Genomic DNA, 115,343 nt, shown 5'->3' with positions numbered 1-115,343 from the left:
GACGACGTTAAGGACCACGAACCCCTACATCGCGGTGACGTTTCGCGTCAAGACTGCCAACGTAAATAGCGAGGACGAGAATGAACCCTCAAGGCGCTTATGGCGACACGATGGCGGAGCGGTTCCACATGAAGAGGGCGGACGGGTTCAGCATTGTGAACATGACGGGTGACGCCTCTTTTGCCGTGACACGCGTGAGCAGCGATTCCCGCGGAACCGGCAGAACGCAGCCAATACCAGTCGAGCGGGCGCTTGTCCTAGTTCTCTTATTAAGACCACTTATTAAGCATAAGCTTTGGCTGGACGACCGAGAAATTCCTGTTGAGCCATGGGCTGCAGGGACGTTGAGCGTCGTGGACCTCGAGCAGTCGCCGTCCGCCTACATCGGTGGCTCGATGGATGCGTTGCATTTCTACCTGCCGCGGACGTCACTTGAATCTGTCGCTGCCAGCAGCGGCACGAAGACGATAACCGAGCTTCGCATTGCAGAGGGAATATCAGATCCCATCGTCAGGGAGTTGGGCCAGATGATGCTGCCAGCGATGCGCAAACCTGAGCAAGCAAACAATCTCTACACTAGCGGTTTGATGACCGCACTCTACGCGCATATTCAACAGACTTACGCTGGATATTCATACGGCTCGCGTCTGGAGCAGGGGGGGCTTGGCCCTCGGCAGCTAGCACGAGCAAAAGAGTTGATTGCGTCAAACCTTGATGGAAACATCAGCCTAAATCAGCTGGCCGCAATGTGCGATGTGTCACCTGCACATTTCGCCCGCGCATTCAAAAGGTCCACTGGTGTTGCGCCTCATAGATGGCTGTTGATGCACCGAGTAGAAACAGCCAAGCAGCTGCTCTCTCGAGCGGATCTAAATGGAGCGGAGATCGCCACTGCATGTGGCTTCGCTGACCAAAGTCACATGATTCGCGTTTTCTCTAACATAGCGGGCGTTACGCCTAAGGCCTGGCAAAAGGAACACACGAACGCATGACTGCATGAGGATCCTAATGCGGTTTTCGACTAGTCCGTGCTCGTGCTTTACTAAGCGCCCATACAAAAGGGGAGACGCCGACTACTGCAGAAAACACCCGCTCCATATGACTGTAGTCTGCAAAGCCGCACTGAAAGGCTATGCTCTGCATGTCGATGTTTGGCAACGTTAGAAAGTGCTTTGCACGTTCGACCCTCTGAAGAAGGAGCCATTCGTGCGGGCCCATTCCGGTAGAACGCTCGAACGCACGCGCAAAGTAGCTCGCCGGCAGCTGACATTCGGCAGCGAGTTCCGCCAACGGGAAATCGCCGGTCAGATCCGCGCGGATTCGCTCTTTCGCGCGAGATAGCTGAGCTGGTGTAAGCGACGTGCTGACTGTATGGCCGGTAGTCGAACCCGCTCCGTAATTCTGCAGCAGGTGTCCATGCAACGCAGTCGTCAGACCGGTCAAAAATAACCGGTTGGCTTCGTTTGGGTTACGGAGCACTGGCAGCATCAAACGCCCTAAACGATAAACCGTCGAGTCGTCGGTTCCTCCATCAATGTTCAGCCGGGTTATCGGACGCGTCTCCTCTTGATTGGCTGCAACGGTTAGTGCCGAGCGGGGAAGGTAGAAGTGAAGAACGTCCGATGGTCCGACTATCGAGGCGGTCGGAATCTCCTCTAGGTCAACTAGAGACATGGTGCCGCGGCTCCATGGGCCAACGGGCTGTTCTCGCTCCCCAAGCCATAGTTTGTGGTTCGGGAGCGGCTCGAGCAGGAGAACGATGATAAGCGCTTGCTCGGCGGCCAGGGGCAGAGTCCGGTCGACTCCGCTTGCTCCCCACGCTAATCGTGTGATGCCGATCGAAGCGTCTCCGCCGATGGATACGAGTTGCGACGAGTGGGCCCGACGCAAGCGAAAGTGCTCGGCGACGAGGTCTCCGAATGCTCCAGTACTGTTCATTCTCTTACGCTCCATGGAGCCGTAAACAAGTAGCCGTTGCTCGACCGAGTCGGCATCAAGAACGTCCCAATCGCAGCAGCTTCTTACAATCCCCAGCCTAACCCCAAGCCTAGACTGCTTTCATGATTTCAGCAAAGCGAGGCGTCGGCGGAGCGGAGTCACAGCAACTCTAGCTTATCGCGGTCGCGGCGGCGGAAATCGTTCTTACCCTTCCACCAACGCCTGGAGTCGCCAAATCATGCGCCGCGCAGACAACGATTGGGAATCGTGCATTGATGGTACATGTCTCCGAGAAGAAAGGCAGGGTCGAATCGAGCAATTGTGGAGATGTCCCGACGCTAGCTCTTTGACGCGTGCAGACGAGGCTGGACGACTCTTAGTAACTCGATGGGAGGACCGTCAGGGCGACCTGTTGACAGTCACTCATCCAGGCGCAGCCAAACATCACATTGTGACTGTGAACCTCCTATTTACGACAATTGAACTGAACCAACGTGACCGCGTATTTCTCGATGGCACCGTGCTGCCAGGTTCCGCATATGTCACCCCCCCAGGCACGGGAGCTCACGCCGTGTATCAGTCAGAGTTTGATCAACTCCACATCTATGCGTCCGAGGCCATACTGTCACAGTGCTTCGAAGATGTGTTTGGCCGTAGCCATGACGGCCCGGTTCTGCTGGACGCACCGCGCGTCATCCACGATTTGACGATAGAGCGGTTGGCTCAGGTCCTGGCAGCAGAGGAGGCGTGGGATGACGACAAAGCCAACATATTCAGCGATAGCATTGCGCGCGCGATCGTGTCGCGTCTCGTCGAAAAGTGGTACCGGGAGCCAATGCGCAACCAAAGGCAAGGGTGCGGTCTGCCACGCTGGCGTTTGCGCCGCGCCACTGGATTCATCGAGGAACATTTGGGCGAGAAAATCCGTCTTGATGACATTGCGCGTAGCGCGGGGCTTTCTCGCATGCATTTCGCCGCGCAGTTTCGAGTGGCGACGGGCGTGAGTCCCCACGAATACGTCCTTCGTCGACGGGTCGAGCTAGCAAAGACGCTGATGCTCGGCTCAAACTGCAATACGTTGGACATCGCACTGCAATGCGGCTTTGGTTCACAAGCGCACTTCATCATGGTGTTCTCCCGCTTCATGGGCGAGACGCCTTCTCGGTGGAGACGAGGGCTTCTGGAGACCAGCGACGATTGAAGCTGGGCTGGCCTTTTACACAGTACCGGGCCGACATTGCGGTTTGCAATTCACCCGCAAACGCCGGTCGTTGTGATTATTGATCAGAGTTCGGTCAGGAATCAGCGACGACCGGGCGCAACTAGACAAGAAACTGCCAGCCGGCCGTCCCCAATCAGTCGACCATCGCAAGTCGGCCATCGCAGTGCACCGACCATTTGCTTCGTCTCAACGGCGAACAGTCGATTGTTTGTTGCCCCAGCATGCTCGCTTACCCGAAGACGCTCCCACGGCTGCACTAAGCTGTATTCGACGGTCTAAAGTTCAGCGAGGCTAGCGTCTATTCGTGAGTTTCCGTTCGGCTGCTTGAATCCCAGAGGGGTATGAGCTTTGATCGCCATCACCGACTCGATAGCCTACGCTACCAAGGCTGCGAATCTCTCCTCGAACCTCCTCTCGGGTGAGCGGCGGTTGTGACGTCGCATCGTTGGTGAGTGATTCAGGATAGTGCGGATCGCCGTCGGCTAGGGCGATCTGCGTGATGGTTGCTAATGAGACAAGAACGAGAGCGCGTTGCATGATTTTGTCCTTTGGTGCAGGTTTGTAGCGAAGCGGCCTTCGTTGACTGCGCTATACAGTGCAACAGTAGCGGCAAAGCCCAGGTATTCACGAGGGACACGGTCCGTGCTTCCGTGTCCACCATGCCTTCACTATCAAGCTCAGAAGACCTATCGTCTACCGGTTTAGCACGCGTCCGTAAGCGTTAGCACGGCGAGTTGAACGGTGCCGACCTGGGCGAGGCGACTTTCAATCGTGAGATGACCGCGTTACGTCGCCGTCAAAAGAAGTGATGCACGCCTATGCGCAAGGCAAGCTGGTTGCGGCTTGACGATGCCGCTAACAAGGGAATCGCGGCGTTCGCCGTTCCGTGCGTGTGCTGGCAAACGGCCTGCACATATAGCGTCGTGCGCTTTGAAGCCGCAAACAGGTTCCCGAGCCCAACTTCCGAATACCGGGTTCCGGAGAGCCACGACTCGTAGCCGCCGAAGGTAATTGTATCGACGGTCGTCAGGTGATAATTGACGCCGAACTCGACGTTGCGCATGCGGTCGCTCTGGCTTGACGAGGCAAGATTCACCTGCGATAAGACCGCATGCACGTCAATCAGCTTTCCGACTGCGTAGAACGCCGACAGCCCATAGATGTCTTGCCTTTTCGCTAGGAACGTCGCACCGCCTCCCAAGTACTGTCCAAGGAACTCGGACCGCCCGAGTCCGGAGACGAGCGGTATTGCATGGTCCCGCCAGCTGCTGTAGACCACGGACACACGTAGCGGATGCCTGTCTAAAACAATGGCTAAGCTTAAGACACGACCATGCTGATTGGTCCTATCGGCGATCCCGTAAAGGGCGCTTGCCTGTACTGCATGAAACAAAGGCGTCGAGTACTTGATGGCATTTTCAATCGAGTCCCCCAGGATGCCCAGGTTGTCAAGGTTTGCCGGATGAAAATAGTAAAACGAAAGGTGGTTTGAACCGTTCGAATTGACGCGCAGCGCATCCGCTGCGAGGTCGAGCTGTCGCCCAAACGCGAAACTGCCAACGCGCTTAATCGATAGTCCGACATAGCTGAAATAGCTGTAAGCCTCGCCCGGTAAGATCGGCTGCCCATTGTTTGACCGGAATCCCTGTTGCAAAGCGAAGAAGGCGCTTAGAGAGTCGGTCAGCCTCTCACTGCCTCTCAATCCAAAGAAGTCTGGCACTGCCGCGGGTCCGACTAATGCCGTGCGCTTTCCCTGTGTGTTGTTCGTGTACGTAATCCCCTCGTCGATGCTGCCAAAAAATGCAGCATTGGTCTGGCCTTGCGCGGTCGAGCAAAGGGCGGAGCTTACGACCGTTGCTGCCAACATAACGCTTAGCCTCGCGTGGATCTCCATGTTCGGGTTTCGGGCACGATGCATCGAAGAATAAAGCTATTCAGTCGTCGCTCGGCAAAGCAAAGGAGTCGTTGGGTCGACGCTCACGCAAGGGTCTTCAATGTGGAACCGCGTCCCCGAACGAATCGTCGCTGGTCAAGATGCGCTTGCACCATAGAACGGAGTAAGCCGGACCTTGAACGCTATCAGTTAGAACAGGTGCCCCGCCTCAAGCAGTTCTGCCTCAACGGCGCTCGCCAGAATCATCGACTCGGAGTTCACCGGACGGTGAGCTTGGGACGGCCTGAAGACATAGGCTCCTCTGTGTATCTCGCGGCCGCTTAACGCGCAGATGCCGGTCTTACGTGCTTTTGCCTTGAACCACTTCTGGTAGTCGTAGTGGCAGGAGGTTGAGTCGTGCCAAGAGACGATGACGGCCCTTTCGGCCAGGTCCAGGATTTTGATCGTTGCAGTTTGGCCAGTGTGCTGCAGAGCATCGGGGATGGCTGCGTGGTGGGTCGAGTCGTAGCCCCCCCGCCACGGGAACTGCAGGGCACCCTTCGTCTTCATCCGGCGCATGGTGTCCGATCTGGCGCTCAGCCTCGACAGTATGACTGTCCACGCGTTTTCGATACTGGCATCCGTGCTCATCATGTCAGCGCCTCCCAAATTGGATCATGAGGGGTTTTGTCACACTGCTTATCTACATGGTCTACGAAACGACGGCTGCTGTATTGCTTGTTCGCACGAAAAGCAAAAAAATCGATGGGTGCTCCACGACCTGGCAAAAGTAGGTGAGGAGCCGCATTCCTGAAAAGGTCAGAAACCGTATCTCGAGAGGGGTTTCGGGTCGGCTCGGGAGGACAACAGTTCGGGCAGCGCAAGATTGACCTTGCAAGGAAAGCGTTGCTAATGGCGCGGCTCCAATGCTGCCCGTTTGGTACGGACGGTAAGACATATCCCACGTGTAGCGTCGAAGCGTTACCCAGGACCTTTCGTTATAAAACCGGGACGGGCTAGAAGCCTTGCGTCGGCATCGTTGCGCCGTGGGTAACGACGTGAACAAAGGTTAATAGAATCGCCACTATGGCTGCGGCCACTAAGACGGCCACGACAGGTAGATAACGAAAATTTGCGCTCCTGATGTCGTCTCTCTGACCGGCTCCATTCCGAATGCCGAAGAAACTCCAAAGGACCATCTTCACCATATTAAGGAAATTCATCTTCTGCTCCATTTCGGTTCGTCCTTTCGATTCAGGACCGACACTGCCTTCGCCAAGCGGATAGAAATGCTACTTTTCGATGTGTACCAGAGGCTTCCGCTTGTCGACGATGTATGTTGCGAGCTCTGAGCCGACATCAGGACCAACGTTTCGGGCGATGTGTGGGACGCCCGGTGGGATGTAAAGCGATTCACCGGCCTTGAGCGATACAGGTGGATGCCCCTCGAGGGTGTATTCGAGGCTTCCCTTAATTACGTAGGCAACCTCCACCCCCGGATGGGAATGCTTTGGCGCCGCGACGCCCGGATCGAAGTCGACCCTGACTTGGATCAATTGTTCGTTCGGCGTTGCCAAGTCTTGTGTGACTAGGTCCGTCCTACGTAGTCCCGCTTGCCAGCTTTTCGAAGCGGCTGAGGGTGCTGACGCACTTTCGGCGGAATCGGCAGCATTAGCATGCAGGCAGCCACCAGCAACGATGTAGCACAGCGCAGCAGCGCCAAGCGTGTGTTTTACAGGCGGAAACCGGGTTGTCATCGCGAGCATGTTCTACTCCGACACTGAGTGAGCGTGCTGAGCCGGTGCGGGCTCAACGTAAGGTTGATTGACCGCCACCGAACGGTTCTTAGACAGCAGCGCCTAAGCAGTAGAGAGGCGCTCCCGTTCCTATGCGGGTCCGGCAGATTCCGCCGAGTGGTATTCCCGTCGGCATGCATCGGTGGTTCTGTGCTTCAAGATTAGGAAGCGGCTCTTAGCTCGGAAAGTGCAGATCGTCTCAAGAAAGTGCTAGATCTGATCAAGCCGGGCGTAGCCAGCTCTCGCAACGCCCGCCACGCATCATTTCGCCCTTTGAGGCAATCCGTGCGCAGCTCCTACCTGGCGCTAAGCTTTCATTGGACGCTCAGAGCGCTCACGTCGCGGGCGGCTTGCACATGGCCGCCAGACGCCCGCCATCGCGCAGGTGACATCCCGATCTGCTTCTTGAAGGTCCTGTGAAACGCCGCTTCGGACAGGTAGCCGACCATCTCGCCTATCTCACCGACCGCGGACTTCGTTTCCAGCAAAGCTCGTCCGGCGACGGTCATCCGTACTTCAGTCAAAAGGTCGGTGGCCGAACGTCCAATCGCTTCATGGAACTGCCGGGCGAATGTTGCCCGTGACATATGGCATAGCTCAGCAAACTGGTCGAGAGTCCACGGTCGTCCCGGCCCTTCAAACATGGCCGAGACGGCAGCTTGTAGGCGCGCGTTTCCGGCAAGAGCGAGCAGCCCGTATGGTGGATCCTCCGACTCGCTTGCGAACCGCAGCGTCAGTGCAAACAACGCGGCTGATAGGTGATTGACGAGCGTCTCATTCCCGGGACGTTCGTCCGAAGCCTCTTCACGCATAAGCGCAATCAGCCGCGCAAGACGTGAGTTCGCATCGGCCGCGGACCCGGCTTCCACGGCGGGGCCACTGCGACTACCTGCGCTGTTGCTCTTGACTATTAGTCTCGGAGGGAGGTGATCTCGCAACAGGCGGTCAGGCACCGCCCCAAGCAAGAAGCGGCCGCACAGGATAGCGGCGATATCACCGTCGGCGTTGTTCTCGGCGACAACCAGCGCCAAGTTCTGGCGGTGAGTGGGCGGAACAGGTGGTGCCCGACTACCGTCATGAATACGATGCGAGCATCGCGTCGGGAAAAGGACGATGTCGCCAGCCTCTAAACGCTGCGGTGGGCCGTTACCGTCTTCGAGCACTGCATGGCCAGACAGGAGCACGTGGTACCGGATTTCATGGACGCCGGCTACCCCTTCATCGATAGACCATGGCGCGCCAAAGTGACAGCGCACGTCCACTCGCCCACTAATGGGCATCAAAGCTAGGAAACGGCTGAGCAGGTCCATTTGAGCCGATTGAGCGGGTTATTGAGACGGTCGGGCGTTCACTCTGCGTACCACCGCGCATACATTGAAGTCTGCAATGCGAACCATCCTACTGGACTGTACGTATCCTTGCCGGATTCGTGCACGCGTTGCGTCACCACGGAGGTGCGCGATGGAAATGCTCAAAACTGATGTTGTGGTGGTGGGTGCCGGCACTGCTGGGCTTTCCGCCTACCGGGCGGCGAAGGCCGCCGGTGCGTCAGCATTGCTCGTTGAAGGTGCGGCTTATGGGACCACATGTGCTCGCGTCGGATGTATGCCGTCCAAGTTGCTCATCGCCGCAGCCCGTGCGGCGCATGCAGCGCGCGAAAGTGCACGCTTCGGTGTGCGCATAGACGGCTCCGTGCTGATAGATGGAAGAGAGGTTATGGCGCGCGTTCGAGGCGAACGCGATCGGTTCGTCGACCTGGTGGTGGAATCGACGGAACGCATTATTTCCGACGACCGGCTACTCGGCCATGCAAGATTTGTCGACGATAATCTTCTAGAGGTAGGCGGAAAGCGGGTGCACGCGCGAAGCGTCGTTATCGCGACTGGATCGGCGCCTAAGATGCCCACCCTTTATCGTGCTCTCGGCGATCGCGCTATCATCAACGACGACGTGTTCGCTTGGACCGACCTGCCGCGAAAAGTGGCCGTGGTGGGAGCGGGCGTCATCGGCCTGGAGTTGAGCCAAGCGCTCGCATGGCTTGGTGTCGACGTCACGTTACTAGGTGCACGTGATCGCGTTGGTCCGCTGACCGATCGTACTGTCCGGCGTTACGCGCAATGGGTGTTCAGCGCTTCTTTACGGTTCGATCCCAACGCGGAGGTTGGGGCGGTCACACGAGAAGGAGACACAGTCCATATGCGCTATCGGTCTAGTGCAGGTGAGCTTGTGGACGACACATTCGATTACGTGCTTGTGACAGCTGGACGTACGCCGAATGTTGACGGGCTCGCGATCGGGAATACGACGATGGAGGTAGATGAGCGCGGCTTGCCACTGTTTGATCCCGAGACGCTTCAGGCTCGCAATCGGCCGGTTTTCATCGCGGGTGATGCAAACGGCGTTTTGCCGCTGCTGCACGAAGCTGCAGACGAGGGTCGCACAGCGGGTATCAACGCCGCACGATTCCCGATAACTGAACGACTTGTGAGTCGTGCACCGATGTCAGTCGTGTTTACTGAGCCCGGTATCGCCATGGTTGGCGCGCGCTACGTCGACCTTGCCGACAGTAGGTTCGTAACGGGCAAAGCGAGTCGAGGACCAAGGGCGCAGTCGTATTATGCTTCGAAACATTGGCCTCATGCACGTCTACGTTAATCGAAGTACACGCCGTTTCTTAGGGGCGGAATGGATCGGGCCGGATGCGGAGCACATCGCGCATCTGCTTGCATGGTCACTGCAATCAGGGTTGACTGTTGACGCAATGTTGGCCATGCCGTTCTATCATCCCGTTGTCGAAGAAGGGTTGCGCACCGCGTTGCGCGATGCAGAATCGCAGTTGACGCACGCATGAAGGCTCGGCGCAGGCGGGTGTTCCGCGTCCCTGCACGCTGTACTGGCTCGGGCGTCGGGAAGACCATCGCCAGGGAACCTGGTGACTCTTTCCTCTGCCTGTTGGAGTCGGATCCTTTGGCGCCCAAATAAAAGTTAAGACTTGAGGTTAAGCCGGTCGGGCCTGGGTGCTCCCGACCGCTCGTCTCGAGCTAGGCAGTAGCCGCTATCTGGCACCCGGACTTCTAGAAGAGAGCTGACGGTGCACGAACCCTCGCCGGTCGGCCGTCCAACTGCACTCACGCGCGCGCGAAGGCGAGTAAATCTGCGTTAACCCGGTCCGCCAGGGTAGTGCACATGCCATGCGGTGCACCCTCGTAGACCTTGAGGACGGAGCCCTTCACGATCTTGGGACGAGAGCGCTGCGGAGTCATTAAAAGGAACGATCTGATCGTCGTCACCGTGCAAGAACAGCGTCGGTACATTGAACGTCCGGAGGTCGTCAGTGAAATCGACCTCTGAGAACGCCCTGACACAGTCGTATTGCCCCTTGATGCTACCAAGCGTTCCCTATCGCCAGAACTCGTCGATGATGCCTTGCTCACGGTGCGCGCGTGCCCGGTTATAGCCATAGAACGGAATCGCGAGGTCTTTGTAGAAATTGGCGCGATCGAGCGTCCCTAGTCTGATCTTGTCGAACTCTGCAATGGGCATTCCGCCCGGGTTTTTATCGCTTTTCAGCATGACCGGCGGGACCGCGCCGATTAGCGCAATCTTCGACACGCGACCGGTTCCATGCCTTCCGACGTAGTGGGACACCTCACCTCCGCCGGTCGAATGTCCGACGAGCATAGCTTGCTTGACATCGAGCGCATCAAGAAGACCTGCGAGGTCGTCGGCGTACGTGTCCATATCATTGCCGAGCCAGGGCTGCATCGAGCGTCCGTGGCCTCGTCGATCGTGGGCGATGACTCGGTACCCTTGCGACGCAAAGAAGAACATCTGCGGATCCCACGCGTCGGCGTCAAGTGGCCAGCCGTGAGAGAAGACGATTGGGGGACCTGCACCCCAATCTTTGAAGTAGATCATCGTGCCATCTTTTGACTTGTGAAAGCTCGCCGAGTTGTTCTCGTTGATAGTTCCGACGGGCTTCCGGACAACGGACGCGGGCCAAGCGCTCATCGAAGCTAGTGATAATGCGAGGGCGGAGCCCGAGCGCAGGAACGCCCGCCGTTTGGTCAAGGATTGGCCGGCTGTTGAGCAAGATGATCCCATGGCTGTACCGCCTGAATTGAAGAGGTGTACGAGAAGCGTGCGGAGATCATCTTCCCGGACGTTCCTCGCGTCTTTCGATTTTGCCCACGGCGATATCAAAACTGCACGCAATGCTCTGGCGGCACACTGGCGCGGAGCCAATCACGGCTTTGTCACCCGTCCGTCTGGATGAAGCGGTGAGAATCCTTAGCAAGATAGTGCAGTGCGCAGGATGGTAGGTGCGCTGCGTCGGCTTAGACGTGTCCGTGCGAGGTATATCGTGACTAGGACATCGTGCAGCCAAGTTCGTCGTGGATCTACCGGAACGCGCGGATAATCCATCTCCTCGACGTTCGGCAACGGGGTCACGGCCGAGCCTTGGTCGCCCCAGGGAGAATGCTCGGGCATCAGTTCAACGGCGCGCGAACCGCTTTTCGATTGACATAACGCCGTCGTGACGATCGTCGCATCACCATGGGTTTGATGTTTTCCGTCAAGAACATAGCGTCTGCCTTGTAGCGTTATCTACACGGTTATCCACGTAAGCTGTGGATAAGTATGCCCCATTGCGGACATGCGCGAGACGATGCCGCCCCGAGCTTTGTAGCGACCTCTCGGAATTGCGGAGACGGCCATCAACTGTCGTCAGACTTGAGGGCGCAAACGGCGGGATCCGATCGTGACTATGATGACCGGATCGAACACAGCGGAGGGCGTCATGAGTACGGCCCGGTTCAACGATACGAACCCGCCGACCCAGCTGAGCTGATGAGAAAGCTTTTCTCGATTATGAATGATTCGTGGCGGCCTGGGGAGGACATTCGTTCGTAATGCGTTCAGGCCGTGAATTTGGCAGTCGGCTCAAAAACTCACACGTCGCTTTTAAGCAGTTCGAAAGGTATTAATCGTCTCAAGCGTTATTGTTAAGTGGGCCGGCCCTCGCAAACACCGGACATGCGGTAACGCTTGCATTGCGAGGTGGTCTTCTGCCTATGTTTAAGCCTAGTCACAACGTGGAACCGCTAGAAGTTCTGACCCAGCCGGAGCAGCGCCGCCGGCGTTCTGTTGAAGAAAAGCCAGCGATAGTTCGCGAGACCTTCGAGCCCAGTGCGACCGTTTCTGGCGTCGCTTGCCGGCATCAAGTAGATGACAACCAGTTCTTCGGCTGGCGGAAGCTCTATCAGGGCGGTCAGTGCCGGCGAGCAGGTTGTGCCGGCATCGGACCTAGCCAAGCGATGAAGCAGATTCGTGAGCTTCAGCGATTGCTGGGAAGAAGACGATGAGGTAGAAATCCTCCGTGAAGCAGTGGAGTATGGTCGTGCAAAAAATTGACTGCGCGCTCAACATTGCTGCCGGGGGACGACCGTTGAAAACGGTCTGTGAAGTCCTTTGTGTGTCGCGCCCGAATCTCGCAGTCAAATCAAAGCGGTCGGCTGATTGGGTCGACCGGTGCAAGATGCCCGTCCTCGGCGACATGGCGCTTGTCGCCGAACTTCACGAGTTGTTAGGCGACGTGCCGACATATGGCTATCGACGTGCATGGGCGCTTCAGAGGCGAAGCCGCGATGCGCTGGCTCAACCGCGCGTCAATGCAAAGCGGGTGTATCGCGTGATGCGTCGCCACGGCCTGCCGTTGCGACCGGGCAAAGATGATGCAGTTTGCAAGAATCGGCGCATGACTAGTCCATGACGCCATGCTGCAGCCAGTGAACAAGAGCATCCTCTCTGATGACAGCGGTTTCTTGAGGCCGATGCTCGACGAACCTAACGGCCGAGGAAGGATATGAAAAAGGCAGCCTTTACCGTCCGCAGATTTCGCCATGCGCCGGCCGAACGTTCCTTTCTTGCCGACTATGCGCGTCGTTTTGCAATCCAGCGGCGTTGGGGCGCGGTCTTGGGCGTCATTGTGTTTCCGGCGTTTATGGGTCTCGATTGGTACTGGTGGATGGTGCATGCGCATGACCCTAGTATTTTCTTTCAAAACGTTGTTGTTCGTCTCATCGGGACAGTGGGTATTGCGGCCGCAACATTGAAGCTACTGTTTAGTCGACGTGCGTACGACGAGCGTAGCGCTGTCTGCTACCTCACTGTGGGCACCTTCAGTGGCTACCTAGTGCTGTTGCTATTGTTGGTTATCTCGCCCACCGAGAATTTTCGGGTTCACTTCGCGGGTCTTCTTCTCGCCCTTTTTGTATTTTTTACGCTGTTTAGACTGCGCGCCATCGTGGCAATATGGCAAGGCGGACTTATGGTCGCGGCATTCGTGGCAGTCGAACTGTACCTTTGTATCTCCAAGCGTATCGATAGCGAGACAGTGCGCTTTGATTGGATCGTCGGTAGTATTTTTCTGTGCTGTGAGTATCTGCTTGGCGTCGCCGTTTGTGTTCAGCTCGAGCTTGCTGCGCGCCGCGATTTCTTGTTCCGGCGTTCCCTCCGCGCCTCAAAGGCGCGCGTCGATGTGGCGTCTCACGCTCTCCGACAGCACAATCAGCGTATGCGGGAAATACTCGCAGAGAAAGAGCGTTTCTTCTCCGCCGCATACCACGATATTCAACAACCGCTTGCCGCGATTAACCTCTTCGTACGCAGCGCTAGAATAAAGTCTGATCGGGGCGAAGAAATCAAAAACGACCTCGATGTGATTCAGGAAACGGCACGAGACATCCAGGATATGTTCAAAGATATTCAGGACTATAGCGAACTGGGATCGTACATCCCGCATCTTGCGCCTATCGATTTATATGAAACAATCATGGAAGTCCGCGAGCAATACCGCGAACTTGCGAAGCAACGCGGACTCCAGTTTAGAGTCAGCGGACGCGGGCGCCGCCCGACGCCAATTCAGAGCGATCGTTCGTTGTTGAAACGGGCGTTGTCCAACCTCATCTCGAACGCGATCAAGAACACGGTCTCAGGTGGAGTCGGCATTGGCTGGATACAGGTTGGGGACCGCGTTCGCATCGACGTATGGGACACTGGCATCGGGATCGCACCGCAGCACTGGAACGCAATATTCAACGAGTATTTCCAGGTGGCGAATCCCGGTCGTGATCGCTCAAAGGGACTAGGGCTCGGCTTGTCCATCGTTCGCCGCGTCGTGAGCATATTGCCGCAGCACAGCATGCGCTTCAATTCTGTCGAAGGGCGGGGGTCTCGCTTCATGATATATGTCCCGGTTGCAGAGGTGCCACTTGAGGCGCCATCCGACGGGCAACGCGACGACCTAAGTTCGACCGTCTTGGAAGGAAGGTATGTGCTTCTCTGCGACGACGAGCCGACCGTCCTGGAAGGATTACGGAACTTGTTTGCAAGTGCTGGAGCACTCGTCGACACTGCCGACTCCATAAATGGCATTGACGCGATCCTAATCGAGAACGAGCGAGTCCCAGATGTCGCCGTACTCGACATTCGTCTCGGTGACGGATCGACTGGCCTCGAAGGCGCCGCGCGTATTAGGCGGCGATTTGCGTGGTCGGGCGTAATTCCCATCGCCTTCGTTACCGGTGAACTTTCTCCCCCTTGTGCTTTGGAAGGCTTCGCGGAACCGTTCGAGCTTCTACGCAAATCGTCCTCGCCGGAAATCATACTTCGTGCAGTCAGCCACCTTGCAACGACGCAGCCCAGAGAAGGTTCCGGTCATGTATGTGGCCCCATACCTTGAGAACGTCCGCATTTGCATGCTACGCATGTAGCACGCTTAAAATGGTGCATGTCTGTCGCGCCTTCTGGAGACTGCCGTTATGCGTGTACTCATTGTCGACGACCACGCACTCTTCCGGGCGGGGCTGGCGCTGCTGCTGAAGGAACTTTATCCACATATCGAATTGCTTCAAGCCAGCACGCTCATGGAAGGCGTGAGGGAAGCGCTGCGCGAGAAACTCAACATGGTTTTTCTCGATCTGGATCTGCCGGACGGGCATGGCATTGCTGCGCTCGCCGAACTCAAAGAGGCGCGACCCTCCCTGCCAGTAATCGTGACATCGGCGGATGAGCGTGTTGAAACTGTCGGCCGCTGCGTTAAGCTGTGCGCAATGGGCTACGTGCCCAAATCGGCCCCGCCTGAAGCACTTCACGCGGCGATTAGCGCGGTGCTTGCCGGGGGCGTGTTCCTGCCGGCGACAAGCATCGATCACTTCAGGCGCGAGACTACCATCGTGCCACAATCGCCCACTGACACGGTTCCTTCAACCGGAACAAAGATTAGCACCGCTGCGGACCTCAAGCTCGCACCCAGGGAGTTCGAATGCCTCACGTGGTTGACGAGAGGACTCCCAAGCAAGGCCATCGCTACACGGATGGGGCTAGAGGACATCACAGTGCGCAAGTATGTCAGCAACCTGCTCGCACACTTCAACGTCAGGCGGCGTACGGAACTTATCGTCGCGCTTGCGGAGAGCGGCATCAAGCTCGGCATGCCGCCGGTCACCGATCCGGCGCACGACGGGAATCCGTCGTCTGTAGGTCAAATGCGAACACAATCTGGCTGATGGTATGGTCTAGAAGCATTTTGAAGCCATCTTTTCAGGCGTCCGCCGACTTACGATCGCAGCCACGGTCAGCCTTTTCCGACCCCAGCGTAGGACACGAACGAAGGCTCAATAAGGCGGAAACACATTGTTCGCAGGACATTCCGCCTAAAAGGTATGCGTCACGGCGGTATCAAGCCAGCGTGAACTCGTAGTCGTCGGAAGTCGCAATGAGTAACCGATAATTTCGGTTGGATGGACACCGATTCTGGGGCTCGCAGACGATGCCCGAGACGCGGTTGGAGCGGGCGCTTAATCCGGGAAAGAAGTGCGGGCGCGACCATTCGCCCGACGGTGCGCCCGCGTCCTTCTTCAACTATCGTGTTACTTAAGGGGCTGGTCTCGTTTTAGAGAAACGACAAATACGGCGGTATCTACATGTTCCGTAATGCCGATTGCGGTTGACGAGGTGCCAACAAGCGTGCTGCCATCGACGTTCGCCTTGAAGTCCAATGTCCGATTGAACGGGCCGGGAAGTCGAATGTTGACAAGCCACGTCTTACTATCTTGACCGCTGCCCTCGGCAGGAGCGATTGCGATAGCAGCCATGTTAGTCGCGCGCATGCTAAACGGCTGTTGCTCCGTTGAGCCGTTTCCAGCATCGATGCTCACAAATCGATCGCTGAAGCTTACCTGAGCATCCGCACCGTCACTGGAAAGATGATCCCTCATAAAAGCCGGCGCCTCGCCCTTTTGTGCCGAAGAGGGCCGCGAAACGTAGAACATTGTTCCGACGGTGTAGCTTGCGATTCCATCGCCTTGATTTGAGACGACGGTGACTCGTGCAGTGCCGCCTTCTGCTGCAAGTTCACGAAAGACTTCTGCGATAGTTGCCATGATTTTCTCCTAGTGAGATGAGTGTCGACCGCGGTACAACCGGGACAGCTGTCAGTGCCGCCGGTCAAGGTCATTCTTCGTCCTCGGCCATGATGTCGATAGCCACATGCGTAGCGCTAAACGTATCCCGCAACGATACGCATGCAGAACTGGCCCCTTGCTCGGTGCGATGTTAGTCGGCTGGCCACGATGCTTGACGCTCTCTAGCGATGGGTCGACGCAGTCATTGGGCTGAGAACTTCCGGTAACCGGCCAGAAACGGGCATCTGTTAATACTCGCTTGCCAGTTGGATCGACCAGTCGCTCGCCGACCGTCGCACAGGCCGTCCGATACGGGCAGTCAAGCCGAATGTTCGCTGAGCAGGCGAAGAGCCATCCGTGATAGCCTGTGCAACGAGCATCCGATACGTGCGGTCTGAGCCGCGCAGACGGGGCATCAAACCACATACAGCGCAGTCGAAAGCTAGCGCCCACGCCGTTTCCGTCAGCGCAGCAAGCATGTGGGAGGTCTCGATCGAATCTGCACTCGGGGGGCAGGATGCAGATGTGAATGACCTAGTCGGGCGGATGAACGACGCGACGTTTCGCGAACTACCAGTAACGGTGGCAGACGCTGGGACGGTTCGCGAGCTTTCTATGTTTACCGATATCCGTTCGATCTATCGACGGCCGCCTGGCCGCCCTACGTAGACGAGATAACGCACGCAGGTGTGAGTTCCGGGCGAAAGGCGCTCGGAAACCATAGCTTTCGAGCGCGCAAAAATGAGCTTTTCGCTCAACTTTCTCCTGCCGGTTTTGGCAGGCGTGTCAATCCGCAGCGAATGCTATCGCAACGGAGCATTGGACTCAGTTTAACGGCGTCAACGAGCCTCTTTTCGCGCACTGGTTTGTTAACGGTTCACTCACTTCGAAGGGTCGGTGAATATGGGAGATGACCAGAACATAAGGTGAGCGTCCAAAAATTTAACGAGGTTAGTTTGAAATAGTCGTCTGCTGCATTGCCGAACCATCCGCCTTTCCTTCGGGAATCGCAGGCGTGGCCTTCGGCATTGATGCTTTGACGATGTCGTTATCTCCGAATACGCCCGGGTTCTGCTTACTCAGGCAAAACGGAAGTCGTTGTGTGGACTCGGCGGGGAACATAGGCAAGACACCGGTCCAAGTACCTGCCGGCGATCTCTCGGCTTAGCAGACGCCGTCGACAGAAGATCTCGAGAGTTACTCAGCATCCCGTTGGCTATGGATGCGAAATCTATTCTGTATGTTCTGTCCTTCAGTGCCGCCTTGATCGAAGCAACCTTTGGCGGTATCGATATCAGAAGGGCCGGACGTAGTTGCAGCAGTCGACGACATGTTAACAACCAAGCTATTAGCCATGGCGACTACGACATTGTATGTGGTGTCGACGGTCTTCGTCCTTCCGCTTGCGTCCGCCATTGCATTGTGTTTCGCCAACTATGGACCAGAACCGACAGGCTGTTAGATTCAGAAATCTTGATGTTCGTTACCCGCGATGTTGGAGAGTGATCAGTCGCCGTCGGCCGCCCACCCGACAGCTGTCAAAACTTCGACCGAAGGCTTTGTACGCGCGACAACCGGCGCTTTCTTCATCGGCGACGGTTGCGTTGACCGCTGTTGGAAGCTGCTGATCGTTGAGCCGGCGGGCGTTTGCGCCGTTCGAGCCTGCCTCATAATGAGCCGTCCGGCGTATTGACTTCGAGCCTAGAATTTCCTTTACTAAAGCAGTCGAATCATAAGGGTATGCGAACCGATTGATCTCATGAAAACCGGCTGCATTGATCCGACTCTCTTACTTCCCAGCAGCGAGCTTTGCCCGACCGAATGTGATGCACTTGATCTTGAGAGGGGCAGCCCATGACTATCCCGACCGGCACGATCGCCCTGGAAACTCTTCGACTTGGCTGGGACAGCATGCTCGCCGGCATGGTGTTGGGTATCTTCAACACTTGCTGGCGCATGCGCATAACGATGGCCGCGCTGTTCGGCATTTGCGACGGCGGTGCGGCGGTGTTGGGCCATACCCTACTTCAACGCACGTTCGACCTTCCCGACATGGTGACGCCGATCCTCTTTGTCGCCCTGGTCGGGCTCGCTTTCCGCGGTCGACGCGGATGGCTATGGCTCTCACCCCTTCTGTTTTCCATTGACAATTTCTTCTCCATAGCACCGCCTGCACACGCCCCAATGCTCGTTTGCTCAAGCGCGCTTCTGGCCTGGTCGGGGCTATGCGTCGGCCGACTGCTCCGGCAGATCGGCACCGCGGCCTTTATAGGCTCGTCGCATGCGGACGATGGAGGTGCTTCGCGAGGGACGGAGCACGCATGATGCAACCTCGCATCCTGCTGCAAGCGTTCTACAAGCGAGGAAAGTTCATCGCAGTTCCTTCCCCGTCGGACCCGAACGATCCGCACAACTCGCCCTGGTGGTGGGATCACATCGCCGAAAATGCGGCCGAACTCGCGCGCGCGGGCGTCACCGCGGTCTGGCTTCCTCCCGTCACAAAAGCCGAGCAAGGCAGCCGCGAGGCGGCGCTCGGCTATAGCGTGTTCGATGACTACGACATCGGGTCCAAACATCAGATGGGCACGGTTCACACCCGCTATGGCACACGCGAACAATTGACGCGTCTCGCGGCCGTTCTACGCGCGAACGGCCTCGATATCGTGCTGGATCTGCAATTGAACCACCGCAAGGGCGGCACGGGCGTGGACGGCACGACATTCGAATATCGCGACGCGCTCGGTGCGAATACGGGCGGACGCTTTGCAAAGAACCGGACTTGCTTTCATTCGCGCTATCCAGCGAATCCGATCCCTGCGGATTTCCATCCGGAGATTGCGCAGGACCCTGCGGTTCCGGACGGAATCGGCGAGCTGCAAATCGGCTCCAAAGTATTCTTCGGGCCGGATCTGGCTCATGTTACCGCGCGACCGGAAGGCTACGTATCGACGGGGCTCATTGCAGCTGTTGACTGGTTGACTCGCGCGCTTGATGCGCAAGGCTACCGGCTCGATCATGTTCAAGGCGTCTCGGCTGTATTCCTGCGGGCATTGCTCGACAACCCGAACGCCGCAGGGAAGTTCGCGGTAGGCGAGTACTGGGACGGAGACGTTGGAAAGATCAACAACTGGATCGTCTCGGAGCACTGGATGGGCAATCGTTGCAGCGCCTTCGACTTCCCGCTTTACTTCACGCTTCTCGCCATGTCTCACGATCCTAACTTCGACATGGCCTCGCTTGATCACGCAGGACTCGCAGGCGCCAATCCGTTCCACGCTGTCACTTTCGTTGAGAATCACGATACCGAGTCGCGTCGCGATCTTGTTCCCCGCAACATCCAGCCCGACGAAAAGCCGCTCGCTTATGCGTTTATCCTCACGTCCGAAGGCTTGCCGTGTGTTTTCTTCAAGGACTTCAGCACTGCCCCCGGTTGCCTCGGCGGCCTGCTACGACCGATTCTCTTGAACCTGATGTGGATCCATCAGAACATCGCGGAAGGGCCGACCGAGCCAAGATGGAAGGAACGCGATGTCTTCGTGTTCGAACGAACTGGCGGAAACCGCCTGCTGGTCGGACTCAACCGCAATAAGGTGAGCGCGCGCGGCGTGGGCGGTGTCGCCACAGGCTTCCCACCAAATCAGCCATTGCACGATTACACGGGTCACGCGCCCGATCTCGTGACCGATGCACAAGGCCATGTGCGACTCACGATCCCGGCCAACGACCGCGGATTGGGCTATGTCTGCTATTCGATACCCGGCCTAGGACAACGGGACAGCCCGCAGGGGCAAGATGTTCAGCAGGTCTTCGAGGGTTCGTCCGATCTCGACATCCCGTGCGCACAAGCTGGAAAGGCGATTGATGTTGCGCGTATCTTCTGCGAGACGGGCACTGCCGTGAAGGCGTCACTTTTGTTCGATTCGCACGAGTGGGCACCAGGCACGGTCATGACGCTGACGTTGACCGATCCTGATGGCATGAAGGTCACCGAAAGAACCTATTCCCGCACCGATGCTGGCGCAACAATGGACACGACCACCCGAACAAGGGGATTTCATAACTGGAGCATTCGGGCAGATGCTCCACGTCCTGACTTCATGGCGTCGTTCAAGCTGACGACACGCTACCGCGCACCGACGACACTCTAAGGCTTTCCGCGATGAACGTTCTGACACAACGCAACGACCCGGGCCGCACCGGTGTGAATCCTGCCGAAACGCGGTTGAATCCGGGCAACGTAAATCTGAACTCATTCGGCCTTCTTCGCAGAGTGCCCCTAGGTCACGGCGCAGTCTACGCGCAGCCGCTTTATGTCAGCCGGTTGCGATTTCCCGATGGCCATGATCACGAAACGGCCTTCGTCGCGACCATGGGAAACGTATTGACCGCCATCGACGTCGACACGGGCGCCACGCTTGCCGAGGCGCGCTTTCCGGAACATCCCGCTGTCGACTCGCATCGCTGGTTCGACATCGGTCAGCCGCCGTATCAGGACATTGTCGGGTCGGACCGCGAAGAGCATCCCACCATCGGCATATTGAGCACGCCAGTGATCGATCTGGCGCGTCATGAGATCTATCTCGTTTTGTGTACTGTCGATGAGAAAATGGCCGAGAACCACAGTCTTTCCGACGACGAACGCGCAGGTGCGTTCCGGTTCATTCTCTATTCGCTCGATCTGACGACCCTGCAGAAGAAGCGCAACGTCGTGATCGGCGGATCAGTCGCCGGAACAGGCTACCTCTCGTCAAAACGCGCTCGGTCCGACGAAAGAATAAAAGTATCTCGCCACAACGGCGACCTAAAAGTGACGACCAAGCTGCGCATTCAGAATCCCAAGCCGGAAATCGACACACTTTCTCTGACGGATGCCACCGGCACTGACTCCCCGAATCCACGCGTGCACTTCATTGCTATGACGCTGCTGCAACGTCCGGCCCTGTTGCTCGTGGACGGAGTACTGTGGATCGCCTTTGGATCGCGCGGCGATATCAATCCGTGGCACGGATGGGTCTTCGCTTACCGGTCCGACAATCTCGCGCAGATCGACCTGCTTTGCACGACGCCCAACGGCGCGCAGGGCGGCATCTGGCAGGCGGGACAGGGCTTGCTCAGCGATAGCGACGGCAACGTGTACGCCGGGACGGGAAATGGAGATTCGAAACCGGTTACAGATCGCCCGGGCACGGCGAACATGGGCGAGAGCTTCGTCAAAATGCGCCTGACAAATGACCGCATCGAAGTCCTTGGCTGGTACAACGCTTTCGACGACCTCGACTACATGCCAGGCGCGAATGACGGCGACGAACAGGACGCGGAGGAGATCAAAGCAAAGGACGACGACCTCGGCGCATCGGCGCCCGCGTTGCTTCCCGACAACCGGATCGTCGGCGGCGGCAAGGACGGCTATTTCTACCTGATCGATACCTCGCAACTTATCCACGACGCGGCGGCCCGGCAAATCGCGCCCAAAGCCGACAATGTAGTGCTTCAGTATTTCCTCGCGTCCTACAATCCGCACCGCGGTACGCGTGCGGTCGCACCGAACGTCACGCCCGTTCAGAATCCGATGAATGCCACTCACCACATTCACGGCGCGCCGGTCGTGTGGCAAGGGGACGCTGAGAACACGCTCGTGTATGTCTGGGGAGAGAACGACGTGGCGCGCGCCTACCGCTACGCATTGCGTCTCGCAGGGCAGCCGCTCGCCGGAGGCTTCGTCGATCAGGGCGCCATCGCGGTCGCGCCCATCGTCACCGCCGACTGGCGCGACGTACTTCCCAAACATGGCATGGAAGCGGCCCGGAGCATGACGGTAGCGTCGAACGAGTGCCCTGGCCGTGACGGCATGCCGGGCGGGTTTTTGTCGCTTTCGTGGGACGGCCAGCATCGTTCAAGTGCCATTCTATGGGCGCTTTTTCCGCCGTTCAAGAATGCTAACCATTATCGTGTCGACGGAGAACTCATTGCGTTCGACGCCTCGAACTTCGATCCGCAAAAGAATTTCTCCCGCATGAATTCGCTTTGGCGCAGCAGTCAGGATCCGGAAGGCGGCTTTAGCTTGCCCAAGTTCTGCTGCCCGACGATCGCCAACGGCAAAGTACTCGTTCCGGACGGTGACGGCACATCGCTGCTCATCTACGGACTCAGGGGGACAGGAGGCGGTTACGACCTTTCGTCCGAAGCGGGCACGGCGGGCTTTGGCGCAAACGAAGGGCTGACCTTCAACGGCACAGCGCGCGTTAGCCTACAGCGAAAAATCCTGTTGACGGACAACGCCGTGGTGACCAATCCAAAACACGACAACGACAGCGTCGGGCGGGCCTTCGTGCCCACGTTTCAAAGTGGCAGTGTGTTCAGCACAAGTCCGGTCGATGTCGTCGATTTCTCGACACGGTTTACGATCTCGATGCGAGGGATAGACATCCTGAACATGGCTGACGGACTTACTTTCACCGTGCAGTCTGCGGGACCACATGCCTTGGGAAGCTCGGGCAGCGGGCTCGGATACGCCGAGGACCCGTTCGATACTACGAATACGACCGCAAGCATCGCACCGAGTATCGCCGTAGCCTTCAATGTCGTCGACAACAGCATGAGCATCTGGCGTGACGGAGTTAAGAACAACTTGTGGACCCACAACCTCGGCGACAACGGAATTGCGCTCAACAGCGGCCATGCACTGCGCGTCAATGTTCAATTTATCCACGCAGCCAAGAAGCTCACACTCACAGTGGAAGACCAGGACCCGCCGCACGCGACGACGGGGCCGCTAACAATCGACGACATCGATCTTGTTTCGTTTCTGAAACTCGGGAACCCGCCGCGGGCGCACGTTGGTTTTACAGGTGGCACCGGAGGAAAGAGCGCGGCGCAGATCGTTTTGAGTTGGAGCGTGCCTTGACGGTGGAAGAGCGTAGAGCGGGTGCAGCGTCCGGTTTTCAAGGAATTAACATAGGATGGCTTCGCGACTACAGCAATCGATATTGGGCCCAGGCACTGCCGAGAAGCCGTCTGCGCCTATCAATATTGGGACGCTCCACGTTTTGCGCGACGACTCCGAGTCCACGCAGGCCTCCGATAACCGCAAAGAGAGGGCGCATGCCCCGGCGCGCCTCACGCCGCCCCGGCTAGAGCGCCTGCGTCATAGAGAAGCCGCGGTGCCGTCGGCAGAGTCTTCGGCTCTGAAGGACATTGCGCCATCTGTCGTCCAGTGAATCAGGCGATACATATCGGTAATAGGTACGGCCGGTTTGAAGCCGCTGCGCGCCGCTTCCGCCGCGGGCGTCCAGTTGACATCCTGATACAAGTACGAACTGTGGTCATTAAGCGCAATACCGACAATGACCTCGGCAACGATCCGCCCTCCCACCTCGCCGAGGCTGTGGCCGCCCAACGAATCGCGGACAGCGTCGGCCGCGTGTTCGTCCTTTTGCGTCTCCGCTTCCTTGAGAATGTAGTACCAGAGCGGCGCCCGAAACGCGAACGGATTTTTATCCGGGTCCGACAAGTCAGGGTCATCGACTCCTTGCCAAAGCTCTTCCTCTGTCATCGCCGTCAATCCGAGCGCTCGTGCCACGCTTTGTCCAGACGGCAACTCGAATTCATTACCGCGCAGCAAATTCCGGTATGCGAGCACCGGAATCCGATCGGGAGCGTTCCCGCTTTTTGCGACTGAAGGCGGAAGCAACGCTAGCGGATCGACCAGCTTGGTGTCAATGCGATAACCCGGCTGGGTGAAGTGACCCGTGTCTTGTCCGACGACCTGCAGTCTGTCGTCATCCTTGCCATGCATCGTGGGAAGCGCATCCTTGGCAAAGAACATGTTCCAGTCAATTTCCCAGTCGTCGGGCAAAGGTCCGAAGCCATGCAGGTCACGGAAGGATTCCGCGATGTTCTCCATCGGCTCTGCCTCGCTCGTGTCCGCACTGATTTTGTCGTTCTTGTCCAGCCTGAAAAATAGTGGAATTCGGTGAAACTTCCCCGTGGAAAAAGGCATCTTCTTGTCGCCGCCTACGGTGGGGTCTCCTGGTCGCAGCGCATAACTGGGTCGGACCATCGAATGCCCGAAACGGAATGCCGCGACCGAGAATTCCACGGGCATGTAAGCTTGGCCGCGCTTGGGAAGGTAAAACTTCAAATGAGGGTTCGGCCGGGCGTCGCCATCGCCCTGAAACACGGCGCGCCAAGTTTTTTCTCCGACGACCCGTTTGAGGTAGTCGTTGAGGACGATGTACTGATAGTGCCAGCGAACGATCCGTTGCGCTTCCAGAAAGCAGGCGTGTGGATCGTCCCGGAATCGCGGCCGTACGAGCTGCAGTTCGTCGATCACCTTGTTGTGGAAGTTCAGAAACACTGCCTGTAACTGACAGATGATTGCGTTCTCGTCGTTGCGGGGATCGCCGATCAGCGCCCGACCATCCACGTTACGTTGAAGTTCGCCAGGCCGATTCCGTCGGTCGGAAGTAACTCCCAGCCTGAACCGAATGCCACCGCCCCTATCCTGTGCGTCTTGATAAAGGTACGGTTGATCGTCCGGTCCCCGTCCGTATAGCGAATCGAGATCGAAGCGTGGCGTGCGGAAATCTTCGAGCGCATCAGGATCGTTGAGCTTCTGCAGCGAGCTGTTCGGGTCGAAGGTGAGGTCATGGTCGATGAACTGGCCAAAGTAGGTGTAGCCCGCAGGAATGACAGGGTTTTCATCATCAGGCTCGGACTCGCCAAACACGGTGTCGAAGAGCTTTGCGGTATTGGGCGACGGCCGCGGGAACGGCGAGATGACGTTCGGACCTTCCGCCGGTCCTTTGAAATCGTCGGGCAAGCTCACATCATCGGGAAGCTTCCCGTCGTCTTCCACAATCACGACGGTTTCCCGCTGAATCATGATCTTGGCGAGGCGCACTAGGTCTTCCTTCTTGTACGTCTCACGTGGTAGCCACCGGAACATCCGGCCAAATCTTCCTTCGTTCACGCTGGAACGACTAACGTAATCCATGCCTCTCACACTACCGTGAATCCCGGCCATATTTCCTCCGAATATGCAAAAGGACGCTTTCCCTCGCTCGCAAAGTCCAGCGCACCAGTCGACAGTCCTGACTCCAAACGCGACCACACCTTCAGGGTCCTGTTCAGCTCGCTTGCCGGCATGCGAGCCCTTCAGGCGTTATACGTAACGACCGGTTCAGTCTTTTCTTCAGTTTTGGACTTCGAATGGCTCCTGCGGCTCGATGGCGATTCACTAGGGAAATGAAAGTCGATAAAAGAGTGCAAGTAAACCGTGGGGAGAATGCGCAATGTGAGGAAACGCACACAGCTCCCCCAAGAAACCATCGTTGCGTTCAGCATGTCGGGCGCCTAGGCGAGTTGGACGCGTGCATGTCAGTCGTTAGTAGCCCAGAATAGCGTGATCGTTCGGAAGTCATCCGGCGGGTAACTTTCGTCCATGAGCGCAAGCGCTGGTTCACCGAGCCACTCTGCACCCCATATATTCTGGTCTTCACGAAATAATGCAGTTCGAGCGACACCAGGTACTCGCCATTACGTCTGCTTGCCAACCCGTGCCGGCGCGAGAATCTTGCGTGCATACGCGAGCTGCTGCACGTTGTGCCTACCATTATCGGCTGCGGTGCCGACGACACACTTACAACCGCAGTGCCGTCAACCGTCATTTGCCGGCGTTGCGGTTCGCCCATGATCATCATCGACATACTCCAGCACATCAGGCTTATGGGGGCACCGCCCGTCGGGCAAGTTCCTTTCCTGGGGCTTGGAGGACGCCTGCCCGCTGGCCTTTGCGTCGACGTAGCAGGGCAGGCATCGTTCAACCCTAAGCATCAACGGACGGTCGTCCGCGTCCTAACCACGTCACTCGAACGCTTTCACCACTCCGCAACCAGTCTATGCGCGTGGGAGTCTTTGAGCCAATATCGCCGTGAAGGCCCAGCTTTCTCGGCGCGCACATTTGGGGAAGCCGGCGACCACATATCGCTGCCATCTCGTCCATCCTAGGGTGGCCTTCAGCGACCGTTGGACGTGCCGAAACGCACAGACAATCATTAGCATGACCTTCAATAGTTCAGAGGGCTTAGCTCGCTGGGGCGTGTGCCCGGCGCGCGTGCCATTGGTCGCAAGGGGACAGGTATGCAAGGAATTTTCGATATCGCAAGTTCTGTATCGACCCCCCTCGCACTGGGTGGCTTTCTGTCGGCTGTCGTATTTTTTATTTTTCGCCAGATCATCGCAAAAGACATTTTCCCGGAGCTAACAGATGTCCTTGGAGCCGACATCATAAAGCGAATAATCGATAGACTTTTCATCCTGGCGCTCGTAACTACTATCCTTGGAATCGGCGCGTATGTGTATGTAGTTACCTCTACGAAGGACGGCGCTCCAAAGACTATTCATAATTCTTTCGTAGCCGGGAATGGAGACGTATTTGTAAAGGCGGGAGAAAAGTCATGGAATGAGATTACGCCTCCACGAACCGACCCGTCTTTTACCTTTGAGGAAGAAGACCGCAACGAGCGCGAATTGGCTTTGTATGACAAGAGCAGAGACATGCATGTCCGTCTACCCATTCCGTCTGGTGTTGCTACCTGGCGTACCGGACAGTCCGGACCTTGGGTATCTTGGTACACAGTCACATATCATAAATAAGTTTTTACTTAGAGGAGCCGAGTTAGTCACGCCTCCACTCCTATCCGGCCGGTCCCGGACACATAACGATCGTTGACGGTACCGGCAATTTCAGTAGTGGCGAGCTAGTATTAAGTACAAGGACACGCAGTTATCTTGCAGAAATCAAGGAGGCCAACCACGGTTTCAATCTCTCAAGATAACAATGTCTACTTTTTTACGCGAATATCGCGAAGATCAATCATCCTTTAAGGAGAGCATTCGTGAATATCGAAACAAATCATTTGTCGGCGTCCACACCGACACCGACACCGACTCCGAGTCCGAGTCCGACTCCGAGCCCGAGCCCGAGTCCGAGTCCTACGCCGACACCAACACCAACGCCCAATCCGGGGGGTGGCGGTGGCGGCGGTGGTGGCGGTGGTGGTGTACAGTGATAAGACAACGAATGATTAGCTGGCGGAGGCGTCGGTACTGCGAACACAACGCACGCCGTGGCTAGCTTTCTACTTCGATTCGACGACTACTCAACGGCCATGCACACTCCGAGCTGGCCGTTATCATTCAGCACACGGGTGCCGAGCCCGCTAAGCCAGTCGGCGAAGCGGTGCAGTCAGGCACGACCGTTAAGCGCAACCCGCCTAGCTGACGTTCGAGCGACCGCACCTTGAGCACGCGCCGGCGGCCGGCCTTGGAAAGCAGCCAGGCGCCGCGGCCGTGAGCGCGGCGCGCTAATGCCCGCCGTCGCGCCAATCATTGTGACGACTTCTTTGATTTCCTTGCACGCTCGCAGAAGGTCGCCAAAGAGGCGCAAGCTCGCGGTGACATCGACGACGACAGTTTTTGTCTGCGCACAGGGCCACCCGCGGCGAAAAGCGCAGCAGCTTCTAGCGAAAGCCATCGCGGACCACGGCAGCACCACGCCGCACTGGAGGGTGCGTCCTGAGAAGGCCGGCATCAATCTTATAAGGGACCGACTCGCTGTAGCTGCGAGCGAACTGCTCATGCAGCCGACCCTCTGGAACGTTCGCGAATGTGGCGCTTGCTCTTGGCTATTCCTCGACCTATCACGGAGCAAATCTCGCCGTTGGTGTTCGATGGCAACCTGCGGAAACCGCGTCAAAGCCCGACGCCACTATGAGGCGGGCAAGGCAAGCGACTGACATCCTGAAGCGCGGATGACCGAAGATGGTAGCTTGGCGTTTCGTTAATGCCAGGAAACGGCCGTCCGATTGGCGAAGATGAATGTTGCTTCATCGGCCATAGCCGACCCTTCGCCGTTCATCCGCCGTGCAGTTGCTGTTCGCCGCTTTCTTGTCATTAGCGATGCGGCGCACAGAACGGCCGGTTTCCCCTTGGCGAACGGGGTCTTGACGACCACGAGCGGGCTAGCACGCCGCCTCGGTGAATTGTTGATCCGCATTGGACACAGAACACTCGCGACCAATAGTCCCAAACCATAAGTGCCAGCGAACGAACAATACCAGCTTCTGCTAACAATAGCCGCTACGTTCGAAGCGAATCGTATCCGGAGGCAGAGATGACGCCCCTCCACGGTGATCATGGTGGCCGCTGGGCCAGACAGTTCGCCAGAGAGCATCAGCTTGCGGTGCTAACGGCCGCAAAAGCCGAAGTCGGCTCCAAGGACGAGAACTCGACATGGCGGTTTCGGTCTGACACCTGCTGTTGGGCAACGGGCAGTAGCACCGAAGGTCCCTTGATTTAGTAAAAAGGCCTTTTATTGAAAGATGAAAGAGTCGGTGATCTGGCGCAATTGGGGGCTCAAGCAGTTACTGAGCTTACGAATCGTGCGAGACGACGTTTGCGGGGAGCGATTCGCAGGCCAAGCGAGCATCGCAGCAAGCTGCAATACAGTGTCGCATGCACGTACAGCCGCACTTCAGTTGTGTCTGCCAGAACCTCCTTGGCTGATTCGACCCGAGCAAATGATAAGTACCGGGATGTGACCCGGCTCACATACATGAGCATTGGAGTTGTGGCGCATTCGCCAGTTCAATGCCTTCTCGCCCCACCTTCACTCATTCACCGAATCGTCAAGCCGAGTGGAGTCATCGTCGCTTTGAGTTGGGCTACCGACGGGCTCGTGCGCAAGCGACGGCGGCATCGCGAGAAGCAAGTTGCGCCGAGCGGCGCGGCTTTGCAAGCAGTTCAGAAGCGCGACGTTCACCGCATTCAACTTCCATCCAAGCGGCGGAAGGGTCGCTGGCCGCTGCGACACGCACTTATCCGATTCATCAATCACTTTTTCGATGGACCGATGCCACCGGTCGAGACGATGGATATATTCATCGAGCGATCGCTGGCTTATCTGATTGCGGCCGCGTTCCACATGCGCCGCTTCGCGCAATCGGAGCTCGACGTCACCGGCTATGGCCAGAGCGTCTGTTTCCAAAGCGCCGAAGAGGGAGCCCGATGCCAGCAGCCTTTCGGTTTCGTCCGAAGGCGGCACTCCGTAAGCATTCGCCAGTTCGGTCTCAACACTGTATTCCATCCAACCGTCGTGCATCCGCGCACCTTCTGCTGGCGGCATGGCTCTGCTTTTATCATATATCGCGGTCTGCAGCTCCCTGCGCGTCCGGGACGATTGCTCGACGCGAACAGCCAGTAGCGTCTGCAGCGGCGTAGTGAGCCATTGCATGGGCCGAGCTCGAAGGGAGGCATCCAGCGCGTCAATTTCGAAATCACAGCGATGCACGCGGCCCGTCAGCGTATCAAAGGCACGCACTTGCGAGCTGTACCTGGCCGGGTCGGGCAGAAGACACAAAGAACCCGGATCGTTACGGATATGAAGCACAGTCGTGCCCATGTCTAGGAAACTACTCACGCGCGTGGGATTCTTCCGTTCGCGATCCCTCCGCTCGTAAATGTAGTCAAGCGCTTGTCGGGTCGGCGCGAGCCCGGTATTGTCGGCATACCCGCCATCAACCAGCACCGCAAGTCGTGTGAACACCTGCTTGTGGGAAATGGCATCGACCTTTTTATCGATCAACTCTTCTTGCGCCTCCACTTCTTCGTCGGTTAGCTGCTTGCTCTGTTGCCGCTCGTACGCGGCGAGTCTCTCGGACTCGCCCGCATAAACGCTGGCGTTAACGCCGATTTCCGCAGCCGGCGACAAATAGGGAAAAACGAGCACTCGCGTGAATCGCCTGCGCAACGGACGCTTCATCGAAGGTGCTGTCGTGTATGCGGCGCTGGAGCTCGGTCTCCTTAATTAAGGAAGACGAACTCAACGGGACGACGCTGCCTGTCAGCGCATCCGTTGCGTTGAAGAAGATGCTCGGTAGGGGAAGCGGCATAGCAGCACTGCTGCTACTAAACTAAGGGCCGCATCAGAACAGATACCCGTTTCTGCACCTTAGTTTCGTCACGACCAATACCCGCTTCTCCTAAGTATGCTAAAGCCTTTTTATATGAAGTTTCTTGTTTCGTTTGACTGCCTTAAGAGGGCAAGCTTGGTATGCACGCTTGCTATTTTTGCGGGTGTTCTTCTTATCAAGTGCAATCCATGTTAAATAGGTTGCTACCACATAACGTCGTGAGAAAATAGTCGTCGCCGGTAGGTATGCCATCAATCGAGCTTGCTTTGTATTCATCCGCCCGACTACACGATCGCCTGTTTCCAGCGACGAACTCGTACCGCTATCGAAGCAGAAAGAATGCGTTGCGCCGTTCGATCCCGGCCGCATTCGCGTTGGTGTTTCTTGTTTTGATGCTCTATGAGTTCTTTTTCAGCAACAGCAAAAATACGCTGTCGCTCTTCGTGACCGGTACATTTACGGGCCTTCTTACGTGGACCCTCGAAGCAATACGCCAAAGGGCAGCGGCCGCGTCCGATTTTGAGTCAGTCCTAGACCTTTTTGATAAGATCTACGAGGATCCAATGTCGTCAACTGCTTTGAAGCTATTGGACTACGAAAGTTACCCGGTCACGTTTCCAAAGCCTTTGGGGGAAGAGACCAAGCTGATCGGGCGAAAAGAGATGTTAGGTTGCCTGAGAGTAGACAACCTCAGGTTTTCTGAGGAGGAAATGTATATTCGTGACTGCTTCGACGTCTTGTTTGTCAATGCTACCAAGCTTGCCTTGCTGTATAACCGAAGCTTCGTCAACATGTCCGATGTAGCGGCAATGTTTGGATTTTTTTTTGCAAGGATGAGGCGAGACGACCAGCCACCAAACAACGAGTGGATCGTTTTTAAAACGTACCTTGAAGCGTTTCGATATACAAGCTTGATTACTTTTGTAGATGAGTTTTGGCAAGAGTACGCTGCACGGTATTCCGAGGGGATAGTTAAAGACCATGTTGTCTATCAATATCGCCAGAAAAACGCCCTCGTAAGCACCCGCCGCGATGATATGTAGGAAGACAACTTTTAGAGAAAATTATGACCAAGCGTTCCCCTCTTAAGCCATACTGGGTCGACGACTTAAACGAAGCGGGCGAACTAGCAGCCCTCTTTGTGGAAAATGCTGATGTTTCTTACATATCCCACTCGGAACTACAGCTTGGTCTCGCTGAAACGTCAACACGGTGGAATTCCGACATTTTACGTCTCGTCAACGCAGGACTCAAAGAGAACATCAATGCAGAAAAAGGAGGAAATAGTCATCTGCTACCATCGGTTTTCGCCGCGAGGATGGATTCTGAACTAGTCGCGACTGGACTTGTTTCGATGCACATCGAAGGTCAAGGCGTGCCCTACGCCATACTAGAGGATATCGTTGTTTGCCGTCACATGAGACAAGTCGGCATCGGACGCGCAGTACTTGAGTGGGTTATGGACGAAGTATCAAAAGCCGGATGTCAACGCTTATTCCTAGAGAGCGGCGCTCGTAACCATAGAGCGCATGATTTTTTTCAGAAACATGGTTTTAAGCAGTGTTCAGTTGTAATGATGTGCGAACTTCGGGCGTCATCTAGCAGTGAGTAGGTGCGGGAACTTTATGCGAGTTCGCCACCAAGTTTGCCTAAACCTGCTTCGCGAAACAAGATGATGCTCAAAGGATAGTTGCCTTGGATCTGGGGCGATTGGCAGCTCAAAGGTCGGCTGGCATTGTTTGAAGGTATCGCCCGAGAGTCTTTGTGGACCAAATGCATGGGGCACGAACGCGCATGCCTAGCATAGACAAGGGCGCAAACAGTGGGTGCCAAATTACGAGACGCGTTATCCGCGGACAATCTTGAGAGCGCTCACGGAGGGTACTCTTTTTGGAATGTCGTCAACCGTACGATGCTAGGCATCGGAAGATAAGGTCGAGTACCTGCTGTAGCCATCGTGAGCACGTTAGCAACGTCGATAGCCAAGCTTAGCTATTCGCAAGCTAGTGTCCGGACGGCACATGCTAGTGACGGCGTGCCCGGCTGCGCACACTAGGAACGAGAATTGATCTACCAGAGAAGAGGCCGTCATCCTCGGAGTCAGCGTGCGCATTTGGGCCGGTGGGCCGCATCTATTTGTTCGTTGATGAGGCACGGAGCGGCTCGCAGGCGGATCGGCATCCCGGAAGCCTGATGGCAGGCCGCTCAGGGAGGCGGGCGTGGGGTTCGGATCAAGTAAAGCTGTATCGGCTTAACTTCACTTGGATCGCCGTGCGTCACCGAGGCCGGCTCATTGACATAACGCCGTTGTCCGCTTTTGCGCATGTTTCGGTGTACATACCGGCGTGCGTCAGCACCGCCATTAAAGCTGATCCTAATAATACGAATTATCAGGATTAGAATCATGTCGACCAGGAGTTTGCGCACTCCTGCGTAGACGGGCAATCAGCGGTCTTGGCGTGGTGCACAATCGGACGTCGTGACATCAGCGCAGCAAAATGACGTCACGCATCTGGCTGATGGAACATCGAATGGATAGTGTTGCGCAACCACGCCACGCCCGGGTCGCTCGTGAACTGCGTGTGGGAGTGCACCTGGATTTCGATGGGCGGCAGGGCGAACGGCAAGGGAAGAATGCGAAAGGCCTGACCACGATTCAATCGCTGGGCAATGCTCTTGGGAAATATAACGGCGAGGTCCGTGTTGGTTACAATCTCTGGCGCCACGACAAAATGCGGCAAGCGAACCACGACGTCGCGCCTAAGCTTGAGCTCGTCTAGCCATTGTTCGACCATGCGATGGCCCGTAGCGTTGGTGCTCGCGTTGACGTAGCGCAAGGCGGCTAAGTCTTCGCGCGGCGGCCGTGACTTACCTAACGGATGGTCTGCGCGAACGACGCAGACATGCTCGTCAAGGAATAGCGTCTGACTCACGCAACCCGCATCGAGACCCGGAACGTAGCCCAAAGCCAAATCCACTTCGCCCGAGCGCATGGCCGCGCTGACGGATTCCACCGGCAGGTTGACCGCTTCGATTCGTATGCCGCGTGCCTCGCGGTCGAGTAGCGCTACTAGCGGCGGCAAAAAAAAGAATTCCGACATGTCGGACATCGAAATCCGAAACACGCGCCGGGCGGTAGCGGGATCAAATTTGGCGAGTTGCTGGACAGCGTCATTGATCATCGACAACGCCTGCGCGAGCGGTGGATGCAGGCGATGGGCGGCATCGGTAGGCACCATGCCGGTGGGCGTGCGTACAAAGAGTGGATCGTCGAAGATCGTGCGCAAGCGCCTCAGTGCATGACTGACCGCGGGCTGCGTCAGTTGCAGACGGTCGCCGGCCGCGGTCATGCTGCGCAGATCCCAGATGGCGAGGAACACGCGCAGCAGATTCAGATCGGCGAGACCGGGGTTGAGCTTCGTCATACGCGGTTCAATCACGAACAAACGCTGGTCGCGCCATGCGGCCATCAATGTGGGGCGAGATTACTGTATGTGCTGCGCATTGCAAAATGCGGCGTAGCTCCCTGATAGGGCGGCAAGGTGTGGAAATCGCGCCGCATCAATTCGCGCACCGGCGAGGCGAGTGCGGCGGCGAGCGCCGACGCATCGTCGAAGACGACTTTGTTACGCTGCATCGCATTAGCGCGTGCGCAGGCCAGGCCGATGACGCAATGGATGCGCGTATAAATCTCGAGTTCACGCAATGCGGGTAACGTCGCCATCAACGGCGCGTGATGCCGAAGGTAATGCGCGAGCCATGTGTCGAAGTCCTCGGCTGGCCCTTCGTAGGCGACGAGATAGGTGCAGCGCTGAATGCGCGCCTCTGTAGTTGGCGCGGGGGCCAAGGCGCGTACGGCCATGACTTGCTGCGTGAAGCGACCGGCAGTCAAAGATTCTCGAAGCGCGAGATCGATCGGTCCATCCAGCCGGGCGGCTGCTTCGAGCGCGGCAAGATCATCGAAATACAGTTGCAGTACGCACGATGGCGCGTCGCCCGCCGGCTTAATGCGCGGATCGACGTGTTGGGTGATCGGCTCATGCACGATCAGGCTGCGCAACCCGTCGATGTCCTGCAACGGCGCGACATCTAGCAGCGCCGCCTGTCCGCTTGCACCTATAAGAAACAGGCAGACTTGCATGGTCACGCTGCCTCGCAGGATGCGGGGCGGGGGAGCCGATGAAACTGCCGGCCGAAGTATACGAGACCATCGCCGTCCTTGCGCGAGCCGATGTGCTCGACCTGCACAAAGAGCACCGAATGCGAACCGACCCTCTTACTGTCGACGATATGGCCTTCAAGGCTTGCGATCGCGCCATCGAGCACGGGAAGTTCCAGTGCGCCCAGCCGCGAGCCGCAGCGCGCGAAGCGTTCGTCCATCGAACATCCAGCCATGCCCGCAAAAACGCGCGCCAGTTCCTGCGCGTGCGCGCCCAGCACGTTGATGCACGCTCGACCGTTATTAAGCAGCACGTCGTGTATATAGCTCGCCTGATTGATGCAGATGAGCATGGTCGGCGGCGTGTCGGTCACCGAGCATACGGCGCTTGCCGTGATACCGCAGCGTCCGTGCGGGCCGTCGGTGGTGATGACATTGACGGCCGCGCCGAGCGAGGCCATTGCGTTGCGAAACTGTGCGCGTGCTTGATCGTTCGTCATGGCTGATGTCCTTTCGACGTTTGCGGGTTCAGGGATAAGGCGTGACGGGCGGAATGCCGACGAAGATCGCGCCCGATGCGTCGTAATTGCCCTCGCCGAGGAAGGCGTGTTGCGTGACGACGATCGAATCGCGTACCAGACGCTGCATCCGGCTCTCGCGATAAATCGCGCCGACGCCCGCCATTTTGTACGCCTGCATCACGATATCTGCGCAGGTGTGGGCCGCGTGGGTCGCCGACAGACGCAACAGGTTGGCTTCTGCAGGCAGCACCGGATCGCCCGAGAGCACCGTGCGCCACGATGCTTCCGCGGACCCGAAGAAGAATGCACGCGCGCTGCGCAGTTGTGCTTCCGCCTGCGCGAGCCCCGATCGATAGTAGGCCCGATCGGCAAGACGCGGCGCACCCGTCGTGGTCTTCGTTACTCCGGACATCCCCGCCAGCAGGTCGAGCGCAGCGCGCGCCAGGCCGAGGTTCACTGCCGCATGCACCTGCGCCTGGTAGGCGATGGCGGGATACCGATACAACGGTTCATCGATCAGCGGCGCGCCCCCGCGCACGAAGGTCCATTGTTCCTCAACGTACTTGCCCTTCAGACGCAGATCGTGGCTGCCCGTGCCTTGCATACCGACCACGTTCCAGTTATCGACAATCTCGACTTCGCTCGCCGGAAAGACCGCAGTGAACGGCTTGCCGGCGTTCTTGTCGTCAACGCCGGCGGGTACCCCGCCGATTCCGACGCCGATCCAGTCCGCCCCCTTGCAGCCGCTCGCGAAGCGCCACTGCCCCGACACGAGGAAGCCGCCCGGCGCACGTTCGGCTTTCTGCAGCGGATACAGGCCGCCCGCGAAGACCTGATCGGGACCGGTCGCATAGATCTGCGCCTGCGTTTCAACTGGCAAGGAGGCGAGGTACGTGCTAGCGGAGCCGAACGCCGCGACCCAAGCAGTCGATCCGTCCGCTATCGCAATGCGTTCGAGCATCTCAAGAAAGCGCGTGGGCGGAAGCGGGTCGCCGCCGAAACGTTTAGGTGTGCTTGCACGGAAAATTCCCGCGCGCTTCATCTTGGTGACCATATCGCGCGGCACATGAGACAGGGCGTCGAACTCGTCGCGGCGGCGCTCGACTTCTTCGATCAGCGCATCGAGCGACAACGGTCCCGCATACTCGGGATAGTCATATTGCGAATCGATGATTGCGTCGCTTTGAAGGGCTTGCATAGGTGATACCTCTCGGTCGATGTGTGTGGATGTCATTCGGGCTGCCGACGTGCAGCGACGCGCATCGCTTTGGGAAACGTCTCTCGTGCGAGCAACGTAGCGACGACGGTAATGAGCCCCAGTGCGCCCAGATAGATGGCGACCGGCACGGCGCTGTGATAGTGGGCGAGCAGCATGGTGGCGATCATTGGAGAAAGGCCACCACCTAGTACGGAAGACACTTCCCGGCCGATGCCAAGCCCAGAAAAACGCAATTGCACTGGCAACATTTCGCTGATGAACGCGGGCTGAGCGCCTTGAAGAATGCCCAGCGTGATGCTGTTGGCAAGGACGAGCGCCGCGACCACCTTCCAGTACTCGCCGGTGCCGAGCAGGGCGAAGTATGGCCATCCGACAAGCACGATGGCGATCGCGCCCGCGAGGTAAACCGGCTTGCGGCCAACTTTGTCGGTCACCCAGCCAAAAAAAAGCGAAACGGGGACCATCAGCAGCATCGAAATGCACAGACCGCTCAGGATCCAGCTCGACTTGATGCCGAGAAACTGCCCGTATGCGATCGAAAACGCGAAGAAAAGGTAGGACGCCGCGCCCTCGCCGAAGCGCAGGCCGAAGACGGTGAGCACTTCGCGCGGACATTGGCGCAGCACCTCGATGACAGGCATCCGGCTTTCGTGGCGCGTGGCTTTTGCTTCAGCGAATGCGGCGCTTTCGCCGACCGAGCGGCGCATCCACAGGCCAAGGAGAACGAGTGCTACGCTAGCGAGAAACGGAAGGCGCCATCCCCAGCTCTGGAAGTCGCCCGCCGGCAAGTTCTGCACGAGCAGGAACGCAGCGGTGGACAGAACGAAGCCCAGTGCCGCACCGCAGGGGCTCCATGCCGAGAGCGCGCCGCGCTTCGATTGCGGCGCGTTCTCGTGAATCAATAAGATGCTGCCGCTCCATTCGCCTCCGGCCGCTAGTCCCTGAAGAGTACGCAAGAGGACGAGCATTATTGGCGCCGCGATGCCGACTTGCTGATACGTTGGCAAAACGCCCATCAAAGCAGTCGCGGTGCCCATCGTGAGCAATGTAATCATCATCACAACTTTGCGACCGTATCGGTCACCGATATGCCCGCATAGCATTCCGCCTATGGGTCGAGCGATGAAGCCAACCGTGAAGCCACCGAATGCAGCGATGGTGCCCGTCAATGGGTCAGTGCCAACCGGAAAGAACAGTTTGCCGAAGACAAGTGCGGCGGCGGTGCCGTACAAGAAGAAGTCATACCACTCGAGAATTTGACCGAGCACTGCTGTAGTGACGGCACGGCGCACGTTGCTCGGAGGACGGACGGATCGAGTTTGAACGAGCGTACCTAGATCAGGATTCAGAGCTTCAGGGTTCATGGTGGAGGGAAACATGACGTGATAGATCCCGCTTCCCTGAGGCTCAAGAAGCGGCGCGGGTCGTACCGATGCGATGGGCCCACGATATGAGCCCGGACAGGGGTCGGTCAAATTCGGGACAAAAATACCCGCTATGAATCTGATGCATAACCTTCCGGTGTCGTAGGTATTAACCCGTGATTTGTTGTAGATTTCATCGCGCTTTTCGCCCATCATGGTTTAGCTTCTTGGCCGTAAGGCACGGGCGGACGCGCAGTCGTGGCGCATCACTCGCCGTACGCCGATGACCCTCCATCGCGTTCATTCGACGATTCAACGAAACTATTCGGATCGAACACGCACGTATGAGACTTGCCTTGGTGACCTCTCACGGCTGTTCGCGGTTGCCGGCACGGCACACGCATAAGCCGCGGCGACCCGGTGCGGCATTGTCGAGATCGCTCAACCGGCCTTGGACCTAGCGCTTTTAGAACTGAGCGGCGTTATTAAGCGCAGCCGTTGCGGTTGAGGCGTTGGGAAGAGGTTGCTGGCGGGTTTACTGCCATGATTGCGATTCGGAGCGGCTCCTCTGCATGACGACTCTCTTGCGGGAAAGAGGCGCCGCTCAACGATAGGCTTGATATTCGGATACCACGGTTGCGCGGCTTTTCGACCCACCCCCGGGCCATTGCCCTAACCGGATCTTCTGCAAGTCCGAGCGACCCGCCTACTGACCTTCTTCCATTCGCCAATGGCAGCTTCGAGCGTGCTATTGGGGTTGGGCTCGGAAGCCGCTGCGCATGGTCGCTGAGCGCAATCGGGCCGAACGCCGCGACTGTTCGTCGGTTGACCGAGCAACGGCGGGAGCTACAACATGAGAGGAATTGATGCGCGCGCGCTTAGTCGCGATGCAGCGTATCGATGACCAATTCGCGAAACCAACGGATCCCTTCGTCATTGTCGAAGTTGCGATGCCAATGGACGGTGGATTCGATGTCAGGGATCTCCGCCGGCATTGGATAGATCATGAAGTGGCCGGTTTCATTGAACATTTGGGCGGCTCCACGGTGAAGCGTCACCATCCAGTTCGTGCGCTGCAAAATCTGCGGAACTACCGTGAAATGCGGCACGCGCAATGCAATCCGCCGATGTAGACCTTGAGCGCGCAAGACTTCATCAATTGCCAGGTGGCTACTGTCACTCGTGGTCACGGTGACATGTAAGAGCTCCAGAAATTTTTGTCTGGATAGCGTTCGAACTGGTAGCCCAGGGCGCTTGCGTGTCATGCAGACGAACTGATCGCGGAACAGCAGCGCGTGGTTCGTGACCGGCATCAGCGACGGAAGATTGCCGATGGCGAGATCGATCTGGCCAAGTCGCAGCTTCTCCTCTACGTCGCGCACCGGTATCTGCTCGGTCGACAAACGGACGTGAGGTGCGACGCGCTGAAGTCTTTCGCAGATAGGCGGCAGAAACACATGTTCACCAATATCAGACATCGACAAGCGGAATTCACGCGTAGTCGTCGCAGGATCGAATTGTTCGCTTTCGCGCAGCGCTTCGCGAATTGAGGCAATGGCGCTGCCAAGGGGCACCGCCAGTCTCTCCGCAGTAGGGGTCGGGAGCATGCCGTCCGGCGTGCGGACAAACAGCGGATCATCGAACAACGACCGCAGGCGCCCCAGCGAATAGCTGATCGTTGGCTGCGACAACTCGAGCCTTTGCCCAGCACGCGTGAGGCTGCGCTCTTCGAGGATCGCCTGGAAGACACGTAGCAAGTTCAAATCGACCTGATGGAAATTGACCATGTCGATGTAGGGTAAAAAATTGATTGATTTGACCGATATGCTATCGAATTCTAGAGTGGGATCCAACATTGAAAGAGGTCCCAAGCTCATGGAATTGACAGAAACAGTCGTCGAACAGCGCGCAGAGCAGCCGAGGCTCTTTTCATCACGCACGTTGCCGGCCTTGCTTGCAGCGCGCGCGGCGCGAAGCGGTAATCAACCTCTCTTCTCTGATGGATCGACCGTATGGAGCGGTGTCGATGCCCTCGAGATCGCATCGCGCCGCGCCGGTTCACTGGCCGCTCATGGCGTGAAGCGGGGCGATCACGTCGCGCTGCTCTGCGGCAACCGGATCGAGTTCATGGAGATGGTCCTTGGCTGCGGATGGCTTGGAGCTGTCGTCGTTCCGATCAACACGGCCTCGCGCGGCCCGCAGCTCGAACATATCCTTCGTAACAGCGGCGCGCGCTTGCTCGTCGCCGAAGCGCATCTCGTCGATGTTGTTCATGCACTTTCAGCGAACGACCTTCCGCTGCAGCGCATCTGGATCATCGACGAACCTACGGCAGACTCTCATTCCCCTGCGTACGAGACGATTGCGCTTCCACCGGCGGCGGAACCTATCGCGGCTGGCGAAATCGGAGACGGAGATCCGTTTGCGGTGCTTTACACATCCGGAACCTCGGGTTTATCCAAAGGCGTTATCTGCCCACACGCCCAGTTCTACTGGTGGGGACGTAACACCGGTGGTGGTCTTGGCGTGGTCGCGGGCGACGTGCTGTACACCTGCTTGCCGCTCTTTCATACCAACGCGCTGAACAGCTTCTTTCAGGCGTTGGTGAACGATGCATATCTCATTGTTGGCCGGCGTTTCTCGGCGAGCGGCTTCTTCGACGCGCTGGTGAACACGCAAGCGACCGTTACCTACGTTCTCGGTGCAATGGTGCCAATCTTGTTAGGGCGGCCAGTAATGGCCAACGAGCGACGCCATAAAGTGCGCGTCGCGCTTGCGCCGGGCGTGCCTGGGCATTTTCAAAAAGAGTTCACGGACCGCTGCGGCATCGCATTGATCGACGGATACGGCTCGACTGAAACCAACTCCGTGATGGGCGGCGACGTCAGCGCTCACCGCCCTGGATACATGGGCAAGCTGAACCGGGGCTTCGATGCGCGGGTCGTAGATGAACATGACCAACCGGTAACGGACGGCGAGCCTGGCGAACTGATCCTGCGTGCCGATGAGCCGTTTTCCTTCGCGAGCGGCTACCTGGGCATGGCGGGCGAGACGGTCAAAGCCTGGCGCAACTTATGGTTCCACTCGGGCGACCGTGTGATCAGGGAACCCGATGGCTATTACCGATTCGTTGATCGTCAGAAGGACGCCATCCGCCGGCGCGGCGAAAACATCTCTTCGTACGAGGTCGAACAGGTGTTGTTGAGCCACCCTTCGGTCGAGACCGCTGCGGTCTTCGCCGTCAAGTCGACGCTCGCCGAAGACGAAGTGATGGCCGTAATCGGCCTGCGCGATGGCGGGGCGTTGGAACCGCTCGATCTAGTCCGCTATTGCGAACCGCGACTGCCTTACTTCGCGATACCTCGCTATCTCGACTTCGAACAAGAACTGCCGAAGACGGAGAACGGCAAGATCCAGAAGTTCAAATTGCGCGAGACCGGCGTCACGGCGACAACGTGGGATCTCGAAACTTCCGGATATCGGCTGAAACGTAGATGAAGTGACTGCGGACTGTTCCCGGAGGCCTTTGCGAAGCTCCGGAACGGGACGACCTGGCAGCGCATGCCGAGCGAGAAAGCAACATCGAGTACATCCGACGGATGTACACATGGAGACTCTGATGACCAGCACGCGAACGTTTCCTGCAGCAATCACGCCGCCCCAGGAGGCAACCCAGCCTCTGGCCGCCGTTGTCGATGAACGTTCCCTGAGGCGCATCATATTCGCGTCCGTCGCGGGCAACGCGCTGGAATGGTACGACTTCTTCCTATACAGCACTGCGGCTGCGCTCGTATTCGGTGATCTGTTTTTCCCGAAAGGAGGCGACCCGCTTATCGGTACGCTTGCGGCCTTCGCGGGCTTTGCCGTCGGCTTTGCCGCGCGCCCGTTCGGTGGCGCCATCTTTGGCCACATCGGCGATCGTTATGGCCGCAAGAGCGCTTTGGTGTGGACGCTATCGATGATGGGTGGGGCGACGTTTCTGATTGGTTTCTTGCCGACTTACTCGCAAGTCGGACTGTGGGCCCCAGCGTTGCTGATGCTTCTGCGCATTGTGCAAGGCATCGCGGCCGGCGGCGAATGGGGCGGGGCCGTACTGATGATCAGCGAATCGGCGCCGCCGGAAAAGCGCGGCTTCTATGCATCAATGAGCCAGATCGGCGTCGGCGGCGGCTTTGTGCTGTCTGCTAGTGTGTTTTTCCTCGTCCAGATGCTGCCCAAAGAAGCGTTCCTGACGTGGGGTTGGCGCATTCCTTTCCTGCTTTCGATCGCCATCTTCGGCGTAGGGGTCTACATTCGGTCGAGACTGCCCGAAAGCACAGAGTTCGCCAAGGCCGAGGCTGCCGGAAGAAAGGCGCGCATGCCGGTTCTTGACGTGATTCGCAGATTCCCGAAGGAAATCCTGATGGCGATGGGGCTGCGCGTTGCGGAGAACGGCACATCGTACATTGTCATCGCCTTTTCTCTGGTGTACGGCAAATTTATCGGTGTGCCCAATAAGATCATGCTGGCCGGTGTGATCGTGTCGATGGCTGTCGAACTGGTCACGCTGATACTGTGGGGCCGACTGTCCGACCGCATAGGTCGCAAGCCCGTGTACATGATGGGTGCGGTGGGCGTCGTCATCATTGCGCTTCCGTTCTTTTGGCTTCTCGATACCAAGATTCCGGCACTCATTTGGCTCGCATTCTTGCTGGGCAATGCTGTCTGCCACGGCGCCATGCTCGGCACGCAACCCGCACTGATGGGCGAACTGTTCAGCACGGAGGTCCGTTACTCGGGCATGGCCCTCGGACACGAGGTCTCTGCGGTCTTTGCCGGCGGCTTGTCACCGATGCTGGCGACGGCACTGCTCGCTCACTATCACGCAGCATGGCCGGTCGCCTTGCTCATGGCTGGGCTCGGCATGATCACCGTCATCTCACTGCTCTTCACACACGAGACGGTTGCCCGTCGCGCGCGCTGATCGGCAGGCCTAAGGAAATTGAAGATGACACTCGATACACGCGACGAAGCATTGCTGACAGCCGGCGTGGAAGTGCCGTACCGGCGACAGGCGACCTCGGAGTCCACAGGCGACCTGCTGGCCCGAGCGTTCGCCGCCGCCCTCGACGAATCGGGGTTCTCGGCAAAAGAAGTCGATGGGCTCGGCGTAGCGTCCTTTACGTTGGCTCCTGACCATGCCATCGATCTAGCTTGGCGGCTCGGGGTCAGTCCACGCTGGTGCATGGACGATTGTCACGGTGGAGCAAGCGCCATCAATATGCTGCAACACGCAATACGTGCAATTCAGCATGGCGATGCGAACGTCATTGCGCTCCTGTCCGGCGATCGGTTTGAGCCGGCTGACTTTAAACAACTGGTCGATCACTACAACGTGACGACGCGCAACTGGTTGCGGCCGCTGGAGTTTGGCGGGCCGAACGGACTGTTCGCGATGCTCACGCAGCGTCACGCGAAGCATCACAACCTCACTCGCCGCGACTACGGAGCGCTTTGCGTGGCGCAACGCGCCTGGGCGGGACTGAACCCGAGCGCAGTCTATAGAACGCCGCTGACAATAGACGAGTACTTAGAAGCCCCAATGATCGCCGATCCGTTGGGCCGATTTGATTGCGTACCCGTGGTCAGCGGGGCGAACGCAGTGATCATCGCCCGCGCCGATCTCGTGCGTCGCGCCCGAAATGTTCGTGTGCTCGCGCTGCAATGCCGTTACAACAGCGACCATCAGACAGGGGACGGCACACAGACGGCACTGGCCTTGATCGCCGGCGATTTGTGGCGGCAGGCGAGTGTCACGCCGGACGACATCGACATGGTCTCGGTCTACGACGACTACCCCGTGATGGCGATTGCACAACTGGACGATCTCGGCTTCGCGCCCGACGGCGATCTGCGCGCGATGATCGCGCGCATCGAATCGCGTGATCTGCCGGTGAATACGTCGGGTGGTCAGCTGTCCGCCGGGCAAGCAGGCGCCGCAGGCGGCATGCATGGTCTCGTGGAGGCGCTGACACAGTTGCGTGGGCGTGCGGGCGAAAGGCAGGTGCCGAATGCGCGACTAGCGGTCGTGAGTGGCTATGGAATGGTCGAGTATCGCTATGGCATGTGCGCGAATGCCGTGGTGCTCGAAGCGGTCGAGCGAGGTGTGCAATGACACTCAAAGTCTTCCAGTGTGAACAGTGCGGTTCAACCGTGTTTCCTGCGCGCTATCTCTGCTTTGAATGCGGTGGCGCCGAGTGGCGCGAGCAAGTGGCCGAACGTGGCATTGTCGACGAATTGACGACCGTGCGCCGTCGCGTCGGTGCACAAGACGGCGCGGACGTCGTTATCGCGAGCGTGACTACGGATGCAGGTCCGATCGTCATCGCCCGACTCGAGGGCGTCGTGCGCGCTGGCGACGCCGTCGGGCTCGCAATCGACGAACAGAACCGCGTTCTTGCCTTGCCGATCGCCTGACCGACGCGGCAACCGTTCGTGGAACGACGCGGGCAGAGCGCGGTAGGCGTCAGGGTCCATGCAACTTCGAAGAAGTGCACGGAAAGGAAAATTCAATCGAGCAGGAGAAGGGTGTGACATCTCAATTGGCTTCAACGTCGCGCGACCGGCAACTGTTGCGCCATTACATCAACGGTGAGTTCGTCGCGAACGGCACGACCTTTCCGAACCTGAGTCCGGTCGATGGTCGTAAGCTAGCCGATGTTTGCGAAGCAGACGCCGCGCTGGTCGATAGCGCCGTACGTGCGGCTCACGCGGCTCAGAAGGCTGGCTGGCGCGACACCACGCCTGCCCAGCGGGCCGTATGGCTGCATAAGATCGCAGACGGCATCGAAGCCCGCTTCGATGAGTTCGTGGCCGCGGAAGTTGCCGATACCGGTCGACCCGTCGCGCAGGCTCGCACCCTCGACATCGCGCGCGGCATTGCCAATTTCCGGACCTTTGCCGATCTTGTCCGCACTGCAGGCGGTGAATATTTCGAGACGCACGCGGCGGACGGCAGTGAGTTGATCAACTATGTAACGCGCAAGCCACTCGGCGTGATCGGCATCATATCGCCGTGGAATCTGCCTCTCTTGTTGTTCACCTGGAAGGTGGCGCCGGCGCTGGCCATGGGCAACTGCGTGGTTGCCAAGCCTTCCGAGGAGACGCCAAGCTCTGCAACGTTGCTCGCCGAGGTCATGCACGATGTCGGCTTGCCGCCCGGCGTCTTTAATCTCATTCATGGGCACGGTCAGAACGCGGCTGGCGAATTCCTGACGCGTCATCGCGATATCAGTGCAATTACCTTCACAGGCGAGTCGCGCACCGGCAGCGCGATCATGAAGGCCGTTGCGGACGGCGTGAAGGAAGTGTCGTTCGAGCTGGGCGGCAAGAACGCGGCCGTCGTATTCGCGGACGCGGACTTCGATGCGGCGGTCGCGGGCGTTCTCAAATCCAGCTTCACGAATGCGGGCCAGGTTTGCCTCTGTAGCGAGCGGGTGTATGTGGAGCGGCCAATCTTCGAGCGCTTCGTCGCGGCGCTCAAGGAACAGGCGCAAGCACTGCGCGTCGGTGCGCCGGACGATGCTGCCACGACGATGGGACCGCTCATTTCGCGCGGCCATCGCGACAAGGTGCTCTCGTATTTCCGCCTTGCCGTCGAAGAAGGAGCGACCGTCGTGACCGGCGGCTATGCACCAAGTTTCTGCGACGCGCGGGACGAAGGTGCCTTCGTGATGCCGACCATCTGGACAGGCTTGCCCGATTCCGCGCGATGCGTACGAGAAGAGGTGTTCGGACCGGTCTGCCACATCGCGCCGTTCGATAGCGAAGACGAGGTTGTGGAGCGCGTCAATGACAGCGCGTATGGCCTTGCCGCAAGCATCTGGACGACACAGCTTGCGCGCGGACATCGGGTCGCAAAGCGGATCGAGACGGGAATCGTATGGGTCAATGCCTGGTTCGTCCGCGACCTGCGCACGCCCTTCGGCGGCGCCAAGCTGTCGGGGCTGGGACGGGAGGGCGGCCGCCATTCGCTGGACTTTTATTCCGAATTGACGAATGTCTGCGTGAGGATCGCATGAATCAGACCATTGAGGGGCGCGTAGTGCCGGGCAAGGCGACGCCGCGGGGGCGCTTCCCGCACATCACGCGAGCCGGTGACTTCCTGTTCGTATCGGGGACGAGTTCTCGACGTCCGGACAACACGATCGATGGCGCATTCGCTGATGAATTCGGCACTGCCGCGCTCGATATCCGTCGACAGACGCGCGCGGTGATCGAAAACATGCGCGACATACTGAAGAGCGTGGGCGCGGACCTTTCGAATCTCGTCGAGATATCTGCCTTCCTCGTGAACATGAGCGATTTCCGTGGCTACAACGAAGTGTATGCGGAATATTTCGACGAGACAGGTCCAGCCCGAACCACTGTCGCCGTTCACCAGTTGCCGCATCCACATCTGCTTGTCGAGATGAAGGCCGTCGCATATCTGCCGGCACGTTGAAAAACGAACCGCACGCAAGACATATCGATTCCTTTGAGTGAGACAAGCATGCTGAGTTACGGAAAGCCGTTCAATTTCGAACGTTGGATCGACGAGCACGCGCACCTTCTGAAGCCGCCGGTGGGCAACCAGCAGGTATGGCAAGACAGTGACTTTATCGTCACGGTGGTGGGCGGGCCGAACTATCGAACCGATTACCACGACGATCCACTCGAGGAGTTTTTCTATCAGCTGCGCGGCAACGCGTACCTCAATTTGTGGATCGACGGCAAGCGCGAGCGCGTTGAACTGAATGAGGGCGATGTGTTCCTGTTACCGCCACACGTACGCCATTCACCGCAGCGACCGGAGTCGGGTAGCGCGTGCCTTGTGATAGAGCGTCAACGCCCCGAAGGCACATTGGACGGGTTCGAGTGGTATTGCGATGCATGCGGAGAGCGCGTTCATCGCGTCGAGCTGCAACTCAAGAACATTGTCAACGACCTGCCGCCGCTCTTCGACGCTTTTTACGCATCGGAAGACAAGCGTCGCTGTCCACGTTGCGGCGTCGTTCATCCGGGCAAGCAAGGCCGAACCGATTAACCGAACCTGCCGAGCGAATCAACATGACAGTTCGAATTGACATGCATTCCCACTTTTTTCCGCGGATTTCGCAGAACGAAGCAACGGCGCTTGACCCAGACCATGCGCCATGGCTCAGGATCGAGGCCGACGGGGAAACCGGGATGATCATGACAGGCGAGCGTGACTTTCGACCCGTCTATCGCGCTTTGTGGGACCCCGCCACGCGGATTGCCGAAATGGACAGATGCGGCGTGGACATTCAGCTCATGTGCGCGACACCCGTGATGTTCGGGTATCGGTACGACGCGGTAGCGGCGCATGAATGGGCCATGCGAATGAACGATCGCGCGCTGGAGTTTTGCTCGCACGCGCCGCAGCGCCTGATGCCGCTGGCTCAAGTGCCGCTGCAGGACGTGGAACTCGCATGCCGCGAAGCTACCCGCGCACACCGTGCCGGTCATCGGGGCGTGCAGATCGGCAATCACCTCGGCCCGCGCGATCTCGACGACGAGCACCTGGTGACATTCCTCACGCATTGCGCTAACGACGATATACCGGTGCTGGTGCACCCCTGGGACATGATGACGGACGGGCGCATGAAAAAGTGGATGTTGCCATGGCTCGTCGCCATGCCGGCTGAAACTCAGTTGAGCATAGTGTCGCTGATCCTCTCGGGCGCGTTCGAACGCATCCCCAAAACGCTCAAGCTTTGCTTCGCCCACGGCGGCGGCAGTTTCGCGTTCTTGTTGGGGCGCGTGCAGAACGCGTGGGAGCAACGAGACATCGTTCGAGAGAATTGCCCGAATCCACCAGCATCGTACGTCGATCGCTTCCATGTCGATAGTGCGGTCTTCAGCGATGGCGCACTGCGCTTACTCGTCGAGACGATGGGCGAAGACCGTGTGTTGCTCGGCTCCGACTATCCGTTTCCGCTCGGGGAAAAGATGGTGGGCGATCTAGTAGCAAATCACCCGCAACTAAGCGACGCTGCGAAGGAGAAGATCCTCGGCATCAATTCCCAACGTTTTTTCAACCTGGGGCGTCCGTCCGGTTCAGGAGGTTGTAATGCAAATTGAAGGCTGCGTGGCATTCGTGACAGGCGCCGACCGTGGGCTCGGAGCGGGACTGGTCGAGGCGTTGCTGAAGGGAGGCGCGCGCAAGGTCTATGCGGGCGTCAAGGAGACGGGAGGAGTTGCTGACGGCGATCCGCGTGTTGTACCGGTTGAAGTAGACATCACGAACATCGAACAGGTGGCGCGGGCGGCGTCGAACGCTAGAGACACCACGCTACTCATCAACAACGCAGGGCTGAACCGAACCCAGCCGGTACTAGAGGCCAATGACCCAGAAGCGGCGCGCGCCGAGATGGAAGTGAATTACTTTGGGACGTTGAACATGATGCGCGCATTTTCGCCGGCGCTCAAATCGGACGGCGGCGCCATTATCAACGTTCTTTCGATACTCGCGCGCGTCGCCCTGCCGTCGATGGCGTCGCTAAGTGCATCGAAGGCTGCGGCCCTTCGAATGACGGAAGGCGCGCGAGCCGAACTCGCGCCGCATCGCGTGCGGGTTATTTCTGTCCTTCCCGGACCGATCGACACGGAAATGAGCCGTAACGTCCCGCCTCCGAAAATCCCGGTGGGAGAAGCGGTCGACGCCGTGCTTGCAGCATTGCAAGGCGACGCGGACGAGGTCTACATGGGCACGATGGCACAGGAAATCGCTCTTGGACTGGCCACGGATCGTCAGGCGCTGCACGCTCGCCTCTTGACGCTCTGAGGACTCGCCGGAGCCGCAATCACGTTGCATTGAGTAACGAACGAGGAAGATCATGAACGGTGAATACATTGAGATTGACGCCGGAAACGGCCAAACCTTCTGTGCATATCTCGCGCGGCCCCGGCAGGGATCGGGACCTGGCTTGATCCTGTTGCAGGAAATTTTTGGCATCAACGCCTACATGATGGATATGGCCGATCGATTTGCCGAAGAAGGCTATGTCGTGCTGGTGCCCGATCTCTTCTGGCGCATGAAGCCTGGCGTCAATCTCGGCTACACCGGCGAGGACTTCGCCACGGCGCTGCGCTATAACAACGAGTTCGATGTCGATCTCGCGATGAGGGACATCTCGTCGACGATCAAGAGCCTCCGTTCGCTGGAGCAACACGTTGGAAAAGTCGGCGCGGTGGGCTATTGTCTGGGCGGCAAACTCGCGATGCTGGCTGCCGCCCGCACCGATATCGACTGCGCGGTGAGTTACTACGGTGTGGGGCTCGACGCGTATCTCGATGACGTGTCGTCGATCCGATGCCCGATGGTTTTCCATTTCGCCGGGGAAGACGCCCTTTGTCCCGAGGCAACACGCGAGACGATCCAGTCGGCACTCTCTGAGGTACCTGGAATCGAACAGTACGTGTATCCAGGGTGTGACCACGCTTTTGCGACTCCGCCACGTGAACACTTCGACAAGCCGGCCGCGATGATGGCCTATTCGCGCACTATCGCGCTGTTGCGCAAAGTGCTCGGTCCCATCTATGACCTCAATTCGCTCTGGGAACTGCACTGCTACCACGAGTTCGATTCGCGCGATGTCGATGCGATCTTGCCGACCATGGTGGCCGCGCCGTATGTCAATCACGTGCCGACCATGACGGGCGGAGTGGGCTACAAGGATCTGAAACGGTTCTACAAGTATCACTTCGTTAACGCCAATCCGGCGGACACGCATTTCATTCCAGTCTCGCGCACCATCGGCGCGGACCGAATTGTCGATGAGTTCATTTTCTGCGCCACTCACGATCGCGAGATTGACTGGATGCTTCCCGGGCTGGCGCCGACCGGCAAGTACATCGAGATTCCAATGCTCGCAGTGATCTGCTTCCGAGGCGACAAGCTCTATAACGAGCACATCTACTGGGATCAGGCGTCGGTCCTGGTACAGATTGGTGTTCTCGATCCCACTGGGCTGCCGGTCGCCGGAATCCGGACCGCCAAGAAGATGATCGATGAGACCCTGCCAAGCAACGCGCTGATGAGGAACTGGGAGTCGAGCGCGGGAAAGCCGATCTGAGGTTTAAACCAGTGGACCGTGCGTTACGGCAATAGCGGAACAGTCACGGGTCAATCCAACAGAAAGAAGTCTTGCTCCAGTGCGGAGCACCAACCCAAAAGGCGTCTTCATGAGGCTAAAGTTAGGTATGCTTGTCGTGGCGTTCTGTGCGTCTGCGACCGCGTTAGCTCAGAGCTCGGTAACCTTGTACGGGATCATCTCGAACGGGCTCGGTTACTTTAGCAACCAGGGCGGGCATAGCAACTGGACGATGATCAGCGGCGCCAACCAAAATAATCGGGTTGGATTCAAGATAGGCGAGGATCTGGGCGGCGGATTATCCGCGGTTGGAACGCTCGAGAACGGCTTCGATAGTAACAGCGGCAAGCTTGGGCAAGGCGGGCGAATGTTCGGCCGGCAAGCGTTTGTCGGATTGTCGAGTTCGACTTACGGGACGCTCACTGTCGGTCGACAGTACGAGATGCTATGGGACTACCTGGACCGTATCGAACCACAGGCGATGGGCCCGGGCCTTGGTGTCAGCGTAGGTAGCAACGACAACATCGAAGGCAATTTTCGGTACAGCAACTCGGTCAAATATGCGAGCCCGGTATGGGGCGGATTTGGTTTTGAGGCGCTATATGCGTTCAGCAACAAGGCAGGCAGTTTTCAGCAGAACCGCGCATTCAGCGCAGGGCTCAATTACGCCCTTACCAGTCAGCGATATTCGCTCGTCTATTTAGAGATCGATCACCCCGGAACTGCGAATCCGAGCGGTGCGGTATCGGACGATTATGCTGGTGCGCCCTTTCAACTGTTCCATACCAGTCCTCTCAGCAACTCGGTCCGCGTACGCAAACAGCGCGTAGCCGCCGGTGGGGCAGAGTATAACTTCGAGAAGCTGAGCCTGGGAGGCATCGTCTCTGATGTCCGATACAACTATCTCGACAACACAAGTCTGCATCTCGACAATCTGAGCGTGGTCGGTCAGTACAGAGTGACGCCGGCTTTCTTCTTGTCGGCTGCATATCTCTATACCCACGGTGCCTACGGGGGCGTATCGTCGAACCCGCACTGGAACCAGGGGCAGGTGAGTGTGGAGTACTTCCTTTCAAAGAGAACGGATGTATTTGCGTTTGCTAACTACATTCGTGCGTCAGGATCGAACGCACCAGCCGTCCTGTTCTTGTCCTCTCCATCGAGTACCAAAGAACAAGTGGCCGTAGTAGCCGGAATTCGTCACAAGTTCTGAAAAGGCCGGATGCGCTCTGGCGCCGACCCTCCGTTTCACAGACGAGTAACGCGCGCAGGACCGTAGCACTGCAGGGAATGTGAAGTCTGAAGGACCAACGCTTCGGGTATCGGTATGGGCACCATTCTAGAAAAGATTGTTCGACTCAAGACTCAGGAGGTCGGGCTGGCTCGCGAGCGCATGCCGCTACCCGACCTAAAGAAGATCGCGACGACCGAAGATGTCAGAGATTTCGCCGGTGCGTTGGGCGCGAGGAGTAGCGCAGGGCTGCCTGGCGTCGTAGCTGAGGTGAAACGTGCCAGCCCGGCGCGAGGCATTCTGCGGGCGGATTTCGATCCAGCCAGCATCGCACGCTCATACGAACAGGCGGGGGCGGCATGCCTCTCCGTACTGACGGATCGGGAGTTTTTTCGCGGGAGCGCATCGGATCTTCGTATTGCGCGTTCGGCCACACGCCTTCCGGTGCTCAGGAAGGACTTTATCGTCGACGCGTACCAGGTTTGGGAGGCGCGTGCTATGGGAGCCGATTGCATCCTCCTCATCGCAGCGATGCTTGATGTTCACGCGATGACGGAGCTCGAAAACGTTGCGTCCGACCTTGGGATGGCGGTGATCGTCGAGGTGCACAACGCTGCGGAGTTGGAAAGGGCGCTTGCGCTGAAGACCCCTCTTATCGGTGTGAATAACCGCGATCTCACAACGTTTGAGACGTCCATCGCGACAACCATTGCACTTCGGCACCTAATACCCGAGGACAGAACCGTCATCTCGGAGTCCGGCATTCGATCCCGAGACGATGTGCAGACGCTTCGTTCGATCGGGGTCAACAATTTTCTCGTTGGCGAAGCACTGATTCGAGCCGAGGAACCCGGGGCGGCGCTTGAGAGCATGTTCTTCTAAGCCGTGTCCCCGTCGCTGGAATGACGTTCGTTGTCGACTTTGGAGAGGTTAGAAAGCTTATGGACACTCAACAGGCTGCGGCCGCGCTGCGCGATGCAGCAATGACAGGTAAGTGTATCGCGCCACTGCGTGAGACCTATGAACAAATGAGCATCGAAGATGCTTACGCGATCCAGCGTATCAATACTGATCAGCATCTTGCCAACGGTCGCCGCCTTGTAGGGTGCAAGATTGGCTTGACCTCGCTGACTGTGCAGAAGCAACTCGGAGTCGATCAGCCCGACTTTGGCATGTTGTTCGACCACATGGGCTATGGCGACGGAGAACCCATTCCCGCAGCGATTCTCCACCAACCGAGGATCGAGGCGGAGATCGCTTTTGTCATGGGCCGAGATATCGAAGTGCCGAATCCGGGCCACGTCGACGTTCTGAATGCGATCGAATACGCATTGCCAGCACTCGAAATCGTCGGTAGTCGCATCGCCGACTGGAATATCCGCATCACCGATACGATCGCTGACAACGCATCGTCGGGGGCGTATGTGCTAGGCAGCGCGCCGCGCAAACTATCGAGTTTCGACTTGCGTCTTTGCGGGATGTCGATGGAACGGCAGGGAAGTCTCGTATCCGTAGGTGCCGGAGCGGCATGCCTGGGGAACCCGCTCAATGCTGTTGTTTGGCTAGCCCGAACGATGACTGCGCGAGGCACGCCTTTGAAGGCGGGCGACCTGGTTCTATCAGGCGCATTAGGGCCTATGGTCGGCGTCAGCCCGGGCGACGCCTTCGACGCACGCATAAACGGTCTCGGTTCCGTGCGCGCACTTTTCGATCACGACGTGAGTAAGGTACATCAATGAGCAATGTTTTGGAGTATGCAATGCTGCTCGATGAGGCGGCAGTGAGTGCGACAGATGTTTCGCAGTTCGATCCTGAAGGGCGTCTGTCGCTTGATACGGCGTATGCCATTCAGGCCGCGTCCATCCAACGGCGCATCGAACGAGGCCAGCGGCGCGTAGGTGTGAAGATGGGCTTCACCAGCCGCGCGAAGATGGCCCAGATGGGCTTGTCGGACGTAATCTGGGGGCGTTTAACGGCTGACATGCAGATTGAGGAGGGCACGGCAATCGACTTGTCGCGCTTTGTGCATCCGCGCGTTGAACCGGAGATCGCTTTCATCCTGAAGCGACCGCTTGAAGGCGACGTGACTGCCCCACAAGCGTTGGCCGCAGTCGAAGCTATCGCTCCCGCGCTTGAGATCATCGACTCGCGATACAAGGACTTCAAGTTCTCACTGCCAGAAGTGATAGCGGACAACGCGTCGTCTAGCGGCTTCGTGATCGGTGCCTGGCGTGACCCGCACATCGATTTTTCTAACCTTGGTCTAACCCTGAACATCGATGGGCGCGTCGTTCAAGTCGGATCAACGGCTGCGTTGCTTGGTCATCCGCTCCGTTCACTAGTAGCCGCGGCGCGTGTTTCCGCTAGAGCGGGAGAGCCGCTGCAAGCAGGGTGGATTGTGATGGCCGGCGGCGCAACTCCGGCTGAATGGATCAGGCCCGGACAACATGTTTCGGTCGATATGGAACAACTGGGAAGCGCGAGTTTCAACGTCAAAGACTGAAGCAACGCCCCGTGTTGCTTTTGCGACCAGTCACATTTGGAGTCACACATGAACGACAAGGTAAAAGTCGCCATTATCGGGCCTGGCAACATCGGAACCGATCTAATGATAAAGGTGATGCGTAATAGCAGACACCTGCAGATGGCTGCTATGGTCGGCGTCGATCCGAAGTCTGAAGGATTGGCTCGCGCGGCACGTATGAAGGTAGCGACGACCGCGGAAGGCGTCGACGGTCTCTTGAAACTCGATGTGTTCAAGGAAATCGACATCGTATTCGATGCGACGTCGGCAGGGGCGCACAAACGCCACAATGACATATTGCAGGCTCATGGCATTCAGGTGATCGACCTGACTCCTGCCGCGATCGGCCCGTATGTGATTCCCGCGATCAATCTCGAAGACGAGAACGCGACAAATATGAATATGGTCACATGCGGCGGTCAGGCCACGATTCCTATCGTCGCTGCGGTCTCGCGTGTTGCCAAGGTCCACTATGCAGAGATCGTTGCATCCATCTCCAGCCGATCGGCAGGGCCGGGCACGCGCGCAAATATCGACGAATTCACTGAGACGACACGCGCTGCGATCGAAGCGTTGGGAGGTGCGGCACGCGGTAAAGCCATCATCGTGCTAAATCCGGCAGAGCCGCCGTTGATGATGCGTGACACCGTTTTCGTGTTGTCGGAACAAGCCGATAAGGCGGTCATTGAGGCAAGCATCACTGAGATGGTGCGCAAGGTACAGATGTACGTTCCAGGATACCGCCTCAAGCAGGCGGTGCAGTTCGACGAAATCCCTCCGGACACGCCGCTCAACGTGCCGGGTATTGGATTGAAGCACGGCCTCAAAACATCGGTGTTTCTCGAGGTGGAAGGCGCAGCGCATTATTTGCCTTCGTATGCAGGCAATCTAGACATCATGACGTCGGCGGCGCTCGCCTGCGGTGACATGATGGCAGAGCGCCGGATCGCCGCTGGCATCGCGCGCGGTTACAAGGAGACGACGCAATGACTTCTGTTAGCAAAACACTCTACATTTCCGACGTTACCCTGCGCGATGGCAGCCACGCAATCCGTCATCAATACAGCATCGCGCACGTGAAATCGATCGCTGCGGCGCTCGACGATGCCGGGGTTGACAGCATTGAGGTCGCCCATGGTGACGGTATCGAAGGATCGAGTTTCAACTATGGATTCGGCGCCCAGAGCGACGTCGAGTGGATTGCCGCCGCAGCCGAAAGCGTCAAGACTGCGAAAATCGCCACACTGCTGATCCCAGGCATCGGCACCACTCACGATCTGCGCCATGCCTTCGACGCAGGCGCGCGGGTGGTACGCGTCGCAACGCATTGCACCGAAGCCGATGTATCGCGCCAGCACCTTGAGTTTGCTCGCGAACTTGGGATGGACGCGGTCGGCTTTCTCATGATGAGCCATATGACTACGCCCGAGAAGCTCGCCGAACAGGCCAAGCTGATGGAAAGTTTCGGCGCGACTTGCGTGTACGTCGTCGATTCTGGCGGTGCGCTAGGCATGAACGATGTGAGAGATCGGTTTCGCGCATTCAAGGATGTGCTCAACGCCAGTACTCAAACTGGGATGCATGCGCATCACAATCTGAGTCTCGGTGTAGCAAATTCGCTGGTTGCCGTGGAAGAGGGGTGTGATCGCATCGATGCGAGTTTGGCAGGCATGGGCGCCGGCGCGGGCAACGCGCCACTAGAAGTTTTCATTGCAGCTGCCGAGCGGCAGGGCTGGAATCACGGCTGCGATCTATACCGGCTCATGGACGCTGCTGATGATCTCGTCCGTCCGCTGCAGGATCGGCCGGTACGTGTGGACCGCGAAACGCTTGCGCTCGGCTATGCTGGCGTGTATTCCAGCTTCTTGCGTCATGCCGAACTCGCGGCCAACAAGTACGGCCTGAAGACCGTCGACATTCTGGTCGAATTGGGCAGACGGAAGATGGTGGGCGGTCAAGAAGACATGATTGTCGATGTCGCACTGGATCTGCTTAAGAACCGGTCACGGGAACCAGTGGATCAAGCGTTGTCCGCAGACGAAGCAGCGTGACTGTCGTGGCGGCGTCTCTGCCGCCAATGACTTTCATCACCTCTTCACAGCGCGGCATTGAGCTACCGCCCCATTTGCGTTGCGTCATCATGCACAGTCTATTGGCTTCCCATCAGCATCAGCCGCTCGTATATCAACTTTCAATCGGCGATGTCAAAGTCACTGTGATCGCTGAATCAGTGGCACCCCTGTTGCGATGGCAGGAGATTTATCCTGACGCAACGGTGCAATCCATGTCGGCATGCCGCGCGTCTTCTGGATCCAATCTGTACGACGTCGACAGCGGGCGGCTCGTCATCGCTATACAGGCTTTCCTGATCGAAAGCGAGGGTATGAGGCTGATGGTGGATACGTGTGTCGGAGATTGCAAGCAAAGGGCGCGGCCCGAGTTTAATCACGCAAGGTTCGGCTGGCTCGATCGGCTCGAGGCCGCTGGCGTCGGCGTCGACGATATTGATTTGGTGTTGGCCACCCATTTGCACGTGGACCACGTGGGGTGCAACACATATCACGAAGACGGGAGGTGGCGCGCTACGTTTCCCAAGGCGCGGTATCTTTTCGTGAAAGAAGAATTGGATTTCTGGACGAGTGAATCGGCCAAGTCGCCACTAGAACGAACGGGAGATTACATCGGAGACAGCATCCTGCCGCTGTTTGAGGCGGGCCAGGCCGATATCATCGATCATCGACATATTATCAATTCGTCGATTCACTTGGTTCCACTCCCGGGGCACACTCCAGGTCACGTCGGAGTTTGTATCGAAAGTGATGGCCGGCGGGCAGTCATCTCTGGCGATCTGTTTCACAGCCCATTTCAATGCGAAAAGCCCGACTGGAACACCAGATTCTGCGTCGATCCCGAGCAGTCGCGTCAATCTAGACGCGCGTTTTTCGAAACGCACGCCGACACTGAAACGATAATAATGCCCGCACACTTCCCCTACCCATGTGCTGGTTCAATCCATCGCACCGGCGACGGTGCTTATGAGTTTCGATTCATCAGCGTTGGCGAGGTTGCGCATCCTCTTTAGGAAGTCGATCTAGAAGATGCGCCATTGGAGGTGAAGTCAGATATCGACGCGCAGCGAGGACAGAGCGCGCACACTCAACCGCACCGTCTTTGTCTGCCGGCGTATGGGTCCGAACAAGTCAACGTTTCGTTTCTGCAAGAACGTACGCTTGCTCCATGCAGTCCGATGTACTACGTTGCAAAAGCTCTCCCATATCTAACTTTTAAGTCGCGACGAGTCATCATGGTAAGCGAGTCGCGAGCGAGCCGACGGTCGCAATCAGGCGGCTTGAGCTAGTTTTCCGCTCGCCGGCGTCGGCGCAGACTGCGACACATTTGTTTGGGTCTGGCCATCTCTCAGGGGCTCCGCCTGGAGCCTTTTGCCGACGCGCGATGCGTCCGTTTTTTTCGGTGGATCGATTTGCTGATTGCAAGCCGATCGCAGCCGGTGGCAAGTACGACGCTCCCAGATTCAAAGAGAACACAAGTCGATGGCGACTTTGCTGTCTGCGGCTGGAATCCTTTCCCACGACGTACCAACCACGGCGCAGTCACCGATTGACATAACCAAAGTGTCGCCGGTCGCATCACTACGCGTTTCGACCTTCAATTCAAGAACATAGCGCCCGCGTCGGGGCGTTATTTACACGGTTATCCACTTAAGCTGTGGATAAGTAAGCCACTGCAGCCACGCGCAGACGGAAGCGGCTGCCAACGGTTCGATAGTGACCGCTGGAATTCTGGAATCGGCCAATTTCAGCCGCTCACGAAGATGTCAGCGTAGACACCCATATGTCCCGTCCACCGTCGACAGCGGTCGTTGAGATGACGCTGATTGATATGCGAATTCGGGCTTAGCGCGATCCCGACCTAACGGTCACTGCGGACGAGCACTAAGAGGCCATGCAATAAAGGAATCGCCGTCGCTCTGTCTCTCTTCACAACGGCAACAACGTACATGCCCGCCGTGGTTTGATAGTTGACGACGTCATCTCGATTTATCATTCGCCTCGCTCGGCGACCCACCCGGACCGTATGGGTCTGGGTTACCAAAGCGAGGAAGCGATCCGTTCATCCTTGCGTTGTGTAGGTCGTCTTCAACTTGCTTTCGACTCGTTGGACGTGGTGCCGTTGTGAAGATTGGTGCTGGGGCGCCACCGTTTATGTCAATATCAGTTTGTAGGAGGTTCACCTGGGGCGGTGGCTGCGATGAACTGCTAGTCGCGTTCGCATTGATGCTGGCAAGGGAACCTGAGTCTTTTGCACTTGATGCCGAAGTATTTTCCGCCACTATCGCACGGAGTTTGCTCTGCTCCTCTACTGGAACCTTACTTATGTCAGCCGAAGGCGCTGCCTGTCTGTGAAGACGCGTTATGCCTCTCGCCTGTTTCCTTGAAGGAACCGGACGGGTAGGAAGAGGCATCGCGTAGGAGTCCGCGCGGAAATTTCGCCGCTGAGTCGATAGATCGATCTCATTAGGCTTTCGTGGTTGGACAGCATGGCGCGCGGAACTTCTGTCGCTTCGCCGATCGATCGGATTTTCCCTTAGTCGACCCAGGTTGTCAGGTGACGAAGAATTTAGGGGAAGGAAATTCACTGCGGGAACCTCCTCGCGTACGGGACCGGTTGAGACCGTATTGCGTCGCGTCGACGACCACTCCTGCTCGTCGACCCGATGCTGACTAAACCTCAGGAGCAGGGAAGGGACAAGAATCGACAGTGCAAGGACACATAGACCGATCGAAGTAGAACGTTCGGAAATTCGAACCATCAGTGGTAGCCTCTCCAAAATAGTCGCCATAGAATCAGTTGAGCGCCGGTTGAATGGACAATACCGATGATCCTTCCCGAATCCTGGTGGTCGCGCATCTGCACGTCGCGTATTAGGTTGAGCGCAAACGCGATGTCCTCGTCTGTTCCCGGGTAGCTGTTGCATGCTTGATCGACGCTGCATAGCGAAGCCTTTCCTTACAAACGCGTGCGCCGTTCCCGCGACCTGCCGCAAGCCTTTGAATTCGCGCAACCAGCATTGATGGCCGGAAGTACTCGACAAACACAGCCGGCGCTTGTCCGTGCTGGATGCGCTGGTCGGCACGCGGTCCCCGCTTCTGCAAGTAGTCTTGGGCATCAACGATCGCGCCTGGCTTTCTGTGAGCCCGACCAAACGGCACGAGAGAAGGAAGCTGGCTAAGACGTTCCGTCGCGTATGCAGATGCAGTCAGGGTCGTGCACATCATCCGGCCTGACGAAAATGCAATGATTGAAGCACCACGCCTGTGACGAGCAAAGTAGCGACCATGGCAAGCCTGATTCTCAGGCGCGACATAGCAACAGATCGATCGGTCATAGTATTTCCCCTTTATCCATGCTCAGAGCATCACGGGGCGCGCCATCTAATGCCCCGAGATGATTGCATTCGTCGGCTAAGGGATCACGCGAAGGCGCTACTCATGTGCAACGTTCCGTTCACCCCCGCGGGGAAGAAGCCGCCTTGCGTCACCGCGCCCTTATTCAGATAGACGATATTGAGCACGTCGTCATAGCTGCGACTGAACGCAATGCCGTTCTTGTCGAGGGGCACGATGTTGGAGACCTGGTTGTTTGCGCCGGCGATGCCCTGGTCGACATCGGTGGATGCGTCGAGTGAATCTCGTGCGTCGGAAATGGCTTGCGCTGCGGTCACGAGGCTCGGTGTCTGGATGCCCTTGGAGTAAAGCACCGTCCTCACGAGGCCGGCATGATAGGCCTCCGCTGCGAGGATGCCGGCTGCCGCTTCGAGATAGGTTTTATTGGTAATAAGCGGTGAGGCCCCCTTATAAGCCGTCACGCCAACGTCTTCGAAGATGAAGGCACCAAGCAGGAAGTTGTTGTCATTCAGATAGGGATTGAAGGGCGTACCAGCCGGAGCGAGGCCCGCAGCCTGAGCGGCAACCGAGAAAGCTCCATTGGGGTCGGTGCCGCCGACATCCAGTGCCGGCATGGCGACCGCTGCACCGCCGAGCGCCGTCCGCAGGAATGCGACATGTTCGAGCTCGTCCTTCGCGATCTCGCGTGCGTACGCTGCGACGACGGGATCCGAGAAGTTGACCTGCTGACCGGGAATGACTTTGCCTGGCGTTCCCACACCCGTCATGAGGTTGGCCGGTAGCCCTGAACCCGTCGTCGCATAGGTATAGAACGTTGCTTCGAGATATTCGAGGTTCAGCGCAAAGTTGAGAATCTCGGCGTCGGTCGGGCCGCTCGCTGCGTTCGCACTGTCCCCCGATCCGCCGCCGCAGGCACCCAGGATCGTTCCACCGACTAGCCCTAGACCGAGCCCGCCCGCGCTTCGAAAAAACTGGCGCCGCTTTTCCCTGCGTTCGACGCGTCGCTCGAGCGCACTCGTCAATGAAGCGTTGTTAGCCATGTCCACTCCTTTTAAGTGATGGGAACGGCGCGTCTTTGACCCTGTGAGCGCCGCAGAAGAGCGGACGTCACAATGAACGTGTACCGCTCATTGGGCGATACGAACGTTCCTCTCCGGTCGGATTCGAGTCGTAACAAACGCTTTCATTTTCCCCGCCCCTTCTCGCATCGTTACCGGCTGGCGAGCGGCCGCGCAGTAAAGTCGGCCATTTGGAGTGCTTAGCCATGGGGGATAGCAATGCGCTCACGCGATCGGCGAAATTCGCCCGCCGATCTCGCGAGACGCGGTTTGACTGCTCATGTCGTCGTCTCCAGGACGAGCGGATTACTCGTGCTCGCAGGTCTCCGCGCTGTACATGGTCGACTTCATAGATTCGAGCGAGGCGCAGGCGCGGATGCACGTCGCCGAGAAAGAAGTCGTCAGGTGGAATGCAGTGGACCGGTCGCGATCACGGCTCCGGTCGGCGCGCCGGTCGGTGATCCGCCAGGCGGTTCTTCCGACACCGCAAGCACGCCCTGCGCATTCATCCGCGCGACGATCTCGGGCGAGAGCGGGATCGTCGCGGCCTGATTGGCGGGGAAGACGCCAAGCGCGACCGGTTTCGCGCCCGGCGGGACGAGCCACAGCTCCGTCGCCCGATTCGCGGGCAAATCGACGTGCGCCGTGGGCGTGACGACGAGGCGCGCGCGCCGCACATCGACGGTTGCAGTCCAGGTCACGAGCCCGTCCTTGCCCGCAATTGACGCGACGATATAGTCTCCGGGAACCGTTGCCGCCGTCGGGGCCGGCGGTGCTGGCTTCAACCACAAAAGGTTCAGGCCGAGCAGAACGAGCGCGCTCACGCTCGCGCCAATCGCGAGAAAGCGCCAGAGGCTCAGACTGTCCCACCAGCGGGTGCGTGCGGGCGCGCGCGAAGACCCCGCGGTGAAACCGAGATCGTCACGGATTCGCGTCCACACGCGCCCGGGCGGTTCAATGGCGGGAATTTCATCGACGAGCGGCGCGAGTCGCCGTTGCCATGCTTCGAGCGTGCGCACCAGTTCGGGGTCGCGCGTCAGGTCCGCTTCGAGCGCCGCGCGCGCTTGCGCATCCAGTACGCCGAGTGCGTACTCGGCGCAGCGCAGATCGTCGTCGGTGGCGGCGGGCGTGTTCATTCTTCGAGGCAAAGCTTGAGTTGCATAAGGCTGCGGCGAATCCAGCTTTTCATAGTGCCCAGCGGCACGGCAAGCCGGCTCGCCAGTTCGCCATACGTCGCGCCAGTGAAGAACGCCTCACGGACCGCGCTCTTTTGCTGCGGTTCGAGCCGGTTGAGACACTGTTCGAGGCGTAGCCGTTCCTCGTTCAGTTCGGCGGCAACGGCGGGCGTCGGCGATTCGTCGGTGATCTCGGGTGCGGCGTTCTCGCCGAGCAGTTCGTCGCGCTGCTGGCGCATGCGGTCGATCGTACGATTGCGCGCGAGCGTGGTCAGCCAGGTGATGGCGCTGCCGCGCGCCGGATCGAAGGTATTCGCCCGACGCCATGTGGTGGTGAACACTTCCTGTAGCAGATCTTCGGCTTCGCCGCGATCATGAATCATGCGCACGATGACGCCGAACACGCGTGGCGAGGTCGCGCGATACAGCTCGGCGAACGCGATCTCGTCACCGCCCGCGACGTCCGCGAGCAACCGGTTCGCGCGGTCGCGGCGCAGGCTATTGGCGTCGTCCGGGTTTTCGGTACTGCCTGAGGATTCGTCCGTCATTGCCACATGAGCCGGTTCCCCTGAGGGCGGAGCATGTCGCGCAATATAGCATTGGGTTGCTCGACCGGGGATTTTCGAAAGCTAGCAGAGTGTGGCAAGAAACACCCTGCCGCACACCACCCGAACTAACCCAGGCCCGACTCGCCTGAGGCAATGACAGATGTGTTGCCTCCGGCGCTCAAATTTCCGACGCAATCTTCCGGACGAGCGGCACCGCGGGGAAGCGCGAGCATCGACCATCGCCCTTTTTACTTCGCCTGCGCTGCGACAGGCAGTAGACACATTCCCGCCGCCGCGTTCACCCGCAGATCCTCGTTGTCAGCAGAGAACCGAAGTAGCGCCTCATGCCCGAGCGCTTCGTGATAGGCGGCTCCCGTGCCGACAGCCGACCTTGAGACAGCGAACGCACGAGCGTCGCATATGGGTCGACACCGGTAGTTCGCAGCCAGCCGCGGCGGTGTTTGCCGCGGCCGCTCCTCAGCGCCATCCGGTGGTAGCGTGTCGATTGCCGCGTGCGTGGTGACACAATTATCATCAACGGTGTCACTTTTGTTACGGTCTACGGCTATCTCCCGCTGATTATGGCAACTGCGCCCATTTCGCCGCAACCGGCGCGGCTTCAGGACACCGCGCGTAAGGATTCCGCGTACGACCAGTTGACGCCAGAGACGTTGACGACGGCCTGCCACGCGGCTTCTTGATTAGCGCCATCGAGGAGGTGTGGGTGTAGCTGCACCTCAATTGGGCCTGAGAACTTCCCTTGAGCGGAGGCGAAGAATTGCCCTGAGACCTCGGTTCCGAATTTCGAGGCCTGGATGTACCGGCCCGCTGCCGTCTCCGGCGTCTGATTCATGCCGGGAATGAGGTTCGCGATCGGGATAAACAGATACTTCACGGCTAGACTAGCTTGTCGCGAAACGTTGGTCGCAGTCGCCGCACCGGGAGAGACAGCGTACACGGCCATGCCAGAGGGTAGCCGCCGCGCCAGCGCCGCAGTCCACCAAGCGACCAAGAGCTTCGCGTCGGCATACGCATTGTTGGGCACATACTTCACGTTCGGCTCATTGCGAATTAGCGCTTCCATAGCAGCGGTCAGGTCGCCTCCGTGATATTTGGCAGCGAGTGCGTCCACGTCGGTGTACTTGAACATGGGTACGCCCCCTCGGGCAGGCTCCGCGCTGGTAATGACAATCCGCGCGTTGGGGCTCAGTAGGTTGGCGCGGAGCAACCCGACAGTCAATTGATGATGGCCGATGAGCGGGGCCTGAGAAGCCTCGACCCCCTCTGCAGTGATCATGCGCGCCTTGCCAGGGACCATCCCTGCATTGAGCAGTAGGAATTGGATCGGCTGACCTCGCTTGACGAGTTCCGCGAGCGCGGACCGGACGCTGGCCGGCGTGTCCAATTCCAGCTCCAGCGGCGTGAAGACCTGTCTTTTAGTTTCCGCTGCGAGTTGAGCGGCCGTTTCCTGGACCCGAGCCAGCCTACGGCCAGTGACGATGATCTCGCACCAGCCCTCTCCGGCAAGTTTGCGGGCAGCCGCATAACCCAGCCCGGAGGTGGCACCGGTGACGAGCACGATCGAATGTTCCATGGGCGTCTCATTGGTTAGGGGGGAAGGTAGAGTCGTGAGGCCACGCGAGGCCACGGACGACTTGCCAATTTAGAACTGTTCAGTTATATATTTTCGCAGTGACGAGTGTCAAGGAGTTTTGAACTAAATGATTCAAAATGCTACTAGGCCGAGGGGCCGACCGCGCAGCTTCGACGAGACAGGGGCGCTTGAAAAGGCGACTCAGGTGTTCTGGTCGAAAGGCTACGACGGAGTGACGATTGACGATCTCGTCGCCGGGATGGGGGTGGGACGGCCGAGCCTGTATGCCGTCTTTGGGGACAAGCGGGCGATATTCTTGCGGGTCCTTAAGGCATACGCGGAACGGAAAGGCGCGTCGGCCACGAAGGCACTCCTCTCACCACAGAGTCTTCGCGACTCGATCACAGGTTTTCTGAGGTACGCCGTCGAAAGTGCGACCGAGAAAGGGTCCGCCCGGGGCTGCCTGCTGATTTGCGTCGCGCCGCTTGTGGACGACCCCGAGGTCCGGCAGTTCCTGCAAAGCGCGGCTGCTGGAGGCACCGCGCTGGTGGAAGGTCGTTTCCGCGACGCAATCCGCGCGGGAGAAATCCCATCTGACTTTCCCGTCGGCGCGCGCGCAATTCAAGTCACGGATTTAGCGCGTGGGCTAACCATGCGTGCGCAGCTAAACGTGCCGCGCAAGACGCTCCTCAAAGATGCCGAGGAAGCGGCCGACTTGGTGCTCCTGCCGCGACGCGTCTGACGGGTCACTGGAAGGAAATCCTTTGAGAAACGATCACTGACATGACCGGCGGATGCGGGCGTTTCGTCGTCTGATGAACAAAGTGGCGACGTGGCCAATCGACTCCGCGCGCCGCGATGAGAACACAACAGTTTTCTCACTTACTGCGGCAGTGCGGGACGGATATTTCGTTTTCTTGGCGCGTGCTGGTTGCTCAACGCCGGCCGTGCTCAGAAATCGCCTTAACTTTAACGACGTATTTTCGTTGTTTGTAGCACCCGATGCCTCGCATCGGCGAAGGAAGTTCTGCACCTGATGCTCACCTTGCCAAAGGTCCGCTGTACTGTTGAGTTCTGCCATTAGTGGCCGGCAAGCGGATGACTGCACCGGGTCGAGCTTGTGTGAAAACACGTCGATCGCCTAAACTGGATTATCTGATTCAGATGGGTGACCGGATGAAGCGATTCATAGAAGGTGAAGATCGCAAGCAGGTGACGCTGCTTCCAGAATGCCTCGATGACTTTGTTGCTGAGGACAATCCGGTAAGGGTTATCGAGGCATTTGTTGAAGAGCTTGACCTTGCATCATTGGGCTTCGATGGCGCAATGCCGTCGGTTACAGGTCGCCCGTCCTATCATCCAGCAGTGCTCCTGAAGATCTATATCTACGGGTACCTCAACCGGGTTCAATCAAGCCGGCGTCTTGAGCGCGAATGCCAGCGCAATGTTGAGTTGATGTGGCTCACGGGCCGACTGGCGCCGGACTTCAAGACCATAGCCGATTTTCGTCGTGACAACGGTACCGGCATTCGCAACGTGTGTCGCCGCTTCGTGACGCTCTGCCGTGAGCTGAAGCTGTTCTCGCAAGCGCTGGTCGCCATTGACGGTAGCAAGTTCAAGGCAGTCAATACGCGGGATCGCAACTTCACCGAGGGTAAAGTCGACAAGCGCCAGAAGCAGATCGAAGAGAGTATCCAGCGGTATCTGAGCGCGCTGGAGACTGCCGATCGTACGCAACCCGCGGAGCTCGAAGCGAAGACGGTCCGATTGCAAGATAAGATCGCGCGCTTACGCGAGCAAATGCGGAGCCTCGATCAGATCAAGGAGCAACTCAAAACGCAGCCTGATGGCCAACTCTCGATGACAGATCCCGACGCGCGCTCCATGGCGACGAGCGGCAAGGGCTCGGGAATGGTGGGGTACAACGTGCAGGTGGCCGTTGACGCCAAGCACCATCTCATCGTGGCGCACGAGGTCACAAACTCTGTCAGTGACCGGGCACAGCTAAGCCCCATGGCAAAAGCTGCGCGTGACGCGATGGGCAAGACAAGGCTGCGGGCAGTCGCCGATCGTGGTTACTACACCGGAACTCAGATCAAGGAGTGCGCCGATGCGGGGATTGCGGTCATGCTGCCGAAGCCGACAACATCAGGTGCGAAATACCATGGCCGGTTCGACAAGGCAGACTTCATCTACATTGCGCGGGACGACGAATACCAATGTCCAGCTGGACAGCGGGCAATTTACCGATACACCAGCGAGGAACACGGGATGCAGCTACGTCGATACTGGAGCAGCGCCTGTTCGCAATGCCAAATGAAGTCACAGTGCACTCCCAGCGGCCAACGACGGATAAGTCGATGGGAGCATGAGTCGGTGCTGGAGGCAGTGCAACGCCGGCTCGACAAGACGCCCGACGCGATGACGGTGCGCAGGCGAACCGTTGAGCATGTCTTTGGAACCTTCAAGCACTGGATGGGCTACACGCACTTCCTGACGCGCAGGTTGCCTAACGTAGGTACCGAGATGAGCCTGAACGTACTCGCCTACAATCTCACGCGAGTGCTGAGAATCCTAGGTTTCAAAAAGACGATGAAGGCAATGCGGATGGTGGGTGCGTGAGGACCTCGCAGGTCCTAAATAAAGCCATCAAGCGTTCTTTAGAACGCACCCGAGACGCTCACCCTCGTCATCACCGTAATGGGCGCAAACGTAGCCAAATGCGCCGCTGGGGGCGCGGGCATGCGCGGCATCGTAATTCCATCAAGTTTCCACACAACCTGGGTCGAACTCGCCCATTCACGTGGATGGTGGCTGGCGTTCGACACGGAGGCGATATGAATGGCCGGTCTCCTTCGTGCAACAGCCGTTCCAGCGTGTGTCGCTGAACATTCGCTAAGGCCGAGAAGCTGCGTATCTCTAAGGCAGTGTCCTAGCTAGCGAGGAAGGGCAGTCATTGCGATCCCCAAAGGTCCAAGGCTCGTCTCCGTCGGTAAGTCGCTGTCGTCCGTCACCCTGGCGCCGCTTTTAGCAGAAGTTCTTGCTAACCGCCGTCAATCCGCCGAGAAGATGCGACATGTCAACGAGTCGCTGTGCGACCAGATGTCGGACCTCCCCTTCGCATTGCCATGTGCCGTTCACGGCGAGCAATGACGCGCCCAACGCTTCACGCCGCTGCCTTTCAAGCAGGGAGGGCCAGACAATGACATTGACGTTGCCCGTCTCGTCTTCGAGCGTCACGAACATGACGCCTTTTGCCGTGCCGTGCCGCTGCCGCACGGTCACGAGCCCGCAGCCTCGCGCGAGACGCCCGTTCCGGTAGGTACGTAAAGTCGACGCCGACACCAGCCGCTGTTCTAGCAGCACCGGCCGCAGCAGCGACAATGGATGACGCCCCAGCGTCAGGCCCGCCGAGTTGTAGTCGCTCACGACGTCCTGCGCTTCCGACGGCGCACCCAGCGTCGGCGTTTCGTCGTCGACGCGCGTATCAGCGAGCGTGTCGTGGTCGGGCACCGCGGCAGCCGACTGCCATCGTGCTTCTCGACGATTCCCTGCAGGCGACTGCAACACGTTGGCTGCTGCGAGCACCTGCAGGTCGCGGCGGTCGAGTTGCGCGCGCCGCGCGAGGTCGCTCACGCCTGCAAGCGGCTTCACGGCTATGGCCGTTTCGATTCGCTCGGCCGCGCCTTCGCGCATGCCCTTAAGCAACGACAGCCCAAGCCTCACGACAGGCTTCTGCCGACCGGAGCGCTCGCCCACATGGCGATGAGCGGATTGGCCGGATCGAGGCCGGGTTCTTCGAAGCGACGCAGCACGTCTTGCGTAAGCGGCCGGCGAACTCGCCTTGACGAGCGAACGGCTACTCGCGGCTCTGTTCTCCACAAAGACGAATCGTGGTTGTACTTCGCGAACGATCCGAGCCATGTGGGACCATAGCCCGCTGCGCTCGCCGTGACGACGCTTACGCTAGCCCGGATGAAGTCTTGAATGCGGCCAGGCATGCGGCGATGGATTACGTCGATCGCCTGTTTTCCGGGCAGTAGCATTGGCGTGGTGGTCACTGACGCATGTGCGAGCGGAAGGCGCATCGTCATTTCTTTTCTCCGATTGATGCACATTGATCCGAGCTCATTTCATGCCTCGTTATTCATTGCGGCGCTGGTATGAGCGCCGGTACGTCGCCGATGTCTGCTGCGTTCATGCTGTGACTAATTGCTCGTTCGTCGAGCCCTCGTGCTAGTCTTGGTTGCCATCCGAGGGGTTATGAACAGGGTGATCGAGTACCGAGGTTTCGAGATTCATGTGGAGCTGACTCCTGCTGCGGAGGATGTGTTTGATGTGACGGTTCACATAACGGGCGCCGAGAACATCCGGGTGCTTGGCGCACGAGCGAAGAGCGTGAAGCTGCGTAATGGCCCTTTCACCGAGCGATGGGCGTATCTGGTCGGAGAGGTTGCCGGGCACGCTGCTATCGATGTTGTGCTCGACTCCGAGAATTGACCGCGTGTGTATCACTCGCTGCGGTTCTCGGCAGCGAGCGGTTGTCATCTCCGGGCGCGCGACTCAGACAGCGCGTATAGTGGTCACACATGCCGCTCAAGGTGTGCAAAGGGAGTGAGCATGGAAAACCAATCTTGTGTGCCCTATCGCGGGTACACCATCGACGTGCGCGTCGTTTCTAGCAAAACGCCGTCGCTTGACGGCCAGCAGGTCCGGTACGCGGTCTCTTGGTCGATTCTTTCGTTTGACTCGGGCGCTGCGCCGGTTGTTAGCCTTCCCGAGCAACTGAACTTTCTTACGCCCGACGACGGCTTCAGGTATGCCGAACGGCAAGCCAAGAGGTTCATCGACGGCTGCGCTAACGACGATAACGTTGATTCCGCGCCAGCCTGAACGTTCTTTCCCCTCGGTCGCCATGTTTCGGTCGCCGAGTAGTCTGATGTTTTCTTGTCGCGCTTTCTCCTCGCTTTTGCACGCCGAGTTCTAAGTAGTCGGCATAGCCGGACTAGTGCGCCGCTAACTGCGTGCCCACGAGTCGTTTTCGCTCACATGAGCCTGCGCATCAGTCATTCGAGGTCGAAATAGGAGGGGGCTTCTTAAGCTGTAATTTCTTGGCCCACAAAGTGCGCACAATGAATGATCCCTTGTGTTTCGCTACGGAATGGAATTCGTCATGTCGCGCTTGATCAAGGTTGGAAATCACGAGTACCACGTCGTGGTACACCCGCTTGTTGCCGGCGGCTTTGCCTTCACGGTTGTCGATATAGACCTGACGGGACCGAGAATCACCGAGGCCCGCCACGACAGCGCAGTTATGTTTCCTACCGAAGAAGACGCATACAACCGCGGCTCGGCCTACGCACGTAGGCGCGCTCGGCTCTATAGACGTTGAGTTGCAGCTAAACCCACGCGGTGCAACCAATCGAGCCCTCTATCGAATGGTTGTTGCAGTGCGCATCGCTACTAGGACGTTCCATCATGAATGCACCGCCTCTACTGCCTGTGCTGCGTTTGGAAGGAGATCTCTTCTTCAACCAGCGTATTTCCCGTAAGACGTTCCGGATTCAAGTTACACACGAGTGCCTGTCCGATATTTTTGGTTCGGACGGCTCGCTCGAAGGGGACAACAAGGCGTTGCTAGTCAATCTCCAACGGATCGTTTCAATGGCGACCCGGAAAGTAATGACTGGCATGAATTCGCCCGTCAAAGTTCTTCGTGCAGACTTCAGGACGTTCTCTGCGGTCGGCGGCGATAGCGTGCGTCGTCCTGGGTAGGCTGCCGCAACACAGCGGGCGAGCAACGTCATCGGGCCTCATCACTGCGCCGCTGGTGATCCGGTGTTTTCGTCGTCGGATGCGGGCAAAGGCCACTGAATGCCTCGACCGCATCCATAGATCGCTTCACCATCTTCGCGCCATGCACGAAGACGCAAACGAGCAATGCGAAGAGACCCAAATGAGGATGATCGGGAGGGAGGCGGACGTGTGGAGTTCCTCGGGAATACGGTGGCCTCATGCGTTCTTGTGCGCGCCGGTTGACCCAGCGTCGGTGAGACTCTTCGGGAGCTACTTGCTGCCGACGTTCATGTAGGCGAACTGGCGCGCGACGCTGTCGGGCACCCAGTACTTGCCGATGACGACCTTCGGGACGGTAAAGCCGAGCGCCTGACGCTGCCGCTGCCGGAGGACCGCGCGGCGCTCTTCGAGCGTCAGTGCGCCGCTGGTGTCGATGTGGCGCAGGTCGAAGTTTTGTGCGGGCGTTTTCATAGCAGGATGTTTTGTGAGAGAGCGACGATCAGCGTCGTCGCGATGCCTACGATGGAAGGGACGAGAACGGCGCTCTGAAGCGCCGCTGCGTCGCTGATGTCTGCGGTGTTCATGCTGTTGCTCTTGCTCGTTCGATTGCCGCCTCGACAGCGCCACGGCGCACGCGCAGGTGAACCGTGCACTGGTCGCCGATCAGGTCGCTTGCGACTTGAGCGAGCGCATCAGCGACCGCGCTCAGATGCTCCAGAGTCGGCTGGTTGGTCTTGACCAGTGCGTGGGCTTTCTCGACCAGCGCGCGCTTGTTTGCGATCTCGCTCATGTCGTCCTCACGCGGCCCGGCGGTTCAGTTCGGCGATCATCTGCTCGACCTCGGCGTTGAACTGGGAAGGCCGGGCAGGAGGATCTGCTGGATGTAAGTGTCGTCGCGCTCGATGCGCTGGTAGTACAGGCGGAAGCGTTCGTTCTGGCGCGGGTCGTAGCTGATGAAGATCGCGTACTTCCGACCGGTCACGAGCAGGTTGCCTTGCACTTGTGGCCGATGGTCCGGCGACATGCCATTCAGCCACGTCTCAATGTGCACCTGTTCGTCGTGCGGGCATTTGATTTCGATGACCCCTTCGTCGCCGATCAGTCCATCGCACGAGCCGCCAATGAATGGATAGTCGGGGTGAGTGACGAAGCCGGTTTCCTTAAGGACGTCGCCCCATTTCACCTCGTAAGCCTCGCGGGCGAACTGCTCGACGTCAGTCCCCCACTTCAGCGACAGCGCGCCGACCGAGTGCTTGGGCGTGCCGCTCAGGCGTTCGAAGACGATCTCCCGCATGTAGCGTTCTCGCGCGGCAGTAGGCTTGCCCGCCTTGGTCAGGCTGACGACGTCCAGGAACCGCGAGGCAGTTGCCTTGCCTGCCCGCTGGGCGAACCATGCCTCCGTCCGCTGCTCAGTTTGCTCGCTCATCTCACTCACCCTCGTTGACGGTCACGTCTTCCGCGCCGGCCATCGCTTTCAGCCGGTTCAGCTCTCCGGCGCCGATTGCCTTGGCCAGCACAAAGCGACCCTGCCAACAACCAGTTGGACCGTCCGATGGCCCATGGACGTATCTGATTTTCGACCCAAGTGTTGTCGATTGGTACAAGCCCGTCTTCGAGATAGCCAGTCAGCGCTTGCCAGCGCTTCAGGCTGTATTCCAAAGCCTTAGCAATGGCGGAGCCGTCGGAAACGAGTTTGCGCTGCGTAACCAACCACTCGTAAAGCGCGTCGCTTACTGGCTTTGCCCGGCTGTGTCGAAGCCGGTGGCGGGCATCAGCACCAAGATTCGCGGCATCCCGCTCGATGTTGCTCATGTGAGGCAGGGAGAAGATCAGTTGCTGTTAAGCGCTAAGGGTTCATAGCGGGCTTGTCTCCTTCATACCACCGATATGGGCTGTGCCGGCTCAACCGAGCGGGCCTCCTTCTAAGCGTCGGTTTGCGCGCGCGAGGGGTAGTTGCCGTCCCGCCACCAGTTGACGATCGCAGGATAGGGACGACTTAACGCCGGTTCCGCAGGCAGCGCGATCTTCGGCGACTGCGACAACCGGCCAGTTTCTACCGTTCACCTGCGCCTTGCCGCGTTTAGTCTCTAGTGGGCTAGCGGTCCGAGTTCATAACCAGCCGGTTGAGCCGACCAGCGCTCAAGCAAAGTCGCTTCGCAACAGAAAGGCGGTGGGATGGGTATGCAACGTGCTCTTCGCCCTGCAACGCTTCCAGGAACGCCCATGCTGACTTCATTGGTTTTGGAAGGTATTCGACTCTACCAGCGCTACGTTTCTCCCAGGAAGGGCTTTGCATGTGCGTATCGCATCCAAACCGGTGGGCAGAGTTGTTCAAACTTTGGCTTTCGGCCGATCGAACGGCACGGGCTGACGATGGGCCTTAAGCTGCTCCGGCGGCGCCTTGATCTCTGTGCGTGGCATCACTACCGTGAGCGCAACGCCGGACTCGCACGTCACCCGGCGGTCGTACGCCAAGCCGAATTCGTCTACCTCGGTAGCGATGACGGCTGCGCGCCTGGTTGTTCGCTTGGCGAATGCGCTTTGGCCGAGAATTGTGCATGTGACGTCTGTGAAATCGGGGCGTGTTGGGTCGCGCTGAGTACATGCTCCGGTGGAGCCTGCGGCGGCGGTCGGCAGCGCGAAGCTTGGCGGCGAGACGCACGAGCCCAGCGGCGCAGCCGCTACGGGGGAGGTCGGCACTGGTGACTCAACAGCCGTTGAACGGACGATGATTCAAACTGCGTAACGGCGGATCAGCCGGCCAAGGCGCGTGGGGCGGCTCACGGCCAGTGGACTAAACCGCTCGCGCGGTATTCACTCCGGTTGAACATGGCGGTTCGTCATAGGAAACCTGCGCAGTTTCCTATGTTGGGAGATGAGGCGGTCTGCCTCATCTCCCAACTGGAGCCCAGCCATGACTACTGCCATTCAGAGCGTCAGTCCGTTGCGCCAACGTATGATGGACGATATGCGCATGCGCCGACTCGCGCCAAAGACACAGGCCAATTACCTGCGCGCGGTTCGAGATTTCACCGTCTTCCTGAGTCGCTCGCCCGATACCGCGACGGTCGAGGATTTGCGGCGCTATCAACTGCATCTGGTTGATCACGGCGTGTCGCCGATTTCCCTGAACGCAGCCATCACTGGCCTCAAATTCTTCTTTGGTACGACGCTTGGTCACGAGGAGTTAATGGCCAAGATGCGTCCGATTTATCTCCCGCGTACCTTGCCGGTCATACTGAGCCGCGATGAGGTGAGTCGACTGATCGCGGCAGCGGGCAATCTTAAGCATCAGACCGCGCTGGCGCTCGCCTACGGCACAGGATTGCGCGCAAGTGAGGTGGTGGCTTTGAAGGTCGCCGACATCGATAGCCAGCGTATGACGCTGCGCGTTGAGCAGGGCAAAGGCCAGAAGGATCGATACGCGATGCTGTCGCCGATCTTGGTCGACCGTCTGAGGGTTTGGTGGCGCGTCGCCCGAGCCCAGGGCAAGATGCTCGACGGTGGCTGGCTGTTTCCTGGCCTCAATCCTATCGAATCGCTCAGCACGCGCCAACTCAACCGCGCGGTCCATGCCGCGGCTCAGGCTGCTGGAATCGACAAGCGCGTGTCGATGCACACATTGCGCCATAGTTTTGCCACGCATCTGCTCGAACAGAAGGTCGATATCCGCGTGATCCAGGTCATGCTCGGGCACAAGAAGCTCGAGACGACAGCGCTTTATGCCCAGGTAGCCACCGATATTCTGCGTGAGGTAGTGAGCCCTCTTGAGAATCTGCGCACCGAATAAGCCGACGCCGTGGCACACGGTGCGCTCGAGGTGGCTGACGTCTTTCGCTCGCTTGGCCCAGCATGGCGGCAATCCGCCAACCTGAGCCTGGGTCAGCTGAAGGTTATGTCGGCAATCGAACGGTGCCGCAGCGCGGCGCTGGGAGGCCACGTGCTTCGCTGCGAAGGCTGTGCTCGAGTCGAGATCTCCTACAACTCATGTCGCAATAGACATTGTCCGAAGTGCCAGGCAAGTGCGGCGCGTCGATGGCTTGAGGCGCGTGAAGCGGATCTCCTGCCTGTCGAGTACTACCACGTGGTTTTTACGCTGCCCGCCGAGATCAGTGCGATAGCGTATTACAACAAATCCGTCATGTATGGGATGTTGTTCGATATTGCAGCCGAGACGCTGCGCGTCATTGCCGCGGACTCCAAGCATCTCGGAGCACAGATTGGTGCCACTTTAGTTCTGCATACCTGGGGATCGGCGCTCACGCACCATCCGCATGTGCACGGCATTGTGCCTGGCGGTGGCTTGTCGCCGGACCGACATCGATGGGTCGCGTGCAAGTCGGGTTTCTTCCTTCCAGTGCGCGTGCTCTCACGTTTGTTCCGACGACGCTTCCTCGAAGAACTTGAGGCCAACTATCGTCTCGGCAAGTTGCGCTTCTTCGGAGAATACGCTGCGCTCAACGATGTGGACGCGTTTGCAAAGTGGTTGGTGCCAATGCGCGCGTGTGAATGGGTCGTGTATGCAAAGCGCCCGTTTGCGGGACCCGAAGCGGTGTTGGCTTATCTGTCGCGCTACACGCACCGAGTTGCGATATCCAACCAGCGGTTGATCGCTCTCGACGAACATCGCGTCAGCTTCCGTTGGAAGGACTATCGTGTGAAGGGCCGAACGCGTAACAAGACCATGACGCTCGAAGCCGATGAGTTCGCGCGCCGGTTTTTGCTGCATGTGCTGCCCGAGGGCTTCCACCGCATTCGCCATTACGGCCTGCTGGCAAACCCCGTGCGCCGTGAAAATCTGGTGAGGATCCGCGAGTTGCTCAGTAGCCTGTCGACCCGTAGCGAAGCTGGTTCCGTCCTCGTCGACACCGCGCCTGTATTACCCCCCTTCGTTTGCCGACACTGCGGCTCGCCGATGATCATCCTCGAAGTGCTTGAACGCAGCAAACCCATCCGGGCGCCACCTTCTAAGTGGGCCCGAACATGAACGTTATCGCGTCGGCGCACGTACTTGAACCGTCGGCTTCTCGGCAGCGGGAGCCGATAGCAGACGCCTGCGCTTGTCGCGTTAAAAGGCCAGTTCGGAATTGCTTCGACCGACGAGATTGTGATGTGGCGCCGACTTGTCGCCGCGATTGCAATGACTTGATCTTGCAAGCATCCGCGTTATCGCTCACCACGCTCCTGATGTAATCGGCCATTCGCCATATCGCGAAACGGTTCAGACGATGCGAGAGCACTCCGCGGTTTCCTCCCTTGGGGCTTGTACGACACCTGCCCGCTCGTGTCAGCGCGATTTGATGGTCCCGAAGGTTAGGGCAGGCGTCCTACAACCCTAAACAGTAGCGGCCGCTCACACGCGGCGCCACTCGGACGTTCGGACGTCGGGTACACGCCGTAACCGGCCATCCATAATGACAGGGGGATTTTCGGTCGTCGGCCATAGCCGACGCTCGCGAGTAAAGCGTCGTACGGCTGCTGCACGTCAACTAGCCGTCATTGGCGAGCCTGTGCGCCTCAACGTCGGCTTCCGGGCGCCGCAAATGAGTATTGCCGGTCCCTAACCGGGCCTCGGTGACACGGAAATTCGCGCGTCTCCCGCTAGATCCGTAACGGCCATCCGCTAACCACGCATTGATAGTGCTCTTGGCGCTCGACCGCGTACCTGAAGATCAGACAAGTAAGCTGCCGCCGTCACTTACCACGGTATGGCCAGTGGTGTATGGCGATTCCATCAGGAAGAGGTAAGACGCCGCGATTTCTTCTGGCAGGGCGACGCGGCCCACCGGCAGCTTGGCCCCGACTTCGGCGAAAAGCGCTTCCCGCGCGTCCTCTGGAATGGCGCGCCAGACGGGCGTTCTCGTCCACCCCGGCGCAACCGCATTAACTCGAATAGGTGCAAGTTCGATGGCGAGCGCACGGGCAAGTCCGTCTATCGCGCTGCAGACTGCGGCGCCCATCGCCCAACCGGGCCCCGGTGGTCTCGCACCCGCGATGCCTGACGTGAGCACGATTGAGCCACCGGGGCGAATGTGTCGCGCACCGTATTTTGCGACGGTCAGCGGTCCCCAAAAGCGGGCACCAAGAAAATCGCGAGCGACACCGAGGTCCATGTCACTGAGGGGGCCAGTCACTACATTGTCGGCGGCGGTATACGCGATGTGATCAATCTCTCCGATTTTTTCGAATAACGCTGCGACCTCGGTTTCACTAGTGACATCGGCGGTGTGACCTTCCGCTCCGGAAGGTAGGCGGCCAATAGCGCTTTCAACGCTTTCAGGTTTTCGCGAAACCACGACGGGCGTACCGCCAGACTCCGCTACCGCTTTGGCAATGGCAAAGCCAATGCCGGAAGTGCCGCCGAGTACGACGACTCGTTTGTCTTTTAGCGTCATTGCAAGCGCTCAAGAATGGATTGGTTGCCCATTATGGAGCAAGTCGTCCCAGACCGATGACCACGCGCCCGTGGGCACGCGGCATTCCGTTTCCAAAAGCCTCGTGCGCGGCAGCGCGCCTGCTCCACGAAAGTCTGCGGATTCATCGAGCAGAAATCAAGGACCCCATTTCCTCGCAATAAGCGGGGTGTGGTGCTCGCCAAAATTGTATATCGGGGATTCCCCTTGGCACCTCGACCCAACGCGATTTTCTCCCCGGTCGTCGTCCCTTCCTGCTTTCTAGGGAACGCCTTCCGCCTTTGCCCACCGATTATTCGCATTTCCCGAATGTCGCATTCGCTTGTTCTTCGATACCCCAAAGCTACCCGTGAACCTATCTTTATGGCGTTGATTGGGCGAGCCGGGTCTTACCAGTGCCGGACGGTCGACCATACCTAGCGATTGGATTCGCATAACAAAACATTGGCATTCACGCAGGCGATTGCAGGTGCACCGGCACAAGCCAATGTTCACGGAGACGGAAATGAAACGAAACGACTGGGATACCGCGTACGAATGGAAGGCAGTAACGCTGCTGGCGCTGGGCTTCGGCCTCGTTGGCCTGGACCGTTGGCTCATCGCGCCGCTTTTTCCTTCGATCATGAAGGACCTCAACCTCACTGCGCAGGACGTAGGCAACTGCATCGGCGTGCTTGGGCTCTCTTGGGGCGTATTCGCAGCGCTGATGGGCGGTATCTCTGACAAGATTGGGCGCCGTAAGGTCTTGATTCCCGCCATCATTGCGTTTTCGCTGCTTTCTGGCTTTTCGGGGGTTGCCGGTGGACTGCTCAGCCTTATCGCGATCCGAGGTCTGATGGGGATCGCGGAGGGCTCGTTCTGTCCGACGAGCTTCGCTGCAACGGCGGACGCATCGCATCCGCGTCGCCGCGGCCTGAACCTTGGCCTGCAGCAGAGCGGTTTCGCGCTCTTCGGGCTGGCATTGTCGCCCATTATCGCAACGCAGTTGCTAAGTTTTGTCACCTGGCGGTGGGTGTTCGCTCTCGTGGCCATTCCAGGCCTGGTTCTCGGGGCGATTATGTTCTTCGTCATCCGTGAACCGAAAGTGGTCGAAGCGGTCGCTTCGGAGCATGCGCCGGCATCGCTAGGTCATGTCTTCAAAAGCAGAAACATTCTCGTCGCCATGCTCGCGTTGTGCTGCGCGATGACCGGTGTCTTTGTTCTTGGCGCGCTGATGCCACTTTATCTCACCGGTTACCTGTCGCTTGATACACAGAAAATGGGCCTTGTTGTCTCGGCTATCGGCTTCGGTGGCTTTCTTGGGCAATTCGGCTTGCCCGGTTTGTCAGACTTCGTCGGACGCCGCCTGGCGAGCATCTTGGGCTTCGCGGGGACTGCTGTGGTGCTCTATATTTTCCGCGGCCTCGGCCCTCAACCGCTTGCGCTGTTCGCGGCCCTCTTTGTTGCGTCGTTCTTCACGCTCGGCCTAGTTTCGCTGCTCTCGGGACCAGTGGCGACTGAAGCCGCCCCGATCGGACTCGTCTCGACGTCGATTGGCGCCGTGGTAGGCGTGGGTGAGATCTTTGGCGGCGGCATTGCGCCGGCGATGGGTGGCTACGTCGCGGCTCACTTTGGTATCCAGAATATTCTTTGGCTGCCGATGTGCGCGGTCGTTCTGGGCATCGTGGTAAGCATGCTTTTGAAGGAAACGGCACCGGCCGTCCTGCAGCGCCGTTCGGTCGTGCGAGCGGGGCTTGCTGCGGGAGACCAGCCGCGGTAGTACAGACGTCAAGTAGGCGGCGGCTTTTATACGCCGCCGCGGTATTATCGCGGTGAAAGACGCTTCGCACCCAGCCCGTCTGTCTTCCCGCATGCTGCCCATTTTGTTGGATGAAAACATGTTGCGCCCGAACGCCGCCTCAACGCGGGCCAACCAGCCGCTGGTCACCCTTTCCACTTCGTCGCCCGCAGTCCCACACACAAGCGTGTCCATTCAGGGCGTGAATAAGCATGCTGTGAGCGACGATCGCTTGCGGCGTGGCGTCTAGCTTGCCCATTTCCCGGAGTTGAAGGGCCGAGGTGCTCGCGGGCGTACTTTCGACATTGACTCGAAGTAAGTGCCGTGTGACGTCTTCTCTCTTACGCAGTTGGCCGTCTCGTCCGTATAAACTGGCATTTTGCGAGGAGGGAAAGGCGCCGCATGGACCGCTTTCTAAGCATCGAGGCATTTGTAAGAGTGGCGGAGGCAAGCAGCTTCGTGGAAGCAGCCAGGCAGCTTGGTGTGACGAGTTCGGTAGTGACGAACCGCATCCAACAGCTTGAGAAGTTCGTCAATGCGCCCCTCTTCCACCGCAGCACGCGCCATGTACGGCTATCCGAGGTCGGCGAGGCTTTCTATCGGGAATGTGCGGAGGTCGTGGGCCGAGTCAATGAGCTCACTGACCAAATGCGCGAGCTCCGCGCCACGCCGACAGGGCGTTTGCGCATCCAGATGCTTCCAGGCTTCGCGCTTGGCCACTTCGGGGCGCCGCTTGCCGAGTTCAACCGGCGCTATCCCGGAATCCAGCTTGACGTCATCGTCAATGACCGCGTTGTCGACCCCGTCGAAGAAGGGTTCGATATCGCGTTCCAGATTTTTCCGCCGATTTCCGAGTCACTCATCGAGCGGCGGTTATTTACCGTCCGGCGTCTTTTTTGTGCGTCCCCCGTCTACCTAGATAGCCATTCCGCGTTGCAGCATCCGCGTGACTTACTGCAGCACACGACTGCACTCTATTCGGGATATCCCTCACGCAATCGCTGGACGATGAAGCATGGTTCCGAGGTCGTGGAGATGGAACTGCCGGGGATGATTCGTTCGAATTCCGTCCATCTGCTCCGGGATTACGCTCTGACCGGTGGTGGCGTCGTGTGTCTGCCGACCTTGGTCGCAAGCGAAGCGCTCGTGAAGGGCACTTTGGTGCCTATTCTCACGGACTATGAGCTGTCGCCGCTGACCTTTGCCGCTGTTTATCCCGCGACGCAGCGGCAGGCATTGAAGGTCAAGGCGCTTGTGGAATTCCTTGCCGAATACTTGGGTAGCGAGCCTTCGTGGGATGTGCCATTGCTTGAGCGTGGGTGGGTGCGGTAAGCAAGCAAACCGGACAGGCCATTATTCGAAAATCGCAAATGCCGTAGTCGCAATCCAGCAGGTTGTTGCTCTGAGCCATTGCCCCTAGAGTTGAACCTAACAAGGAGTTCAACACAGGAGACAGCAATGACCGATACAGCATTCCACACCGTCTTTGGCTCGCTCGATAACTACAAAAAAGGCGACATTGAGATCACGAGCGGAAGCGCTCATCACTACGCCTTCTCGAACGTCTTCGAGGTGGCGTCCAAATCGGCACCCTACGAAAAGGTCGTCGCCGGCAAAAATCTCGAATACGTCATCGAAGTGCTCCGGACCGAAGGCGTTTCGCCCTGGTTCGCATGTGCTCACGACGAATTCACTATCCAGATGGACGGTGAAGTTCAGATCGAATTCATCAAGCTCGACAGCGCCCCAAAGTTGGGACGAGGCACCGTAGGCGCAGGCGCTCAGCCTGCCGGCCGCAAGGTGGGCCACGTCGTCCTGCGCAAGGGGCACCAGGCGCTGTTGCCCGCAGGCTGCGCGTACCGTTTTGTCGCCAGCAAACCAGGCGTCGCGCTTGTGCAGACCATTCTCGGTGAGCTGTCCGTAGAGAAGTGGGCAGATATCTGTTTGCACTGAATGCCGACAGCCAACATTCGAAGATTCCAGGAGACAAGTTATGGCCACCCTCGACACCCTTGATCATTCCGCAGATTTCGCAGCCGACACGGTGCGTTTAACGGAGCCCGATGCCATTACTGGCTACCGCCGCTTTCAGCTCGGCGAATTCGAATTTCAGCGCGACGAATATTTCGTGAAGATCAGTTGGCCCGCAAAAGGTCAGACGCGCACGCACGCGGTGCCGGCAGACGCTTTCCTGCGCGCAATGATGCGCGACGTGGCATGGGGCTTCTTCTACGGCTGGGTTAACTTCGACCATGTTTTCGGCACGCGCAATCACTACGGCAAGGTAGATGTGTACGCAGGCAGCTTCAACGGCATCATGAAGGAAGCGGGCGTCGACTACACCGAGACATTCGAAACGCCGACCATCATGGCAACCTTCAAGGCCATTCTGCACGACTGGACGAACGAAGGCTTTGACCCGTTCGCAGCGCCGGACGAAACCGGAACGGCATTTGGCCGCAAACATGGTGAGAATGACGCCGCCATCGAACGTACGCGCATTGCGACGCGCCGTATGCCTGGTTTGGAGGGCGACTCACCACTGCGTGATCAGCTGCCAGTCAATCGCGCATTCCTCGATGTCGTGCAAGACGAGCCGGAAGTGCATGTCGAACCGGGCTTCGAAGGCGAGCTTCACGCTTTCAATCTCTTCAAATACCTCTCGCGTTCCGACGTGACGTGGAACCCGTCAGTGACGTCCGTTTGCGGCCTCAGCCTGTTCTGCCCAACGACCGAAGAGTTCATTCTGCCGGTTTTCCACGGCAACGATCGCGTCGAGTGGTTTCTGCAGCTCTCCGACGAAATCGTCTGGGATATCGGGGACAAGAACACCGGCGCGCCGCGTGCTCGAATCACCATGCGTGCCGGCGACATCTGCGCGATGCCGGCCGACATCCGCCATCAAGGCTATTCGACGAAACGCTCGATGCTGCTTGTCTGGGAAAACGCAACGCCGAATCTCCCACAGCGTTACGAGAGCGGCGAACTCGCTCCCTATCCCATCGAGTTCTAAGCAGTTACTCAGCAATAAATCGAGGAAGATTCATGCAAACCCAACTCTTCATTGACGGGCGCTTCGTTGACGCCATCGACCGCGGCACCATCGACGTGCTGAACCCGCACGACGGCTCTCTCATCACAAAAATCGCGGCGGCGACTGCGGCAGATGTCGACCTTGCGGTCGAGGCCGCAACCCGCGCGTTTCAGAAATGGTCGAGGATGCCGGCAGCTGAGCGCGGCCGGCTTCTGCTGCGCCTTGCCGACGCCATCGAGGCGAACGCCGAGGAATTAGCGCAGCTCGAATCCCTCGATACCGGCCACCCGATTCGCGATTCGCGCTCGCTCGACGTGCCGCGTACAGCCGCGTGTTTCCGCTACTTCGGTGGCATGGCAGATAAGCTGCAGGGCTCCGTAATTCCCGTAGAAACGGGTTTTCTGAACTACGTGCAGCGCGCACCCATAGGCGTAGTGGGGCAGATTGTTCCGTGGAACTTTCCGCTGATGTTCACCAGCTGGAAGATGGGGCCAGCTCTCGCTGCAGGCAACACGGTGGTGCTAAAGCCTTCAGAAATCACGCCCCTCTCGACGTTGCGCATTGTCGAGCTCATGGCGGAGGTCGGCTTCCCTGAAGGCGTCGTGAATATCGTTACGGGCTACGGCCACACCGCCGGTCAGCGGCTCGCCGAACATCCCGGTGTTGGGAAAATCTCATTCACGGGTTCGACGGCCACCGGCCGCCGAATTGTTGAAGCGTCGCAAGGCAACCTGAAGCGCGTGCAACTTGAACTCGGCGGCAAGGGCGCGAACATCGTATTCGACGATGCCAATCTCGACGCTGCCATCAACGGCGCCGCGTGGGCGATCTTTCACAATCAGGGGCAGGCCTGTATTGCCGGCTCGCGTCTTGTCCTGCATGAACGCATCGCCGACGAGTTCCTCGAGCGTTTCGTCTCACTGGCCTCGTCAATCCGTATCGGTAACCCGCTCGACGCAGAGACAGAAATGGGTCCGCTCACGTCGAAGCAGCATCTGGACCGGGTGCTGGCGTTCGTCGATGTGGCACGGGAACAGGGCGGAAGTGTCCTCACGGGCGGTAGCGCCCCACAGGATACCGCGCTGGCTAATGGTTATTACGTCCGTCCAACGGTTATCGAGACGAAGAGCGCGTCCGACCGTATCGCCCAGGAAGAGGTGTTCGGTCCGTTTGTGACGGTTCTGCGCTTCGGCAGTGATAAAGAAGCGCTGGCCATCGCGAACTCGACGGAATACGGTCTGGGCAGCGGCCTCTGGACCCGTGACCTTTCTCGGGCGCACAAAACCGCGTCGCTAATCGAGGCCGGCATGTGCTGGATTAACTGCTACAAGCGCGTCAACCCAGGAAGCCCGTTCGGCGGTGTAGGTAAGTCAGGTTACGGCCGCGAGATGGGCTTCGAAGCAATGCACGATTACACCGAAGCCCGGTCGGTGTGGGTCAACGTCGACGGTAACGTGCCGCCGCACTTCAAGCGCTGAGGTCTTTATGGAGCGCTTCGTCTATCAGGGAACCCCTTCGCGTGTTGTCTTCGAATGGGGCGCGCTCGCTAAGCTGCCCGACGAGTTGACGAAGCTCGGCGCGCGGCGCGCGCTTATCCTGTCAACGCCCGAGCAGCGCCATCTAGCTGAGCATGTGGCGGACGTACTTGGCGACCGCGCGGCGGGCGTCTGTGCCGAGGCGGTCATGCACGTTCCGGTCGAGGTTGCCCGCGCGGCACGCGAGACGGCCCGGGAACTGGAGGCTGATTGTTGCATCGCGATTGGTGGCGGATCCACCATCGGACTGGGGAAGGCGATAGCACTGGAGTCGTCCCTATCCATCCTCGCTGTGCCAACCACCTACGCAGGGTCCGAGATGACGCCAATCTATGGCCTCACAGAAGGCCGTTTGAAGCGCACTGGCCGCGATGCGAGGGTGTTGCCGCGCACCGTTCTCTATGACCCCTCGCTGACGTTGTCGCTCCCTCCCGGTATTTCCGCTGCCTCGGGAGTAAATGCACTGGCGCATGCGGTGGAGGCGCTCTATGCCGAGGACGCGAACCCCGTCATCAGCCTGATGGCCGAGGAGTCCATCCGCGCGCTTGGCGAAGCATTGCCGGTGATTGCGAGCACGCCGGACGACCGCGAAATGCGTAGCCGGGCGTTGTACGGCGCGTGGCTCGCGGGAACCTGCCTCGGCGCGGTCAGCATGGCGATTCATCACAAGCTGTGCCACACCTTGGGCGGCACTTTCAACCTGCCGCACGCACAGACGCATGCGGCCATGTTGCCGCATACGGCGAATTACAACCACGCTGCGGCGCCCGAGGCGTTGCGTCGTGTCGCGCGGGCGTTGGGCGGGAGCGATGCCGCGGAGGCCGGTCCGCTGCTGTTCAACTTAAACGAGACGCTAGGGATTTCTGCGGCACTCGCGGATATCGGTATGCCCCGGGAAGGCCTCGACGAGGCAGCCGATCTGGCCTGTGAGAACCCTTATGCGAATCCGCGGCCGATAGAGCGCGCGGCGATTCGTGCTCTGCTGCAGGACGCGTGGGAAGGACGGTCACCGCACTGAGCCGCCAAATAGAATGGGAGACAGACGTGACAAAAGGACACGACGATAGCGATGCGACCCTGACCGAGCAGGTCGTTGCCAGCTTCGCAAGGACGCCGGACGCGCGCTTGCGCACCTTGATGCAAAGCCTCGTGCGACACATTCATGCCTTTGTTCGCGAGACGGAGCCGACAGAGGCGGAATGGATGTCCGCCATCCGCTTCCTTACACAGACGGGGAAAATGTGCGATGACGTGGTGCGTCAGGAGTTCATCCTTTTGTCTGACACGCTAGGCGTCTCCATGCTCGTCGATGCAATAAACCATCGCGTAGCGACCGGCGCAACCGACACGACGGTGTTTGGTCCGTTCTACATCGAGGGCATGCCCGAGCGTGCGTATGGCGAGAACATGGCCTTCACGGATGGCTCGCCCGCTGTCGTCCATGGTCACGTTCGCAGCACGGATGGAATTCCGATTCCCAACGCGGTGCTCGACGTCTGGCAGACGGCCCAGAATGGCATGTACTCTGGCCAAGACACTGCCCAGCCGTTGGGCAACCTGCGTGGCCGGTACCGTACGGATGCCGAAGGGCGTTATGCAATCGTCACGATCTTGCCTGTCAGCTATCCAATTCCAACGGACGGTCCGGTCGGCAAGATGCTTGATGCGACAGGTCGGCATCCGTGGCGGCCCGCACACTTGCACTTCATGATTGACGCGCCCGGGCATCGAACGCTCGTAACTCATGTCTTCGATGAGAACGATCAATACCTTGGGTCCGACGCGGTTTTCGGTGTTAAGCCTTCACTGATGGTGCGCTACCGTGAGCGGCCGGCTGGCGATGAATGCGCTCGTCGTTTCAATATGAGCGGCCCGTATCGCGAGGCGCAGTACGATTTCGTTCTTGACCGGAGCTAATTAATGCGTCGCTATTTCGCAGTCTTCGCCACTGACAAGCCGGACATGCGTGAGGTCCGTGAGCGCGTACGACCGATACATCGGAAATATTTGCGCAGCGCGTCCCAGCACGGCGTTTTCGTACGCCTCGGAGGGCCTACCCTGGTTCCTCTTTGTGATGCGATGAACGGGACACTTCTTGTCGTTGAGGCAGACGACATAGACGCTGTCATGCGCTTTGTCGGAGAGGATCCGTATATGAAAGAGGGGTTGTTCTCGCGGGTAGAGGTTCGACCGTGGGAGTGGAGTCTCGGGAATCCTGAGCGACGGGTTTGAGCGATGAGCGCGAGTCAATTGTGTCGTCTCGACGATGTGCCAGACGGTGGTGCTCGGGTGATCGACGACAAGTCACCAGGGCGTCCCATCGTCGTTGTCCGGCGTGGCGAAAAGGTCTGGGCCTACGTAAATCGTTGCCCCCATTTTTCTGTATCCCTGGACTTTGTGCCCGGAGAGGTTTCCTGCTATCGGTCGCAGGTCCTAATGTGCGCTCACCATAGCGCGCTCTTCAGGTTCGACGATGGAAAGTGCATTGACGGCCCCTGCAAGGGTGCATCCCTGGATGCGGTTCCTGTCGAAATCGACCCGGACGCATGGGTCGTCTTCATTGGTGCTTGCGCATAGCCATCGGCTCTGAAGGGTCGCAGCACATGATGACCGCGGACACGGGTCCTGTCTAACACAGCACGCAAAGGCTTTTGAAAGTCGACATGTAGCTGATAAGTACTACAAACAGAACAGTATCGAATGACGGAGACAAAAAATGAAGGTAAGACTCGTAGCAAGCGCATTTCTCGTTCTCGCCCAAGGTGCGTGGGCCCAGAGTAGCGTGACAATGTTCGGCCTCATGGACGCGGGGATAACCTACGTAAGCAATGAGGGCGGAGGGAAAAACGTCAAGTACGACGATGGTATTTTCACCCCAAACCTGTTCGGTCTTCAGGGCGTTGAAAATCTCGGTGGTGGATACCGGGCGACGTTCTCGCTTGTGAATCAGTTCTCTATGGCGAACGGCAGCATTGTCGGGTCCGGCCTTTTTGCGCGGAACGCTTATGTTGGAATCCAAAGCGACCGCCTTGGAGGTTTCACACTCGGGAATCAGTACGATTTCATGGTGGACTCCCTATTTACAAAGGGAAACGCTATCTCGATGGACCTAACGGGTCTCTACGGCTTTCGCAACGGCCCATTTCAGCGTCTGGCGCTCCCAAACAATCCAACCGGCGCATTTGACTGGGACCGTACCGCGGGCAGCAAGCCCATCGCAAACTCGGTCAAGTACAGCTCACCGACCGTCGCTGGCTTGTCAGGCGGCGTGATGTACGCGTTCGGTGGCGTGGCAGGGTCTGTCGGCGCCGATAACGCAGTCAGCGCGGGGCTCAACTATGAGATGGGGCCGTTCGGCGCTGGCGCCGCGTACACCAGCCAAAAGTACGGCCCGTCCGCTGGCGTGCCCTCGACGAGCGTGCGCAACTGGGGCGCCGGCATGCACTACACGCTCGGCGCACTGACTGCGAAGGCACTTTTCACGACCGTTCACAATTCCTTCAACGGTGCTGGAGTGTGGATGGCAGAAGCGGGGGGAGTGTGGAGGCTTCAGCCCGACATTTTCGTTGGCGCAAAATACATGTACATGAAGGGCAACGAAGACGTGGGCAACAACCACGCGCACCAGGTCAGTGCAGCAATCCAGTATTTGCTGTCAAAACGGACGATGGTGTATGTTTCGGCGGACTACCAGCGCGCAAACAGCGGAGCAAACGCCCAAATCAACGGTTTGCTGGACCCTAACGGGGCTTCCAGTTCTTCCAATCAGACCGCGGCCCGGATTGGCTTACACACGATGTTCTGATTGCGCTGGACATAGCTCGTCCTCGAGCCTTCGACCGCAGTCCCGCGCCCATGAACAGTGGGTGCGGACATTTACACAGGCGGCGAACACTTTAACCGGGAGTCTTTGTCTCACCAGCTCGTCGTGCCGGCATCAAAGAAGTGACGACTGGCTAGACCTGCTTTGCGCATGCACCGCGCGAAGTGGCTCAGATTACGAATGAGTTTGACCTCGCAATATCTGAGTTGGCCGTCGATTGCCGGCCAGGCCACCCATGCCTCGACCGTCTGGTTCAAGACGGTCTCGGCGTATCGGTGACGCGACCGGTAAAGCGTCGACACGAAAGCCCGCATCGGGGATCTCGCTGATGGTCTGGACCGCTGTGTCCCCTTTCTTCCACGCACGCATCCGGCGCTCGATCTGCGCCTACTCGAGCAATTGGGACCTCCTTGTGGCTACGGACGCTGACGGACCCTACGACTTGAAAAGTATATTCGCCCTCTAGCCCCGATGCTGCTGGCGCCTATGCGCCGCTCCCTGCCCCCTCTATGCCCGCACGCGGAGTCGCGCGTGTCGGACCTCAGGTGGCGCTTTCTGCCGCCCTTGAAATGGCTCCATGGGGCGCTGATAACTCCGCACGAAGTCACTTGTCAGCGTCTTATCCTGGCCCGCAACGACTCCGGGGCCAGCGCCGCGAAACGCTCAGTCAGCCATTGCGTGGCCGGGCCCTGGGATGAGTCGACCCGGCGAACCAGCGAAAACGGGTAGATCAGGTGGGTGCGGTCCGCCAGCGCGAGACGCACCAGTGCCCCCGACCTGATGTCGTGTTCGACGATATGTTCGGGCATCGAGCCCCAGCCTAACCCGGCAAGCAGGAGTCGGTGCTTCGCGTCGAGGTCGCCGAGTCGCCAGGTATGCGCGGCGTAGACGCTGAAATCCCTTCCCTCGGTCACCCTGCTGCGATCCGAGAGCACCAGTTGCGTATGCTCACGCAACGCTGCAACGGGGATTTTGCCCTTGTGCTGCGCAAGTGGATGACATGGCGCGGCAACCGCCTCCAGATTCACCGAACCGGCTGCGGTCGCGTCGATCAGATCCGGCCAGCTTTCGATCGGGCCTGAAATGCCGAGCCCACTTTCTCCGTCCAGCACCAGCTTGAGTACGCCACCGAGCGCCTCCATCCGAAGGTTTAGCGCAGCCGTCGGAAACTGCGCGGCAAACGCCTGCAGTATCGACACCAGCACGGTCGACGGGTACATCACATCGACCGCCAGCGATACCTCACCCTCGAGCCCGCTCGTTAGGCCCTCCGCCCGCGCAGTAAGTTCGCGCATCAGGAGATCGACCCGGCGCGCATCGGTCAGTACCGCGCGGCCAGCCTCCGTCAACTCTGGCCGCCGGCGGGACCGCTCGAACAATGCCAGTCCTAGCTGCGCTTCGAGATTTGCGATTGTGTAGCTGACTACCGACTGTGCGCGATGCAATACCTCGGCGGCGCCAGAGAAACTGCCTCTCTCCACCACGGCGAGAAACACCCTCAACTGATCCAGCGTGGGCGATCTATCTGCCATTCCTATCTAATTTTTCGATATTAACGATCCATTCTACCTCATTGTTTGTATGAGAAGGCGAACGTATAGTTCGATGCTCTACCGAGGACGACGCCTGACGATGAATGACTATTTACCCTCGCAGCTTGCGCGCAAGTACACCGGAATTGCGATGGTGCTCCACTGGGTAACCGCCGCGCTCATCGTCTGGGGATTCGCGATTGGCTGGATCATGACCGACATTCCCGGCTTTACGCCAACGAAGCTGCATTACTTTTCGTGGCACAAATGGATCGGTGTCACGGTGATGGGTCTCGCGGTCGCGCGTGTGGTCTGGCGTGCGACGCACCAACCGCCAGCGCTGCCGGACGGCATGCACGGCTGGGAGAAAGTCGCCGCCCACGCGGGTCATGGCGTACTTTATTTCCTGATGCTCGCGATTCCCGCAAGCGGGTACCTATATAGCTCGGCGGCCGGCATTCAGGTGGTCTACCTCGGTGTGCTGCCGCTGCCCACGCTGATTGCTGCCGATCCTGCGGCGGCCACCGTGCTCAAACATATTCATATCTGGCTCGATTACGCGTTGCTGGCCGCCGTCGCCGGACATCTGCTGGCGGTGATCAAACACCAGTTGATCGACCGTCAACGTCTGCTGTCACGGATGCTGCCCTTTGGGCGCTAGAGCCTTTCACTCTTTTGGGGCTCACCATGTTCCCCATGCAACGGATTCGGGCGCTCGCGTTATCAATCATTGTCCCGCTGGCTACCGCTGCCTTCGCCGCATCTGCGCAGGCTGCCCTTGACGTTGAGAAAAGCACGCTGAGTGCAACGTTCAAACAGATGAACGTGCCGGTCAACGGCCAGTTCAGAAAGCTGACCGCGAACGTCCATTTCGATCCGGCCAACCTGGCGACCTCAAAAGCTCGGTTCGATGTAGATGTCGCAAGCTTCGACCTCGGGAGTGCCGAGTACGACTCGCAGGTGGCGGGCAAGGACTGGTTCGACGCGAAGGACTTTCCCCGCGCGAGCTTTGTGTCCACGGCGATCCAGCAGGGTGCCAACGGCAGCTACGCCGTCACTGGCACGCTGACGATCCGTGGCAGGAGCGCGACCGTCGTCGTGCCAATGCAGTACCGCAAGGACGGCGCCGCTCAGGTTTTTGACGGGGTGTTGCCGATCAAGCGTTTGCAATATGGCATCGGTCAGGGCGAATGGGCCGACACCTCGCTGGTGGCTGACGACGTTCAACTGAAGTTCCACATCGTTTACAACGGCCAATAAGCGGCCAATTACCATCCTCACGGAGTTTGATTTTGAACAAGCATCTGATCGCAGCGGGCTTTCTCGCACTGGCGGCTGGCACGTCCATGGCCGCGCCGACGACATATAACCTCGATCCGTCGCACACTTATCCGAGCTTCGAGACCGATCACTTTGGCGGTGTCTCGGTGTGGCGTGGCAAGTTCACGAAAAGCAGCGGCGTCGTGACGCTGGACCGCGCAGCCAAGACCGGCACTGTCAATGTGACAATCGACGCGTCGTCGATCGACACCGGTAACGGGCCGCTTGACAAGCATGTGAAGTCAGACGCGTTCCTTGACGTCAGCAAATACCCGACCGCGACGTTCAGGGGCACGTCGATCCGCTTCAACGGTGATACACCGGTCGCCGTCTCAGGTGACTTTACGCTCCACGGCGTAACGAAGCCGCTGACGCTCACGATCGACTCATTCAAGTGTTTCGTCAATCCGATGATTAAGCGTGAAGTGTGCGGTGCGGACGCCAGCGCGCAATTCGACCGTGCGGACTACGGCATGGACTGGGGCACCAGCTACGGGTTCAAAACGCTGACCCAACTGAACATCCAGGTCGAAGGCGTGAAAGCGGACTAAGCCGCCGAGAGCCTGATATCGGTTGCCGCAGGATCGCTGCGGCGGCCCCGTCGCGCAACGTCCGAAACGCGTCGTTTGCTGCAGCTGATGTTCCTAGCGTCGGCAGCCGCAGCGAGGATCGGTCCTTTGGGCCGCATCGGGCATTAATAGGAGAGACTCATGCTTGACATCCGACTCGCGAATCAGCGCGGCCGCGCCGACCACGGCTGGCTGCGCTCCTGTCATACGTTTTCTTTCGCGAATTACTATGATCCCGAGCAGATGGGCTTCTCTGATCTGCTGGTCATCAATGAGGACCGCGTCGCTCCGGGTCAGGGCTTCGGCATGCATCCCCATCGCGACATGGAGATCTTCTCCTACGTACTAGAAGGCGCGCTGGAGCACAAAGACTCAATGGGCACCGGCTCAGTCATCCGTCCTGGCGACGTGCAACTGATGAGTGCAGGAACTGGCGTCGCACATAGCGAGTACAACCACTCGCGCAGCAACCCCGTCCACTTCCTGCAGATCTGGATCAGCCCGGCGCTGCGAGGAACGATGCCCCGTTACCAGCAGCAGCACTTCGCCGCAGAAGAGAAGCGCGGCACGCTGCGTCTCATCCTGTCGCCCGATGCCGCGCAGGGATCCCTGTCGATACAGCAGGATGCTCGCGTGTACGCAGGATTGCTTGACGGCTCCGAATCTGCGCAGATCAGCCTGGCACCGGGCCGTTACGCATACGTGTATGTGGCTCGCGGCCGTGTGACGGTGAATGGTTCCCAGCTGTCCGAAGGAGACGGCGTCCGGGTACGAAACGAACAAGCCCTGTCGTTTGTCGACGGGCAGGACGCTGAGGTGCTGGTGTTTGACCTGCGTGCAGCCGAAGTATCTGCGCATTGATGGATGGAACTGCCGCTTCGTCAGGGTCGGACAATAGGCCAAAAGTTCGCGCGGAGCCGCAGTGTAATGAAGCAGCCGTTTGAATCCGTCGGACGGCGTTTACCTAGGAGCAGTCATGGCAAAAGTACTTGTACTCTATTATTCAATGTACGGTCATATCGAGACGATGGCCGACGCGGTAGCCGAAGGCGCGCGTTCCGTGCCCGGCACGGAAGTGACGATCAAGCGCGTGCCTGAAACAATCCCAGCTGAACAGGCTGCGGCTTACGGGGCCAAGCTCGACCAAAAGGCGCCCGTCGCGACACCGGACGAACTGGGCGATTACGACGCAATCATCTTCGGCACGCCGACGCGTTTCGGTAATATGGCCGGACAAATGCGCACGTTCCTTGACCAGACGGGGGGCCTCTGGATGAAGGGCGCGCTGGTTGGCAAGATCGGCAGCGTTTTTGCATCGACGGGGACACAGCATGGAGGTCAGGAAACGACCCTCACGTCGTTTCACAGCACCCTGTTGCATCAGGGCATGGTGATCGTGGGTGTGCCTTATGCCTGTGCAGGCCTCACCAACATGAATGAGATTACTGGAGGCACGCCGTACGGCGCGACCACGCTGGCAGGCGCTGATGGCAGCCGGCAACCGTCACAGAATGAACTGGAGATCGCGCGCTATCAGGGCAAGCATGTGGCCGAGGTCGCAGCGAAAATCGCCGGTTAACCGATGGCGTTAGGGGGCGGCGGTCCAACGCCTCCCTTTTTATTGAAATTCGGGCTATCTCCGCATCAGCGGCGGCCCCCATTTTCAAACGGAAACTACGATGCGATATTCACTCTTTGGACAACGCAAAGACGAGTTAATCCTGGTTGCGCGGGTGCTGCTGATGGTCCTGTTTGTGATCTTCGGCTGGAGCAAATTAACAGGTTTTGCGGGCACGGTTGGTTACATGGCAGCGGAAGGCGCACCGGTTCCCGCGCTCTCCGCCCTCGTTGCGGTCGTGATGGAGTTCTTTGTCGGACTTGCGATTGTCGTCGGATTTTATACTCGTCCGCTTGCGTTTCTTTTCGCGTTTTACACCCTAGGCACAGCGGTCATCGGGCATCATTTCTGGACGATGGCCGGCGCAGACCGAGCGGCGAACGTGATCAACTTCTACAAGAATGTCAGCATCATGGGCGGACTCCTTCTTCTGTGCGTAACTGGCCCGGGCAAGTATTCCGTCGACAGGAGGTGATGGCGTCGCAGTTGACGGTTGTAGCACGCCTTTGATGTGGTAACGTCCGACCTGCGACGAAGGCTCAGCACGATGCCGCGCGGACGCAAGGATTGGGTGCGTCCGCAGCTTTACCGACACGGGCATCGCCTATGGCGCGACTCACTGGGTGAGAGGCTCATTTTGCTTGCCGCGCGGCACATGGTCCCCACTTGCCGCACATTCTGAGTTAGTGATGCGGGTTGCTCTAAACGAGCGATCGCACATCCCAGCACCGGCGCGTTCGCGCGGAAGTCAGGCCCACGCCGCAAATATCAGGACGCTCTCCGCGCCTGCGCGGACCTGTGATTGGTATAACACATGTTCTCGCCCGGCACGCCCGCGTGATGTGGCGGCCGTTTAGCAGAGTGATGACATTCGCCAAAACTGCCTGAAGGTCCGGACAGGGCCTGCAACCCATTGGCGGCTCGACGAAGCCGACGTTCGACTGCACAAGCTCGCCAATGACCGCTAGTTGACCTGCAGCAGCCGCGCTGAGGTCAACCGGCGAATGTCCGCTAAGGCGGGCAGGTTCAACCGGTCGAATGTCCGTTCGAGCTGGCAACCGGCCATAGCCTCAGCACTGGCTCGAAAGGCGGTTATGGGTCGGCAAGAGACGTTTGTGGCAACCAGCAACGAACGTCCGAGAAGGGTCGCTAAGCGCCGGCGGCGCCGCCCATACGACTAAGCTCTAACAGCCGTCAACCCACCGGCGTTAGGTTGGGTTTCGCGAGTCCAACTCGAAGACGCTCACCACGCGGCGCAACTCGCGGGTCGTCTGGTGAAGCGACGTCGCTGCGGCGGCTGCGGCGACCACTTGCACTGCATTACGCCTCGTGCCTTCATCCATTTGCGCGATCGCGGCGTTGACTTGCTCGAACCCCGTCGCCTGGCTGTTGCTCGCCGTGGTGATCTCGCTCATGATTTCGGCCACACGGCGGATGCCCTCGACCACGTCTTGCATAGTCTCGCCGGCACTGCCGGCCAGATGGGTCCCAGTCGTCACGTTGTCAACGGAATCTTCTATCAGCGCCTTGATCTCCTTGGCTGCAGTCGCGGAGCGCTGAGCCAACGTCCTGACCTCCGAGGCGACAACAGCAAAGCCGCGGCCGTGTTCGCCGGCGCGTGCCGCCTCGACGGCCGCATTCAGGGCCAAAATGTTGGTCTGGAAGGAGATGCCGTCGATTACGCCGGTGATCTGTGAAATCTTTTTCGCCGACAGTTCGATCGCGCCCATCGTTTCTACTACCTTTGCCACTACAGTGCCGCCTTCCCCGGCCACGGCCGACGCCGCATTAGCGAGGCTGCTAGCCTGCTGCGCATTTTTCGCGTTGTGGCCCATGGTGGCAGTCAGATGCTGCACGGAGACGGCCGTTTGCTGCAGGCTCTCGGCTCCGCTTTCCGTGCGATGACTCAGCTCGGCATTGCCGTGGGCAATTTCCGTCGCGGCACGCTCGACTTGCGCGGTGTTTTCTGAGACTTCCTGCAGCGCTGCCCGCAGTTTCGTGATTGCCGCTTGAAGCGCGGCAGCCGTCGGAGACGTGGTCTTGATGTCACCGACCGCGAGGCAGACGCGATCCTCGCCGAGGATCCGATGAATGATCGTGGACACTTCGGCAGCGTCCGTTGCCGCGAACTGGAGTTGGCGCGCGAGCACGATCTCAATCGCGGTTTGCAGGACGACGTATGCGGCGTGCCCGACAACGCGAAAGAAGTCCGGCCGTTGCGTACAGAAAACTTGGAAGTTGAGCGCTTGCAACCTGTCGAAGAGAACGTGGTGCACGGCGAAGAAGCCTGCGGTGAGCACAATCGGCCGCCAGTCGCGATAGACAAGCAGCAGGCCAAGCAGCACAAACACCCCGAAGTGGAATTCAGTTGCGCCATGCGCCAATTGGATGTGCACCGCCACCAGCGCAGCGTTTGACAGCGACAGCATTATGCTTGACGCCGTGCTTCCTCTGAACCCGAAGAACGCGACGCTGCCCGCGATCAGCAGGGAGGCGCAGCTCGCCACGGCGAGCGACGTCTCGTCGTAGTGTTGGCCGATGATCAACGCCGCAAGTGCAGAACCGAGCAGCGTCGCGAACATGAACAGGTCGGCCCGTTGAGACCAGGGACTGCCCTGTGCGGAGGCGGCCGATTGCAAAGCGGGAGGAGGGAACATAGGGTTGTTTGAGCAGAAGCCTGTTTGGTGGCGCCGCTATGGAGCGAATTGGCCAGGCAGGGGCGCTTCACACAGCTAACGGCACGTCATAGGCAAACTTGACGCTTGCGCCGTGTCGGAGTTGGCCGTACCGTCCGCTACCAGTTCGACGTCCTTGCTGTTCGGCACCCACGTCTAGCGCGCGGCGCGTCGAGCGCAGATGGAGAACGATCTGCGTCGTGCAATCGTCGACCAGGAACTGTTCGTCGTTTATCAGCCTGTAGTCATGCTCGAGCTCACCGTAGATCGGCGGGCGTTCCCGCCACATGCGGCCGCTGTCGAAGCACTCGTACGGTGGCGCCACCCCGTCCGGGGCGTCGTGCCGCCGGCAGAATTCATCGGCGTCGCGGAGGAATGCGGCGCAATCGGCGCGCTGGGAGAATTTGTGTTGGACACCGCGTGCCGCCAGTTTGTCGCATGGAAGAGAGACCTGGGGCGGCTCGCACCCCGTCTACTAGCGGTCAACCTGTCTCGCGCTCAGTTAAACGATGGAGGGTTTGTCGCCTATGTTTCCCGTACGCTGCACGACAGCGGCATGGACCCCGCAGAACTGCAACTCGAAGTGACGGAGAGCTTGGCCGCGCAGGATGAATCCGTCCAGGCCAGGTTGCGGCAGCTTAAGGAGCTTGGACTGACCTTGGCGCTTGACGACTTCGGGACGGGCTATTCGTCGCTTTCGAGCCTGCACCAGCTACCAGTAGCTACTGTCAAGATCGACCGGTCGTTCGTCAGCCAGGCAGTAGAAAGCGCGCACCATCGAGTCTTGATAGAAGCCACCGTCCGTGTGGCCGTCAGCCTAAACATTAACACGGTCGCGGAGGGAGTCGAAAGCGACGCGCAGGCGTCCGTCGTCCGCGCGCTGGGCTGTGAGAAAGGCCAGGGCTATTTTTTCAGCAAGCCGCTTTTGCCGGAGAGTCTTGTCGATTGGTTGAGAAGCAATGACAGTTGAGCCAATGTTGCGCCCACCCCGCGGAGGCACGTTAGCGCCCGACCGGGCCGCGCCCGAAGGTTTCCCCGCACGCAAACGCGACTTGCTGTGCGTTTTAGATTGCGGAAATGCTTCGGAGCAGATTGGCCAGGTCAGCCATAACCGTGGCAAAGCTATGTTGCTGTGTGATGGCGCTAAACGCATGCATCGGCGATCGGCCACGGGTCGCCTCGTCTCCAATGCCGACGAACTGCGCATGGGCATTGACATGAGTGCTATCGTGCGAAATGCCGGCGAAATGCAACCGCAGTCAAACGGTGTGGCTTTGGTCTAGAAGTCGAGAGGTTGGAGCCAGCGGGATGTGACGTGCTGAAGTCTTAGATGACCGACGATGCCTAACGCACGCCTCAGCAGGGGTGCCGTCATGCTCGTCGGGGCGTAGTCACGCTGCAGGACGTGCGAGCGCTTATGGTTCCTCGAGCCGCGGCCCAAACCGGCTCTTAAGCTTGCACTATCGGTCACATTGCGACAACCGCCCAACAAGCCGACATTTGACGTCATTTTTCACCTAAGATGCTTACGGCTGGTAAAACAGCGGCGCGAGTCGCCCAATGACCTCGGCACCGAACGTCTCGAAATCTTGGCTTTTGTCCAGCGCATGACCTCGCTCTAGCGATTCTGCGATTGACAGCAGGTCTCCCAACGCGCCCTCGCGGTGGGTAATTCCTTGGCGAATCTGATCGCTAACGGGCAGCGACGACACGAATTCGTTCAGCGGCAGCCCGCTGGGAATGTGTGCGAGCGAAAGCAAGCCCGTCAGATACGCCGCCTGGCAGAAACCGGTGTCCATGCCAAGCGACTTTCCCGCTCGTTCCATGAATACCGCTCGCCGATGCACCAGTTGCATGAGAGGGTCGACTATCCCGGCCCCTGCACTGACCTCTCCGTAAAGCAGGATGCCGCACCAGCGAACGAGCTGCTGGGTGCCCACCCGCGTGACGGCTTGAGCGATCGAAGTGATCGCCTCGGTCGATGAGCGGTTGTATCGGCTGCTGTTCGCAAGACGGAGAATCTGCAGCACGAGTGAGGGCGCTGACTTCAAGCAACGTTCGATCTCCGCTGTCGTCGCTTCGTTGATAAGCAGATTCAACGCCCGGAACACGGCCGCGAATGTCGGTGGAATCTTCTTCGCAGACATCAATTGCGGTCGTGCGAAGAAATATCCCTGGAAAAGATGGCAACCGGCCTTCAGGGCGACCTCGTGATCGGCACGCTCTTCGACTTTCTCAGCGAGTACGATCTTCTTTTGGTCCTTGAAATGGGCGACGAGATCGGCGACGCCTGCCGTCGGGACGAAAGGCCAGTCGAGTTTCACGATGTCTACGTGGCGCAGAAAACTCGTGAGGTCGGGCGTTACCGACCGAACGTCGTCAAGTGCGATGCGGAACCCGGCCCGCCTCAGCTCTGCGCACCGAGTTCCGAGTTCAGGGGTCAATTCCGTATCTTCGAGAACTTCGAGGATGAACCTTTCTGGCGGAAGCATTGCCAGAAAGTCCGAGTTCAGGAATTCACCGGTGCAGTTGATCGCACCGTCTGCCCCTTCGAGCACTGCGTCGACTCCGAGGTCGCCGAATGCACGCTCGATTACCGCCGCGGTACTGGCGAAACCTCTGCAGCGCCTGAGCTGAAGTCCGCAGAGTCGCGAAATAGCAGTTCGTGAGCGACTACACCGCCGGACCGATCAACGATCGGCTGCCTTGCCAACAATACGGAGTCTGTCATCGCGATTTGAAGAAGAATTAGGAGCTGTCGCTCATCTGCAGGCTGTTCGTCGGCGCGGAATCAGCGGCCCTGGCCGCAGCATCGTTGTTCCCTCCGGCACGGCCGCGCAGATATCATCAGCGAAGCCTGAATAGAGTCGTCGAACGGGCTGCAGCGAGGGAACTTCGCCGTTCAGAATTGGCGGCTAGGACGTTAGTTCTGAGGCCTGTGCAGCAGCCTCGAGGAAATTCTCTGCGCTCATCGGTCGGCCTAGCAGGTACCCTTGAAAAGAGTTGCACCCCAACGTCGTCAAGAATTCTTGCTGCTGCTGCGTCTCGACACCCTCCGCAACTATCGTCAGGTTCAGCGTGCGTCCGAGCGCGACAATGGCCGACACGATGGCGGCGTCTTCTGGGTCTTGCGGGAGGTCCCGCACGAAGCCTCGGTCTATCTTGAGTTCGGTGGCAGGCAGACGCTTCAGATACAACAGGCTCGAGTAGCCCGTGCCGAAGTCGTCAATCGATATCTTCACGCCCATTGAGTTCAACTTGTCCAGCGTGGCAAGGCTCGCCTCAACGTCGCGCATCGCCGTCGATTCGGTGATTTCGAGAGTGAGCGACTGCGGAGCAAGCTGGTGTCGCGCGAGCGTGTCGGACACCGTGTCAACAAGCCCGGCATGGCCAAATTGCAGCGACGATAAGTTGACCGCGATCGTCCATCCCGCGTTTCCAGCGTCGAGCCACGCCTTCATCTGACGGCAGGCCTGATCGAGCACCCATTCCCCAATTGGAACGATCAAACCTGTCTTCTCAGCAAGCGGAATGAAATCTCCTGGCGGGATGAGTCCAAGAGTAGGGTGCTGCCAGCGTACCAGAGCCTCGGCACCGATCACCGGGCCGCGCGGCGCGCGAAACTTCGGCTGGTAGTGCAGGATAAGTTGGCCGCTGGCAATTGCACTGCGCAAATCGTGCAACAGCTGCAGTTGGTCGTGGACGTCCTGTTGCATCGAAGTCTCGAAATAAGAAAACCTCGCGCGGCCAGACGCTTTCGCGTGGTACATCGCAGCGTCTGCGTTGGACAGCAACTCGTGTTGGTCCTGGCCATCGCCGGGGTACATAGCGATTCCAATGCTGCACGATACCCGCAGTTCATGCCCGCCCGCTGTCACCGGCGTTTCGACCGCGCGAAGTATCTGCTGGGCCACATCGGCCGCATCGGCGGCCTCCAACACCGGGGCAATGACGACAAACTCGTCTCCGCCGAAGCGCGCGACAGTATCTTCTCCGCGGACAGCCTTCCCGAGCCGCTGCGCGACCTCGCGCAACAGTATGTCGCCGATGCGGTGGCCGTACGCGTCGTTCACGGCCTTGAAGCCATCAAGATCGAGAAACATGACGGCGAACATCGCGCCTTGGCGCTCGGCTGCCCCAATTGCCCGGTCGAGGCGATCTTCAAGCAGCACGCGATTCGGCAGTTGCGTGAGGCTGTCGTGCAGAGCCAGATGACTCAGCTCCCGGTTCGCGTTGGCCAATGACGTTGCGAGCACCGACGTACGAGCTTCCAGACGCAGGTCGAGAATGGACGTGATGAGCGCAATAGCCAGCACCGCGAGCGTACCGACGATGATCACCGGTGCAAGCCACAGGCTGCTCGCTCCATCCCTAGCCGCACGACAGATGCTGCCGACCGGGAATTCCGCGGCAAGCATGCCCGTGTAGTGCATGCCGACGATCGCGGCGCCCATGACGAGGGCCGCGCCCATCCGAAGCTTGCGAGTGTGTCCGCCTTCTCCACGCAGCCGGAACGCGATCCATAACGCCGCACCCGAGGCGGCAATGGCGATCGCAACCGACGCAGCAAACATAAAAGAATCGTAGTGGATTGCCGGCGTCATGCGCATGGCGGCCATCCCCGTGTAGTGCATTGAAGCCACGCCGGCACCCATGACGACCGCCCCCCCGAACAGCCGGCTCACGGGCAATGTCGGCTGACAGACAATCCAAAGCGCAAACGCCGACAGTGCAACAGCGATCACGAGGGAGAGCAGGGTGATGCCTGTATCGTAGCCCGTGGCAATCGGCAGGCTGAAAGCGAGCATGCCAACGAAATGCATCGACCAGATGCCGATGCCCATTGCAGTCGCCCCGCCCCCCAGCCACCACGGCTCGGCTCTCGCCGTCGCCGTTGATATGCGACCAGCCATGTCAAGGGCCGTGTACGACGCAAAGACGGCAACAATGACCGATGAAATGACCAGCGCGGGGCTGTAGGTGCCAAAGAGCATCTAGGATTCGCTCACGTTCGTTGAAGGCCTCTGGTCGGCGGCCCTTGGGACGGGGTACGGGATCACTGACCACCGAGGCAATATAACGACTCGTTAGCGAGTATCTTTAACCAGATCGTTAAAAGACGACGATGCCCGCCACGTTCGGCGCCCGACAGCCGGTATCCGTCAACCCCGGCGGCTAGTTAGGTTGCTACTGTGGCGAGAGGGCGCTCGCGGCAGCGTCAGCGGCGAGCAGTCCCCATCTTTTCCATGATCCTGCAAGGTGTCCAGCGCATAAGGGCAAGCGATTGGTCAGCGATCTAAATGGTCGGCGATAGCCATCCGCTGTACTTGACGATAGGACCGGCTGCGACAGGTATTTCTCAGCGGCTAAACGTTTGCGTCGTCTGTTCAGAATCTGTTCATCTTCAGTGATTGCAAAACTTGTCGTAGACAAGCGGCGGGCGCCGACACCGGATGCAGGGCTGTGTCCATTGACGGCAAGTTCGGTCGACGCCGCATCCCGTTGAGGCAAACAAAGAACGAGACGACCTCCTCAAGGCATGTCGTCGCCATGGCTAAAGGAAAAAAATGTCAAGAAGAACAAGTCTCAGATTCCGGCTGTATGTGTTGATCGCTGCAATCGGCCTGGCATTCGCCGCGTCAAGCGTCTGGTCTGCAATGCAGTTGCGCCAAGCTCTCATTACGGGTCACGCGACGGAGTTGCAGCACCTCGCCGAGTCAGTGCGCAGTTTGATAGTCGCGGAGCAAGCCAAGGTTGCCTCGGGCGACATCACAGATGAGCAGGCGCGCGCAACGGTGCTCAAGCAAATCACTAGCATGCGCTACGGCGACGACGGCTATTTCCTCGCGGAATCCGAGGACACGATCATGTTGGCGCATCCGAACTCTTCAATGATCGGCACGAACGTTGGGGATTTCAAATCGGCGGACGGCAGATTTATCTGGCGCGACTTCGTGCGCCTCGCGCAAAGTAACGGTCAAGGCCTGTACGACTACCATTTCCCCCGTCCCGGAGCGACGGTTGCTGAGCACAAGCTCACCTACTACTTCTACGAGCCGAAGTGGCACTGGGTGATTGCGACCGGCGTGTACCTTGCTGACGTCGACGCCGCGTTTCGTGCATCGCTCGCAAAACAGATGGGGATGACCGTCGGGATTGTCGTCGCGCTTTTTGTCCTGATAAGGATCGGCGCTCAGCGCATGGTTCTCGCGCCGATCGGCGAAGCGATGAAGGCGTGTGAAGCCATCGCCGCCGGCGATTTGACGCGCGATGTCTCAACATCCGCGTCCGGTGAGATCGGCCACTTGCTGAGCGGGTTGAGCACGATGCAGGACAGGCTTGCGAAGACGGTTGCGGCAATCGGAACGTCGAGCGAGGCCGTGCGCACAGGGGCGCGGGAAGTGGCAGCAGGCAGCACGGATCTCTCATCGCGCACCGAACAGCAAGCAGCCTCGCTGCAGGAAACGGCAGCGAGCATGGAAGAGCTGACTGCGACGGTCAAGGCAAACGCCGAACATGCGACTCACGCCAGCAGTCTCGCTGACGACGCTAGCACGGTAGCGCGTGAAGGAACCTTCATCGTTCAGAAGGTGGTTGAGACGATGACTGACATCCGCGACAACTCAGGAAAGATCGGAGAGATCATTGGCGTCATCGAAGCGATCGCGTTTCAGACCAACATCCTGGCGCTCAATGCGGCGGTCGAAGCGGCGCGGGCAGGCGAGCAAGGGCGCGGCTTTGCGGTGGTAGCAAGTGAAGTTCGAGGCCTCGCGCAGCGCTCCTCAATTGCCGCCAAGGAGATAAAGCAATTGATAGACACTTCGGGCTCGCGAGTACAGGTGGGAGCCGCACTTGCCGCCGACGCCGGCGAGACGATGCAAAAAGTCGGTTCTGCCATTAAGCGCGTGACCGACATTATGGGCGAGATCGCATCGGCGTCTCTCGAACAAAGTCGCGGTATCGATCACATCAACCAAGCGATCTCACAGATGGACGAAGTCACTCAGCAGAACGCGGCACTTGTCGAACAAGCGAGCGCGGCGGCCGGCATGCTAGAGGACCAGGCCGGACAGTTGCGCGCGGCAGTCGCTGTGTTTCGCACATGATGGTGGTGAGCGCGATGCTGAAGTCGAGCAACGGAACCTAGTTTCCGCGGCCGCGTCTGAATGCGGCTAGCTTTTTGATTCGGTGAGCCGGCGCGCCGCGCGCCGATGGTACCTACCAGTCCTTGGATAGGGAAGACTGCTTTCGACGCCAGCACACCGGAGCCGGCGCCGGCACTGTCAAACTGGTGACATCTCGGGCTTCACCGCCTGCGCTAGGGCGCCCCCCATTAACAAACTCGCAACGCCTTCAGATGCCCGAGCTTTCAATTCCCGCAAAAGACTTCGGTCCATGGCAGTGGAGAGGCGCTTCGCGGCGGCGGACGTCAATTCTTCGACTGAACGGACGCAGACGTTGCCTGCCGCTTGCCTTGCGGTCAAGGTCGCCTAGGCAAACTGCATGGCGCCTTGCAGGCCAGGAGGTACGCCAATGAGTGCGCTATGGCGGACCTCGACAACCGAGATCCGCCGCAACTGGACTTGCGTTCCAACGTTCCCCCCCTGCGCCGAGCCCGGCATGCAGCTCCGTACCAGGTTCCGTTCGCCCACAGGTACTGACGTAGACGGTGCACTTATTGCTCGAGCAGCGTTACAGACGAAAAAGGGACTATGAAAGCCACAATTCTTTCCAACCAACCAGCGCCTCCCGATTCCCTTGCCGAGATTCATCGCTTCGAGTTTGTGCTTGACGATGGCACCGGCACCTTGGTCAATGAACGGATCTCCTTGCGCACTGCGCGAGTGATCGTGGAGAATTTGCCTGACGGCAATGCATTTATCAAGATGCTGCGCTCGATCGTAGCGACTGAAACGACTGGGTACGACCAGTTGAACAACAGTGTCTATCTTGACGACCACGCGCCCGGTGGGGACGGTGTGGACGGCACCTGGCCTCGCCGCTGGACAGGAAGCGATAGGTCGAAAACCCTGACCTAAGACAATTGGACGGGCTGTTGCTGGCTGGTCTTGTCCGTCAGATTGGCCGGGCCGAGACTTTGACTCGTCGCGCTCTTGGCTGAAGAATGTTGCCGTTGGCAGTGTAATATGGGAAAAATCGCTATAGCTTGAGAGAGCCGGCTATGGAAAGTCAGTACGAGGTCCTCTACAAGGGATGCACTCTGTCGCCCGTCGCTATCGATGACGGCGAGTACTACACCGCGATGGTCGTTGTTAATACCCCTGATGGCGACAGACGCGCGAGCGGGTCACTGGGTCAATTTCAATGCGCTTCGTCGGCGAGGCAGTTCGCGCTTGCTTACGGGATGGCGGATGTTGACCATCGGGAGCGCCGATTCAGGATTGCCGGCTCAGATAACGCTGCTCTTGCGGCGAACGGCGCGAGCAGTGGTTCTAGTCCTCGACCCTCAGAAGATTCCGCAAGCCGGTAACCCGCGCTCTAACCGAGCATTCATCTGCCGCGTATTGGCGTGGCATCAGCTTCTACGACGTGCAGAACGTCGGACGCGCAGCGGCTAGATGCTCAAACCAACGAGTTATCAGCATTAGACTTGCCGAGCGTACCGGCCTTAACCGGCTTTTGAGACGCCGATGGCCTATAGGCTCCGGACGGCAGAATGTCCGCGGCGTCAGCGATCAGCAAAGGCCGCCACCACGGTAGTGCTGGCTGCGTGGTCAGCCCGACGCGAGCAACGCTCACGGCAAAGCGTTCGATGGGTCGTCGCCACCGCAGCGGCGCAGCAGGGTTACCTGTCGATACAGTCAGTGGGATGTCGTACTGATAACCTCCGCAAGCCGTTCCGTTGAAGCCTGGATGTGCGCGTCTTTGAATCCTCCGAATCCCAGAACGAGCCCATGTCGTTCCGTACCCGGCGCGTACATTGGGGACAATGGGCGGACTGACACGCCGGCCTGTGCTGCGCGCTGCGCCACGACACGGTCGTCGCAATTTCCAGCCAACCAGAGAACGAGATGCATTCCTTGGTCGCCTGGCTCAACCCAAGCGAGCTCACGAGGAAGAACGCGTTCTAGTGTGCGGATTAGGTGGCTTCGTTGGTCGCCGTAAACTTTTCGAACGCGTTGGATATGTCGTTCCAAGTTTCCTTCGGCGATGAAAGCGGCCAAAGTGTACTGGTCCGCGCTCGGTGGATGCCGGTCCATCAGGATGCGGGCACCGCAAAACGCATCGACTAATTGGGCCGGTGCGATAACGTATCCAAGCCGTAGAGACGGAAAAAGGACCTTACTAAAGGTGCCCAGATAGATCACGCGATCAGGGACTTGCCCTTGGAGCGACGGGAAGGGGTAACCCTCGTAGCGTAACTCGCTGTCATAGTCGTCCTCGATGATCCAACTACCAGCGGAGCGGGCCCAAGCGATCAAGGCGTTGCGTCGTGGCATGCTCAGCGGCATACCGAGCGGATATTGATGCGATGGCGTTACGAACGCCGCGCGCGCGTGCGGCGCGATGCGAATGCCGGCCGCTACGTCGATGCCTTGATCATCGACAGGAATCCGGACCATCGCTTGTTGATGGCCCATGCTCTCAAGAATCGCGGTTATGCCGCGATAGGCAGGGTTCTCGATCCAAACTTGGTCAAGTGCGTCAACCAAGACCTGGCAGGCCAAGGATAAGCCCTGTTGCGTACCAGTTGTGACGATAACCTGGTCGGGCTCACACCGGACCGAGCGCGACTTGCGCACATGGTCGGCGATAGCCGTCCTTAGCGGAAGCGCACCGAGTGGATCGGCGTAGCCAGCTGGTGCACCCGGACCTCGAGCTCGCACCCTGTTTCCGAGCCGACGCCAGATATCCGAGGGCGCGGTACTGCCAATGGGCACGGAAACCGCAAAGGGGACCGGCGGCATCGGACGGAATTCCGACGCTATATGCGCGAAGGCTCGAGCACGCTCAGACATCTTCGATAGGTTTTCAGAGCGAGCGCCGCTAGGCGCCGCACATGTGTCGGGTACCCGCCCGAGCGCGCTCGCGACGCTCGTCCCGGAGCCGTGTCTGGAGTTTAGTAGACCTTCAGCAATGAGCTGCTCATAGGCTTCGACCACGGTTCCACGACCGATCTGCAAGGTACTGGCGAGCATTCGCGTCGATGGCAACAGGTCACCGGGCTGCAATGTGCCGTTGCTGACAGCTTCTCGCAACGCGGCGATAAGTTGACGGCCGAGGTCGCCGCCGGTGCGATCTACTTCCTGCAGCCACGGAATGTCCGCCGCGCGGGCAGTTCGCGCCATTCTGGTCTCGTCAATTTGTTAGAAACTGGTCCTTCAGGATAAACCAATTCTCGTCCAAAGTGCGGCGAGCCCCTCGATAGGGCGTTGATTACTTCATAAAGAGGTCGCTGCCATGTACGTTCCGCCGCAATTCACCGAATCCGATGTCAAGGCCCTGCATGCGCTCATCGTGCACCGCGCGTTTGGCACACTTGTGACCCACGGCCGCAGCGGACTTGATGCGAACCATCTGCCGTTTGAACTGTACGCTGCCGAAGATGGGTACGGGACGCTGCATGCCCATGTGGCGCGCGCGAACTCGGTCTGGCGTGACGTTAGTGACAACGATGAAGCGATGGTTATCTTCAATGCTGGAGACGCTTATATATCCCCTAGCTGGTACCCGAGCAAGCAAGAGCACCATAAGCAGGTTCCGACATGGAATTACGTGGTGGTTCACGCTCACGGGAGGATCCGTGTTCGCGACGACAAGAAGTTCGTTCGCGGCGTCGTTGCACGGCTTACGCGCACGCACGAAGCGCAAGAACCAAAGCCTTGGAAGATGGGCGATGCTCCGCCTGACTACCTTGAAGCGCAGTTGGACGGAATCGTCGGCCTGGAAGTGGAAATCACCCGGTTGGTAGGCAAACGGAAGCTTGGCCAGCATAAGGAAGCACGTGACATCCGTGGCCCGGCCGAGGCGCTCGTCGCTCGCGGAAATCTTGCCATTGGCGACGAAATGTTGGCCTGTGCCGCGAAGAAGGGCGTCTAAGCGCTGTACCGCCGTGACAGCCTTCAGCTCGCGGCAACACGCGACGAGCCGTGTGCAAGCGCAAGCTGCGGCTCGCCTATGTCTCCCGCGACAGTCAGTCAATGTTAGCTAATTGGTTAGCGGCCGCGTTACATAGTGCCCTTTGAGGCCTGAGCCTGCGGCCCGTCTATCGGTGCGCGCAACTCACAGGTCGCGTCAGAATTTGTCGATTTTCCGCCAGACGCCCGCCTCCTAAAATGACGACGGGCGCCGGCGAGTGTCACCGACCGATGGTTGTGTTGCACAGAAGAGCGGCGGATGACGGCGCCAGTGCATTCTCAATGTCGAGGCGTCTGATGTTCCATGATCTAGTAAATGAAGCTCGTCAGCGCGCTGCGGCCGTGAAGGAGGGCTGCGCACACGTTCCACTGTCCCCAGGGCCAAAGTGGATCTGTCGAATCGCAAGTGATATCCCTGACCGAAAAAGCTGGGCTAACGGAGGTCTCCCTGCGGATGTTGCCCAAACGTTGCTTCGTCTTGAACCGGCCAGTGTTAGATTACGCGAACTCGAGAACAAACGCGGCGGCATGCTGGCGCTTTCGGCGTTGGATGCGGAGGGCCGTTACCGCGGATACGCCTATGTTGGACAAGACCGGGTCATTGAGATGGTCGGTGTGATCGGTGCGGGGGTGTGGGGCGACTCGCAGCGTACTTGGTGGCCCGGGACTTATGAAGCCCGAATGCTCAGCATGCTTTCCTCAACGATACGACCACTTCTCGATCAATTGAACCAAGGAAGAACTGCCTACTTGTTTATGACGGTGGCCGATATCGAAGACACTGCAATTGTCACCGACTTCGAGGGCGTAGAGCGTCCTTTCGCTCTTCCTCGCGGAATGCGCGCTGTCGAATTGGAACCGGTCCGCCTTGACGACTCGCCCAGTTCGCGAAGCATGCTGGTCGCTTCGTTCAATAAAGTTAGGGAGGCGGTCGGCCTCCGAAATGCGATTCCCTTCTACCTGAAGGACCCTTGCTGATAGAGCGATAATCCGCAGTTTGAAGCGATCGACAAACGTGTCAGCCGGCTTCGTTACGCGAAACACGCCGCTAGCCCCTCCTGCAATGCGAGCGGTACAAGAAGGCGTGATCTCAATCACGCCCGACTGTGCCGCTTACGGGCAGCCAGCTCAGGTTGGCCAGTCGCGCTGCTTCCACGCGTACGACGCCTATCGACCTGCGGCGGTCCTTGTGCATGTCCCGAACTCCATGTAATCCTTTATTGCACTTTTAAGTTCAATATACTATATTGAAGTGGGCTGGCGGTCATCAGCTAAGACAAAGCTAAGTAGAAGCGCGGCTCGTGCGATGAGCGCCAGAACGATGTTCTCATCAGGCCTTCTCTCGGCTTAGTGACGGTGGCTGAAGCCGCTTTAATAACCAGCGAGGAAGCGAAGCTTAGCCTTTGGAACGCCCGTTGGCACTACTTATTACTCACACTTATGCAGCGTCAAGGGAAGCGGTTCCCCTTCGCGTTTGGGTAAGTGTGACGGCACGCTTCGGCTATGCACATCTGCGTGGAAGCCGACCACGCGACGGGACCTCGCCTTAGGCGACGCGAGCGTCATGATGGGCGCGTGGTCGACATTGCACGTCGGTAGTATCGCGTCGGCAACGACCAGTCGAAGCTTCATAAAACCATATTGATAGGTGACTTATGCTGGAAAACAAAGTCCAAGGGCATCCGGACAAAGAAGACCTTTCCTCGCTGTCATTCGGTACGCTGGCAGTGCATGGCGGCAACATGATGGACGCGACGACTGGCGCTATTCGTACGCCCCTCGTCATGGCCAATTCATATCGCCTCCCAGACGACCCGTCGACTATGGATTGGTCAGACCCGGACGGGCTTACATACACCCGGAACGCAGGGCATAACCAGGTCTGCCTGGAGAAAAAGCTGGCAGCGATGGAGCGCGCGGACGAATGTGCTGTTTTCGCAACTGGCGTTGCAGCGCTATATTCAGTTTTTTTTACGTTCCTAAAAACCGGCGACCACGTCGTGGTCGGCGATGTGACATACGAGGCTGTATGGCGTCTCTTTGAAGAACTTCTTCCAAAGCGCTATGGCATTGAGGCCACGTTCGTCGATATGAGCAATTTAGATGCTGTTGAAGCCGCTATGCGCCCGAACACCAAACTCGTGCATACGGAGACCATTGCGAACCCGACGACGAAGGTGGCAGACGTCGCTGCGCTGGCTCAGATCGCTCACAGCACCGGGGCGATGCTGAGCATCGATGCGACTTTCACCCCGCCGCCGATGTTCCGAGCACTTGAGCACGGGGCCGACCTTGCCATTCATTCTTTGACGAAGTACATCAACGGGCATGGAGACGCCATGGGCGGGGCCGTGATCGGTAGGTCGGCTCTGGTGCGAGCAATCAAGCACGAGGCGTTGGTCGACCTCGGAGGAACCGCTTCCCCGTTTAACGCTTGGCTAATCATGCGCGGGTCAGTAACGCTGCCGCTGCGACTTCCCCGTCAGATGAGTTCGGCTAAGAAAGTGGCAAGTTTTCTAGATGCGCATCCGCGCGTCGCTTACGTGATGTACCCCGGCCTCTTCTCCCATCCGCAGCACGAAGTGGCTGTTCGTCAGTTTGGCGGAGAACACTTTGGCGCGGTGATGGCCTTTGCCGTCGAAGGCGGACCCGATGTCCAGAATCGGTTTGTTTCCAACCTGCGTATCGTTACGTCCGCCGTTTCTTTGGGTCACGATGAAACACTTATTGTCCATGTCGGCGCCGAGGGCAGGGGCGGCTCCGACCGCTACCCAAAGCTGTTCCAAAAATACGGCCATCTCCGCTTGTCGGTCGGGCTTGAAGACGCCGAAGATCTGATTAGCGATCTTTCTCGCGCCCTAGACCAGACGTTTGCGGATTAAACGTGTTAAGCGTCGCCGACAAGCCTTTTCGGGGAGTCGACAGGCGCGGACATGGCATCCCTGCCCGGTGCAGTCTGAACGTACGTTGCGCGCGTGGTACATTATTTTAAACCACGGCAAAAATGCATATGAACGACGTCGACGCAATTAACAACATAGTCGCAAGAAACCTCCTCTCGCAACGGAAAGCGCGAGGACTCACCCTCGACCAGCTTGCGCAAGCATCTGGTGTCAGCCGTGGGATGGTTGTGCAAATCGAGCAGGGGCGAACCAATCCCAGTGTCGCAACACTGTGTCGGCTCGCGAACGCTTTGGTCGTGCCGATATCGAAACTTATCGAACCGGACGCCCAAGGTACGGCGTTCAAGACACGACTTTCCGACGCCTCGGAGCTATGGCGTGGCGGTAAGGGGGGCTCCGGCAAACTGGTGACCGGATTTGATGACCCGTCTGTTCTGGAATTCTGGGAATGGCGGCTCAAGCCGGGGGAATCCTATGACGGAATCGCACATCCATTCGGAACCAAAGAGCTGCTCGTTGTCAGCGCCGGGGCGTTGACTGTCACTGCGGGCTCCGTACAAGAGATTGTCGCTGTGAGAGAAGCGCTGGTTTTTTCAGCGGACGTGCCGCACTGCTACGCGAACTGCTGCAAGGAGGACGCCGTCTTCCAGATGGTTGTCGTCGAGCCGCGGGCGTCGTCGCGTTTTGTTGGCGTCGACGCAGGGAAGTAGGATAGTATCTTGTACTAGTAGTAAATCATATTGAACTTCGCCGGGTTTGCCGCTATAGTGGATCTCATGTCGTCGTCCGGAGCCTTTCGTGCCTTCCGAAATAAAAAACCCCGCCTGCGAGCAATTGGATCGGTTTGTCGTCGCCGAGAGCATTCACACCCGTTTTCCGGAGACGACTATCGTGGTTGTCGTTGCGCTCGGTTTAACGAATAGTCCGGCAAGCGCCGCGAGCGCTATGGCACTTGAGCAGGCGTCCGCGGCTTTGTCGCAAGTTACTACCGCTGACTCAATCAAAGACCATCCGAAAGTCTCCTGCTGGCACGAGGTGTACAAGCGTTTCAACGCTAAACCTCGCAAGTATCCTTCCTCGGTAGAAGCGCTAGCAAAGAGAGCGCTAGGCGACGGTTCCTCCGTACCTTCTATCAACTCACTCGTGGATTTCTACAACGCCCTTAGCCTTCGGCATCTCGTGCCGGTCGGAGGGGAAGATCTCGACGCTTTGTCCGGTGAGCTCGAGCTTCGGCCGGCTAGAGGTACCGAGTTGTTCGACGTCCCGGACGACCCTAATGCTTCAGAAGCGGTCGTGCCCGAAGGGGAGGTGGTCTGGGCGGATAACGTCGGTGCGACGTGCCGTCGATGGAATTGGAGACAGGGCAAGCGCACTCGCCTTACCGAAGCAACGACTAACGCATACTTCATCATCGATTCGGCTGTACCTTCCACGCGAGAAGCTGAAACTGCGTTGATTGTCCAAGAGCTCTACCGCATCTTGAGGGAAGAAGGAAACGCGTCGCACGTCGCGCATCGGCTGCTTAAGGTGGGGGCCGAGGCATAGCTCCAAAGGACGTCGCCGAATCGCTTGCTGCGCTGCTTTCAATTCTTCGCGCCAACCGACTACGTCTATTTCACTACTAGTCGAGAAGTCGAGGTCGACAAAAAGGTCGACTCGGGTCTCCAAGCCTCTGATGAACTAAGGAGTACTACGTAGACGAACGTATTTTTCAACTGAAAAGTACTAACTAGAAGATGTTCCACTATCGGAAAGGAGACGCCATGAGAAAACTGCTTGTTTGTATTGCAATGTCTGTTGCTGCAGTCGGTGCACAAGCGAAAGACTGGTCAACGCTTCGCTTTGGTACCGATGCGACGTATGCCCCGTTCGAGTCCAAGGCCTCGGACGGTAGGCTGGTCGGGCTGGACATTGATCTCGGAAATGAAATCTGCCGTCGTCTGAACGCGAAGTGCGTTTGGGTGGAAAGCGATTTTGATGGGTTGATTCCCGCGCTCAAGGCCAAAAAGTTTGACGGCGTTCTCTCGTCCATGTCTGTTACTCCACAGCGCGCCGAAGAGATCGCTTTTTCGAAAGATCTGTACCTGACGCCCACGCGACTGCTCGCGAAAGCAGGCGCAAACCTGCTGCCGACAGCAGACTCTCTCAAAGGGAAATCTGTCGGCGTTGAGCAGGGGACCATTCAGGAGACGTACGCACGCACTAACTGGGCACAAAAGGGCGTCCGGGTGGTGGCTTATCAGAACCAAGACCAAGCCTATTCGGACCTGATAAGCGGACGCCTCGATGCGACGCTTCAGGATGAAGTCCAGGCCGATCAGGGCTTCTTGAAAACTCCCCGCGGAGTAGGCTTCGCGTTCGCGGGCGACAGGATTAAAACCGGTGCCGCGGCGATCGGCCTGCGGAAGGATGACACTGACCTGAAGGAAAAGATTGACGGCGCGATCTCAGCGATGGTCAAGGACGGCACGTTCCGACAGTTCGAAAAGAAGTACTTCTCGCTCGATCTCTACGAAAACTAATGTGCTTCCGGGCGCGCCACCGTCGGCGCGCTCTTTCACCCTTTGGAACCCACCAATGATTTTTCAGGGATTCGGTCCACTTCTGCTGGCCGGCACTATCGCAACCATCAAGCTGGCGGTGTTGTCATTGGCTGCCGCCCTTATCCTGGGGCTCGCAGGCGCAGCTGCAAAGCTCTCTGCAAATCGCTCACTAACGGTGGCTGGTACTTGTTACACAACCTTAATCCGCGCTGTGCCGGACCTCGTACTGATGCTTCTGCTGTTCTACGGCATGCAGATTTTGTTGAATGAATGTACTGACGCGCTCGGGTGGGACCAAATCGACATCGATCCGTTCATAGCGGGTGTCATAACGCTTGGATTCATATACGGCGCCTACTTTACCGAGACGTTTCGCGGGGCGTTCCTCGCCGTTCCGCGGGGCCAGCTTGAGGCTGGGTTCGCCTATGGAATGAGTGGATGGCGCGTTTTCTACAGGGTGCTCTTTCCGCAGATGATGCGCTTCGCCCTTCCGGGGCTCGGAAACAACTGGCAAGTGCTTGTCAAGGCCACAGCGCTTGTCTCAATCATCGGGTTGTCTGATGTTGTCAAGGCTTCTCAAGATGCAGGGAAGACCACCCTGAATTATTTTTTCTTCACACTGGTGGCAGGCGCCATCTACCTCGTTATCACCACGGTCTCCAACTCCCTGCTTAGCTACCTGGAGAAACGATATTCGGTCGGCGTTAGGAGGGCTTCACTATGATGACGATCATTGCCGAGTACTGGAGAAACTATCTATATTCGGACGGTTTCCAGTTCACTGGACTTGCAATAACGATCTGGCTCCTCGTGTTCTCGATAGTGCTGGGATTCCTCATCGCTATACCACTCGCTGTTGCACGAACCTCGGAGAACACTTTGATCTCCCGTCCCGTGTGGATGTTCACATATGTCTTCCGAGGCACACCGTTGTACATCCAGTTGCTGATGTGTTACACCGGCATCTATAGCCTGAAGTTTGTTCACAACAGTTTCGTCTTAGACGCCTTCTTCCGAGATGCGATGAATTGCACCTTGCTCGCGTTCGCCCTAAACGAGGCCGCGTACGCGACCGAGATTTTTGCGGGGGCGATAAGGGCGACATCTGCAGGAGAAGTGGAAGCGGGACTGGCATACGGGATGTCGCGCTTCAAACTGTACATGAGGGTGATCCTGCCTTCTGCTTTGCGCCGCTCTCTTCCCAGTTACAGCAATGAGGTGATCCTCATGCTGCACGGGACGACGCTCGCGTTTACTGCCACCATTCCCGATATCCTCAAGGTCACACGCGACGTCAACTCGGCGACTTATCTATCTTTTCAGGCTTACAGTATTGCGGCTGTCATGTACGCGACGATTGTGTTTGCACTGATATTCGGGTTCAGGAAGCTCGAAAACCGTTGGCTCTCATTCCTTGCCCCGCGTGGCAAATAACGCTCGAAGAGACATGTTATGTATCAACTAGTGGTTGAAGATTTGTATAAAAAGTTCGGTGATAACGAAGTTTTGAAAGGTGTCTCGATGAAGGCGAAGGCCGGAGACGTCATAAGCATCATCGGTTCCAGCGGTTCTGGAAAGAGCACTTTTCTCCGCTGTATTAACTATCTCGAGCAGCCGTGCGCTGGCCAAATCACGCTTGGCTCCGAAACCATCCGCACATCACGCGACAAAGCCGGCTCTTCTTACGTTGCAGACCGCAAGCAGTTGCAACGCATGCGCATTCGATTGGCCATGGTGTTCCAGCATTTCAATCTCTGGGCTCACATGACCGTTCTTGAAAACATCATTGAGGCGCCGGTGTCAGTTCTCGGAATGAGAAAGCAAGAGGCCACAGAAGTAGCGCGACGGTACCTTGAGAAGGTAGGGCTCCCTAGCCGGGTCGAAAACATGTACCCATCGCACCTTTCTGGCGGACAGCAGCAGCGCGTAGCAATTGCACGTGCTCTGGCAATGGAGCCGGAGGTAATGCTGTTCGACGAGCCAACATCGGCGCTCGACCCTGAACTGGTTGGCGAAGTCCTGAAGGTCATGCAAAAGCTGGCCGAGGAAGGGCGCACGATGGTCGTTGTTACGCACGAAATGGGGTTCGCACGGAACGTATCGAACCATGTGATTTTCCTGCACCAGGGCAAGGTGGAAGAAGAGGGCCATCCACGAGAGATCTTGCGGGAGCCCAAGAGCGAGCGCTTGAAGCAGTTCCTATCTGGAAGTCTCAAATAGCACCGCCGGGCGTGGATAGCGACGACTAGATGCTTGGTTTGTCTTTAAGAACGTGAGAAGTTGTCGCGCTCTAGACGTGCCCCGCTTTCGTTTAACCGAACGTGACACTAGATGGAGGCACTGCGCGTGTCCTGGTTTTTTCTTCTCATTGCAGGCCTACTCGAGGTCGCGTGGGCTTCAGGCCTGAAGGCGTCGGAGGGATTCACTCGCCCGTGGCCCTCGTTATTTACTGTGATCGCCTTTTTGTCGAGCTTTTGGCTCCTTGCGCTCGCGATGCGCCATCTTCCCTTGGGTACGGCGTACGCGGTGTGGACGGGTATAGGCGCCTTAGGTGCCTTCATTGTGGGCATTACGTGCATGGGAGAGTTAGCAAGCGCTGCCCGCATAGTGAGTGCAACCCTGCTTCTTCTCGGTATTGTCGGCCTGAAGCTTTCTTCTGCGGCGTGACGACCGTTGTCCAACGGTCGGTCGAAGTTACCGTTGGGCACGACACACGTCGGCCGTGCTTGTATCGGAAGGAGAATAGATGCGATTTGTACAGTCAGAATCCCAGCCCGCTGGTGACGACCCGTTCGACGGTTCTAAGCATCTGGTGATGCTGCGACGTGAGCTTCATCGGCACCCAGAACTCAAATTCGAGGAAACCAGGACCGCTCGACAAGTGAGATCGTTCCTGGAGGCCCTCGGCATTCCGGTGCACGGAAATATAGCTAAGACCGGTTTGGTAGGAACGATCTACGGGCAAGGCCGAGGCCCGGCGAACCCCGGCCGTTCAATCGGCTTGCGCGCAGACATGGACGCACTTCCCATTCATGAAGCCACCGGTCTTGAGTATTGCAGCGCTAACCGGGGCAAAATGCACGCATGCGGACACGACGGACACATAGTCATGCTGCTCGGTGCAGCAGAGACGCTCGCACGTCGCCCCGACTTTGACGGCACTATTCATCTTATTTTCCAACCCGGAGAGGAAGGCGGAGCAGGCGCGCAACGAATGATCGAGGAAGGCCTGTTCGACTTGTTCCCTTGCGAGGCGGTTTTCGCGCTTCACAATTGGCCCAGCCTACCGGTTGGCAAGATGGGCGTTAGATCAGGTCCTATCATGGCTGAGGCTAAAGCCTTCGAGATTACGATCCACGGACGAGGAGGGCATGCAGCCCTGCCGCATCTAAGCATCGATCCGATTCCTATTGCATGTGCAATTGTTCAGCAACTTCAGACGCTGATTTCGCGGAGAGTCAATCCATTGGACAGCGCCGTTTTGACCGTCGGAAAGATCGAAGCGGGTACCAGCTTCAACGTGATTCCAGACAAAGCCATCATCCATGGTACATGCCGCACACTAGGGAAGACGCTCTCCGAGGACACCGTCGCGGGGATACAGCGAGTGGCTCAAAACGTGGCCGCAGCGCACGAGGCGGAGGCGTCTGTCCACTTCCACTCTGGCTACCCTTGCACAGATAACGATCCGAGTGCTGCCAACTTTATGGGCCAGGTTATGGCGGAGGTCGTTGGCCGAGAGAACGCAGTGCTGGACGTGCAGCCGGCGCTGACCGCGGAAGACTTCAGTTTCATGCTTCAAGCCGTCCGCGGCGCCTATGGCTTCATTGGAAACGCTTCCGCGAATGGCAGCGCCGTACCCCTCCACAATCCTACCTACGACTTTAACGACGGCAACATCGTTATCGGCAAGCGCTTTTGGGACTTGTTAGCCAGACGGTGGTTTCAGGCCAAGTCTTTAGCCTCGTCTTCTACATCGGACGCGTGACGTACTGCAATCACACGTTCGATACGGCTAGTAACCAATCACGAATCGACGTTCGGATAAGAGTAAGCGGCTGGCCAACTCACCTTGATTGTCGGCGAAGCGCTTGGGAGTATCGTGTCCACTAAAGCGAATAAGCGGACACGTGAACACTATCGAAGAAGAGGCGTTGCCGACCCGTCGCCGTCGTCGGCGCTACACCGAAGACTTCAAGGCACGCGTTGTTGCCGCTTGCCAGGGTACCGGCGTGTCGGTGTCGGCGGTCGCGCTGGAACATCGGCTCAACGCGAACTTACTGCGACGCTGGCTTGATCAGGCTGAAGGCAGACTTCCGAAGCGGTTGTCTGAACGCCCGGTAGAAACTCAATCGACACCACTACCAGCGTTCGTTCCAGTTGCCGTGGGGGCAAAGGAGGTAGGCTCGACGGAGATCCGTGTCGAAGTTCGCCGGGGCAATCGGTCGATAACAGTGAGCTGGCCGGTCTCCGAAGCCGCGCAATGCGCGACATGGTTGCGCGAGTGGCTGCGGTGATTCGTGTCGACGAGATCTGGTTAGCAGTTGATCCGCTGGACATGCGGGCCGGCTTCGACACGGCGTTGGGGCGCGTGGTGAAGGTGTTCGGCGCCGCGCATCCGCACCACGCTTATCTGTTCACCAACCGCCGCGCCAACCGACTGAAGGTCCTGGTCCACGACGGCATCGGCATCTGGTTGGCAGCCCGGCGGCTGAATCAGGGGCAGTTCGTCTGGCCCCACGCTAGCAACGAACCCAAGCAGCAGGTGCTCACGCACGAACAATTGGCGGGCTTGGTGCTGGGGCTGCCGTGGCAACGCATCGGCCAGGATGGCGTGATCCGCATCATCTGACGCGTCGGCGGTGACGTATACAGTTCTCCTTCTCGCGTATGCGGGGTTCTGGCAGACTGGTCTGCATGAACCCGCCGGCCGATCTCGACGACCTCAGTCCAGAGCAGTTGCGTGCCCTTGCCACGCAACTGCTCGCTGAGGTCCGCGCGAAGGACCAAGAGGTGACGGAGAAACGCAGAGAACTCGATACGTTGGAACGGGAGCTGCATTACCGGCAAACCCGCATCGACCAACTGACTCACGAGATCTCCGTGCTCAGGCGCCAGCAGTTTGGCCGTCGCAGCGAGCAGATCAACAACGAGCAAATGAGCCTGCTTGACGAGGCGATAGATGGCGACCTGGCCGCCATCGAGATAGAGCTCGAAGAGCTTGAGCCCGCACGCAAGCGCCGACACGAGCAGCCAAAACGCGCACCCTTGTCGCCGCACTTGCCGCGTGTCGACGTCCGTCATGAACCGGACAACACGGTGTGCCAGTGCGGATGCGAACGTGTTCGTATCGGCGAAGACATCAGCGAGAAGTTGGATTACGCACCGGGCGTGTTTACGGTGGAGCTGCGTATTCCACGCCAAACCGAACGCTGATTCCACGGCAAACCGAGCACGGATTCCACAGCAAAGCGAGCGCCGATT

At 58.5% G+C, this 115,343-nt stretch carries 98 protein-coding genes and 5 pseudogenes; 72 read left to right on the top strand and 31 right to left on the bottom strand.

Going from position 1 to position 115,343, the window contains the following annotated elements; genetic code table 11:
- Positions 1 to 80: 80 nt before the first annotated feature.
- Positions 81 to 992 carry a helix-turn-helix domain-containing protein gene (locus NCR37_RS22680; RefSeq protein WP_250475056.1) on the top strand — a complete coding sequence of 304 codons (912 nt, stop codon included), beginning with the start codon at positions 81 to 83 and terminating at the stop codon, positions 990 to 992.
- A 13-nt stretch (positions 993 to 1,005) separates the two neighbouring features.
- Here NCR37_RS22680 and NCR37_RS22675 read toward each other — a convergent pair whose 3' ends face one another.
- Entirely contained in the window at positions 1,006 to 1,674 is a 669-nt protein-coding gene (locus NCR37_RS22675; RefSeq protein ID WP_250475055.1) for a helix-turn-helix domain-containing protein, read from the bottom strand.
- A 676-nt stretch (positions 1,675 to 2,350) separates the two neighbouring features.
- On the opposite strand from NCR37_RS22675, the gene NCR37_RS22670 reads away from it, so the two are divergent.
- Positions 2,351 to 3,139 (top strand): helix-turn-helix domain-containing protein, encoded by a 789-nt coding sequence (locus NCR37_RS22670; RefSeq protein WP_250475054.1) that lies wholly within the window; start codon positions 2,351 to 2,353, stop codon positions 3,137 to 3,139.
- 817 nt (positions 3,140 to 3,956) lie between these two features.
- Here NCR37_RS22670 and NCR37_RS22665 read toward each other — a convergent pair.
- From NCR37_RS22665 to NCR37_RS22645, 5 genes are all read right to left on the bottom strand, one after another.
- The gene (locus NCR37_RS22665) at positions 3,957 to 5,054 is read right to left on the bottom strand and encodes a porin (RefSeq protein ID WP_250475053.1); all 1,098 of its coding nucleotides are present in this window, start codon (positions 5,052 to 5,054) and stop codon (positions 3,957 to 3,959) included.
- Positions 5,055 to 5,243: 189 nt separating this feature from the next.
- A complete protein-coding gene (locus tag NCR37_RS22660) occupies positions 5,244 to 5,687 on the bottom strand; it encodes a DUF3331 domain-containing protein (RefSeq protein WP_250475052.1) in 444 nt (147 codons plus the stop codon).
- A gap of 362 nt (positions 5,688 to 6,049) precedes the next feature.
- Positions 6,050 to 6,268 (bottom strand): DUF2970 domain-containing protein, encoded by a 219-nt coding sequence (locus NCR37_RS22655; RefSeq protein WP_250475051.1) that lies wholly within the window; start codon positions 6,266 to 6,268, stop codon positions 6,050 to 6,052.
- A 57-nt stretch (positions 6,269 to 6,325) separates the two neighbouring features.
- Complete coding sequence (locus NCR37_RS22650; protein ID WP_250475050.1) at positions 6,326 to 6,799, bottom strand: cupin domain-containing protein; 474 nt, start codon at positions 6,797 to 6,799, stop codon at positions 6,326 to 6,328.
- Positions 6,800 to 7,143: 344 nt separating this feature from the next.
- Positions 7,144 to 8,139 (bottom strand): AraC family transcriptional regulator, encoded by a 996-nt coding sequence (locus tag NCR37_RS22645; protein ID WP_250475049.1) that lies wholly within the window; start codon positions 8,137 to 8,139, stop codon positions 7,144 to 7,146.
- A gap of 151 nt (positions 8,140 to 8,290) precedes the next feature.
- Here NCR37_RS22645 and NCR37_RS22640 point away from each other — a divergent pair.
- Positions 8,291 to 9,680: pseudogene (locus tag NCR37_RS22640) on the top strand (dihydrolipoyl dehydrogenase).
- Between the two features lie 277 nt (positions 9,681 to 9,957).
- Here NCR37_RS22640 and NCR37_RS22635 read toward each other — a convergent pair.
- Positions 9,958 to 10,747: pseudogene (locus NCR37_RS22635) on the bottom strand (alpha/beta fold hydrolase).
- Positions 10,748 to 11,904: 1,157 nt separating this feature from the next.
- Between NCR37_RS22635 and NCR37_RS28580 the strand changes: the two are divergent.
- From NCR37_RS28580 to NCR37_RS22620, 4 genes are all read left to right on the top strand, one after another.
- Positions 11,905 to 12,195 carry a transposase gene (locus tag NCR37_RS28580; RefSeq protein WP_350029081.1) on the top strand — a complete coding sequence of 97 codons (291 nt, stop codon included), beginning with the start codon at positions 11,905 to 11,907 and terminating at the stop codon, positions 12,193 to 12,195.
- Positions 12,196 to 12,230: 35 nt separating this feature from the next.
- Complete coding sequence (locus NCR37_RS28575; protein ID WP_350029080.1) at positions 12,231 to 12,602, top strand: IS3 family transposase; 372 nt, start codon at positions 12,231 to 12,233, stop codon at positions 12,600 to 12,602.
- A gap of 93 nt (positions 12,603 to 12,695) precedes the next feature.
- On the top strand, positions 12,696 to 14,573 hold the full coding sequence (locus NCR37_RS22625) for an ATP-binding response regulator (RefSeq protein WP_250475048.1): 1,878 nt from the start codon (positions 12,696 to 12,698) through the stop codon (positions 14,571 to 14,573).
- A 79-nt stretch (positions 14,574 to 14,652) separates the two neighbouring features.
- Positions 14,653 to 15,399, top strand: a complete 747-nt coding sequence (locus NCR37_RS22620) for a response regulator transcription factor (RefSeq protein ID WP_250475047.1) — start codon at positions 14,653 to 14,655, stop codon at positions 15,397 to 15,399.
- A gap of 363 nt (positions 15,400 to 15,762) precedes the next feature.
- Here the strand turns inward: NCR37_RS22620 and NCR37_RS22615 are convergent, their stop codons facing one another.
- Positions 15,763 to 16,275, bottom strand: coding sequence for a hypothetical protein (locus tag NCR37_RS22615; protein ID WP_250475046.1), 513 nt, complete (start codon positions 16,273 to 16,275; stop codon positions 15,763 to 15,765).
- Positions 16,276 to 18,150: 1,875 nt separating this feature from the next.
- Between NCR37_RS22615 and NCR37_RS22610 the strand changes: the two genes are divergently transcribed.
- The 3 genes from NCR37_RS22610 to NCR37_RS22600 are packed head-to-tail and all read left to right on the top strand — an operon-like array spanning position 18,151 to position 23,200.
- Positions 18,151 to 18,621: a lipoate--protein ligase family protein gene (locus NCR37_RS22610; protein ID WP_250475045.1), complete on the top strand. Its 471-nt coding sequence runs from the start codon at positions 18,151 to 18,153 to the stop codon at positions 18,619 to 18,621.
- The gene (locus tag NCR37_RS22605; protein WP_250475044.1) at positions 18,618 to 20,444 is read left to right on the top strand and encodes an alpha-amylase family glycosyl hydrolase; all 1,827 of its coding nucleotides are present in this window, start codon (positions 18,618 to 18,620) and stop codon (positions 20,442 to 20,444) included. The genes NCR37_RS22610 and NCR37_RS22605 overlap by 4 nt, the downstream gene beginning before the upstream one ends.
- Before the next feature lie 11 nt (positions 20,445 to 20,455).
- Positions 20,456 to 23,200, top strand: a complete 2,745-nt coding sequence (locus tag NCR37_RS22600) for an L-type lectin-domain containing protein (protein ID WP_250475043.1) — start codon at positions 20,456 to 20,458, stop codon at positions 23,198 to 23,200.
- 240 nt (positions 23,201 to 23,440) lie between these two features.
- Here NCR37_RS22600 and NCR37_RS22595 read toward each other — a convergent pair whose 3' ends face one another.
- Positions 23,441 to 25,198 (bottom strand): peroxidase family protein, encoded by a 1,758-nt coding sequence (locus NCR37_RS22595; protein ID WP_250475042.1) that lies wholly within the window; start codon positions 25,196 to 25,198, stop codon positions 23,441 to 23,443.
- 1,238 nt (positions 25,199 to 26,436) lie between these two features.
- Here NCR37_RS22595 and NCR37_RS22590 point away from each other — a divergent pair.
- The gene (locus NCR37_RS22590) at positions 26,437 to 26,952 is read left to right on the top strand and encodes a hypothetical protein (RefSeq protein ID WP_250475041.1); all 516 of its coding nucleotides are present in this window, start codon (positions 26,437 to 26,439) and stop codon (positions 26,950 to 26,952) included.
- Positions 26,953 to 27,665: 713 nt separating this feature from the next.
- Positions 27,666 to 28,094: a CGNR zinc finger domain-containing protein gene (locus NCR37_RS28570; RefSeq protein WP_350029079.1), complete on the top strand. Its 429-nt coding sequence runs from the start codon at positions 27,666 to 27,668 to the stop codon at positions 28,092 to 28,094.
- 872 nt (positions 28,095 to 28,966) lie between these two features.
- Here the strand turns inward: NCR37_RS28570 and NCR37_RS22580 are convergent.
- The gene (locus tag NCR37_RS22580; protein ID WP_250475040.1) at positions 28,967 to 30,118 is read right to left on the bottom strand and encodes a hypothetical protein; all 1,152 of its coding nucleotides are present in this window, start codon (positions 30,116 to 30,118) and stop codon (positions 28,967 to 28,969) included.
- 417 nt (positions 30,119 to 30,535) lie between these two features.
- Between NCR37_RS22580 and NCR37_RS22575 the strand changes: the two genes are divergently transcribed.
- Entirely contained in the window at positions 30,536 to 31,312 is a 777-nt protein-coding gene (locus tag NCR37_RS22575) for a hypothetical protein (protein ID WP_250475039.1), read from the top strand.
- A gap of 23 nt (positions 31,313 to 31,335) precedes the next feature.
- Positions 31,336 to 31,881: a GNAT family N-acetyltransferase gene (locus tag NCR37_RS22570; protein WP_250475038.1), complete on the top strand. Its 546-nt coding sequence runs from the start codon at positions 31,336 to 31,338 to the stop codon at positions 31,879 to 31,881.
- Positions 31,882 to 32,773: 892 nt separating this feature from the next.
- On the opposite strand, the gene NCR37_RS22565 is transcribed toward NCR37_RS22570, so the two are convergent.
- The 6 genes from NCR37_RS22565 to NCR37_RS22540 all read right to left on the bottom strand — a co-directional run bounded on the left by NCR37_RS22565 (position 32,774) and on the right by NCR37_RS22540 (position 39,319).
- The gene (locus tag NCR37_RS22565) at positions 32,774 to 33,694 is read right to left on the bottom strand and encodes a LysR family transcriptional regulator (protein ID WP_250475037.1); all 921 of its coding nucleotides are present in this window, start codon (positions 33,692 to 33,694) and stop codon (positions 32,774 to 32,776) included.
- Between the two features lie 44 nt (positions 33,695 to 33,738).
- Positions 33,739 to 34,410, bottom strand: a complete 672-nt coding sequence (locus NCR37_RS22560; protein ID WP_250475192.1) for an ethyl tert-butyl ether degradation protein EthD — start codon at positions 34,408 to 34,410, stop codon at positions 33,739 to 33,741.
- Positions 34,411 to 34,412: 2 nt separating this feature from the next.
- Positions 34,413 to 34,928, bottom strand: coding sequence for a flavin reductase (locus tag NCR37_RS22555; RefSeq protein WP_250475036.1), 516 nt, complete (start codon positions 34,926 to 34,928; stop codon positions 34,413 to 34,415).
- Between the two features lie 28 nt (positions 34,929 to 34,956).
- Complete coding sequence (locus NCR37_RS22550; RefSeq protein WP_250475035.1) at positions 34,957 to 36,147, bottom strand: acyl-CoA dehydrogenase family protein; 1,191 nt, start codon at positions 36,145 to 36,147, stop codon at positions 34,957 to 34,959.
- 32 nt (positions 36,148 to 36,179) lie between these two features.
- Positions 36,180 to 37,532, bottom strand: coding sequence for an MFS transporter (locus NCR37_RS22545; RefSeq protein WP_250475191.1), 1,353 nt, complete (start codon positions 37,530 to 37,532; stop codon positions 36,180 to 36,182).
- Between the two features lie 878 nt (positions 37,533 to 38,410).
- A complete protein-coding gene (locus NCR37_RS22540; RefSeq protein WP_250475190.1) occupies positions 38,411 to 39,319 on the bottom strand; it encodes a LysR family transcriptional regulator in 909 nt (302 codons plus the stop codon).
- Positions 39,320 to 39,407: 88 nt separating this feature from the next.
- Between NCR37_RS22540 and NCR37_RS22535 the strand changes: the two genes are divergently transcribed.
- The 17 genes from NCR37_RS22535 to NCR37_RS22455 all read left to right on the top strand — a co-directional run bounded on the left by NCR37_RS22535 (position 39,408) and on the right by NCR37_RS22455 (position 56,503).
- Positions 39,408 to 41,030, top strand: a complete 1,623-nt coding sequence (locus tag NCR37_RS22535) for an ATP-dependent acyl-CoA ligase (RefSeq protein WP_250475034.1) — start codon at positions 39,408 to 39,410, stop codon at positions 41,028 to 41,030.
- Between the two features lie 109 nt (positions 41,031 to 41,139).
- Positions 41,140 to 42,495 carry an MFS transporter gene (locus NCR37_RS22530; RefSeq protein WP_250475033.1) on the top strand — a complete coding sequence of 452 codons (1,356 nt, stop codon included), beginning with the start codon at positions 41,140 to 41,142 and terminating at the stop codon, positions 42,493 to 42,495.
- A gap of 24 nt (positions 42,496 to 42,519) precedes the next feature.
- Positions 42,520 to 43,686, top strand: coding sequence for a thiolase family protein (locus NCR37_RS22525; RefSeq protein ID WP_250475032.1), 1,167 nt, complete (start codon positions 42,520 to 42,522; stop codon positions 43,684 to 43,686).
- Positions 43,683 to 43,988 carry a Zn-ribbon domain-containing OB-fold protein gene (locus tag NCR37_RS22520; protein ID WP_250475031.1) on the top strand — a complete coding sequence of 102 codons (306 nt, stop codon included), beginning with the start codon at positions 43,683 to 43,685 and terminating at the stop codon, positions 43,986 to 43,988. Before NCR37_RS22525 ends, NCR37_RS22520 begins: the two co-directional genes overlap by 4 nt.
- A 113-nt stretch (positions 43,989 to 44,101) precedes the next feature.
- Entirely contained in the window at positions 44,102 to 45,592 is a 1,491-nt protein-coding gene (locus tag NCR37_RS22515) for a 2-hydroxymuconic semialdehyde dehydrogenase (protein WP_250475189.1), read from the top strand.
- Entirely contained in the window at positions 45,589 to 46,014 is a 426-nt protein-coding gene (locus NCR37_RS22510; protein ID WP_250475030.1) for a RidA family protein, read from the top strand. Before NCR37_RS22515 ends, NCR37_RS22510 begins: the two co-directional genes overlap by 4 nt.
- 48 nt (positions 46,015 to 46,062) lie before the next feature.
- The gene (locus tag NCR37_RS22505; protein WP_250475029.1) at positions 46,063 to 46,596 is read left to right on the top strand and encodes a 3-hydroxyanthranilate 3,4-dioxygenase; all 534 of its coding nucleotides are present in this window, start codon (positions 46,063 to 46,065) and stop codon (positions 46,594 to 46,596) included.
- A 23-nt stretch (positions 46,597 to 46,619) separates the two neighbouring features.
- Positions 46,620 to 47,654, top strand: coding sequence for an amidohydrolase family protein (locus NCR37_RS22500; RefSeq protein WP_250475028.1), 1,035 nt, complete (start codon positions 46,620 to 46,622; stop codon positions 47,652 to 47,654).
- A complete protein-coding gene (locus NCR37_RS22495; RefSeq protein ID WP_250475027.1) occupies positions 47,644 to 48,357 on the top strand; it encodes an SDR family NAD(P)-dependent oxidoreductase in 714 nt (237 codons plus the stop codon). Before NCR37_RS22500 ends, NCR37_RS22495 begins: the two co-directional genes overlap by 11 nt.
- Before the next feature lie 52 nt (positions 48,358 to 48,409).
- Positions 48,410 to 49,648 (top strand): dienelactone hydrolase family protein, encoded by a 1,239-nt coding sequence (locus tag NCR37_RS22490; RefSeq protein WP_250475026.1) that lies wholly within the window; start codon positions 48,410 to 48,412, stop codon positions 49,646 to 49,648.
- A gap of 127 nt (positions 49,649 to 49,775) precedes the next feature.
- Positions 49,776 to 50,879 carry a porin gene (locus NCR37_RS22485; protein WP_502800578.1) on the top strand — a complete coding sequence of 368 codons (1,104 nt, stop codon included), beginning with the start codon at positions 49,776 to 49,778 and terminating at the stop codon, positions 50,877 to 50,879.
- 114 nt (positions 50,880 to 50,993) lie between these two features.
- The gene (gene trpC / locus NCR37_RS22480; RefSeq protein WP_250475024.1) at positions 50,994 to 51,779 is read left to right on the top strand and encodes an indole-3-glycerol phosphate synthase TrpC; all 786 of its coding nucleotides are present in this window, start codon (positions 50,994 to 50,996) and stop codon (positions 51,777 to 51,779) included.
- 59 nt (positions 51,780 to 51,838) lie between these two features.
- The gene (mhpD, locus tag NCR37_RS22475; protein WP_250475023.1) at positions 51,839 to 52,636 is read left to right on the top strand and encodes a 2-keto-4-pentenoate hydratase; all 798 of its coding nucleotides are present in this window, start codon (positions 51,839 to 51,841) and stop codon (positions 52,634 to 52,636) included.
- Positions 52,633 to 53,400, top strand: coding sequence for a 2-keto-4-pentenoate hydratase (locus tag NCR37_RS22470; protein ID WP_250475022.1), 768 nt, complete (start codon positions 52,633 to 52,635; stop codon positions 53,398 to 53,400). The genes mhpD and NCR37_RS22470 overlap by 4 nt, the downstream gene beginning before the upstream one ends.
- 48 nt (positions 53,401 to 53,448) lie before the next feature.
- Positions 53,449 to 54,411, top strand: a complete 963-nt coding sequence (locus NCR37_RS22465) for an acetaldehyde dehydrogenase (acetylating) (RefSeq protein ID WP_250475021.1) — start codon at positions 53,449 to 53,451, stop codon at positions 54,409 to 54,411.
- The gene (gene dmpG / locus NCR37_RS22460) at positions 54,408 to 55,472 is read left to right on the top strand and encodes a 4-hydroxy-2-oxovalerate aldolase (protein WP_250475020.1); all 1,065 of its coding nucleotides are present in this window, start codon (positions 54,408 to 54,410) and stop codon (positions 55,470 to 55,472) included. Before NCR37_RS22465 ends, dmpG begins: the two co-directional genes overlap by 4 nt.
- A 26-nt stretch (positions 55,473 to 55,498) precedes the next feature.
- Positions 55,499 to 56,503 (top strand): MBL fold metallo-hydrolase, encoded by a 1,005-nt coding sequence (locus tag NCR37_RS22455; RefSeq protein WP_250475019.1) that lies wholly within the window; start codon positions 55,499 to 55,501, stop codon positions 56,501 to 56,503.
- A 2,409-nt stretch (positions 56,504 to 58,912) separates the two neighbouring features.
- Here the strand turns inward: NCR37_RS22455 and NCR37_RS22450 are convergent.
- The 4 genes from NCR37_RS22450 to NCR37_RS22435 all read right to left on the bottom strand — a co-directional run bounded on the left by NCR37_RS22450 (position 58,913) and on the right by NCR37_RS22435 (position 63,222).
- Positions 58,913 to 59,887 carry a ferritin-like domain-containing protein gene (locus NCR37_RS22450; protein WP_250475018.1) on the bottom strand — a complete coding sequence of 325 codons (975 nt, stop codon included), beginning with the start codon at positions 59,885 to 59,887 and terminating at the stop codon, positions 58,913 to 58,915.
- Positions 59,888 to 60,306: 419 nt separating this feature from the next.
- Positions 60,307 to 61,041, bottom strand: coding sequence for an anti-sigma factor (locus NCR37_RS22445; RefSeq protein ID WP_250475017.1), 735 nt, complete (start codon positions 61,039 to 61,041; stop codon positions 60,307 to 60,309).
- Positions 61,038 to 61,628 (bottom strand): sigma-70 family RNA polymerase sigma factor, encoded by a 591-nt coding sequence (locus NCR37_RS22440; RefSeq protein WP_250475016.1) that lies wholly within the window; start codon positions 61,626 to 61,628, stop codon positions 61,038 to 61,040. Before NCR37_RS22440 ends, NCR37_RS22445 begins: the two co-directional genes overlap by 4 nt.
- A 619-nt stretch (positions 61,629 to 62,247) precedes the next feature.
- Positions 62,248 to 63,222, bottom strand: a complete 975-nt coding sequence (locus NCR37_RS22435; protein ID WP_250475015.1) for an SDR family NAD(P)-dependent oxidoreductase — start codon at positions 63,220 to 63,222, stop codon at positions 62,248 to 62,250.
- Positions 63,223 to 63,349: 127 nt separating this feature from the next.
- Here NCR37_RS22435 and NCR37_RS22430 point away from each other — a divergent pair, with 127 nt between their 5' ends.
- Both NCR37_RS22430 and NCR37_RS22425 read left to right on the top strand, forming a co-directional pair.
- The gene (locus tag NCR37_RS22430; protein ID WP_284506981.1) at positions 63,350 to 63,964 is read left to right on the top strand and encodes a TetR/AcrR family transcriptional regulator; all 615 of its coding nucleotides are present in this window, start codon (positions 63,350 to 63,352) and stop codon (positions 63,962 to 63,964) included.
- Between the two features lie 434 nt (positions 63,965 to 64,398).
- The gene (locus tag NCR37_RS22425) at positions 64,399 to 65,844 is read left to right on the top strand and encodes an IS1182 family transposase (protein WP_250475188.1); all 1,446 of its coding nucleotides are present in this window, start codon (positions 64,399 to 64,401) and stop codon (positions 65,842 to 65,844) included.
- Positions 65,845 to 66,249: 405 nt separating this feature from the next.
- Here the strand turns inward: NCR37_RS22425 and NCR37_RS22420 are convergent.
- Positions 66,250 to 66,972: pseudogene (locus NCR37_RS22420) on the bottom strand (helix-hairpin-helix domain-containing protein); the annotation flags it as partial.
- Between the two features lie 513 nt (positions 66,973 to 67,485).
- On the opposite strand from NCR37_RS22420, the gene NCR37_RS22415 reads away from it, so the two are divergent.
- The 3 genes from NCR37_RS22415 to NCR37_RS22405 all read left to right on the top strand — a co-directional run bounded on the left by NCR37_RS22415 (position 67,486) and on the right by NCR37_RS22405 (position 68,997).
- Positions 67,486 to 67,722, top strand: a complete 237-nt coding sequence (locus tag NCR37_RS22415) for a hypothetical protein (RefSeq protein ID WP_250475013.1) — start codon at positions 67,486 to 67,488, stop codon at positions 67,720 to 67,722.
- A 120-nt stretch (positions 67,723 to 67,842) separates the two neighbouring features.
- A complete protein-coding gene (locus NCR37_RS22410; RefSeq protein WP_250475012.1) occupies positions 67,843 to 68,115 on the top strand; it encodes a hypothetical protein in 273 nt (90 codons plus the stop codon).
- Between the two features lie 585 nt (positions 68,116 to 68,700).
- A complete protein-coding gene (locus NCR37_RS22405) occupies positions 68,701 to 68,997 on the top strand; it encodes a hypothetical protein (RefSeq protein WP_250475011.1) in 297 nt (98 codons plus the stop codon).
- Positions 68,998 to 69,288: 291 nt separating this feature from the next.
- On the opposite strand, the gene NCR37_RS22400 is transcribed toward NCR37_RS22405, so the two are convergent.
- From NCR37_RS22400 to NCR37_RS22385, 4 genes and pseudogenes are all read right to left on the bottom strand, one after another.
- Positions 69,289 to 69,489, bottom strand: coding sequence for a hypothetical protein (locus NCR37_RS22400; protein WP_250475010.1), 201 nt, complete (start codon positions 69,487 to 69,489; stop codon positions 69,289 to 69,291).
- Between the two features lie 109 nt (positions 69,490 to 69,598).
- The gene (locus NCR37_RS22395) at positions 69,599 to 69,808 is read right to left on the bottom strand and encodes a hypothetical protein (protein WP_250475009.1); all 210 of its coding nucleotides are present in this window, start codon (positions 69,806 to 69,808) and stop codon (positions 69,599 to 69,601) included.
- A gap of 36 nt (positions 69,809 to 69,844) precedes the next feature.
- The gene (locus NCR37_RS22390) at positions 69,845 to 70,444 is read right to left on the bottom strand and encodes a lambda exonuclease family protein (protein ID WP_250475008.1); all 600 of its coding nucleotides are present in this window, start codon (positions 70,442 to 70,444) and stop codon (positions 69,845 to 69,847) included.
- Positions 70,445 to 70,524: 80 nt separating this feature from the next.
- Positions 70,525 to 70,824: pseudogene (locus tag NCR37_RS22385) on the bottom strand (IS66 family transposase); the annotation flags it as partial.
- A 369-nt stretch (positions 70,825 to 71,193) separates the two neighbouring features.
- On the opposite strand from NCR37_RS22385, the gene yidD reads away from it, so the two are divergent.
- The 3 genes from yidD (at position 71,194) to NCR37_RS22375 (ending at position 74,005) form a co-directional block, all read left to right on the top strand.
- On the top strand, positions 71,194 to 71,724 hold the full coding sequence (yidD, locus tag NCR37_RS28565; protein ID WP_350029078.1) for a membrane protein insertion efficiency factor YidD: 531 nt from the start codon (positions 71,194 to 71,196) through the stop codon (positions 71,722 to 71,724).
- A 208-nt stretch (positions 71,725 to 71,932) separates the two neighbouring features.
- Positions 71,933 to 72,808 (top strand): tyrosine-type recombinase/integrase, encoded by an 876-nt coding sequence (locus NCR37_RS22380; RefSeq protein WP_250475007.1) that lies wholly within the window; start codon positions 71,933 to 71,935, stop codon positions 72,806 to 72,808.
- A gap of 9 nt (positions 72,809 to 72,817) precedes the next feature.
- Positions 72,818 to 74,005: an IS91 family transposase gene (locus tag NCR37_RS22375; RefSeq protein ID WP_502800573.1), complete on the top strand. Its 1,188-nt coding sequence runs from the start codon at positions 72,818 to 72,820 to the stop codon at positions 74,003 to 74,005.
- Between the two features lie 685 nt (positions 74,006 to 74,690).
- Here the strand turns inward: NCR37_RS22375 and NCR37_RS22370 are convergent.
- Positions 74,691 to 75,413: an SDR family oxidoreductase gene (locus tag NCR37_RS22370; RefSeq protein WP_250475005.1), complete on the bottom strand. Its 723-nt coding sequence runs from the start codon at positions 75,411 to 75,413 to the stop codon at positions 74,691 to 74,693.
- Positions 75,414 to 75,936: 523 nt separating this feature from the next.
- Here NCR37_RS22370 and NCR37_RS22365 point away from each other — a divergent pair.
- The 10 genes from NCR37_RS22365 to NCR37_RS22320 all read left to right on the top strand — a co-directional run bounded on the left by NCR37_RS22365 (position 75,937) and on the right by NCR37_RS22320 (position 85,582).
- Positions 75,937 to 77,190, top strand: coding sequence for an MFS transporter (locus NCR37_RS22365; RefSeq protein WP_250475004.1), 1,254 nt, complete (start codon positions 75,937 to 75,939; stop codon positions 77,188 to 77,190).
- Positions 77,191 to 77,610: 420 nt separating this feature from the next.
- Positions 77,611 to 78,540, top strand: a complete 930-nt coding sequence (locus NCR37_RS22360) for a LysR family transcriptional regulator (protein ID WP_250475003.1) — start codon at positions 77,611 to 77,613, stop codon at positions 78,538 to 78,540.
- A gap of 126 nt (positions 78,541 to 78,666) precedes the next feature.
- Entirely contained in the window at positions 78,667 to 79,161 is a 495-nt protein-coding gene (locus NCR37_RS22355; RefSeq protein ID WP_250475002.1) for a cupin domain-containing protein, read from the top strand.
- Positions 79,162 to 79,201: 40 nt separating this feature from the next.
- Positions 79,202 to 80,221, top strand: coding sequence for a hydroxyquinol 1,2-dioxygenase (locus NCR37_RS22350; RefSeq protein WP_250475001.1), 1,020 nt, complete (start codon positions 79,202 to 79,204; stop codon positions 80,219 to 80,221).
- 32 nt (positions 80,222 to 80,253) lie between these two features.
- Entirely contained in the window at positions 80,254 to 81,720 is a 1,467-nt protein-coding gene (locus tag NCR37_RS22345; RefSeq protein WP_250475000.1) for an aldehyde dehydrogenase family protein, read from the top strand.
- Between the two features lie 7 nt (positions 81,721 to 81,727).
- A complete protein-coding gene (locus tag NCR37_RS22340; RefSeq protein ID WP_250474999.1) occupies positions 81,728 to 82,795 on the top strand; it encodes a maleylacetate reductase in 1,068 nt (355 codons plus the stop codon).
- 26 nt (positions 82,796 to 82,821) lie between these two features.
- Positions 82,822 to 83,694 (top strand): intradiol ring-cleavage dioxygenase, encoded by an 873-nt coding sequence (locus NCR37_RS22335; RefSeq protein WP_250474998.1) that lies wholly within the window; start codon positions 82,822 to 82,824, stop codon positions 83,692 to 83,694.
- A gap of 3 nt (positions 83,695 to 83,697) precedes the next feature.
- A complete protein-coding gene (locus NCR37_RS22330) occupies positions 83,698 to 84,009 on the top strand; it encodes a YciI family protein (RefSeq protein WP_250474997.1) in 312 nt (103 codons plus the stop codon).
- A gap of 3 nt (positions 84,010 to 84,012) precedes the next feature.
- Positions 84,013 to 84,354, top strand: coding sequence for a Rieske (2Fe-2S) protein (locus NCR37_RS22325; RefSeq protein ID WP_250474996.1), 342 nt, complete (start codon positions 84,013 to 84,015; stop codon positions 84,352 to 84,354).
- Positions 84,355 to 84,493: 139 nt separating this feature from the next.
- A complete protein-coding gene (locus NCR37_RS22320) occupies positions 84,494 to 85,582 on the top strand; it encodes a porin (protein WP_250474995.1) in 1,089 nt (362 codons plus the stop codon).
- Positions 85,583 to 86,211: 629 nt separating this feature from the next.
- On the opposite strand, the gene NCR37_RS22315 is transcribed toward NCR37_RS22320, so the two are convergent.
- The gene (locus NCR37_RS22315; protein ID WP_250474994.1) at positions 86,212 to 87,132 is read right to left on the bottom strand and encodes a LysR family transcriptional regulator; all 921 of its coding nucleotides are present in this window, start codon (positions 87,130 to 87,132) and stop codon (positions 86,212 to 86,214) included.
- A 100-nt stretch (positions 87,133 to 87,232) separates the two neighbouring features.
- Here NCR37_RS22315 and NCR37_RS22310 point away from each other — a divergent pair, with 100 nt between their 5' ends.
- The 6 genes from NCR37_RS22310 to NCR37_RS22285 all read left to right on the top strand — a co-directional run bounded on the left by NCR37_RS22310 (position 87,233) and on the right by NCR37_RS22285 (position 91,114).
- A complete protein-coding gene (locus NCR37_RS22310) occupies positions 87,233 to 87,793 on the top strand; it encodes a cytochrome b (RefSeq protein ID WP_250474993.1) in 561 nt (186 codons plus the stop codon).
- 35 nt (positions 87,794 to 87,828) lie between these two features.
- Entirely contained in the window at positions 87,829 to 88,392 is a 564-nt protein-coding gene (locus NCR37_RS22305; protein WP_250475187.1) for a YceI family protein, read from the top strand.
- A gap of 86 nt (positions 88,393 to 88,478) precedes the next feature.
- On the top strand, positions 88,479 to 89,003 hold the full coding sequence (locus tag NCR37_RS22300; protein WP_250475186.1) for a YceI family protein: 525 nt from the start codon (positions 88,479 to 88,481) through the stop codon (positions 89,001 to 89,003).
- A 159-nt stretch (positions 89,004 to 89,162) separates the two neighbouring features.
- Complete coding sequence (locus tag NCR37_RS22295) at positions 89,163 to 89,882, top strand: pirin family protein (protein ID WP_250474992.1); 720 nt, start codon at positions 89,163 to 89,165, stop codon at positions 89,880 to 89,882.
- A gap of 115 nt (positions 89,883 to 89,997) precedes the next feature.
- On the top strand, positions 89,998 to 90,600 hold the full coding sequence (wrbA, locus tag NCR37_RS22290) for an NAD(P)H:quinone oxidoreductase (RefSeq protein WP_250474991.1): 603 nt from the start codon (positions 89,998 to 90,000) through the stop codon (positions 90,598 to 90,600).
- Positions 90,601 to 90,700: 100 nt separating this feature from the next.
- On the top strand, positions 90,701 to 91,114 hold the full coding sequence (locus NCR37_RS22285) for a DoxX family protein (RefSeq protein WP_250474990.1): 414 nt from the start codon (positions 90,701 to 90,703) through the stop codon (positions 91,112 to 91,114).
- A gap of 733 nt (positions 91,115 to 91,847) precedes the next feature.
- On the opposite strand, the gene NCR37_RS28430 is transcribed toward NCR37_RS22285, so the two are convergent.
- The gene (locus NCR37_RS28430) at positions 91,848 to 93,221 is read right to left on the bottom strand and encodes a methyl-accepting chemotaxis protein (protein ID WP_284506980.1); all 1,374 of its coding nucleotides are present in this window, start codon (positions 93,219 to 93,221) and stop codon (positions 91,848 to 91,850) included.
- Between the two features lie 274 nt (positions 93,222 to 93,495).
- Here NCR37_RS28430 and NCR37_RS22275 point away from each other — a divergent pair, with 274 nt between their 5' ends.
- Positions 93,496 to 94,284, top strand: coding sequence for a putative bifunctional diguanylate cyclase/phosphodiesterase (locus tag NCR37_RS22275; RefSeq protein WP_250474989.1), 789 nt, complete (start codon positions 93,496 to 93,498; stop codon positions 94,282 to 94,284).
- Between the two features lie 556 nt (positions 94,285 to 94,840).
- Here the strand turns inward: NCR37_RS22275 and NCR37_RS22270 are convergent.
- Entirely contained in the window at positions 94,841 to 95,872 is a 1,032-nt protein-coding gene (locus NCR37_RS22270) for an EAL and HDOD domain-containing protein (RefSeq protein ID WP_250474988.1), read from the bottom strand.
- 357 nt (positions 95,873 to 96,229) lie between these two features.
- A complete protein-coding gene (locus tag NCR37_RS22265; protein WP_250474987.1) occupies positions 96,230 to 98,308 on the bottom strand; it encodes a putative bifunctional diguanylate cyclase/phosphodiesterase in 2,079 nt (692 codons plus the stop codon).
- 573 nt (positions 98,309 to 98,881) lie between these two features.
- Here NCR37_RS22265 and NCR37_RS28425 point away from each other — a divergent pair.
- Positions 98,882 to 100,420: a methyl-accepting chemotaxis protein gene (locus tag NCR37_RS28425; protein ID WP_284506979.1), complete on the top strand. Its 1,539-nt coding sequence runs from the start codon at positions 98,882 to 98,884 to the stop codon at positions 100,418 to 100,420.
- A 606-nt stretch (positions 100,421 to 101,026) separates the two neighbouring features.
- Complete coding sequence (locus tag NCR37_RS22250) at positions 101,027 to 101,353, top strand: hypothetical protein (RefSeq protein ID WP_250474986.1); 327 nt, start codon at positions 101,027 to 101,029, stop codon at positions 101,351 to 101,353.
- 783 nt (positions 101,354 to 102,136) lie between these two features.
- On the opposite strand, the gene pdxR is transcribed toward NCR37_RS22250, so the two are convergent.
- Positions 102,137 to 103,624: a MocR-like pyridoxine biosynthesis transcription factor PdxR gene (gene pdxR, locus NCR37_RS22245; RefSeq protein WP_250474985.1), complete on the bottom strand. Its 1,488-nt coding sequence runs from the start codon at positions 103,622 to 103,624 to the stop codon at positions 102,137 to 102,139.
- 112 nt (positions 103,625 to 103,736) lie between these two features.
- On the opposite strand from pdxR, the gene NCR37_RS22240 reads away from it, so the two are divergent.
- The 14 genes and pseudogenes from NCR37_RS22240 to NCR37_RS22175 all read left to right on the top strand — a co-directional run.
- Positions 103,737 to 104,375, top strand: a complete 639-nt coding sequence (locus NCR37_RS22240) for an FMN-binding negative transcriptional regulator (RefSeq protein ID WP_250474984.1) — start codon at positions 103,737 to 103,739, stop codon at positions 104,373 to 104,375.
- A gap of 566 nt (positions 104,376 to 104,941) precedes the next feature.
- Positions 104,942 to 105,391, top strand: coding sequence for a hypothetical protein (locus tag NCR37_RS22235; protein ID WP_250474983.1), 450 nt, complete (start codon positions 104,942 to 104,944; stop codon positions 105,389 to 105,391).
- 677 nt (positions 105,392 to 106,068) lie between these two features.
- Positions 106,069 to 107,295: a trans-sulfuration enzyme family protein gene (locus tag NCR37_RS22230; RefSeq protein WP_250474982.1), complete on the top strand. Its 1,227-nt coding sequence runs from the start codon at positions 106,069 to 106,071 to the stop codon at positions 107,293 to 107,295.
- A 128-nt stretch (positions 107,296 to 107,423) separates the two neighbouring features.
- Positions 107,424 to 108,026: a helix-turn-helix domain-containing protein gene (locus tag NCR37_RS22225; RefSeq protein ID WP_250474981.1), complete on the top strand. Its 603-nt coding sequence runs from the start codon at positions 107,424 to 107,426 to the stop codon at positions 108,024 to 108,026.
- Positions 108,027 to 108,114: 88 nt separating this feature from the next.
- Positions 108,115 to 108,861, top strand: a complete 747-nt coding sequence (locus NCR37_RS22220) for a B3/B4 domain-containing protein (RefSeq protein ID WP_250474980.1) — start codon at positions 108,115 to 108,117, stop codon at positions 108,859 to 108,861.
- Between the two features lie 218 nt (positions 108,862 to 109,079).
- Positions 109,080 to 109,838: an ABC transporter substrate-binding protein gene (locus NCR37_RS22215; protein ID WP_250474979.1), complete on the top strand. Its 759-nt coding sequence runs from the start codon at positions 109,080 to 109,082 to the stop codon at positions 109,836 to 109,838.
- 55 nt (positions 109,839 to 109,893) lie between these two features.
- The gene (locus NCR37_RS22210; protein ID WP_250474978.1) at positions 109,894 to 110,583 is read left to right on the top strand and encodes an ABC transporter permease; all 690 of its coding nucleotides are present in this window, start codon (positions 109,894 to 109,896) and stop codon (positions 110,581 to 110,583) included.
- Positions 110,580 to 111,293, top strand: coding sequence for an ABC transporter permease (locus NCR37_RS22205; protein ID WP_250474977.1), 714 nt, complete (start codon positions 110,580 to 110,582; stop codon positions 111,291 to 111,293). The genes NCR37_RS22210 and NCR37_RS22205 overlap by 4 nt, the downstream gene beginning before the upstream one ends.
- Before the next feature lie 18 nt (positions 111,294 to 111,311).
- Complete coding sequence (locus tag NCR37_RS22200) at positions 111,312 to 112,079, top strand: ABC transporter ATP-binding protein (RefSeq protein WP_250474976.1); 768 nt, start codon at positions 111,312 to 111,314, stop codon at positions 112,077 to 112,079.
- A 126-nt stretch (positions 112,080 to 112,205) separates the two neighbouring features.
- Positions 112,206 to 112,526: a quaternary ammonium compound efflux SMR transporter SugE gene (gene sugE / locus NCR37_RS22195; protein WP_250475185.1), complete on the top strand. Its 321-nt coding sequence runs from the start codon at positions 112,206 to 112,208 to the stop codon at positions 112,524 to 112,526.
- A 148-nt stretch (positions 112,527 to 112,674) separates the two neighbouring features.
- Positions 112,675 to 113,847, top strand: a complete 1,173-nt coding sequence (locus NCR37_RS22190) for a M20 aminoacylase family protein (protein WP_250475184.1) — start codon at positions 112,675 to 112,677, stop codon at positions 113,845 to 113,847.
- Positions 113,848 to 113,989: 142 nt separating this feature from the next.
- Complete coding sequence (tnpA, locus tag NCR37_RS22185) at positions 113,990 to 114,376, top strand: IS66-like element accessory protein TnpA (RefSeq protein WP_250474975.1); 387 nt, start codon at positions 113,990 to 113,992, stop codon at positions 114,374 to 114,376.
- Positions 114,343 to 114,711 carry an IS66 family insertion sequence element accessory protein TnpB gene (gene tnpB / locus NCR37_RS22180; protein WP_250474974.1) on the top strand — a complete coding sequence of 123 codons (369 nt, stop codon included), beginning with the start codon at positions 114,343 to 114,345 and terminating at the stop codon, positions 114,709 to 114,711. The genes tnpA and tnpB overlap by 34 nt, the downstream gene beginning before the upstream one ends.
- Before the next feature lie 65 nt (positions 114,712 to 114,776).
- A pseudogene (locus tag NCR37_RS22175) lies at positions 114,777 to 115,274 on the top strand (transposase domain-containing protein); the annotation flags it as partial.
- Between the last annotated feature and the right edge of the window lie 69 nt (positions 115,275 to 115,343).

It is taken from the genome of Caballeronia sp. GAFFF1 (assembly GCF_023630705.1).
In the GTDB taxonomy this organism is placed as follows: Bacteria; Pseudomonadota; Gammaproteobacteria; order Burkholderiales; family Burkholderiaceae; genus Caballeronia.
The sequence above is the reverse complement of the archived record's forward strand: the minus strand, read 5'-3'. Positions and strand labels throughout refer to the sequence as shown.

Bases quoted from the DNA above. Each gene is read 5' to 3' on its own strand.
- wrbA (WP_250474991.1), top strand. From the start codon at position 89,998: ATGGCAAAAGTACTTGTACTCTATTATTCAATGTACGGTCATATCGAG.
- NCR37_RS22490 (WP_250475026.1), top strand. From the start codon at position 48,410: ATGAACGGTGAATACATTGAGATTGACGCCGGAAACGGCCAAACCTTC.
- NCR37_RS22265 (WP_250474987.1), bottom strand. From the start codon at position 98,308: ATGCTCTTTGGCACCTACAGCCCCGCGCTGGTCATTTCATCGGTCATT.
- NCR37_RS22465 (WP_250475021.1), top strand. From the start codon at position 53,449: ATGAACGACAAGGTAAAAGTCGCCATTATCGGGCCTGGCAACATCGGA.
- NCR37_RS22210 (WP_250474978.1), top strand. From the start codon at position 109,894: ATGATTTTTCAGGGATTCGGTCCACTTCTGCTGGCCGGCACTATCGCA.
- NCR37_RS28430 (WP_284506980.1), bottom strand. From the start codon at position 93,221: ATGTTCGCGACGCTGCTCGGTTCTGCACTTGCGGCGTTGATCATCGGC.
- NCR37_RS22315 (WP_250474994.1), bottom strand. From the start codon at position 87,132: ATGGCAGATAGATCGCCCACGCTGGATCAGTTGAGGGTGTTTCTCGCC.
- NCR37_RS22610 (WP_250475045.1), top strand. From the start codon at position 18,151: ATGACTATCCCGACCGGCACGATCGCCCTGGAAACTCTTCGACTTGGC.
- NCR37_RS22545 (WP_250475191.1), bottom strand. From the start codon at position 37,532: ATGAACCCTGAAGCTCTGAATCCTGATCTAGGTACGCTCGTTCAAACT.
- NCR37_RS22380 (WP_250475007.1), top strand. From the start codon at position 71,933: ATGACTACTGCCATTCAGAGCGTCAGTCCGTTGCGCCAACGTATGATG.
- NCR37_RS22680 (WP_250475056.1), top strand. From the start codon at position 81: ATGAACCCTCAAGGCGCTTATGGCGACACGATGGCGGAGCGGTTCCAC.
- NCR37_RS22600 (WP_250475043.1), top strand. From the start codon at position 20,456: ATGAACGTTCTGACACAACGCAACGACCCGGGCCGCACCGGTGTGAAT.
- NCR37_RS22320 (WP_250474995.1), top strand. From the start codon at position 84,494: ATGAAGGTAAGACTCGTAGCAAGCGCATTTCTCGTTCTCGCCCAAGGT.
- NCR37_RS22190 (WP_250475184.1), top strand. From the start codon at position 112,675: ATGCTGCGACGTGAGCTTCATCGGCACCCAGAACTCAAATTCGAGGAA.
- NCR37_RS22675 (WP_250475055.1), bottom strand. From the start codon at position 1,674: ATGTCTCTAGTTGACCTAGAGGAGATTCCGACCGCCTCGATAGTCGGA.
- NCR37_RS22355 (WP_250475002.1), top strand. From the start codon at position 78,667: ATGACCGATACAGCATTCCACACCGTCTTTGGCTCGCTCGATAACTAC.
- NCR37_RS22485 (WP_502800578.1), top strand. From the start codon at position 49,776: ATGCTTGTCGTGGCGTTCTGTGCGTCTGCGACCGCGTTAGCTCAGAGC.
- NCR37_RS22415 (WP_250475013.1), top strand. From the start codon at position 67,486: ATGAACAGGGTGATCGAGTACCGAGGTTTCGAGATTCATGTGGAGCTG.
- mhpD (WP_250475023.1), top strand. From the start codon at position 51,839: ATGGACACTCAACAGGCTGCGGCCGCGCTGCGCGATGCAGCAATGACA.
- NCR37_RS22550 (WP_250475035.1), bottom strand. From the start codon at position 36,147: ATGCAAGCCCTTCAAAGCGACGCAATCATCGATTCGCAATATGACTAT.
- NCR37_RS22455 (WP_250475019.1), top strand. From the start codon at position 55,499: ATGACTTTCATCACCTCTTCACAGCGCGGCATTGAGCTACCGCCCCAT.
- NCR37_RS22300 (WP_250475186.1), top strand. From the start codon at position 88,479: ATGGCCGCGCCGACGACATATAACCTCGATCCGTCGCACACTTATCCG.
- NCR37_RS22435 (WP_250475015.1), bottom strand. From the start codon at position 63,222: ATGGAACATTCGATCGTGCTCGTCACCGGTGCCACCTCCGGGCTGGGT.
- NCR37_RS22330 (WP_250474997.1), top strand. From the start codon at position 83,698: ATGCGTCGCTATTTCGCAGTCTTCGCCACTGACAAGCCGGACATGCGT.
- NCR37_RS22505 (WP_250475029.1), top strand. From the start codon at position 46,063: ATGCTGAGTTACGGAAAGCCGTTCAATTTCGAACGTTGGATCGACGAG.
- NCR37_RS22395 (WP_250475009.1), bottom strand. From the start codon at position 69,808: ATGAGCGAGATCGCAAACAAGCGCGCGCTGGTCGAGAAAGCCCACGCA.
- NCR37_RS22535 (WP_250475034.1), top strand. From the start codon at position 39,408: ATGGAATTGACAGAAACAGTCGTCGAACAGCGCGCAGAGCAGCCGAGG.
- NCR37_RS22655 (WP_250475051.1), bottom strand. From the start codon at position 6,268: ATGGAGCAGAAGATGAATTTCCTTAATATGGTGAAGATGGTCCTTTGG.
- NCR37_RS22205 (WP_250474977.1), top strand. From the start codon at position 110,580: ATGATGACGATCATTGCCGAGTACTGGAGAAACTATCTATATTCGGAC.
- NCR37_RS22200 (WP_250474976.1), top strand. From the start codon at position 111,312: ATGTATCAACTAGTGGTTGAAGATTTGTATAAAAAGTTCGGTGATAAC.
- tnpB (WP_250474974.1), top strand. From the start codon at position 114,343: ATGCGCGACATGGTTGCGCGAGTGGCTGCGGTGATTCGTGTCGACGAG.
- NCR37_RS28570 (WP_350029079.1), top strand. From the start codon at position 27,666: ATGCCCGCCGTCGCGCCAATCATTGTGACGACTTCTTTGATTTCCTTG.
- NCR37_RS22565 (WP_250475037.1), bottom strand. From the start codon at position 33,694: ATGACGAAGCTCAACCCCGGTCTCGCCGATCTGAATCTGCTGCGCGTG.
- NCR37_RS22500 (WP_250475028.1), top strand. From the start codon at position 46,620: ATGACAGTTCGAATTGACATGCATTCCCACTTTTTTCCGCGGATTTCG.
- NCR37_RS22285 (WP_250474990.1), top strand. From the start codon at position 90,701: ATGCGATATTCACTCTTTGGACAACGCAAAGACGAGTTAATCCTGGTT.
- NCR37_RS22625 (WP_250475048.1), top strand. From the start codon at position 12,696: ATGAAAAAGGCAGCCTTTACCGTCCGCAGATTTCGCCATGCGCCGGCC.
- trpC (WP_250475024.1), top strand. From the start codon at position 50,994: ATGGGCACCATTCTAGAAAAGATTGTTCGACTCAAGACTCAGGAGGTC.
- NCR37_RS22520 (WP_250475031.1), top strand. From the start codon at position 43,683: ATGACACTCAAAGTCTTCCAGTGTGAACAGTGCGGTTCAACCGTGTTT.
- NCR37_RS22510 (WP_250475030.1), top strand. From the start codon at position 45,589: ATGAATCAGACCATTGAGGGGCGCGTAGTGCCGGGCAAGGCGACGCCG.
- NCR37_RS22325 (WP_250474996.1), top strand. From the start codon at position 84,013: ATGAGCGCGAGTCAATTGTGTCGTCTCGACGATGTGCCAGACGGTGGT.
- dmpG (WP_250475020.1), top strand. From the start codon at position 54,408: ATGACTTCTGTTAGCAAAACACTCTACATTTCCGACGTTACCCTGCGC.
- NCR37_RS22410 (WP_250475012.1), top strand. From the start codon at position 67,843: ATGGAAAACCAATCTTGTGTGCCCTATCGCGGGTACACCATCGACGTG.
- NCR37_RS22580 (WP_250475040.1), bottom strand. From the start codon at position 30,118: ATGAAGCGTCCGTTGCGCAGGCGATTCACGCGAGTGCTCGTTTTTCCC.
- NCR37_RS22310 (WP_250474993.1), top strand. From the start codon at position 87,233: ATGAATGACTATTTACCCTCGCAGCTTGCGCGCAAGTACACCGGAATT.
- NCR37_RS22250 (WP_250474986.1), top strand. From the start codon at position 101,027: ATGAAAGCCACAATTCTTTCCAACCAACCAGCGCCTCCCGATTCCCTT.
- NCR37_RS22430 (WP_284506981.1), top strand. From the start codon at position 63,350: ATGATTCAAAATGCTACTAGGCCGAGGGGCCGACCGCGCAGCTTCGAC.
- NCR37_RS22620 (WP_250475047.1), top strand. From the start codon at position 14,653: ATGCGTGTACTCATTGTCGACGACCACGCACTCTTCCGGGCGGGGCTG.
- NCR37_RS22650 (WP_250475050.1), bottom strand. From the start codon at position 6,799: ATGCTCGCGATGACAACCCGGTTTCCGCCTGTAAAACACACGCTTGGC.
- NCR37_RS22560 (WP_250475192.1), bottom strand. From the start codon at position 34,410: ATGCAAGTCTGCCTGTTTCTTATAGGTGCAAGCGGACAGGCGGCGCTG.
- NCR37_RS22605 (WP_250475044.1), top strand. From the start codon at position 18,618: ATGATGCAACCTCGCATCCTGCTGCAAGCGTTCTACAAGCGAGGAAAG.
- NCR37_RS22495 (WP_250475027.1), top strand. From the start codon at position 47,644: ATGCAAATTGAAGGCTGCGTGGCATTCGTGACAGGCGCCGACCGTGGG.
- NCR37_RS22305 (WP_250475187.1), top strand. From the start codon at position 87,829: ATGCAACGGATTCGGGCGCTCGCGTTATCAATCATTGTCCCGCTGGCT.
- NCR37_RS22215 (WP_250474979.1), top strand. From the start codon at position 109,080: ATGAGAAAACTGCTTGTTTGTATTGCAATGTCTGTTGCTGCAGTCGGT.
- NCR37_RS28425 (WP_284506979.1), top strand. From the start codon at position 98,882: ATGTCAAGAAGAACAAGTCTCAGATTCCGGCTGTATGTGTTGATCGCT.
- NCR37_RS22615 (WP_250475046.1), bottom strand. From the start codon at position 16,275: ATGGCAACTATCGCAGAAGTCTTTCGTGAACTTGCAGCAGAAGGCGGC.
- NCR37_RS22345 (WP_250475000.1), top strand. From the start codon at position 80,254: ATGCAAACCCAACTCTTCATTGACGGGCGCTTCGTTGACGCCATCGAC.
- NCR37_RS22230 (WP_250474982.1), top strand. From the start codon at position 106,069: ATGCTGGAAAACAAAGTCCAAGGGCATCCGGACAAAGAAGACCTTTCC.
- NCR37_RS22665 (WP_250475053.1), bottom strand. From the start codon at position 5,054: ATGGAGATCCACGCGAGGCTAAGCGTTATGTTGGCAGCAACGGTCGTA.
- NCR37_RS22450 (WP_250475018.1), bottom strand. From the start codon at position 59,887: ATGGCTAACAACGCTTCATTGACGAGTGCGCTCGAGCGACGCGTCGAA.
- NCR37_RS22295 (WP_250474992.1), top strand. From the start codon at position 89,163: ATGCTTGACATCCGACTCGCGAATCAGCGCGGCCGCGCCGACCACGGC.
- NCR37_RS22400 (WP_250475010.1), bottom strand. From the start codon at position 69,489: ATGAAAACGCCCGCACAAAACTTCGACCTGCGCCACATCGACACCAGC.
- NCR37_RS22570 (WP_250475038.1), top strand. From the start codon at position 31,336: ATGACCAAGCGTTCCCCTCTTAAGCCATACTGGGTCGACGACTTAAAC.
- NCR37_RS22235 (WP_250474983.1), top strand. From the start codon at position 104,942: ATGCTGGCGCTTTCGGCGTTGGATGCGGAGGGCCGTTACCGCGGATAC.
- NCR37_RS22370 (WP_250475005.1), bottom strand. From the start codon at position 75,413: ATGACGCTAAAAGACAAACGAGTCGTCGTACTCGGCGGCACTTCCGGC.
- NCR37_RS22340 (WP_250474999.1), top strand. From the start codon at position 81,728: ATGGAGCGCTTCGTCTATCAGGGAACCCCTTCGCGTGTTGTCTTCGAA.
- NCR37_RS22525 (WP_250475032.1), top strand. From the start codon at position 42,520: ATGACACTCGATACACGCGACGAAGCATTGCTGACAGCCGGCGTGGAA.
- NCR37_RS22240 (WP_250474984.1), top strand. From the start codon at position 103,737: ATGTACGTTCCGCCGCAATTCACCGAATCCGATGTCAAGGCCCTGCAT.
- NCR37_RS22470 (WP_250475022.1), top strand. From the start codon at position 52,633: ATGAGCAATGTTTTGGAGTATGCAATGCTGCTCGATGAGGCGGCAGTG.
- NCR37_RS22530 (WP_250475033.1), top strand. From the start codon at position 41,140: ATGGAGACTCTGATGACCAGCACGCGAACGTTTCCTGCAGCAATCACG.
- NCR37_RS22590 (WP_250475041.1), top strand. From the start codon at position 26,437: ATGCAAGGAATTTTCGATATCGCAAGTTCTGTATCGACCCCCCTCGCA.
- NCR37_RS22275 (WP_250474989.1), top strand. From the start codon at position 93,496: ATGGAGAACGATCTGCGTCGTGCAATCGTCGACCAGGAACTGTTCGTC.
- pdxR (WP_250474985.1), bottom strand. From the start codon at position 103,624: ATGGCGCGAACTGCCCGCGCGGCGGACATTCCGTGGCTGCAGGAAGTA.
- NCR37_RS22445 (WP_250475017.1), bottom strand. From the start codon at position 61,041: ATGAACACGCCCGCCGCCACCGACGACGATCTGCGCTGCGCCGAGTAC.
- NCR37_RS22540 (WP_250475190.1), bottom strand. From the start codon at position 39,319: ATGGTCAATTTCCATCAGGTCGATTTGAACTTGCTACGTGTCTTCCAG.
- NCR37_RS22645 (WP_250475049.1), bottom strand. From the start codon at position 8,139: ATGGACCTGCTCAGCCGTTTCCTAGCTTTGATGCCCATTAGTGGGCGA.
- NCR37_RS22390 (WP_250475008.1), bottom strand. From the start codon at position 70,444: ATGAGCGAGCAAACTGAGCAGCGGACGGAGGCATGGTTCGCCCAGCGG.
- NCR37_RS22225 (WP_250474981.1), top strand. From the start codon at position 107,424: ATGAACGACGTCGACGCAATTAACAACATAGTCGCAAGAAACCTCCTC.
- NCR37_RS22350 (WP_250475001.1), top strand. From the start codon at position 79,202: ATGGCCACCCTCGACACCCTTGATCATTCCGCAGATTTCGCAGCCGAC.
- NCR37_RS22365 (WP_250475004.1), top strand. From the start codon at position 75,937: ATGAAACGAAACGACTGGGATACCGCGTACGAATGGAAGGCAGTAACG.
- yidD (WP_350029078.1), top strand. From the start codon at position 71,194: ATGGGTATGCAACGTGCTCTTCGCCCTGCAACGCTTCCAGGAACGCCC.
- NCR37_RS22360 (WP_250475003.1), top strand. From the start codon at position 77,611: ATGGACCGCTTTCTAAGCATCGAGGCATTTGTAAGAGTGGCGGAGGCA.
- NCR37_RS22555 (WP_250475036.1), bottom strand. From the start codon at position 34,928: ATGACGAACGATCAAGCACGCGCACAGTTTCGCAACGCAATGGCCTCG.
- NCR37_RS22405 (WP_250475011.1), top strand. From the start codon at position 68,701: ATGAATGCACCGCCTCTACTGCCTGTGCTGCGTTTGGAAGGAGATCTC.
- NCR37_RS28580 (WP_350029081.1), top strand. From the start codon at position 11,905: ATGTTTAAGCCTAGTCACAACGTGGAACCGCTAGAAGTTCTGACCCAG.
- NCR37_RS22660 (WP_250475052.1), bottom strand. From the start codon at position 5,687: ATGATGAGCACGGATGCCAGTATCGAAAACGCGTGGACAGTCATACTG.
- NCR37_RS22440 (WP_250475016.1), bottom strand. From the start codon at position 61,628: ATGACGGACGAATCCTCAGGCAGTACCGAAAACCCGGACGACGCCAAT.
- NCR37_RS22425 (WP_250475188.1), top strand. From the start codon at position 64,399: ATGAAGCGATTCATAGAAGGTGAAGATCGCAAGCAGGTGACGCTGCTT.